Source organism: Pseudomonas lalucatii, from assembly GCF_018398425.1.
In the GTDB taxonomy this organism is placed as follows: domain Bacteria; phylum Pseudomonadota; class Gammaproteobacteria; order Pseudomonadales; family Pseudomonadaceae; genus Aquipseudomonas; species Aquipseudomonas lalucatii.
The window spans coordinates 777259-888936 of record NZ_JADPMV010000002.1 but is presented as its reverse complement, the minus strand read 5'-3'; the positions used below and the strand labels follow the sequence as shown (position 1 = coordinate 888936).

109 protein-coding genes and 1 tRNA gene (1 of these 110 only partly in view) are annotated in these 111678 nt (G+C 67.1%); 65 read left to right on the top strand and 45 right to left on the bottom strand.

Going from position 1 to position 111678, the window contains the following annotated elements; genetic code table 11:
• Nucleotides 1-219 carry the 3' portion of an aminoacyl-tRNA deacylase gene (locus I0D00_RS17580; protein ID WP_213641107.1) on the top strand. Its footprint begins 249 nt before the window's first position, so the window shows 219 of its 468 coding nt (coding positions 250-468); its start codon lies off the left edge, out of view; its stop codon occupies nt 217-219.
• Between the two features lie 226 nt (nt 220-445).
• Entirely contained in the window at nt 446-925 is a 480-nt protein-coding gene (locus tag I0D00_RS17575; protein ID WP_213641819.1) for a phosphate-starvation-inducible protein PsiE, read from the top strand.
• A 275-nt stretch (nt 926-1200) separates the two neighbouring features.
• Here I0D00_RS17575 and I0D00_RS17570 read toward each other — a convergent pair whose 3' ends face one another.
• The 3 genes from I0D00_RS17570 to I0D00_RS17560 form a co-directional block, all read right to left on the bottom strand.
• The gene (locus I0D00_RS17570; protein ID WP_213641106.1) at nt 1201-3837 is read right to left on the bottom strand and encodes a DEAD/DEAH box helicase; all 2637 of its coding nucleotides are present in this window, start codon (nt 3835-3837) and stop codon (nt 1201-1203) included.
• Between the two features lie 98 nt (nt 3838-3935).
• Nucleotides 3936-4811 carry a helix-turn-helix domain-containing protein gene (locus tag I0D00_RS17565; protein ID WP_213641105.1) on the bottom strand — a complete coding sequence of 292 codons (876 nt, stop codon included), beginning with the start codon at nt 4809-4811 and terminating at the stop codon, nt 3936-3938.
• Between the two features lie 191 nt (nt 4812-5002).
• A complete protein-coding gene (locus I0D00_RS17560; protein WP_213641104.1) occupies nt 5003-5923 on the bottom strand; it encodes a LysR family transcriptional regulator in 921 nt (306 codons plus the stop codon).
• 169 nt (nt 5924-6092) lie between these two features.
• Here I0D00_RS17560 and I0D00_RS17555 point away from each other — a divergent pair, with 169 nt between their 5' ends.
• Together I0D00_RS17555 and I0D00_RS17550 are read left to right on the top strand one after the other, a co-directional pair.
• Nucleotides 6093-6515 (top strand): LLM class oxidoreductase, encoded by a 423-nt coding sequence (locus I0D00_RS17555; RefSeq protein WP_213641103.1) that lies wholly within the window; start codon nt 6093-6095, stop codon nt 6513-6515.
• A 13-nt stretch (nt 6516-6528) separates the two neighbouring features.
• Nucleotides 6529-7332 carry an SDR family NAD(P)-dependent oxidoreductase gene (locus I0D00_RS17550; RefSeq protein WP_213641102.1) on the top strand — a complete coding sequence of 268 codons (804 nt, stop codon included), beginning with the start codon at nt 6529-6531 and terminating at the stop codon, nt 7330-7332.
• A 19-nt stretch (nt 7333-7351) separates the two neighbouring features.
• Here I0D00_RS17550 and I0D00_RS17545 read toward each other — a convergent pair whose 3' ends face one another.
• A complete protein-coding gene (locus I0D00_RS17545; RefSeq protein ID WP_213641101.1) occupies nt 7352-8221 on the bottom strand; it encodes a LysR family transcriptional regulator in 870 nt (289 codons plus the stop codon).
• 179 nt (nt 8222-8400) lie between these two features.
• Between I0D00_RS17545 and I0D00_RS17540 the strand changes: the two genes are divergently transcribed.
• Nucleotides 8401-9507 (top strand): alcohol dehydrogenase family protein, encoded by a 1107-nt coding sequence (locus I0D00_RS17540; RefSeq protein WP_246533307.1) that lies wholly within the window; start codon nt 8401-8403, stop codon nt 9505-9507.
• Nucleotides 9508-9584: 77 nt separating this feature from the next.
• Entirely contained in the window at nt 9585-10502 is a 918-nt protein-coding gene (locus I0D00_RS17535; RefSeq protein ID WP_213641100.1) for a DMT family transporter, read from the top strand.
• A gap of 16 nt (nt 10503-10518) precedes the next feature.
• Here the strand turns inward: I0D00_RS17535 and I0D00_RS17530 are convergent, their stop codons facing one another.
• The 7 genes from I0D00_RS17530 to yaaA all read right to left on the bottom strand — a co-directional run bounded on the left by I0D00_RS17530 (nt 10519) and on the right by yaaA (nt 17205).
• Nucleotides 10519-12939 (bottom strand): bifunctional diguanylate cyclase/phosphodiesterase, encoded by a 2421-nt coding sequence (locus tag I0D00_RS17530; RefSeq protein ID WP_213641099.1) that lies wholly within the window; start codon nt 12937-12939, stop codon nt 10519-10521.
• A gap of 108 nt (nt 12940-13047) precedes the next feature.
• Complete coding sequence (locus tag I0D00_RS17525; protein WP_213641098.1) at nt 13048-13524, bottom strand: cupin domain-containing protein; 477 nt, start codon at nt 13522-13524, stop codon at nt 13048-13050.
• A gap of 187 nt (nt 13525-13711) precedes the next feature.
• Entirely contained in the window at nt 13712-14341 is a 630-nt protein-coding gene (locus I0D00_RS17520; RefSeq protein WP_213641097.1) for a DUF2459 domain-containing protein, read from the bottom strand.
• Between the two features lie 71 nt (nt 14342-14412).
• A complete protein-coding gene (locus I0D00_RS17515) occupies nt 14413-14850 on the bottom strand; it encodes an ester cyclase (RefSeq protein ID WP_213641096.1) in 438 nt (145 codons plus the stop codon).
• Between the two features lie 127 nt (nt 14851-14977).
• Entirely contained in the window at nt 14978-15808 is an 831-nt protein-coding gene (locus tag I0D00_RS17510) for an SDR family oxidoreductase (RefSeq protein ID WP_213641095.1), read from the bottom strand.
• 52 nt (nt 15809-15860) lie between these two features.
• Nucleotides 15861-16325, bottom strand: a complete 465-nt coding sequence (locus I0D00_RS17505) for a multidrug transporter (RefSeq protein ID WP_213641094.1) — start codon at nt 16323-16325, stop codon at nt 15861-15863.
• A 100-nt stretch (nt 16326-16425) separates the two neighbouring features.
• Nucleotides 16426-17205, bottom strand: a complete 780-nt coding sequence (gene yaaA / locus I0D00_RS17500) for a peroxide stress protein YaaA (protein WP_213641093.1) — start codon at nt 17203-17205, stop codon at nt 16426-16428.
• A 185-nt stretch (nt 17206-17390) separates the two neighbouring features.
• Here yaaA and dmeF point away from each other — a divergent pair, with 185 nt between their 5' ends.
• The 5 genes from dmeF to moaE all read left to right on the top strand — a co-directional run bounded on the left by dmeF (nt 17391) and on the right by moaE (nt 21385).
• Entirely contained in the window at nt 17391-18506 is a 1116-nt protein-coding gene (gene dmeF, locus I0D00_RS17495; protein ID WP_213641092.1) for a CDF family Co(II)/Ni(II) efflux transporter DmeF, read from the top strand.
• A 160-nt stretch (nt 18507-18666) separates the two neighbouring features.
• Nucleotides 18667-20058 carry a PhoH family protein gene (locus I0D00_RS17490; RefSeq protein ID WP_213641091.1) on the top strand — a complete coding sequence of 464 codons (1392 nt, stop codon included), beginning with the start codon at nt 18667-18669 and terminating at the stop codon, nt 20056-20058.
• A 147-nt stretch (nt 20059-20205) separates the two neighbouring features.
• Nucleotides 20206-20682: a cyclic pyranopterin monophosphate synthase MoaC gene (moaC, locus tag I0D00_RS17485; RefSeq protein ID WP_213641090.1), complete on the top strand. Its 477-nt coding sequence runs from the start codon at nt 20206-20208 to the stop codon at nt 20680-20682.
• Nucleotides 20679-20927: a MoaD/ThiS family protein gene (locus tag I0D00_RS17480; RefSeq protein WP_213641089.1), complete on the top strand. Its 249-nt coding sequence runs from the start codon at nt 20679-20681 to the stop codon at nt 20925-20927. Before moaC ends, I0D00_RS17480 begins: the two co-directional genes overlap by 4 nt.
• A 2-nt stretch (nt 20928-20929) precedes the next feature.
• Nucleotides 20930-21385, top strand: a complete 456-nt coding sequence (gene moaE, locus I0D00_RS17475; RefSeq protein WP_213641088.1) for a molybdopterin synthase catalytic subunit MoaE — start codon at nt 20930-20932, stop codon at nt 21383-21385.
• A 134-nt stretch (nt 21386-21519) separates the two neighbouring features.
• Here moaE and I0D00_RS17470 read toward each other — a convergent pair whose 3' ends face one another.
• Entirely contained in the window at nt 21520-21945 is a 426-nt protein-coding gene (locus I0D00_RS17470) for a group II truncated hemoglobin (protein ID WP_213641087.1), read from the bottom strand.
• 257 nt (nt 21946-22202) lie between these two features.
• Between I0D00_RS17470 and I0D00_RS17465 the strand changes: the two genes are divergently transcribed.
• From I0D00_RS17465 to I0D00_RS17440, 6 genes are all read left to right on the top strand, one after another.
• Nucleotides 22203-22994, top strand: a complete 792-nt coding sequence (locus tag I0D00_RS17465) for an ABC transporter substrate-binding protein (RefSeq protein ID WP_213641086.1) — start codon at nt 22203-22205, stop codon at nt 22992-22994.
• 41 nt (nt 22995-23035) lie between these two features.
• Entirely contained in the window at nt 23036-23761 is a 726-nt protein-coding gene (locus I0D00_RS17460; RefSeq protein ID WP_213641085.1) for an ABC transporter permease, read from the top strand.
• Nucleotides 23758-24495: an ABC transporter permease gene (locus I0D00_RS17455; RefSeq protein ID WP_213641084.1), complete on the top strand. Its 738-nt coding sequence runs from the start codon at nt 23758-23760 to the stop codon at nt 24493-24495. Before I0D00_RS17460 ends, I0D00_RS17455 begins: the two co-directional genes overlap by 4 nt.
• Nucleotides 24492-25274: an ATP-binding cassette domain-containing protein gene (locus I0D00_RS17450; protein WP_213641083.1), complete on the top strand. Its 783-nt coding sequence runs from the start codon at nt 24492-24494 to the stop codon at nt 25272-25274. Before I0D00_RS17455 ends, I0D00_RS17450 begins: the two co-directional genes overlap by 4 nt.
• A 139-nt stretch (nt 25275-25413) precedes the next feature.
• Nucleotides 25414-26865, top strand: coding sequence for a diaminopimelate decarboxylase (lysA, locus tag I0D00_RS17445; RefSeq protein ID WP_213641082.1), 1452 nt, complete (start codon nt 25414-25416; stop codon nt 26863-26865).
• 135 nt (nt 26866-27000) lie between these two features.
• Complete coding sequence (locus I0D00_RS17440) at nt 27001-27981, top strand: LysR family transcriptional regulator (protein WP_213641081.1); 981 nt, start codon at nt 27001-27003, stop codon at nt 27979-27981.
• Between the two features lie 110 nt (nt 27982-28091).
• Here I0D00_RS17440 and rhlB read toward each other — a convergent pair whose 3' ends face one another.
• The 4 genes from rhlB to I0D00_RS17420 all read right to left on the bottom strand — a co-directional run bounded on the left by rhlB (nt 28092) and on the right by I0D00_RS17420 (nt 32789).
• Nucleotides 28092-29534, bottom strand: coding sequence for an ATP-dependent RNA helicase RhlB (rhlB, locus tag I0D00_RS17435; protein ID WP_213641080.1), 1443 nt, complete (start codon nt 29532-29534; stop codon nt 28092-28094).
• Nucleotides 29535-29672: 138 nt separating this feature from the next.
• The gene (locus I0D00_RS17430) at nt 29673-30836 is read right to left on the bottom strand and encodes a dipeptidase (protein ID WP_213641079.1); all 1164 of its coding nucleotides are present in this window, start codon (nt 30834-30836) and stop codon (nt 29673-29675) included.
• 116 nt (nt 30837-30952) lie between these two features.
• Nucleotides 30953-31891: a GGDEF domain-containing protein gene (locus tag I0D00_RS17425; protein WP_213641078.1), complete on the bottom strand. Its 939-nt coding sequence runs from the start codon at nt 31889-31891 to the stop codon at nt 30953-30955.
• A 226-nt stretch (nt 31892-32117) separates the two neighbouring features.
• A complete protein-coding gene (locus I0D00_RS17420) occupies nt 32118-32789 on the bottom strand; it encodes an alpha/beta hydrolase (protein WP_213641077.1) in 672 nt (223 codons plus the stop codon).
• 480 nt (nt 32790-33269) lie between these two features.
• On the opposite strand from I0D00_RS17420, the gene I0D00_RS17415 reads away from it, so the two are divergent.
• From I0D00_RS17415 to I0D00_RS17380, 8 genes are all read left to right on the top strand, one after another.
• On the top strand, nt 33270-34298 hold the full coding sequence (locus I0D00_RS17415; RefSeq protein ID WP_213641076.1) for an amino acid ABC transporter substrate-binding protein: 1029 nt from the start codon (nt 33270-33272) through the stop codon (nt 34296-34298).
• A 99-nt stretch (nt 34299-34397) separates the two neighbouring features.
• Nucleotides 34398-35582 (top strand): amino acid ABC transporter permease, encoded by a 1185-nt coding sequence (locus tag I0D00_RS17410; RefSeq protein WP_213641075.1) that lies wholly within the window; start codon nt 34398-34400, stop codon nt 35580-35582.
• Between the two features lie 10 nt (nt 35583-35592).
• On the top strand, nt 35593-36690 hold the full coding sequence (locus tag I0D00_RS17405) for an amino acid ABC transporter permease (RefSeq protein WP_213641074.1): 1098 nt from the start codon (nt 35593-35595) through the stop codon (nt 36688-36690).
• Nucleotides 36691-36700: 10 nt separating this feature from the next.
• Entirely contained in the window at nt 36701-37468 is a 768-nt protein-coding gene (locus I0D00_RS17400; RefSeq protein ID WP_213641073.1) for an amino acid ABC transporter ATP-binding protein, read from the top strand.
• A gap of 512 nt (nt 37469-37980) precedes the next feature.
• Nucleotides 37981-38466, top strand: a complete 486-nt coding sequence (locus tag I0D00_RS17395; RefSeq protein WP_213641072.1) for a nuclear transport factor 2 family protein — start codon at nt 37981-37983, stop codon at nt 38464-38466.
• A gap of 116 nt (nt 38467-38582) precedes the next feature.
• A complete protein-coding gene (pcsA, locus tag I0D00_RS17390) occupies nt 38583-39302 on the top strand; it encodes a phosphatidylcholine synthase (RefSeq protein WP_213641071.1) in 720 nt (239 codons plus the stop codon).
• Entirely contained in the window at nt 39295-39594 is a 300-nt protein-coding gene (locus tag I0D00_RS17385) for a GIY-YIG nuclease family protein (RefSeq protein WP_213641070.1), read from the top strand. The genes pcsA and I0D00_RS17385 overlap by 8 nt, the downstream gene beginning before the upstream one ends.
• A 65-nt stretch (nt 39595-39659) precedes the next feature.
• A complete protein-coding gene (locus I0D00_RS17380; protein ID WP_213641069.1) occupies nt 39660-40595 on the top strand; it encodes a glutathione S-transferase family protein in 936 nt (311 codons plus the stop codon).
• Nucleotides 40596-40599: 4 nt separating this feature from the next.
• Here the strand turns inward: I0D00_RS17380 and I0D00_RS17375 are convergent, their stop codons facing one another.
• From I0D00_RS17375 to yjeH, 4 genes are all read right to left on the bottom strand, one after another.
• A complete protein-coding gene (locus I0D00_RS17375) occupies nt 40600-41454 on the bottom strand; it encodes a DUF4344 domain-containing metallopeptidase (protein WP_213641068.1) in 855 nt (284 codons plus the stop codon).
• 140 nt (nt 41455-41594) lie between these two features.
• Entirely contained in the window at nt 41595-42602 is a 1008-nt protein-coding gene (yejK, locus tag I0D00_RS17370) for a nucleoid-associated protein YejK (protein WP_213641067.1), read from the bottom strand.
• A gap of 82 nt (nt 42603-42684) precedes the next feature.
• Nucleotides 42685-44028, bottom strand: a complete 1344-nt coding sequence (locus I0D00_RS17365) for a TAXI family TRAP transporter solute-binding subunit (protein WP_213641066.1) — start codon at nt 44026-44028, stop codon at nt 42685-42687.
• A gap of 85 nt (nt 44029-44113) precedes the next feature.
• Nucleotides 44114-45391 (bottom strand): L-methionine/branched-chain amino acid transporter, encoded by a 1278-nt coding sequence (gene yjeH / locus I0D00_RS17360; RefSeq protein WP_213641065.1) that lies wholly within the window; start codon nt 45389-45391, stop codon nt 44114-44116.
• A 139-nt stretch (nt 45392-45530) separates the two neighbouring features.
• On the opposite strand from yjeH, the gene I0D00_RS17355 reads away from it, so the two are divergent.
• Both I0D00_RS17355 and sbcD read left to right on the top strand, forming a co-directional pair.
• Nucleotides 45531-45950: an Lrp/AsnC family transcriptional regulator gene (locus I0D00_RS17355; protein WP_213641064.1), complete on the top strand. Its 420-nt coding sequence runs from the start codon at nt 45531-45533 to the stop codon at nt 45948-45950.
• Nucleotides 45951-45958: 8 nt separating this feature from the next.
• Nucleotides 45959-47179, top strand: a complete 1221-nt coding sequence (sbcD, locus tag I0D00_RS17350; RefSeq protein ID WP_213641817.1) for an exonuclease subunit SbcD — start codon at nt 45959-45961, stop codon at nt 47177-47179.
• Between the two features lie 3 nt (nt 47180-47182).
• Here sbcD and I0D00_RS21610 read toward each other — a convergent pair whose 3' ends face one another.
• Genes I0D00_RS21610 through I0D00_RS17330 form a run of 4 tightly spaced genes read right to left on the bottom strand, consistent with a single transcriptional unit; the run spans nt 47183 to nt 49869 of the window.
• Nucleotides 47183-47629 carry a tyrosine-type recombinase/integrase gene (locus I0D00_RS21610; RefSeq protein WP_274611297.1) on the bottom strand — a complete coding sequence of 149 codons (447 nt, stop codon included), beginning with the start codon at nt 47627-47629 and terminating at the stop codon, nt 47183-47185.
• A 26-nt stretch (nt 47630-47655) separates the two neighbouring features.
• Nucleotides 47656-48081 (bottom strand): hypothetical protein, encoded by a 426-nt coding sequence (locus I0D00_RS17340; RefSeq protein WP_213641063.1) that lies wholly within the window; start codon nt 48079-48081, stop codon nt 47656-47658.
• Nucleotides 48074-48631 (bottom strand): hypothetical protein, encoded by a 558-nt coding sequence (locus I0D00_RS17335; protein ID WP_213641062.1) that lies wholly within the window; start codon nt 48629-48631, stop codon nt 48074-48076. Before I0D00_RS17335 ends, I0D00_RS17340 begins: the two co-directional genes overlap by 8 nt.
• 26 nt (nt 48632-48657) lie before the next feature.
• On the bottom strand, nt 48658-49869 hold the full coding sequence (locus I0D00_RS17330; RefSeq protein ID WP_213641061.1) for an MFS transporter: 1212 nt from the start codon (nt 49867-49869) through the stop codon (nt 48658-48660).
• 109 nt (nt 49870-49978) lie between these two features.
• On the opposite strand from I0D00_RS17330, the gene I0D00_RS17325 reads away from it, so the two are divergent.
• Together I0D00_RS17325 and I0D00_RS17320 are read left to right on the top strand one after the other, a co-directional pair.
• Complete coding sequence (locus I0D00_RS17325; protein WP_213641060.1) at nt 49979-50986, top strand: LysR family transcriptional regulator; 1008 nt, start codon at nt 49979-49981, stop codon at nt 50984-50986.
• Between the two features lie 251 nt (nt 50987-51237).
• Complete coding sequence (locus I0D00_RS17320; protein WP_213641059.1) at nt 51238-54657, top strand: AAA family ATPase; 3420 nt, start codon at nt 51238-51240, stop codon at nt 54655-54657.
• 24 nt (nt 54658-54681) lie between these two features.
• Here I0D00_RS17320 and I0D00_RS17315 read toward each other — a convergent pair whose 3' ends face one another.
• The 3 genes from I0D00_RS17315 to I0D00_RS21605 all read right to left on the bottom strand — a co-directional run bounded on the left by I0D00_RS17315 (nt 54682) and on the right by I0D00_RS21605 (nt 58504).
• A complete protein-coding gene (locus tag I0D00_RS17315; RefSeq protein ID WP_213641058.1) occupies nt 54682-57309 on the bottom strand; it encodes a putative bifunctional diguanylate cyclase/phosphodiesterase in 2628 nt (875 codons plus the stop codon).
• Between the two features lie 287 nt (nt 57310-57596).
• Entirely contained in the window at nt 57597-58352 is a 756-nt protein-coding gene (locus I0D00_RS17310) for a haloalkane dehalogenase (RefSeq protein WP_246533306.1), read from the bottom strand.
• Nucleotides 58352-58504, bottom strand: a complete 153-nt coding sequence (locus I0D00_RS21605) for a hypothetical protein (protein ID WP_246533305.1) — start codon at nt 58502-58504, stop codon at nt 58352-58354. Before I0D00_RS21605 ends, I0D00_RS17310 begins: the two co-directional genes overlap by 1 nt.
• 208 nt (nt 58505-58712) lie before the next feature.
• Between I0D00_RS21605 and I0D00_RS17305 the strand changes: the two genes are divergently transcribed.
• The gene (locus I0D00_RS17305) at nt 58713-59138 is read left to right on the top strand and encodes a potassium channel family protein (protein ID WP_213641057.1); all 426 of its coding nucleotides are present in this window, start codon (nt 58713-58715) and stop codon (nt 59136-59138) included.
• Between the two features lie 26 nt (nt 59139-59164).
• Here I0D00_RS17305 and rlmF read toward each other — a convergent pair whose 3' ends face one another.
• The 9 genes from rlmF to I0D00_RS17260 form a co-directional block, all read right to left on the bottom strand.
• A complete protein-coding gene (rlmF, locus tag I0D00_RS17300; RefSeq protein WP_213641056.1) occupies nt 59165-60145 on the bottom strand; it encodes a 23S rRNA (adenine(1618)-N(6))-methyltransferase RlmF in 981 nt (326 codons plus the stop codon).
• 37 nt (nt 60146-60182) lie between these two features.
• A complete protein-coding gene (locus tag I0D00_RS17295; protein WP_213641055.1) occupies nt 60183-60767 on the bottom strand; it encodes a VTT domain-containing protein in 585 nt (194 codons plus the stop codon).
• 14 nt (nt 60768-60781) lie between these two features.
• A complete protein-coding gene (locus tag I0D00_RS17290) occupies nt 60782-61078 on the bottom strand; it encodes a winged helix-turn-helix domain-containing protein (RefSeq protein ID WP_213641054.1) in 297 nt (98 codons plus the stop codon).
• 66 nt (nt 61079-61144) lie between these two features.
• On the bottom strand, nt 61145-62521 hold the full coding sequence (gene nhaD / locus I0D00_RS17285) for a sodium:proton antiporter NhaD (RefSeq protein ID WP_213641053.1): 1377 nt from the start codon (nt 62519-62521) through the stop codon (nt 61145-61147).
• 224 nt (nt 62522-62745) lie between these two features.
• Nucleotides 62746-64197 carry a Na+/H+ antiporter NhaC gene (gene nhaC / locus I0D00_RS17280; RefSeq protein WP_213641052.1) on the bottom strand — a complete coding sequence of 484 codons (1452 nt, stop codon included), beginning with the start codon at nt 64195-64197 and terminating at the stop codon, nt 62746-62748.
• Nucleotides 64198-64269: 72 nt separating this feature from the next.
• Complete coding sequence (locus I0D00_RS17275) at nt 64270-67119, bottom strand: valine--tRNA ligase (protein ID WP_213641051.1); 2850 nt, start codon at nt 67117-67119, stop codon at nt 64270-64272.
• Between the two features lie 114 nt (nt 67120-67233).
• Nucleotides 67234-67662: a DNA polymerase III subunit chi gene (locus tag I0D00_RS17270; RefSeq protein WP_213641050.1), complete on the bottom strand. Its 429-nt coding sequence runs from the start codon at nt 67660-67662 to the stop codon at nt 67234-67236.
• Between the two features lie 12 nt (nt 67663-67674).
• The gene (locus tag I0D00_RS17265; protein ID WP_213641049.1) at nt 67675-68094 is read right to left on the bottom strand and encodes a DNA polymerase III subunit chi; all 420 of its coding nucleotides are present in this window, start codon (nt 68092-68094) and stop codon (nt 67675-67677) included.
• A gap of 55 nt (nt 68095-68149) precedes the next feature.
• Complete coding sequence (locus I0D00_RS17260) at nt 68150-69640, bottom strand: leucyl aminopeptidase (protein WP_213641048.1); 1491 nt, start codon at nt 69638-69640, stop codon at nt 68150-68152.
• A 144-nt stretch (nt 69641-69784) separates the two neighbouring features.
• Between I0D00_RS17260 and lptF the strand changes: the two genes are divergently transcribed.
• Entirely contained in the window at nt 69785-70906 is a 1122-nt protein-coding gene (gene lptF, locus I0D00_RS17255; RefSeq protein WP_213641047.1) for an LPS export ABC transporter permease LptF, read from the top strand.
• Nucleotides 70899-71960 carry an LPS export ABC transporter permease LptG gene (lptG, locus tag I0D00_RS17250; RefSeq protein ID WP_213641046.1) on the top strand — a complete coding sequence of 354 codons (1062 nt, stop codon included), beginning with the start codon at nt 70899-70901 and terminating at the stop codon, nt 71958-71960. The genes lptF and lptG overlap by 8 nt, the downstream gene beginning before the upstream one ends.
• A 54-nt stretch (nt 71961-72014) precedes the next feature.
• Here lptG and I0D00_RS17245 read toward each other — a convergent pair whose 3' ends face one another.
• The 3 genes from I0D00_RS17245 to I0D00_RS17235 all read right to left on the bottom strand — a co-directional run bounded on the left by I0D00_RS17245 (nt 72015) and on the right by I0D00_RS17235 (nt 73259).
• Nucleotides 72015-72509 carry an RDD family protein gene (locus tag I0D00_RS17245; RefSeq protein WP_213641045.1) on the bottom strand — a complete coding sequence of 165 codons (495 nt, stop codon included), beginning with the start codon at nt 72507-72509 and terminating at the stop codon, nt 72015-72017.
• A gap of 112 nt (nt 72510-72621) precedes the next feature.
• On the bottom strand, nt 72622-72834 hold the full coding sequence (locus tag I0D00_RS17240; RefSeq protein WP_003459665.1) for a cold-shock protein: 213 nt from the start codon (nt 72832-72834) through the stop codon (nt 72622-72624).
• Nucleotides 72835-73174: 340 nt separating this feature from the next.
• A tRNA-Leu gene (locus I0D00_RS17235) sits at nt 73175-73259 on the bottom strand.
• Between the two features lie 114 nt (nt 73260-73373).
• Here I0D00_RS17235 and queA point away from each other — a divergent pair.
• The 6 genes from queA (at nt 73374) to I0D00_RS17205 (ending at nt 79440) form a co-directional block, all read left to right on the top strand.
• On the top strand, nt 73374-74423 hold the full coding sequence (queA, locus tag I0D00_RS17230; protein WP_213641044.1) for a tRNA preQ1(34) S-adenosylmethionine ribosyltransferase-isomerase QueA: 1050 nt from the start codon (nt 73374-73376) through the stop codon (nt 74421-74423).
• Nucleotides 74424-74437: 14 nt separating this feature from the next.
• The gene (gene tgt, locus I0D00_RS17225) at nt 74438-75553 is read left to right on the top strand and encodes a tRNA guanosine(34) transglycosylase Tgt (protein ID WP_213641815.1); all 1116 of its coding nucleotides are present in this window, start codon (nt 74438-74440) and stop codon (nt 75551-75553) included.
• Nucleotides 75554-75594: 41 nt separating this feature from the next.
• Complete coding sequence (gene yajC, locus I0D00_RS17220) at nt 75595-75930, top strand: preprotein translocase subunit YajC (RefSeq protein ID WP_213641043.1); 336 nt, start codon at nt 75595-75597, stop codon at nt 75928-75930.
• A gap of 62 nt (nt 75931-75992) precedes the next feature.
• Nucleotides 75993-77861, top strand: a complete 1869-nt coding sequence (secD, locus tag I0D00_RS17215) for a protein translocase subunit SecD (RefSeq protein ID WP_213641042.1) — start codon at nt 75993-75995, stop codon at nt 77859-77861.
• A 9-nt stretch (nt 77862-77870) separates the two neighbouring features.
• On the top strand, nt 77871-78776 hold the full coding sequence (secF, locus tag I0D00_RS17210) for a protein translocase subunit SecF (protein WP_213641041.1): 906 nt from the start codon (nt 77871-77873) through the stop codon (nt 78774-78776).
• A gap of 124 nt (nt 78777-78900) precedes the next feature.
• The gene (locus tag I0D00_RS17205) at nt 78901-79440 is read left to right on the top strand and encodes a glycine zipper 2TM domain-containing protein (protein WP_213641040.1); all 540 of its coding nucleotides are present in this window, start codon (nt 78901-78903) and stop codon (nt 79438-79440) included.
• A gap of 102 nt (nt 79441-79542) precedes the next feature.
• Here the strand turns inward: I0D00_RS17205 and suhB are convergent, their stop codons facing one another.
• Complete coding sequence (gene suhB / locus I0D00_RS17200) at nt 79543-80358, bottom strand: type III secretion system regulator SuhB (RefSeq protein WP_213641039.1); 816 nt, start codon at nt 80356-80358, stop codon at nt 79543-79545.
• A gap of 145 nt (nt 80359-80503) precedes the next feature.
• On the opposite strand from suhB, the gene trmJ reads away from it, so the two are divergent.
• From trmJ to I0D00_RS17095, 21 genes are all read left to right on the top strand, one after another.
• Nucleotides 80504-81283, top strand: coding sequence for a tRNA (cytosine(32)/uridine(32)-2'-O)-methyltransferase TrmJ (gene trmJ / locus I0D00_RS17195; protein WP_213641038.1), 780 nt, complete (start codon nt 80504-80506; stop codon nt 81281-81283).
• Nucleotides 81276-82055 carry a serine O-acetyltransferase gene (cysE, locus tag I0D00_RS17190; protein WP_213641037.1) on the top strand — a complete coding sequence of 260 codons (780 nt, stop codon included), beginning with the start codon at nt 81276-81278 and terminating at the stop codon, nt 82053-82055. The genes trmJ and cysE overlap by 8 nt, the downstream gene beginning before the upstream one ends.
• Nucleotides 82056-82193: 138 nt before the next feature.
• Nucleotides 82194-82688 (top strand): Fe-S cluster assembly transcriptional regulator IscR, encoded by a 495-nt coding sequence (gene iscR, locus I0D00_RS17185; RefSeq protein WP_213641036.1) that lies wholly within the window; start codon nt 82194-82196, stop codon nt 82686-82688.
• Nucleotides 82689-82737: 49 nt separating this feature from the next.
• The gene (locus I0D00_RS17180; protein ID WP_213641035.1) at nt 82738-83952 is read left to right on the top strand and encodes an IscS subfamily cysteine desulfurase; all 1215 of its coding nucleotides are present in this window, start codon (nt 82738-82740) and stop codon (nt 83950-83952) included.
• A 44-nt stretch (nt 83953-83996) separates the two neighbouring features.
• Entirely contained in the window at nt 83997-84383 is a 387-nt protein-coding gene (gene iscU, locus I0D00_RS17175; protein ID WP_090239371.1) for a Fe-S cluster assembly scaffold IscU, read from the top strand.
• 12 nt (nt 84384-84395) lie between these two features.
• Nucleotides 84396-84719, top strand: coding sequence for an iron-sulfur cluster assembly protein IscA (gene iscA / locus I0D00_RS17170; protein ID WP_208708646.1), 324 nt, complete (start codon nt 84396-84398; stop codon nt 84717-84719).
• A gap of 7 nt (nt 84720-84726) precedes the next feature.
• Nucleotides 84727-85248: a co-chaperone HscB gene (gene hscB, locus I0D00_RS17165; RefSeq protein WP_213641034.1), complete on the top strand. Its 522-nt coding sequence runs from the start codon at nt 84727-84729 to the stop codon at nt 85246-85248.
• 50 nt (nt 85249-85298) lie between these two features.
• Complete coding sequence (gene hscA / locus I0D00_RS17160) at nt 85299-87164, top strand: Fe-S protein assembly chaperone HscA (protein ID WP_213641033.1); 1866 nt, start codon at nt 85299-85301, stop codon at nt 87162-87164.
• Nucleotides 87165-87166: 2 nt separating this feature from the next.
• Nucleotides 87167-87505, top strand: coding sequence for an ISC system 2Fe-2S type ferredoxin (gene fdx, locus I0D00_RS17155; RefSeq protein ID WP_208708649.1), 339 nt, complete (start codon nt 87167-87169; stop codon nt 87503-87505).
• 22 nt (nt 87506-87527) lie between these two features.
• Nucleotides 87528-87728 carry a Fe-S cluster assembly protein IscX gene (gene iscX, locus I0D00_RS17150; protein ID WP_213641032.1) on the top strand — a complete coding sequence of 67 codons (201 nt, stop codon included), beginning with the start codon at nt 87528-87530 and terminating at the stop codon, nt 87726-87728.
• Nucleotides 87729-87828: 100 nt separating this feature from the next.
• Nucleotides 87829-88260, top strand: a complete 432-nt coding sequence (gene ndk, locus I0D00_RS17145) for a nucleoside-diphosphate kinase (protein WP_213641031.1) — start codon at nt 87829-87831, stop codon at nt 88258-88260.
• Nucleotides 88261-88284: 24 nt separating this feature from the next.
• Nucleotides 88285-89433 carry a dual-specificity RNA methyltransferase RlmN gene (gene rlmN, locus I0D00_RS17140; RefSeq protein WP_213641030.1) on the top strand — a complete coding sequence of 383 codons (1149 nt, stop codon included), beginning with the start codon at nt 88285-88287 and terminating at the stop codon, nt 89431-89433.
• A gap of 13 nt (nt 89434-89446) precedes the next feature.
• Nucleotides 89447-90205 carry a type IV pilus biogenesis/stability protein PilW gene (pilW, locus tag I0D00_RS17135; RefSeq protein WP_213641029.1) on the top strand — a complete coding sequence of 253 codons (759 nt, stop codon included), beginning with the start codon at nt 89447-89449 and terminating at the stop codon, nt 90203-90205.
• Nucleotides 90205-91212 carry a RodZ domain-containing protein gene (locus tag I0D00_RS17130; protein WP_213641028.1) on the top strand — a complete coding sequence of 336 codons (1008 nt, stop codon included), beginning with the start codon at nt 90205-90207 and terminating at the stop codon, nt 91210-91212. The genes pilW and I0D00_RS17130 overlap by 1 nt, the downstream gene beginning before the upstream one ends.
• A gap of 1 nt (nt 91213) precedes the next feature.
• Entirely contained in the window at nt 91214-92326 is a 1113-nt protein-coding gene (gene ispG / locus I0D00_RS17125) for a flavodoxin-dependent (E)-4-hydroxy-3-methylbut-2-enyl-diphosphate synthase (RefSeq protein ID WP_213641027.1), read from the top strand.
• Nucleotides 92327-92353: 27 nt separating this feature from the next.
• Nucleotides 92354-93643 (top strand): histidine--tRNA ligase, encoded by a 1290-nt coding sequence (gene hisS, locus I0D00_RS17120; protein WP_213641026.1) that lies wholly within the window; start codon nt 92354-92356, stop codon nt 93641-93643.
• A gap of 35 nt (nt 93644-93678) precedes the next feature.
• Nucleotides 93679-94323, top strand: coding sequence for a tetratricopeptide repeat protein (locus I0D00_RS17115; protein WP_213641025.1), 645 nt, complete (start codon nt 93679-93681; stop codon nt 94321-94323).
• A complete protein-coding gene (gene bamB, locus I0D00_RS17110; protein WP_213641024.1) occupies nt 94316-95467 on the top strand; it encodes an outer membrane protein assembly factor BamB in 1152 nt (383 codons plus the stop codon). Before I0D00_RS17115 ends, bamB begins: the two co-directional genes overlap by 8 nt.
• 127 nt (nt 95468-95594) lie before the next feature.
• A complete protein-coding gene (der, locus tag I0D00_RS17105) occupies nt 95595-97070 on the top strand; it encodes a ribosome biogenesis GTPase Der (protein WP_213641023.1) in 1476 nt (491 codons plus the stop codon).
• A 118-nt stretch (nt 97071-97188) separates the two neighbouring features.
• Nucleotides 97189-98337, top strand: coding sequence for a pyridoxal phosphate-dependent aminotransferase (locus I0D00_RS17100; protein ID WP_213641022.1), 1149 nt, complete (start codon nt 97189-97191; stop codon nt 98335-98337).
• Complete coding sequence (locus I0D00_RS17095; protein ID WP_213641021.1) at nt 98325-99119, top strand: amidohydrolase; 795 nt, start codon at nt 98325-98327, stop codon at nt 99117-99119. Before I0D00_RS17100 ends, I0D00_RS17095 begins: the two co-directional genes overlap by 13 nt.
• Before the next feature lie 103 nt (nt 99120-99222).
• Here the strand turns inward: I0D00_RS17095 and leuA are convergent, their stop codons facing one another.
• From leuA to xseA, 4 genes are all read right to left on the bottom strand, one after another.
• Nucleotides 99223-100893 (bottom strand): 2-isopropylmalate synthase, encoded by a 1671-nt coding sequence (gene leuA / locus I0D00_RS17090; protein ID WP_213641020.1) that lies wholly within the window; start codon nt 100891-100893, stop codon nt 99223-99225.
• Between the two features lie 324 nt (nt 100894-101217).
• Nucleotides 101218-102477, bottom strand: a complete 1260-nt coding sequence (locus tag I0D00_RS17085) for a mechanosensitive ion channel family protein (RefSeq protein WP_213641019.1) — start codon at nt 102475-102477, stop codon at nt 101218-101220.
• A 150-nt stretch (nt 102478-102627) separates the two neighbouring features.
• Complete coding sequence (locus I0D00_RS17080) at nt 102628-103449, bottom strand: peptidoglycan DD-metalloendopeptidase family protein (RefSeq protein WP_215730964.1); 822 nt, start codon at nt 103447-103449, stop codon at nt 102628-102630.
• A gap of 54 nt (nt 103450-103503) precedes the next feature.
• Nucleotides 103504-104883, bottom strand: a complete 1380-nt coding sequence (gene xseA, locus I0D00_RS17075; protein ID WP_213641018.1) for an exodeoxyribonuclease VII large subunit — start codon at nt 104881-104883, stop codon at nt 103504-103506.
• A 103-nt stretch (nt 104884-104986) separates the two neighbouring features.
• On the opposite strand from xseA, the gene I0D00_RS17070 reads away from it, so the two are divergent.
• From I0D00_RS17070 to I0D00_RS17045, 6 genes are all read left to right on the top strand, one after another.
• Nucleotides 104987-105538, top strand: a complete 552-nt coding sequence (locus tag I0D00_RS17070) for a sugar ABC transporter ATPase (protein ID WP_213641017.1) — start codon at nt 104987-104989, stop codon at nt 105536-105538.
• A gap of 129 nt (nt 105539-105667) precedes the next feature.
• On the top strand, nt 105668-107137 hold the full coding sequence (gene guaB / locus I0D00_RS17065; RefSeq protein ID WP_213641016.1) for an IMP dehydrogenase: 1470 nt from the start codon (nt 105668-105670) through the stop codon (nt 107135-107137).
• A 94-nt stretch (nt 107138-107231) separates the two neighbouring features.
• Entirely contained in the window at nt 107232-108812 is a 1581-nt protein-coding gene (gene guaA / locus I0D00_RS17060) for a glutamine-hydrolyzing GMP synthase (protein ID WP_213641015.1), read from the top strand.
• A 301-nt stretch (nt 108813-109113) separates the two neighbouring features.
• Nucleotides 109114-110370 carry a tyrosine-type recombinase/integrase gene (locus I0D00_RS17055; RefSeq protein WP_213641014.1) on the top strand — a complete coding sequence of 419 codons (1257 nt, stop codon included), beginning with the start codon at nt 109114-109116 and terminating at the stop codon, nt 110368-110370.
• Nucleotides 110371-110430: 60 nt separating this feature from the next.
• Nucleotides 110431-110706, top strand: coding sequence for a hypothetical protein (locus tag I0D00_RS17050; protein ID WP_012019489.1), 276 nt, complete (start codon nt 110431-110433; stop codon nt 110704-110706).
• Nucleotides 110707-110710: 4 nt separating this feature from the next.
• Nucleotides 110711-111235 (top strand): helix-turn-helix transcriptional regulator, encoded by a 525-nt coding sequence (locus I0D00_RS17045; protein ID WP_213641013.1) that lies wholly within the window; start codon nt 110711-110713, stop codon nt 111233-111235.
• A gap of 14 nt (nt 111236-111249) precedes the next feature.
• Here the strand turns inward: I0D00_RS17045 and I0D00_RS17040 are convergent, their stop codons facing one another.
• Complete coding sequence (locus I0D00_RS17040) at nt 111250-111633, bottom strand: helix-turn-helix transcriptional regulator (protein WP_213641012.1); 384 nt, start codon at nt 111631-111633, stop codon at nt 111250-111252.
• Between the last annotated feature and the right edge of the window lie 45 nt (nt 111634-111678).

Sequence of the window (111678 nt, the reverse complement as noted above, 5' to 3'; positions counted from 1 at the left end):
CGGGAGAACGAGTTCACCCCGCGCTTCAGCGACTGTGCCAACGGCGCGATTCCGCCGGTCGGCAGCGCCTTCGAGATGGACACCGTCATCGACGAGTCGCTCAAGGAGGTCAAGGACCTGTACTTCGAGTCCGGCGACCATGAGGGGCTGGTGCACATGAGCTCCAAGCAGTTCCTCAAGCTCATGCCGACCGCCCAGTGCGGCGCCATCAGCGAGTGACGCCGCCCCGCGGCGCTGCCCAGAGCGTGTCCTCGCCCATCTGCCCCGGCCTCTGCGGCTATGCGTCGCAGAGGCTGCGGGGCCCAACCCCGTAGTATCTCTTCGCGCATGTCGAGCCGTTCGGCGGCGGGACTGGCCCCGTTGCTGCATGGATCGCTTGTCACCTGGGCGCCCGATCATCGCGGGCAGGCCTGGTTGTCACTGTATCCGGACGGGGTTGAGGAAACTGAGTATGAAGTGGGCGGATAGCAGCCGTAAGCGTATGCACGACAAGGCGAATTCCATCGGGAATCTGCTGGTCGAAGGATTCCACTACTTGGGCCTGTTCGCCATCGGGGCGGTCACCGCGTGGGCTTCGGTGATGGCCTTTATGGGCATGCTGGAAAAAGGCCAGGCGAGCATAGATGACATCCTCCTGCTGTTCATCTACCTGGAATTGGGGGCGATGGTCGGGATCTATTTCAAGACGAACCATCTGCCCATCCGCTTCCTGCTGTACATAGCGATAACGGCGTTGACGCGCTATCTGATCGGCGACGTGTCTCACCACAAGGCACCGGATATCGGCCTGCTGTACATGTGTGGCGGGATATTCGTTCTGTCGCTTTCGGTCCTGGCCGTCAGGTTCGCTTCGTACAAGTTCCCCTCCAGCAAGGCGATAGACGCGACCGGGGACGTGGTCGGGGAAAATGTTCTGGAAAAATAAGTCGGGGCCCTGCTAACAGTTCCTGGCTAACGCCAAGAAGCATCAGTACGGCTGCTGCGCGGCCATGAACCGGGCGCGCGAAGACGGCAGCCGCCCATTGCCAACCTGCCCGCGTTGCCCACCATGCGGCCGCGCCGGCCCCTTTGCATGCCGTTATCGCAGGGTTCTCGCCGGGACCGGGGGCATGGCGGGAGGGTGGCGGGACTGGTGGTTCAGGAACCAGCACATGCCGGCGCGCGTCCTCATCTGCGTGGCGATCGCCGCGCCGCCCCGCCTCAATCCAGCGGCGCGAGCAGCGCCGCCAGGTCGTCTTCGCTCATCTGCCATTGCGCCTGGCTGCCGCCTTCCAGCACGCCCTGGGCCAGGCTGGCCTTGGCCTGCTGCAGCTGCTGGATCTTCTCCTCGACGCTGCCGCGGGCGATCAGCTTGTAGACGAACACCGGCTTGTCCTGGCCGATGCGGTAGGCGCGGTCGCTGGCCTGGGCCTCGGCCGCCGGGTTCCACCAGGGGTCGAAGTGGATCACCGTGTCGGCGGCGGTCAGGTTGAGTCCGGCGCCGCCGGCCTTGAGGCTGATCAGGAACACCGGAAACTGGCCGGCCTGGAACTGCTGCACCGGGGTGCGGCGGTCCTGGGTGCTGCCGGTGAGCTTGGCGTAGGCGATCCTGCGCGCCTGCAGCTCGGCCTCGACCAGCTCCAGCATCGAGGTGAACTGGGAGAACAGCAGCACCCGGCGGCCTTCCTCGACCAGCTCCTCGAGCATCTCCAGCAGGGCGACGAGCTTGCCCGAGTCGCTGCTCTGCAGGGCCGCGCCAGTCTCCTCGGCGCCGAGCAGGCGCAGGTCGCAGCAGACCTGGCGCAGGCGCAGCAGCGCCTCGAGGATGACGATCTGGCTGCGCGCCAGGCCCTGGCGGGCGATCTCGGCGCGGACCTTCTGGTCCATGGCCAGGCGCAGGGTCTCGTAGCGGTCGCGCTGGGCGTCGCTCAGCTCGACCCAGTGGGTGATCTCGGTCTTGGGCGGCAGTTCGCGGGCCACCTGCTCCTTGGTGCGGCGCAGCAGGAAGGGCTTGATGCGCCCGTGCAGGTGGGCCAGGCGCTGGGCGTTGCCCTGCTTCTCGATGGGCGTGCGGTAGTCGCGGGTGAAGGCCTTGCCGTCGCCGAGCCAGCCGGGCATGAGGAAGTTGAACAGCGACCACAGCTCGCCCAGGTGATTCTCCAGCGGCGTGCCGGTCAGGCACAGGCGCTGCGTGGCCCTCAGCTGCCCGGCGGCCAGCGCCGCCTTGCTGCGTGGGTTCTTGATGTTCTGCGCCTCGTCGAGGATCAGCAGCCGGTAGGGCTGCGCCGCCAGCACCTTGAGGTCCCGGGGCAGCAGGGCGTAGGTGGTGAGGATCAGGTCGTGCTCGGCGATCAGCGGGAACTGCGCCCGGCGCTTGGCGCCGTGCAGGGCCAGCACCCTGAGCTGCGGGGCGAAGCGCGCGGCCTCGTCCTGCCAGTTGGGGATCAGGCTGGTGGGCATGACGATCAGCGCCGGCCGCTGCAGGCGCCCGGCCTGCTTCTCGCCGAGGATATGCGCCAGGGTCTGCAGGGTCTTGCCCAGGCCCATGTCGTCGGCCAGCACGCCGCCGACCTCCAGCTCGGCCAGCGCCTGCATCCAGGCCAGGCCGTGCAGCTGGTAGGGGCGCAGCTCGGCCTGCAGCCCGGCCGGCGCCTTGGGCCGCTTGTTCGGCAGGGTCCGCAGGCGCTGGGCGAAGCCGCGCAGCCGTTCGCCGCCCTGCCAGCTCAGCGCCGGGCCCTGCTCCAGGCCGCTGAGGCGCGCGGCATCGGCGCGGCCCAGGCGCAGGCGCGTGCCGAGCTCGTCCGGCTCACGGAAGAACAGCTCGCCGAGGGTGCCGAGCAACGGCTTGAGGCGGGCGAAGGGCAGGGCGATGCGCCGGCTGCCGTGGGGCAGGCTGACCAGCAGCAGCTCCTCGTCGGCGCGCTGGGCCAGGACCTCGCCGGTGAGCAGCCAGGGTCTCTGGCGGATCGCCTGCAGCAGGATGGGCAGCAGGCTGATGCGCTGGCCCTCGACCGCGATGCCCAGTTCCAGGTCGAACCAGTCGTGCTCCGGCCCTTCCTCGACCTCGGCGTACCAGTCATCCACCTGCGCCAGGTTGTAGTGGAAGTCCGGCTGCATGCGCACCAGCCAGTCTTCGTCACGCAGCCGCGGCAGCTGCTGCTGGACGAAGTCCAGCCAGGCGGCCTCGTGCGGCAGCTCGAAGTGCTCGCCGGGGTGCTCGGCCAGGGCCTCGCTCTGGCGCAGGGCGACCTGCAGGCCGGTGGCTTCCAGGCGCTGGCGCAGGGCCGCCTCGGCGGCCGGGTCGCGGACGATGCGCAGGTTCAGGCTGGCGCTCTGGCGCACCAGCAGGTCCTTCGCGGCCCTGCCGTAGGCCAGGTGGCCCTGGTAGTCGAAGGCCAGGGCGGCGCGGTGCTGGGTCTGCTCGTGCATGCGCCCCTTGCGCGCGTCGAAGTGCACCCGCACATGGCTGCCCAGGCTCAGCACCGGCCGCGGTGCGACGCCCTCGAGGCGCTGTTCGGCGGCGTTCTCGTCCGGGACGATCAGCGGGCTCAGGTCGATGCCGGCGTGCTGCTGGCGCTCCAGGGTGAGCAGGGCGGCGACCACGTGCTTGCAGTTGAAGCCCACCGGGCAGTCGCAGTGGCCGGTGACGTCCCAGTGCTCGCCGCGGGGGTGCAGGGTGATGCGCTGGCGGTAGGTCTGCGCGCCGGAGCCGCGGCAGCTGGCCAGCAGGGTGTGATCCTTGAGGCTGAGCAGGCGACTGCGGCCCTGCTCGGCATAGCCGCGGCCACGGCTGAAGTCGCCCGCGCCGATGCCCGCGCGCCAGCTGTCCTGGTGCAGGTGCAGGATATCCAGGCTCATCGGACGAGCCCCGTGGGCATAGGCTGAAGTCTTGGCATGCTGGCGCCGAACGCGGAACAGCCGATGATTTTGACACAGGCGGACGCGCTTGCGGGCGCTTAGCCGGCGAATGCCCGGCGGTACTGTCCCGGCGTGGCGGCGAAGGCCTGGCGGAAACGGTTGCTGAAGTGGCTGGCGCTGGCGAAGCCGCAGGCCAGGGCGATCTCGCCGAGGGGCAGGCGGGTGCCACGCAAGAGTTCCCGGGCCCGCTCCAGGCGGCGGTTGAGCAGGTAGCGGTGCGGCGGCAGGCCGAAGCTCAGCTGGAACATCCGCGCGAAATGGTACTCCGACAGCGCGCAGAGGCCGGCCAGCTGGCCCAGGCTGAGGGGCTCGGCCAGCTGGCTGTCGATGAACTCGCGCAGCCGCCGCCGTTGCCCCGGGGCCAGGCCGCCGGTCAGGCGCAGGCCGTCGCGGCGGCCGACCTGGGACAGCAGCGCATGGTCGAGCAGGTCGTGGGCCAGGCTGCTGGTCAGCAGGCGTTCGCCGGGCTCCTGCCAGTCGAGCCGGCACAGCTGGCGAAAGCGCCGGGCCTGCAGCGGGTCGTCGAGGAAGGTGCTCTCGCGCAGCTGCAGTTCCCGCGGCTCGCGGTCGAGCAGGCGCACGGCGCCGAGGGCGAACTGCTCCTGGCTGACATAGAGGTGGGCCAGCTGGATCTCGCCGTCGATCACCCAGGCCGACTGGTGGCCGGCCGGGAGGATGCACAGCTTGTCCGGCGCGCCCTTGCAGTCCGGGCGCTCGCGACGGAAGGTACCGGTGCCGCCGGCCAGGTAGCAGGACAGGGTGTGGTGGCTGGGCGCCTGGTAGTCGCGGTTGTCGTCGCGGTTGCTCCACAGCGCCGCGCCCAGCCCGTCGCCCAGCCCGGCGCTGCGCTGCAGGCGCGCGTGGGGCGAGCGGCTCATGCTCTGAAAGACCTGCAGTTGATCGAATGACGACATCGGCGTTTCCTCTGACCCGGCCATGCTACGCCGCCCTGCCGCGACTGCCAGCCCCCGGGGCGAGAAATGCGCAAGATTGGGCAAGCGCGGCGCGCGCTGCTGTCGTCGAAGGCGGCGCCCGCAATGAGGACGAAGCCGAGCATCATCGAGTGGGCTTGGCCGATATGCGCGGAGCGGCCGAGCCGCCTGCCCTAGGGATGCCCGTGCTGCGCCGACGGCTGCCGATCCCAATAGGGTTGCTCGCCGAAATGCTCGGCGTAGAAATCGATAAAGGCCCGCACCTTGGGGGCCAGCTGGCGCGCGCTGGAGTACATCGCCCAGATCGCCGTTTCCGCGACCAGGGGGCTGTCTTTCAGCACCTGGACCAGCTCGCCACGGGCCAGATGCCGGTAGACGCTCCAGGTCGAGCCGATGGCGATGCCCAGTCCGCTGGCACAGGCGTCGCGCATGGCCTCGCCGTTGTCGGTGCGCAGTGGGCCGCTGGGCCTGATGCTCAAATGACCGGCCGGGGTGTCGAAGACCCAGGTCTCCAGCCCCAGCAGATTGACGCACCGATGATTCAGCAGGTCCTGAGGCGAGTCCGGCTCGCCGAACTGCTGCAGGTAGTCCGGCGAGGCGCAGATGATGCGCTTGTCCGGCGCCAGCCTGCGGGCGATCAGGCTCGAGTCCTTGAGCTCGGCATTACGAATCGCAATATCGAAGCCGCCCTCGACCAGGTCGACTATCGAGTCGGACAGCCGCAGGTCCAGCGACAGATGCGGGTAGCGGGCGAGAAACGCCTTCAGCGAGGGCAGCAGATGCATGCGCCCGAACGAGGCGGGCGCCGTCACCCGCAACGTCCCTCGGGGCGCCGTACTGCCGGCGCCGACCGAGGCGCGCGCCATTTCCACGCTGGCCAGCACCTCCTCGGCATGGGGCAGGAAAGCCTCGCCCTCCTGGGTGAGCGACACCTTGCGCGTGGTGCGGTGTACCAGCCGCACCCCCAGGCCTTCCTCCAGCTTGCCGATATGCGCGCTGGCCACCGCCGGCGACAGGCCCAGCTCCTGCCCGGCCTGGCTGATGTTGTGGGTGACGGCCAGCCTGACGAAGAGCTTGAGATGCTCGATATTCATGGTTTTTCAATGAAATCAGAAAAGTGCTTGTGCTCGATCGTCGATTATCAATGTGGAGCCTGTCAAATATCCTGTCGCCATCGATCCAGGCATTCCGGTTGAAACCCCCTCGGCGGCCTCGTTCGCCGACGCCGGCGCCGGTAGCGCCCCGCAGACACAGGAGACCGCCATGCCCGGCGCCATCGACGCGAGCGCGTTCCGGCCCATCAACCGTGGCTACGACCGGGTGTTTCGCCCTGGGCGGCTCAGCCTCGGCCTGGTGCTGCCGCTCGAGCGCTATGCCAGCGGCCCGGTGCCGACCCTGACGCAGCATCTTGAGCGGGTGCAACTGGCGGAGGCCTTGGGGTTCAGCGCGGTGTGGCTACGCGACGTGCCGTTCAACGTCCCGTCCTTCGGGGATGCCGGGCAGGTCTTCGATCCGTTCGTCTACCTGGGATTGCGCCTGGGCATGGACCACCTGCGTGACTACCTTGAGGCCCTGGAAGAGATCGGCGTCAACCACGTAGCGCTCAACCTGCGCTTCAACCGGGCGGACCTGCCCTCGACACTCAGGCGGCTGGCCGAAGCGCTGCTGCCGGACTTCGCTGCATAGGAGCGGGACCACCATGAGCAAAACCATACTTGTCACCGGCGCCACCGACGGCATCGGTCTGGCTACCGTGAAGCTGCTGATCGCGCAGGGCCACGAGGTCCTGTTGCACGGGCGCAACCCGACCAAGCTGGAACGGCTGGCCAATGACCTGGCGGCGCCCTCGGGCGGCGTCCTGGAAACCCATGTGGCGGACCTGTCGCGCATGGCCGAGGTGGCGGCGCTGGCGCAGTCCCTAAGCGAGCGGCATGCCCGGCTCGACGTGCTGATCAACAATGCCGGGATATTCCGCTGCGCCGATCCCGTGACCCCGGACGGGCTGGATGTCCGCTTCGCGGTCAATACCCTGGCCCCGTACCTGTTGATCCGGCGACTCCTGCCGCTGCTGGGGGGCGCCGGGCGGGTGATCAACCTGTCCTCGGCGGCCCAGGCCCCGGTCGACCTGCCCGCCCTGGCGGGCAAGGCCAGGCTGGCTGACGACTTCGAGGCCTATGCCCAGAGCAAGCTGGCGCTGACCATGTGGTCCCGGCTGATGGCCCAGGAGCTGGCTGAGCGAGGCCCGGCGATCATCGCCGTGAACCCCGGCTCCATGCTGGGCAGCAAGATGGTGCGCGAGGGCTTCGGCGTGGCCGGCGGCGATATCGGGATCGGCGCCGACATCCTCACCCGCCTGGCCCTGGCCGAGGAGTTCGCCGATGCCTCCGGCCAGTACTTCGACAACGACGCCGGAGGCTTCGCCGCGCCGCATCCGGATGCCCTGGATGGGCGCAAGTGCGCCGCGGTGGTGCGCGAGCTGGAGCGGCTGCTGGCTGACGCCTGACGGCCCCGCGGCATCGGCGTCAGGCCAGGCCGTTGAGGCGCGCGCCGGCTTCGCGCAGGCAGCCGGCCAGCTTGTCCAGGATGGCGGTGGCGATGAGCGGCGAGCGGATCAGGTTCATCCTCAGGATGGCATCGCTGCTGAGTAGCTGCCTGGGCAGCGGCCGTGTCAGCCCGGGCTTGAGCAGCGACTCGGGCAACAGCGACACGGCCATCCCGGCCTGCACCGCCGCGGCGATGTTCTCCATCACCGGGCTGGCGAACACCCGCCGATAGGCGATGCCGGCGCGCTTCAGGTCCGCCAGGCACAGGTCGCGTACGGTGCAGTCATCCTCGTACAACGCCACCGGCAGCGTTTCCTGCTCCTCCAGGCGAATGGTCGCGGGGGCGGACCAGATCAGCCGTTCCGACCAGAGCAGTTCCTCGTCTTCGCCGCCCGGTTCGCCGGCGACTATCGCCACGTCCAGTTCGCCCCGGGCCACCAGCTTGCGCAGGCTGCGGCTGCGCTCGCAGGTGATGTGCGCCTCCAGGTGCGGCAGCTCGCGCAGCAGGATCGGCATGAAGTGCATGAGGAAGTCCTGGGCGTAATCGGTGGAAATACCGAAGCGTATCTTGCCGGCCAACTGCCGCTGGCTCAGCGCCGCCAGGGTGGCGTTGTTCAGGCGCAGCAGCTGTTCGGTATAGCCGAGCAGGGTTTCGCCGTCCCGGGTCAGGCGGATGCCCTGGTTGTTGCGTTCGAGCAGGCGCACGCCGAGCTGTTCCTCGAGCCGCTTGAGCTGCATGCTCACCGCCGCCTGGGAGCGGAACAGGGTGCCTGCCGCCTTCTTCAGCTCGCCGGCTTTCACTACGGCGGCAAAGGTCCGCAAGAGTTCGAGGTCTAGCAAGGGCTCCATGGTGGCCTCCATCCATCTGGGGTTGGCAGAGGATCATTTCATCTTGTTCAGATTTTGTGAATCATCTTCCTGTGTTTATTCGTTTGCTTGAATATTTCAGCGTGCTTAAGGTGCGAGTCAGGTGGCCGTTCGACCCCATGACCAGCGGCCAGGCTTCTTGCACGAGGGAGGAGAACGAGATGAGCAAGCGCAGATTTCCGCAGACCATGGCTGGCGTGCAGCTGGTCGGGCATGGCGGGCTGGATCAACTGCACTATCGGCAGGACTTGCCGGTGCCGCGGCCGGCGGCGGGCGAGGTGCTGATCCGGGTGGGGGCCGCCGCGCTCAACAATACCGACGTCAACACCCGCATCGGCTGGTACTCCAAGGCGGTGACCGGGGATACCAACAGCGGCGCGGCCGCTGGCTTCGCCGCCACGGTGGACGCCGATGCCGGCTGGGCGGGAGCTCCCCTGCAGTTGCCACGCATCCAGGGCGCCGACTGCTGCGGTGAAATCGTCGCGGTGGGAGCAGGGGTGGAGCCGACCCGCATTGGCGAGCGGGTCCTGGTGCGCACCATGCAGCAAGCGCCGGGGCCTGGCGCCGCGTTTGGCTGCATCACCCTCGGTTCCGAGTGCGACGGCGGCTTCGCCCAGTACTGTGCCGTGCGCGCCGACGAAAGCTTTGCGGTGAACTGTGCGCTCAGCGACGTCGAGCTGGCGTCCTTCCCCTGCGCCTACTCCACCGCCGAGAACATGCTCGAGCGGGCCGGGCTGAAAGCTGGCGAACGGGTGCTGATCACTGGCGCTTCCGGCGGCGTGGGCTCGGCGGCCGTGCAGCTGGCCAAGCGGCGCGGTGCCTGCGTGATTGCCGTCTGCGGCAGGGACAAGATGGACGAGGTCGCGCGCCTGGGCGCCGACCGGGTCATCCCGCGCGGTGCCGATCTAGTGGCCGAGTTGGGCCGCGACAGCGTGGCGCTGGTGGTCGATCTGGTGGCGGGGGCGCAGTGGCCCGAGCTGCTCGAGCTGCTGCAGCGTGGCGGGCGCTATGCGGTGGCCGGCGCCATCGCCGGGCCCCTCGTCGAACTGGACGTGCGCACGCTGTACCTCAAGGACCTCAGCTTCTTCGGCTGTACCTACCAGCCGCGGGCGGTGTTCGAGAATCTGGTGCGTTACATCGAGCGCGGCGAGATCAGCCCGGTGGTCGCACGCAGCTATCCGCTGGCGGAAATCGTGCAGGCCCAGCAGGATTTCATGGCCAAGAAATTCGTCGGCAAGCTGGTGCTGGTGCCGCCCCGGGAGACCTAGGCGTAAAAGCGCAACTTTGTGCAAGCGCGCGGCGCGGGCCCGTCGCAGACTGCCGGTCAATCACCGGGAGCCGTGCCATGAGCCTGTCGTTATATCTGTTGACCGTCCTGATCTGGGGCACCACCTGGATCGCCATCAAACTGCAGGTGGGCGAGGTGGCGATCGCCGCGTCCATCGCCTACCGCTTCGCCCTGGCCGCGGCGGTGCTGTTCGCCGTCCTGCTGCTCAGCGGCCGCCTGCAAAGGGTCGACGGCCGTGGCCAGCTGATCTGCCTGGCCCAGGGCCTGTGCCTGTTCTGCATCAACTTCCTGTGCTTCTACACCGCCAGCCAGTGGATCCCCAGCGGCCTGGTGGCGGTGATCTTCTCCACGGCGACGCTGTGGAACGCGCTGAACGCGCGGCTGTTCCTCAAGCAGCGCATCGCCGCCAATGTGCTGGCCGGCGGTGCCCTGGGCCTGGGCGGGTTGCTCTTGCTGTTCTGGCCGCAGGTGGCCGGTCATCCGGCCAGTCGCGAGTCGCTGCTGGGCATCGGCCTGGCGCTGCTCGGCACCCTGTGCTTCTCCGCCGGCAACATGCTCTCCAGCCTGCAGCAGAAGGCCGGCCTCAAGCCACTGACCAGCAATGCCTGGGGCATGCTCTACGGCGCGCTGATGCTGACGGCGATCTGCCTGGTCAACGGCACGCCCTTCGCCTTCGAGTGGAGCACGCGCTATGTCGGCTCGCTGCTGTACCTGGCGATTCCCGGCTCGGTGATCGGCTTCACCGCCTACCTGACCCTGGTCGGGCGCCTCGGCCCGGAGCGCGCGGCCTACTGCACCGTGCTGTTCCCGGTGGTGGCGCTGAACATCTCGGTGTTCGCCGAAGGCTACCAGTGGAGCGTGCCGGCGCTGCTGGGACTGGCGCTGGTGATGCTGGGCAACGTGCTGGTGTTCCGCAAGCCCAAGCCGCTGCTGCCGCTGGCGCCGCGGCAAGGCCTGGGCGGCAAGGCCGGTTGAGCCGCCGCCGGCGCACTCACTGCCAGGCCGAACGGGCCTCCCAGGCGAGGACGCGGTTGCCCGGCAGCGGCCGGCAGATCGAGTAGCCCTGGGCGATGTCGCAGCCGAAGTTGCCCAGGCGGGTCAGGGTCTCCCGGTTCTCCACGCCCTCGGCGACCACCTCCAGGTCCAGGTTGTGCGCCAATTCGACGATGGAGCGGACGATCTTCGCCGAGTCATCGTCATCGCTGAGCATGCCGCTGACGAAGGACTGGTCGATCTTCAGCGCGTCCACCGGCAGCCGCTGCAGGTAGGCCAGCGAGGAATAGCCGGTGCCGAAGTCGTCGATGGTCAGGCGGGTGTCGAAGTTCTTCAGCTGCACCAGGGTTTCCAGGGCCGTGGTCGGGTCGTCCATCAGCGCGCTCTCGGTCAGCTCGAACTCGATCCAGTCGGGCTCGGCGCCCCAGGTGGCGAAGGCGCCGCGGATGCGTTCGACCAGCTTGGGATCGCGCAGGTCGCGGGCCGACAGGTTGACCGAGATCGGCCGCGAGTCGCCTTCCTCGCGCCAGGCATAGCCCTGGCTCAGCGCGCTGTCGAGCACCCAGTAGGTGAGCGGGGTGATCAATCCCGAACTCTCGGCCAGCTGGATGAACTGGTTGGGCGACAGCAGGCCGCGCTGCGGGTGCTGCCAGCGCAGCAGGGCCTCGGTGCCGCAGACCTTGTGGGTGGCGATCAGCAGCTGCGGCTGGAAGTGCAGGCGCAGCTGGTTGGCGTCTATCGCCCGGCGCAGGTCGCTCATCAGGGTCAGGTGCTGGGCGCATTCGCGGTCCTGGCCGCCGTGGTACAGGGCATAGCCGGCACCGCCGCGCTTGGCCTGGTCCAGGGCGCTGCCGGCCCGGCGCAGCAGGGCGTCGGCCTCGGTGCCGTGGCCGGGGTAGAGGGCGATGCCGATGCTGGCGCGGGCATCGAGGTACAGCCCGGACAGGTCGATCGGCTCGTACAGCGCCACCAGAATCTGCTGCGCCAGCTGCGCGGCCTGCTCGGCGCCGCCGCTGGGCATCAGCACGGCGTACTCCTTCTCGCCGATGCGCGCCACCGGCATGCCGGCACCGACCGCCTGCAGCAGGCGGGCGACGATGGCCTGCTGCAGGCGATCGCCTTCGCGGTAGCCGAGGGTGTCGTTGATCTCCTGGTTGCTGCCCACTTCCAGCTGCAGCAGGCCCAGTGGCCGATGTTCCTGGCGGGCGTGGGCGATGGCGTCCGCCAGCAACTCGTGCAGTTGCAGGCGGTTCGGCAGGCCGGTGAGGCTGTCGGTATAGGCCATGCGCCGGATGGTGGCCTCGGCCTGCGTGGCGCGGACCCGGGTGCGCAGGGTGCTGATGCCGAAGCCCAGGTCGTTGGCCGTGGCGCTCAGCAGCTCGACCTCCCGGGGGTCGAAGGCGTCGGCTTCCGCGGCCATGATCGCCAGCAGGCCGATCAGCGCGCCCTCGACCCGCAGCGGCAGCACGATGGCCGCGGCGAAACCGCGGGCGTGGGCCTCCTCGCGCAGCGGCGCCTCGGGATCGTCGAGGATGTTGCGTTGCACGAACGGCCGGCCGGTCTCCATCGTGGCCTCCAGGCGGCGGACGAAGTCCAGGCCGGCGGCGCTGGCGCCCCAGGCATCGCCAAGGGCCAGGAAGCCGCGGTCGAGCCCGGCATGGGCCACGGGGTGGAAGCGCGGCGGCGCCTGCTCCTGGCGGTAGGCGACGCAGGCCAGGCGGTAGCCGCAGTCCTGCACCAGCACCCGGCAGATTTCCGCGAGCAGGGCGGACTCGTCGCTGGCATGGATCAGCGCATGGTTGACCGCCACCCGCGTCGCCAGGGCGCGGTTGAGGCGCTGGATCTCCAGTTCCGCCTGGCTGCGCCGCGCCTTGATGCGCAGGGCCTGGAGGCCGAAGGCCAGGTCCTCGGCCGCCTCGCCGAGCAGTTCCAGTTCCTGTTCGCCGAAGGCATCCGGCTCCGGGGCGCCGATGCCGAGGGCGCCGAACACCTTGCCCTCGACCCGCAGCGGCAGCGACAGCACCGAGGCGATCTCGTGGCGAATGGCGCCTTCGCGCCAGGGGCGGGTGTTCGGGTCGGTCAGCAGGTTGCGCGACAGGCTCGGCCGGCCGCTGCGGATCGCCGTGCCGCTGGGGCCGCGGCCGCGCTCGTTGTCGGCCCAGGAAATATGCAGCGATTCGATGTAGCTCTGCTCCACCCCGGCATAGGCCAGCGGCGTTACCGTCTTCGCCGCGTCCGCCTCGGCGCGGCCGACCCAGGCCATGCGGTAGCCGCATTTCTCGACTATGACGCGGCAGATGTCCTGCAGCAGGGTCGCCTCGTCCTGGGCGCGCAGCAGGGCGCGGTTGCAGCCGCTGAGGGTGCGCAGTGCACGGGTGAGGTACTGGTGTTCCTGGTCGGTGGCGCTTGGTTCTGGCATGGCTGGCCTCCAACCCATGCACACCCTAGGTTGAATATAGAACCGCCCGCCGGCCGCCAGGTTCCGCGATTCGCCGCTACTGCGTCGGCGGCGAGCCGCCGGCACGGACTACTGGTTGCGTGGGTCGTCCGCCGGATCGTGGTAGGCGATGCCCCAGGGGCCGGTGCCATGCAGCTGCAGGACGGCTTCCTCGGCGCGGGTGCCGGCGGACATCGCCATGCCCGCCGGGATGATCAGGGTATCCCCGGCCTGGTAGGTGGTGGCCTTGGCCGGGTCGAGCGCGTCGCCGGTGCCGAGGTAGAAACTGCCCGAGAGCACGGTGACGCGTTCGGTGGTGGGATGGGTATGCACGCCTACGGTCGAGTTGGCGGGCAGCTTCAGACGGAAGGTGAAGGGCGCGGCCGCCTTCGGGTCGCCCTCGATGACCGCGATCATCGCGCCCGGACCCACCGAGGGCGCCGCGGACCACTGCAGTTCGGACGCCTTGGCGGCGATCAGGGCGGCTTCTTCGGCCACAGTCTCCAGCGTCAGCCAGGTTCCGCTCAACAGGACCAGGGTTGCAGCAACTCTGTTTAAGGGGCTCATCATGCTCTCCTCTCGTACCGGCGAGCCGGTTGGGGGACGGCTCGTCGCCATCGCGGCAGCCAGGGCAGCGCAGGACAGGCGGCCGCTCCGGGCGCTCGAGTTCCAATGCTGACGATAGTCGAGGGGCCGGCACCGGTTAATGCCAGTTTGGAATACCCCAAGTGCGCCCGGATATGGCCGGCCGGGTTCAGCGGCCTGGTCGGCAGGCCTTGCCCGCGGCCGGCATCGTGCGCAGGCGGCTCAGCAACTGGCCGCTGGTTACCACCGTGGCCGGTCGCAGCGGGCAGCCACTGGCGCTGAGCGCCTCGGCCAGCCAGGTATTGCAGGTGCGCAGTAGCGAATAGCGGCCTTCGGCCCGATAGAAACGGCTGTCGGGGTGCAGCCCCGGACCGAGGTCGGCCAGGCCGCCCTGCGCCGTACGACTGAAGCTGGCGCCGACGAACGCCAGCAGGCGTCGGTAGGCCGATGCGCCGAGATGCACCGTGACGAGCGCAGGGGCGGGCGTACGCCGCGGATCGGCGCCGATGCCGCGCACGTGCAACACCGCCGGCGTTGGCCCGAGCAGGGCCTGCAGCGCCAGGCCGAGGCCGGCCTGCGGGTCCCGGTAAAAGGCTTCGTCACCCCAGCCGAGCTCGACCCAGTCGCCGTCGCCGAGCGTGTCGGCGAGCGCCGGAAGTTCTTCCAGCAGATCGTGGCGGGCGATATACAGACCGGCGTGCAGGCCGTGATCCAGCACCAGAACCCGCCGCGCCGCGCCGCCCGGGTCGGCGCCCGCGGATGGGGCCGGCGTGTTGGCGCAGCCGACCAGGGTCAGCATCAGGAGCACTAGGGCCAGGCTCGGCTTCACGGTCAGGGCGCTGTGATCGTCGCCACGCAGCGGCGGCGAACTCAGGCGCCGGACGACAGCTGCTGATACAGCTCCCAGGCGCTGCGCTCGACCCAGCATGCGGCCAGGCGACCGTCACGCACCGTCCAGATGGCCACGCCGCTGAAGGCGACCGGCCGGCCGTCCGCCGGCGTGCCGAGCATGCCGTTGTTGCGCCCCGAGCACAGCCAGCGCGACACCACCCGGTCACCGCTGGGGCTGGCGAAGATGTCCTGATTGTCGGTGCGGGCGTCGAGCAGCACGCCCTGAAAGGCCTTGACCCAGGCCTTGAAGGCATCGCGGCCGCGAATGGTCTGGCCGCCGGAGGTGATGACGTAGTCCTCGGTCATCAGCTCGTCGATGGCGTCCAGGTCATGGGGCGGCTGCCAGACCCGGTCGAGGAAGGTCAGGGCGAGTCGTTCGGCCTCGCGGCTCGCCGCCGCGTCGAATGGCTGGCTCATGCTGGAGCTCCCGTTCAGTGGCTGTCCTGCGTGCCTGGCCGCCGCGTCGCGGCGGCACGTTGGCCCTGATTTATACACCGGTATTCTGCGCCCTGGCCAGACGCCGCGTGCGGTGGGCGGGGCGGCCTCAGAGCTGGACGTTCAGACCGAAACGCTTCTTCAGCAGGGCGCCCAGCCAGGCCCTGGGCAGCAGCGCGGCCAGCAGCGGCATGCTGCGGCTGCCGTTGCCCAGGCGCAGCAGCGACGGGCGCTTGCGCCGTTGCACCGCGGCCAGCAGGTCGCGGGCGAATGCCGCGGCCGGGGTCGGATTGTTCTGGGAGGCCTTGGCCCGGGCACGAATGCCCTCGCGCAGCGGCCACCAGGGCGAGCCCTCGGCGAGCAACTGTTCGGCCTCGCGGCTGGCGTTGGCGCCGAAGCTGGAGGCGATGGCCCCGGGCTGCACCTCCATCAGCTCGATGGAGAAAGGCGCCAGCTCCAGGCGCAGGGCGTCGGAGAGGGCGTGCACCGCGGCCTTGGAGGCGCAGTAGGCGCCGGCGAAGGGGGTGGCCAGGACGCCGGAGACGCTGCCGATGTTGACCACCAGGCCGCGGCGGCGGCGCAGCAGCGGGAACAGCGCGCGGGTGACGCCGACCAGGGCGAACACGTTGGTCTCGAACTGCCGGCGCAGGGCCTCCACGCCGCCGTCCAGCAGCGGCCCCATGGCGCCGTAGCCGGCGTTGTTGATCAGCACGTCGAGCCCGCCGACCTCCCGGTCCAGGCGCTCGGCCAGGCGTTCGGCGGCGGCGCCGTCGTTGACGTCCAGCTGTACCGCGGTGAAACCGGCCGCCGCCAGGGCGGCGAGGTCCTCGGCCTTGCGCGCGCAGGCCCAGACCCGGTAGCCGGCGGCCTGGAAGGCGTCGGCCAGGGCGCGGCCGATGCCGCTGGAGCATCCGGTGATCAGAACGCTGGGCGGGGTCATGGGGGCTTCCTTTCGGTCGGGTGGGTCGGGCCGCCGGCGGCACAGGGCGGGGTCAGTCGGCGAAGCTGCCCTGCAGGCGTTCGGCGCGGAATTCCAGGGTGCTGGCGCGGTAGCCGCTGCGCAGGGTCGGCAGCGGCAGGCAGTCCTGCCAGCTGGCGCCGGGCAGCAGCTCGCCGGGGCCGCTGTAGCGCGGCGACTCGTACAGCTGGCGGGCCAGGTTGACGCTCTCGCCGGGACGGTAGGCGGCGACCTGCCAGCGCAGCTCCTGCAGGGCGGCGTCGCTGCCGTTGGTCAGCTCCAGCGCCAGCGGGCGATTCGCCGGGCAGCGTTGCGGGTCATAGGCCAGGCGCAGTTGCAGGTGGGCCAGGTGGCGGCTTTCCCGGCTCTCCTGCCAGAGTACCCAGCTGGCCACCAGGCCCAGGCCGAGCAGGGCGGCCATGGAAATCGGCAGGGCCTTGCCCGGATAGCGGATCAGCAGGATGAACCAGGTCAGCAGCAGGAGTGCGCCGATTAGCATGGCGAGGGCCTTGGTGGACGGACATCTTGCCATCCTACACAAGGCGGCCCCGCCGGGCATGTGGGCCGCAGGGCAACAGCCGCGGCGAGGCGGGCCGGCGTCAGTCCTGCGGCTGCTCGCGCAGGAACACCAGTTTGTCGGCCTTGGACTGCTCGGCCGAGTAGCGGTAGCCCTGGCTGTCGAAATCCTTGAGCCCCTCGGGATCGGTCAGGCGCCGCTTGATCACATAGCGGGCCATCAGGCCCCGGGCCTTCTTGGCGTAGAAGCTGATGATCTTGTACTGGCCGTTCTTCAGGTCCTTGAACTCGGTGTCGATGATGCGCGCGTCCAGGACCTTGCGCTTGACCGCGCCGAAGTACTCGGTGGAGGCCAGGTTGAGCAGCACCCGGTCGCCCTGCTCGGCCAGGGCCTGCTCCAGCCAGCCGTTGATGCGCTCGCCCCAGAAGGCATAGAGGTCCTTGCCGCGCGGATTGGCCAGCTTGGTGCCCATCTCCAGGCGGTAGGGCTGCATCAGGTCCAGCGGGCGCAGCACGCCGTACAGGCCGGAGAGCATGCGCAGGTGGTTCTGGGCGAAGTCGAAGTCGGCCTCGCTGAAGTCCTCGGCAGCGAGGCCGGTGTAGACGTCGCCCTTGAAGGCCAGCAGGGCCTGCTTGGCGTTGTCCGGGGTGAAGCTCGGCGTCCAGCTGCCGAAGCGCGCCGCGTTGAGCCCGGCGAGCTTGTCCGACAGGTGCATCAGCTCGGCGATCTGCGCCGGGCTGAGGTCGCGCAGCTGGCTGATCAGGGCCTGGGCGTGGTCGAGGTGTTCGGGGAGGGTGTAGCGCTGGGTCGCCGGCGGCGTCTCGTAGTCGAGGGTCTTGGCCGGGGAAATCACCATCAGCATGGGCTGGCTCCTTGAGTGCTTGGCGGCGATTCTAGGCCGAGTGAGGCCTGTGGCTCTACCTATGGGGGCGATTAGGGGCGCCGGAGTGCCCGGCGGTAGCATCCGGGGAGGCGGCGACGGGTTGACCTGGGGGCCGCCCCGGTCTTTTAGTGTGGGCAGGCACCCATAGCCGACACGGAGTCGTGATGACCGCCTGCAACCATTCGCGCTGGGAACCTTCCCACGATTACCGCCCGCTGGAGACCCGCGCCGAGCGCCAGGCCTGGCGCGTCACCGCCCTGACCGGGGCGACCATGCTGGTGGAGGTCGCCGCCGGCTATGCCTTCAACTCCATGGCGCTGCTGGCCGACGGCTGGCACATGGCCTCGCACATGCTCGCCATCGGCCTGACCGCGCTGGCCTACCTGCTGGCGCGGCGCTACGCCAACGACCGGCGTTTCGCCTTCGGCACCTGGAAGATCGAGGTGCTGGCGGGCTTCGCCAGTTCCATCCTGCTGCTGGTGGTCATCGCCATGCTCGCCTTCGAGTCACTGTGGCGGCTGTGGCAGCCACAGCGGATCGCCTTCGACATGGCCCTGCTGATCGCCGTGATCGGCCTGCTGGTCAACCTGTTGTCGGCCTGGATGCTCGGGGGCGGGCACAGCCACGCTCACGGCGATGCTCGCCACGACCACGACCACGACCACGACCACGACCACGGACCAGGCGGCGGGCGCGACCTCAATCGCCATGCGGCCTTCGTTCACGTGCTGGCCGACGCCCTGACCTCGGTGGCGGCGATCATCGCCCTGCTCGGCGGCTGGTGGCTGGGCTGGAACTGGCTCGATCCGCTGATGGGCGTGATCGGCGCGGTGATCATCGCGGTCTGGGCCAAGGGCCTGTTGCTGGAGACCGGTAAGGTGCTGCTCGACCGGGAGATGGACAGCCCGCTGGTGGCGCGGGTGCGCAGCGCCCTGGTGGCGGAGCCGGACACCGAGCTGGCCGATCTGCACCTGTGGCGCGTCGGCCGGGCGCAGTTCGCCTGTATCGTCAGCGTGGTGACCCATGGCAATGGTTCGGCGGATCGCTACAAGGCGCGGCTGCAAGGCATCCGCGAACTGGTGCATGTGACGGTCGAGGTCAATCGCTGCGCCGAGAGTGCGGCGGGGGAGCAGGGGAGGCGGGAAAATGGCGTCAAGCACGCCGGGGTGATTTTTGACTGTAACGGGGCCCGGGCGGCTCGCCAAGCACTATTCGTCGCTCGGCAAAATAAAGTTCAAAAAGCTGAAAAGATCGTTTTCCTGTCATCTTTTTTGGAGTAATTAACTAGGCAAGACCGCCGAACCCTGCAGACAGGTGGCGTCCACCGGCCCTCATCCTGCTTGCATCTTCTCAGCCCCCACCTGAGTCGTCGGCGGCCTCCCGCGGCGGAGCGCTGCAGTGGCATTCCGTCGCATGGCTTTCAGAAGAAGGTGACCGCGTATGGATGACCATGGACGCACCAAGCCCACCGCTCCGACCCTCTACGCTCTCGATACCAACGTCCTGATCCACGACCCCAATGCGTTGCTGAACTTTCAGGAGCACCACGTCGCCATCCCGATGACCGTGCTGGAGGAACTGGACAAACTGAAGACGGGCAAGGCCGGCGTCGCCGCCGAATGCCGCCAGGCCATTCGCCTGATCGACAAGATTCTCGGCAGTGCCGCGCCCGACGAAGTCGAGCTGGGCGTGCCGATCCAGCGGGAGAAGAGCGGGCCCTGCGGGTTCCTGTCGATCCTCATGAGCAAGAGCGCTTCGCCGATCACCTGGCTGCCCGAGGACCTCAACGACAACAAGATCATCAACCAGCTGGTCGAACTCAAGTCGCGCCGTCCCGGCATGGCCGTGGTGCTGGTGACCAAGGACATCAACATGCGCCTGAAGGCGCGGGCCTGCGGCATCGATTCGGAGGACTACCACACCGACCAGCTGGTCGACGATGTGTCCTTGCTGTCCCAGGGCTACCACAGCATGGAGGGCTCGTTCTGGGACCGCGTCAGCACCGTGGAGACCCGTCAGGATCACGGCCGCACCTGGCACCGGGTGCAGCTGATCGACAACCTGCCGGCGGTGCACGTCAACGAGTTCATCGTCGACGGGCAGGGCTTCGTCGGCTGGATCAAGGGCATCGAGGCCAATGAGCTGGTGATCCTCGACCTGCACCAGGAACCCTTGATGCACCAGGAGGCCTGGGGCCTGCGCCCGCGGGACATCTACCAGGCCCTGGCGCTGTACGCGCTGCTCGACCCGGACATCCACCTGGTCAACCTGTCCGGCGCCGCCGGGTCGGGCAAGACCATCCTGGCCCTGGCCGCGGCCATCGAGCAGACCATGGTCAGCAAGCGCTACCGGCGCATCATCGCCACCCGCAGCGTGCAGGGTCTGGACCAGGAGATCGGCTTTCTGCCCGGCACCGAGGCGGAGAAGATGGAACCCTGGCTCGGCGCCATCACCGACAACCTGGAAGCGCTGCACATGGAGGACGAGAACACCCACGGCAGCGTCGACTACATCCTGCAGAAGGTGCCGCTGCAGTTCAAATCGCTGAACTACATCCGCGGGCGCAGCTTCCAGCAGAGCCTGATCCTCATCGACGAGTGCCAGAACCTCACCCCGCACCAGATGAAGACCATCATCACCCGTGCCGGCAGCGGCTCCAAGGTGGTCTGCCTGGGTAACCTGGCGCAGATCGACACGCCCTACCTGTCGGCGCCGAGCTCCGGCCTGACCTACCTCACCGAGCGCTTCAAGGACTTCGAACATGGCGTGCACATCACCCTGCAAGGGGTGCCGCGCTCGATCCTCGCCGAGTTCGCCGAGAGCCACATGTAACCCTCCCCCCGCTCATCGCCGCGCCGGGCCAGCCCCGGTGCGGCGGCGCCGGACGGCAGACGCCCGAGCCACCTCCAGGGCATTCGCAGGTGCCGAAAGCTGACCCACGGGTTTACAATCGGCCGATACCCGCCTGGAGCAGAACCCGTGTTGACCCATCTCGATTCCCAAGGTCGCGCCAATATGGTCGACGTCAGCGACAAAGCCCTGACCGTCCGTGAGGCCGTGGCAGAAGCCCTGGTGCGCATGCGCCCGCAGACCCTGCAGATGATCGTCGAGGGCGAGCACCCCAAGGGCGACGTGTTCGCCGTGGCGCGCATCGCCGGCATCCAGGCGGCGAAGAAGACCGCCGACCTGATCCCCCTGTGCCATCCGCTGATGCTCAGCAGCGTCAAGGTCGAGCTGGCCGCCGAGGGCAGCGATGCGGTGCGCATCAGCGCGCGCTGCAAGCTCTCCGGGCAGACCGGCGTGGAGATGGAGGCGCTGACCGCCGCCAGCGTCGCCGCCCTGACGATCTACGACATGTGCAAGGCGGTGGACCGCGGCATGGTCATCGAGAGCGTGCGCCTGCTGGAGAAGCTCGGCGGCAAGAGCGGCCACTACAAGGCCGGGGACGAGCAATGATCCGCGTACAGTACTTCGCCCGCTACCGCGAGGCCCTGGGCCTGGATGGCGAACAGTTGCGCGACAGCCAGGGCTTCGCCACCCTCGACGACCTGCGCCGCCACCTGCTGGCCCGTGGCGGGGTATGGGAGGTGCTCGCCGAGCAGAACCTGATGTGCGCGCGCAACCAGGAGCTGTGCAGCCTCGACGAGCCCCTGGAGGAGGGCGACGAGGTGGCCTTCTTCCCCACCGTGACCGGAGGCTGAGCATGAGCATTCGGGTTCAGCTCGAACCGTTCGATCCGGGGGCCGAGACCAATGCGCTGCATGCGGCCAATGTCGGCGTCGGCGCGGCGGTCAGCTTCGTCGGCTACGTGCGCGACTTCAACGAGGGCCGCGAGGTCGGCGGCATGTTCCTCGAGCATTTCCCCGGCATGACCGAGAAGGCCCTGGGCAAGATCGCCGCAGAGGCGGAGCAGCGCTGGCCGCTGCTGAACATCCAGATCATCCACCGCATCGGCCGCCTGGAGCCGGGCGAGCCGATCGTCTTCGTCGGCACCAGCAGCGCCCACCGCCAGGCGGCGTTCGACGCCTGCGCCTTCGTCATGGACTACCTCAAGACCCGTGCGCCGTTCTGGAAGAAGGAAGACACCAGCGACGGCCCGCGCTGGGTCGAGGGGCGCAGCAGCGACCAGGCCGCCGCCGAGCGCTGGCACAAGGCCTAGCCGCCGGCGCTCGTCCCCCCGAAACTGGCCGCGCAGGCCCTGCCAGTGGGCGCCAGGCCCCCTGGAGAGCGAGTGTTGCCGGCAACCGGCGGATGGCCTGGCTTCGTCCTTGGCGATTCCCTGCTGCCGGTTTTCTATACCGCTGCGTGACGGTTGCGGCTGGCCTGGACGATGCGCTGGGCCGGTACCCGCAGCTGGCTGAGCAGGTACTCGGCGAACGCCGGCGAGTACGGCTGCAGGGCGATGGCCTGCTCCATGCAGCTCAGCCAGAGTGCAGCGAGACGCTCGTCGATGGGCCACTGGGCGTGGAAGGCGGGAATCGCGATGGCCCCGTAGCGCTCGGCGAACAGCTTGGGGCCGCCCAGCCAGCCGCTGAGAAAGCAGCCCAGCTTGTCACGCGCCGGCGCCAGGTCCGCGGGGTGCAGGCGGCGCAGGTCGGCCATCGCGGGCTGCTGGTCCATCAGCCGGTAGAAGTCGTCGACCAGGCGGCGCAGGCCGTCGATGCCGCCCGCGGCCCGATACGAGGCGTCGCCGACGCCGTAGGCGGGGGTAGGGGTCATGGCAGGCTCCCGGGCAAAGACGCCATTGTAGAGGGCCGCGGCCCCGTGGGCATCACCCGGCTGCCCGGTGGGGTGGTAGCAGGGCAATGCATATTCGTGAGCTATGCATAACATAATAAATATGCATTTGATAAATGCGAGGTGCGGGCGGATTCTTGCTTCGCGGCGGTGACCTAGCGGTCATCCAGTGCGATGTGAGGCGGGCTTGTGGGTGACGGCCGGCTTCACAGCGAATCACGACTCCAGAGGAAAACAAGATGAATAAGACTCTCCGCTCCCTGTTGCTCTGCGCCAGCCTCGGTGCCCTGCCATTCGCGGCCGCCCAGGCCGCCGAAGGCCAGACCCTGCGCCTCGCCACCGAAGGCGCCTACCCGCCGTTCAACTACTACACCGCCGACGGCCAGCTGGCCGGCTTCGACATCGAGATCGGCAAGGCGCTGTGCGCGCGCATGCAGGTCGAGTGCAGCCTGGTGGCCCAGGATTGGGACGGCATCATCCCCGCGCTGCTGGCGCGCAAGTACGACGTGATCATCGCCTCCATGTTTATCACCGAGGAGCGCCGGCAGAAGGTCGCCTTCAGCGATCCCTACCAGAAATCGGCGATGACCTTCGTGGTGCCCAAGGACTCCGAACTCGAGGACTTCAGCCCGGCCGCCATGGCGGGCAAGACCATCGGCGCCCAGGGCGCGACCACCCAGGCCGATTACCTGATGGCCATGTTCCCCGACGCCGACGTGCGCCTGTACCCGACCCAGGATGCGGTGAACCTGGACCTGGTGTCCGGGCGCCTGGATGCCCAGGTCGGCGACATGATCCCGATGCTCGACTGGACCCGGAAATCCACCGATGGCAGCTGCTGCCGCCTGGCCGGCGCACCGATCAGCGACCCGAAATATGTCGGCGAGGGCGTCGGCATGGCGCTGCGCAAGGAAGACGAGCAGCTGCGTCTGGCGCTCAACCAGGCCCTGGCGTCGATCATCGCCGACGGCACCTACCAGGCCATCAACGACAAGTTCTTCTCGGTCAATCTGCTGACCCTGGAGCAGTGAGCCAAGCGCCGCTGACCTGCTGAGCGAGAAGAGGATCTGTTATGGACTGGCTCACCTACCTGAGCTTCGGTGACGCCGGCTGGGGCGACGAGTTGCTGCAGGGCCTCGGGGTAACCCTGGCCCTGGCGCTGGCCACCCTGCCGGTCGGCCTGCTGCTGGGCCTTTTGGTGGCGGCGCTGGCGCTGTTCGGCGGGCGCCCGGCGCGCGCCCTGGCCCTGGCCTTCAGCACCACATTGCGCGGCCTGCCCGAGCTGCTCACCCTGTTTATCATCTACCACGGCGTGGGCATGGGCCTGAACGCCCTGCTGCGCTGCTACGACCCGGCGGCCGGCTATCTCGAACTGAGCCCCTTTATCGCCGGGGTGCTGGCCCTGGGCCTGGTCTTCGCCGCCTATTCCAGCGAAGTCTGGCGCGGTGCCTGGCAGGCCCTGGACGCTGGCCAGCGCGAGGCGGGGCAGGCCATGGGCCTGCGCCGGCTGACCATCTTCCGGGTGCTCGAGCTGCCGCAGCTGCTGCGCCTGGCCCTGCCGGGGCTGGGCAACCTGTGGGTCAACCTGCTCAAGGACACCGCCCTGGTCTCGGTGATCGCCCTCAGTGACCTGATGCGCATGGCCAATATCGCCGTGGGCACCACCAAGAAGCCCTTTCTGTTCTTCCTCGTGGTGTGCCTGGCCTATTGGGCGGTGTGCCTGCTCTGCGAGTGCCTGCTGGCACGCCTGGAGCGCCGCGCCAACCGCGGCCAGCGCACGGGAGGGGCCGCGGCATGATGGATATTCTCACGCGCTTCTCCGCCCAGCTGCTGGCCGGCGCCGGCCTGACCCTGCAGCTCACCGCCATCGCCGCGCTGCTGGCCTGCGCCCTGGCCTTGCCCCTGGCCATCGCCCGCTGCAGCGAACGCGGGCTGCTGCGCTGGCCGATTCGCCTGTACGTCTCGTTCTTGCGTGGCACGCCGCTGCTGGCCCAGCTGTTTCTGGTGTACTACGGCTCGGGGCAGTTCCGTGCCGAGCTGAGCCAGCTGGGGCTGTGGTGGTTCTTCCGCGATCCCTACTACTGCGCGCTGCTGACCTTCGTCCTCAACTCCACGGCCTACCAGGTGGAAATCCTCCGGGGCGGCCTGCGCGCCGTGCCCTACGGGCAGATCGAGGCGGGTGTGGCCATGGGCCTGTCGCGCTTCAGCCAGTATCGCAAGATCATCCTGCCCAATGCCTACCGCATCGCCTTTCCGGCCCTGGGCAACGAGATCATCCTGCTGCTCAAGGGCAGCGCGGTGGTCAGCGTCATCACCCTGTTCGATGTGATGGGCCAGACCCGGCGCATCTTCTCGCAGACCTTCGACCTGTCCGTGTACCTCTGGGCGGCGCTGCTCTACCTGTTGATGACCAGCGCCTTCGTCTGGTGCTGGCGCCGCCTGGAACTGTGCCTGACCCGCCACCAGCGGCTACGTCGGGCCCCATCCACCGCGCCCGCTGCGGCGCAGGTTTCCGCCGGAGTGTCGCCATGACTGCATGCATCCCCCAGACCGCCGCCCTGCAGGTGGAGAACCTGCACAAGTCCTTCGCCGGCATCGAGGTGCTCAAGGGCGTCTCGCTGACCGCCGAGAAGCATGACGTGATCAGCATCATCGGCTCCAGCGGCTCGGGCAAGAGCACCTTGCTGCGCTGCATGAACCTGCTGGAGTTCCCCGACAGTGGCCACCTGCGCGTGCACGGCGAGGAGCTGGAGCTGACCGCCAACCGCCATGGCGGCCGCTCGCGGCGCTGCCAGCGGCAGATCGAGCGGGTGCGCGCGCGCCTGGCCATGGTCTTCCAGTCGTTCAACCTGTGGTCGCACATGACCGTGCTGGAGAACGTGATGCTCGGTCCCTGCCTGGTGCTGGGGCGCAATCGGCATGACGTGGAGGCCCTGGCGAAGAAGCTGCTGGCCCGGGTCGGCATGCTGGACAAGTGCCAGGTGTATCCCGACTGCCTGTCCGGCGGACAGAAGCAGCGGGTGGCCATTGCCCGCGCCCTGGCCATGGACCCCGAGGTGATGCTGTTCGACGAGCCCACCTCGGCCCTGGACCCGGAGCTGGTGGGCGAGGTGCTGCTGGTGATCCGCGAGCTGGCCGAGGAGGGTCGCACCATGATCATGGTCACCCACGAGATGCGCTTCGCCCGCGAGGTGTCGTCCAGGCTGGTGTACCTGCACCAGGGCCGCATCGAGGAGCAAGGCAGCCCCGAGCAGCTGTTCAACGCCCCGCAATCGGACAACCTGCGCCGCCTGCTGGCGACCCAGTACTGATGGAACCGCTGATGTCGTCGATCGCATCGGTTGGCGACGCTGCCTTTGCAGGGTGCGCTGCGCGCACCACGGCAATGGCGCCGCGATAACGCGATGGTGCGCACGGCGCCCCCTACCTTTGATTGAGTGAGCCATACCCATGAGCCAAGTCGTCTCCCTGCACCCCTGGAAAAGACCGCAGCATCTCGACAGTGCCAACAACCAGCTGCTGATCGATGGAGTCAACGCCATCGACCTGGTCGAACGCTACGGCTCGCCGCTGTTCGTCTATTCGGCAGCCAAGCTGCGGGATAACGCCCGGGATATCCTGAACAACTTCCGCCGGGTACACGGCAGAACCCGGGTCTGCTTCGCCAGCAAGGCCTGCGCCAACCTGGCGGTGCTCAAGCTGTTCAAGGATTGCGGCCTGGATCTGGAGGTCAACTCCGGCGGCGAGTTCTACAAGGCGCAGCTCGCCGGTTTCGCCCCGGCGCAGATGGTGTTCAACGGCGTGGCCAAGCAGGTCGGAGAGCTGCGCGAGGTGATAGGCGCCGGGATCAAGGCGATCAATGTCGACTCGCTGTCGGAGCTGGCGCGCATCCTCGCGGTGGCCGGCGAGCTGGGCCGCCAGGCGCGGGTCAGCCTGCGCATCATCCCGGAGATCCAGGGCGGCGCCGCCGCCGGCTGGCAGACCGGCACCTCGACCTCCAAGTTCGGCATGACCGCCGCCGAGCAGGTCGAGGCCATCGAGCTGATCCTGGCCCAGCCCGGCGCGCTGAAGCTGGTGGGGGTGCATGCCCATATCGGCACCCAGATCACCGATATCGGGGTGTACCAGGCCGAGGCCAACTTCCTGATCGACTACGTGCGTCAGGTGGCCGAGCGCCTGCCTTACCCGCTGGAGCATGTGAACCTGGGCGGCGGCTTCCCGAAGAACTACAGCAGCGCCGAGGAGAACTTCGCCTCGGTGGCGCCGCACTACTGCGCCAACTACCGCACCGAGATCGACTTCGCCCGGCTCGCCGAGCACCTGATCAAACCCATGGCCCAGGCCCTGGGCGAGCAGATCGAGCTGATCGTCGAGCCGGGGCGCAGCATGGTCAGCGACGGCGCGATCCTGCTGAGCCGCATCGAGGCGCACAAGGAGCGCCAGGGCCGCCCGGTGTTCTACCTGGACGCCGGCTACAGCGTGCTGTTCGACCTGTACAACGGCTGGTACTTCCATATGCTCAACGCCTCCCGCGCCGATGACCACGACACCCGCCACTGCCGCATGGCCGGGCCGCTGTGCGACAGCAGCGACACCTACTACGACATCGAGGGGGAGGGCGCAGTGGCGGACCTGATCGCCGAGGAGCCCAGGCTGGCCGAGCATCGCGCCGTGCTGGAGCGGGTGCTGGTACACCAGCCCAACCTGCGCGAGCTGCCGGCGGCCACCGCCATGGGCGATGTGATCGCCCTGCTGGACGTGGGGGCCTACGCCCTGGAGATGATGAGCCAGTACTGCGGCCGGCAATCCGCCGCCGCGGTGCTGGTGGACCTGCGGCAGGGTAGCCGGCTGATCCGTCGCCGTGGCGAATACCGCGACCTGCTGGCCCATGATCTGGATTGAGCGGCGGGCAGGGGGCTCTAGGGGGCGCCACGCGCATCCCTCCGCTGTGTGGCTTGCAGAGGCGCATGGCGCCCCCGCCGCAAGCCTTGCGCTTGGTGCGCCGAGCGGTGCACTGTTGCCCCCGGAGTGGCCGATATGACGGCCTGCCTGGGAGAACCACCGATCATGCTGTCGCCCCGCGAGCGTCTGCTGCGCAACCTGGACTGGAACCTGCTGTACACCTTCCTGGTGATAGTCGAGGAAAGCAGCATCACCGGCGCGGCGCGCAAGCTGTCGCTCAGCCAGCCCAGCGTAAGCAATGCCCTCAAGCGCCTGGAAGAACACCTGGGCATGCGCCTGATCCAGCGCAAGAAGGGCATGTTCTGCCTGACCGAGCAGGGCCTGCGGGTCTACGAGTATATTTCCTCGGCCGGCAGCATCATCGGCAAGATGGCCGAGCAGTACGCCGGTGAGGCCGGCGCGGTGCTCGGCGAGCTGCATATCCAGGTCGCCAGCCATGTCAGCTGCCAGCCCTTCGACGACAGCCTGGCGCTGTTCCACCAGCGCTATCCCAACGTGCTGATCAGCCTCAGCTCCCAGCCCAGCGCCGACATAGTCGACGCGGTGGCCCGGGGCAGCCTGCATATCGGCATCAGCAACAAGAAGACCGCCCGGACCGGCCTGCACTTCGACCTGCTCGGCTACGAGCAGATGGCCTTCTACTGCGGGCCACGCCACCCGCTGTTCGGCCGCGACAATCTGACTGCCGCGGACCTGCGTGGCCTGGCCTATGTCTCCTTCGAGAGCGACCAGCCCGGCGAGGGCCTCAGCGCGGTCAACTCGGTGCGCACCGGGCAGCAGTTCTGGGGCCGCCTGGTGGCGGTGTCGCCCAACGAGGAGGAGGTGCGCCGGCTGATTCTCGCCGGCCTCGGCTTCGGCGCCCTGACCGTGGAAGGGGCCAGGCCCTTCGTGGCGCAGAAGCTGCTGTTCCAGCTGCCGCCCCATGACGACCTGCCGGTCAACGAGGTGTACCTGGTCACCCCGGAAAACCAGCTGCTGACGGAGGTGGAGCAGCTGTTTATCGGCCTGCTGCGCGAAGCGACGGCGGCGGCGGTCAGGGCGCGCTATTTCAGGTAGGGTGCGCCGCGCGCAGCGGCCTTCCGCGGTATTGGTGCGCATGGCGCACCCTGCAGCAACGAAGAAGGCGAAGCCCGCGGGCTTCGCCTTCTTGCTAGCGCAGCGTTGCGTCAGTGCTTGCGCGGCACCGGCTTGAGCAACTCGTCCGGCGGCATCTCGCAGTTGATCTTGCGCCCGAGCAACTCCTCGATCGGCGGCAGGGCGAAGGCGTCGTCCTCGCCGGCGAAGCTGATCGAGGTGCCGCTGCTGCCGGCGCGGCCGGTGCGGCCGATGCGGTGCACGTAGTCGTCCGGGTCTTCCGGCAGGGTGAAGTTGATCACGTGGCTGATGCCTTCGACGTGGATGCCGCGGCCGGCCACGTCGGTGGCCACCATCACCTTGATCTTGCCTTCGCGGAAGCCTTCCAGGGCGCGGATGCGCTTGTGCTGCGGCACGTCGCCGGACATCTGCACGGCGCTGATGCCGTCGCGGGTCAGGCGCTCCTCGATGCGCCGTACCTCGTCCTTGCGGTTGGCGAAGACCATCACCCGGTTCCAGTCGTTCTGGGTGATCAGGTTGTACAGCAGCTTGTACTTGTCGGCGCTGGCGACGGCGTAGACGTGCTGCTCGACGGTGTCGCTGGCGACGTTCTCCGGCTCGATCTCGACGATGGCCGGGTCGACCGTCCACTGCTTGGCCAGGTTCATCACGTCGTCGGTGAAGGTGGCGGAGAACAGCAGGGTCTGGCGCTCGCCCTTCATCGGGGTTTGGCGGATGATCTGCCGCACCTGGGGGATGAAACCCATGTCGAGCATGCGGTCGGCCTCGTCCAGCACCATCACCTCGACCATGTCCAGGTGCACCTCGCCGCGCTGGTTGAAGTCCAGCAGGCGGCCCGGGGTGGCCACCAGGATGTCGCAGAAGCGCGATTCCAGTTGCTTGAGCTGCTTGTCGAAGTCCATGCCGCCCACGAACTGCATGACGTTCAGGCCGCTGTACTTGGTCAGGCCGATGGCATCGTTGGCGATCTGCACCACCAGCTCGCGGGTCGGGGCGATGATCAGCGCCCGTGGCTCGCCCATGTAGCGTTCTCTCGGCGGCGGGGTCTGCAGCAGCTGGGTGATGATCGAGATGAGGAAGGCCGCGGTCTTGCCGGTGCCGGTCTGGGCGCGGCCGATGGCGTCCTGGCCCTTGAGGGTGTAACCCAGTACGCCGGCCTGGATCGGCGTGCAGTAGGGGAAACCGAGGTCGTGGATGGCGTGCATCAGCTCGGGGGCGAGCTTGAAGTCGTGGAAGCGGGTCTTGCCTTCGGCCGGCTCGACCTTGAAGTCTTCCAGCTTCCAGGTGTCGACCGGCTTGGCCGGGCGCTCGCGGCGCGGCGGCTTGGCGGGCCTGGCCGCAGGCTCGGTAGCGGCCGCGGCGGACGGCGTCGCGTCGTCGGTGCGTTTGGGCTTGGCGGGGCGGCTGGCTGTTTCGTGCGAGGCGTCGTTGCCACGAGGCGTTGCGGGTGTGGCGGGCGTGCTGGGCTGCTCGCCTTCGGCTTTGCCGAACATCTTCTTGAGTGCTTTGAGCACGGTCATCTCATCAATTGGTTAAGGAGTGAACGGCGGCCAGTGTAAAGCAAGAAGCCGGCGCGGCGAAGTACCATGCCGGGGGGCGTTGTCAATCCCCAGTGCGGCCTGAGTCGGCTGGGTCCCTGCTGGACCGCTCGTTCAGTCCTGGGGCAGGCTGGCGAGCAGCAGGCGCCGGACGTTGCCGCCCATGATCGCGGCGATCTCGGCCTGGCTGAAACCGGCCGCCAGCAGGCCTGCGGTCAGCCGTGGCAGGCCGGTGACATCGAAGGGCGTGTGCACGGTGCCGTTGAAGTCCGAGCCGAGGGCCACATGCTCGACGCCGATCAGCGTGCTGGTGTAGCGGATCGCCCGGACTATGGCCTCCACCGAGGTGGCGCAGACGGCCCCCTCCCAGTAGCCGATGCCGACCACCCCGCCGCTGGCGGCGATGCCACGCAGTTGCCGGTCGCTGAGGTTGCGCGGCCCCGGGCAGGTGCCTTCGACGCCGGTATGGGATACCAGCAATGGCCGCCTGGCCACGGCCAGCACCTCGTCGATCAGGGCGGCGGACGCGTGGGCCAGGTCGATCAGCATGGCTTTTTCCTCCAGGCGCGCTATCACCTGACGCCCCAGCGGGGTCAGGCCGCCCTGGTGCAGGCCGTGGGCGGAGCCGCCGACCTCGTTGTCGAAGAAATGGGTCAGGCCGGCGATGCGGTAGCCGGCGTCATACAGCAGGTCGAGATGCTCCAGGCGGCCCTCCAGCGGGTGCAGGCCCTCGGTGGCGAGCAGCGCGGCGACCCGCCGCGGGTCTTGTCGCCAGGCCTGGATAAAGGTGGCGAGTTCGCCACGGGTCCTGATCAGCTGCAGGCGACCCTGGCTGTCGGCGGCGGCCTGCCGCAGTTTTTCGGCGTGGTACAGCGCGCGCTGCAGCAGGCTGCTCCAGGTCGCCGGTGGCCAGCGCTGGGCCAGCGCCAGCAGGGTGATGTTGTCGCTGTCGGCGGCGTTGCGCTGGTAGTTGAGGCCGCGCGGAGTCTTGGTCACGCTGGCGAACACCTGCAGCGCCACGCCGGCTTCGAGCAGGCGCGGCAGGTCGGAATGCCCATAGGCGTGGCGCTCGAGCAGGTCGCGCTGCCAGAGCAGCGCATCGTCGTGCAGGTCGGCGATGAACAGCCCGGCATGCAGCCGCCGTGCCGGCTCGCCGACGGCATAGGGCGGGGCGGCGGCGACGCCGTTGAGCAGGCGGTCGAGCAGGGTCGGCAGGCTGAAGAACAGCCCGGCGGCGCCGAGGGCCAGGAGCAGCAGGGTGAGCAGGGGCTTGCGCATGGAGGCTCCGGGCGAAGGCCCCGTAGCCGCGAGGGCAGCCTCGGGCGGTCACAGGGGGCGTTTGCCTCAGCCTAGTCGGCGGCTGCACATGCGGCAGCTGTCAGCGGGGCGTGGCGCTAGCCGCAGAGGCAGTTGCGGCCCTGCTGCTTGGCTCGGTACAGCGCGCTGTCGGCCCGGGCGATCAGGTCCGGGAGACTGTCCTGCTGGCGCATCAGGGCCATGCCGATGGAGACGGTCACCCCCGGCAGCACGCCGCTCGGCGCATAGAAGGAGGGGATCTGCTGCAGGGCCAGGCGCAGGCGTTCGCCGATGCTCCGGCCGCCGTCCTCGCCGATCTCCGGCAACAGGATGACGAACTCCTCGCCGCCGTAGCGGATCAGGCTGTCCTTGGGCCGCAACTGTTCGCGCAGGGTATGGGCGACCAGGCACAACGCATAGTCCCCGGCCAGGTGTCCGTGTCGGTCGTTGTAGGCCTTGAAGTGGTCGACATCCAGCATCAGCATGCACAGCGGCTGGCCATTGAACGCACAGCGGGTGCTTTCCCGTTCGAACACATGTTCCAGCCAGCGGCGGTTGAATGCCCCGGTGAGGGTGTCGATATTGGCGCTTTGTTCGCTGTTCAGGAGGATGCGGTTGCCGGTACGCACCCGCTCGCAGAGCAGGCTCAGCAGGTTGTGCATCAGCTGCGGCGATTGCTGGAACAGCTTGATCAGCGCCTCGCGGTGCAGGCGCAGCACGCTGCTGGGGGCGCTCGCCACCACGTAGGCCGATGGCGCCTGGTTGTCGATGAAGCTGATTTCCCCGGCGCAGTCGCCGACGTTCAGGGTGTTCACCGGCTGGTTGTCCGGCGAGCCCAGGTAGACCTTGAGCTGGCCCCTGACCAGCAGGTAGAGGTGCTGGTTGCGCTTGAAGGGCGACAGCAATACCTCGCCGGCCTCCAGCTCGCAGGCGCGGAAGGATTTCAGCACCTGGTTCATGCAACTGGCGGCGACGTTGTTGAACAGTCGCAACTGGCGGATGTGCTGCGGGTCGGGTTGCCAATGCGCCTCTTTCATCGCGAGGGCGGACGGGGTTGGCGGTGACGGGCGGCGGGCATCGCAAACACTCCCTGTTTTTAAGGCGATTTCCAAGCCCGACAGTATGCCGGCAGGCCGGGACTGGCAATCCTTCGGCGGACGCTGTGCGACCGGCGGCAGAGGAATCTGACTAGCCCGTCACGTTTCGGCGGCGCCAGGCGCGCTGGGCCGGCTCATGAGGGCATCCATGCCGCGGACGGCTGGGTCAGGCGTCCTGCCCGCTGCCGAGGCGTTCCTCCAGCCAGTCGGCTATGTCGCGAATCTCCTGCGGCAGCACCTCGTGGGCCATCGGGTATTCGCGCCAGCGCACCTCGCTGCTCTGGGCGGCCAGGTAGTCGTGGGCGGCGCGGCCCAGCGCCGGTGGCACCACCTCGTCTAAGGTGCCGTGCAGAAACAGCACCGGCAATCCTCGCTTGTCCTCCGCCAGCTGGCTGTCGCCGTCGAAGGTCGGGGCATAGGTGGACAGCGCCAGCACCCCGCCGAGACGCCCCGGCCAGCGCAGGAACGCGGTATGCAGGACCACGGCGCCGCCCTGGGAGAAACCGGCGAGGAAGATCCGCGCCGGGTCCAAGCCGCTGTCGCACTGCGCTGCGATTAGCTCTACCAGCTGCTGTGCCGAGGCCTCCAGCTGTTCCCGGTTGATCGCCCGGGCCGGGCTCATGGCCAGGATGTCGTACCAGCTGGGCATGGCCCAGCCGCCGTTGATGGTCACCGCCTGGGTCGGCGCCTGGGGCAGGACGAAGCGGGTGCTGGGCAGACGCTCCTGCAGGGCCTCGGCCACCGGCAGAAAGTCGTAACGGTCGGCACCCAGGCCGTGCAACCAGATGACGCAGGCGTCGGCACTGGGTGTGGGGTGAAGAACCAGGGGGTCGTTCATGTAAGGCTCCGGTATGGTGCGGATGCGCCGATCTAGGGCGGCAGGCAGTCCGCTGGATGACTAATCTGGAAAGAAGATGTCGCAAGGTTACAAGTTTTACGCTTGACCTGTCCGTATGGTGATAATGGCAAGGTGCTGGTACGGGGCTTGCTACAGCCAAGAAGACTGATGACGTTGCCCGGTTGCGGTAACACATTGCCTGGCCGGGCGCGGAACAGACAGGAAGCCAGTTTGATGGGGGTTTCCAAAAAGTTCGCCTAGCATGCATGTGTGGCGATGAGCAAATGGCTATCCGTCTCCGACCCGCTCGACCAGTGGGTGAGCGAGGGTCTTGTGGCTGAAGGAAGAATCGCCAACTAGACTCTCGCAGAGGTCTGATCCGCCTGTTTGACGTGTTGCTGCCGACGCGTTCGACATGCCCCAAAAGGGTAAGGGGGTAGGGCCGAGACTCCAACACAACAAAAGCAACTGGAGGTTTTGATGAAGATGGTGAAATCCACCCTGGCGGTACTGACTACCGCAGCCGTACTCGGGGTCAGCAGCTTCGCCCAGGCGGGCGCTACCCTGGATGCAGTGCAGAAGAAAGGCTTCGTGCAGTGCGGTATCAGTGATGGTCTGCCTGGCTTCTCCTACGCGGATGAGAAGGGCAACTACCTGGGTCTCGACGTCGATGTGTGCCGTGCCGTGGCAGCCGCCGTGTTCGGCGACGCAACCAAGGTCAAGTACAGCCCGTTGACCGCCAAGGAGCGCTTCACCGCGCTGCAGTCCGGCGAAGTCGACATCCTCTCCCGCAACACCACCTGGACCAGTTCGCGCGACTCCGGCCTGGGCCTGAACTTCGCCGGTGTCAACTACTACGACGGACAGGGCTTCCTGGTGAACAAGAAGCTCGGCGTTTCCAGCGCCAAGGAACTCGATGGCGCCACCGTCTGCATCCAGGCCGGTACCACCACCGAACTGAACCTCTCCGACTACTTCCGTGCCAATGGCATGAAGTACACCCCGATCACCTACGATACCTCCGACGAGAGCGCCAAGTCGGTGGAAGCCGGCCGTTGCGACGTGCTGACCTCCGACCAGTCGCAGCTGTACGCCCAGCGCATCAAGCTGGCCGCCCCGGAAGAGTACGTGGTGCTGCCGGAAGTGATCTCCAAGGAACCGCTGGGGCCGGTCGTGCGCCAGGGCGACGAGGAGTGGTTCGACATCGTGCGCTGGTCGCTGTACGCCATGGTCAACGCCGAAGAGCTGGGCATCGACTCGAAGAACGTCGAGGAGATGGCCAAGTCGACCAAGAACCCGGACATCGCCCGCCTGCTGGGCGCCGAGGGTGAGTTCGGCAAGGACCTCAAGCTGCCGAAAGACTGGGCGGTGAAGATCGTCAAGCAAGTGGGTAACTACGGCGAGAGCTTCGATCGCAACGTCGGTGCCGGCAGCGAACTGAAGATCGAACGTGGCCTCAACGCCCTGTGGAACAAAGGTGGTCTGCAGTACGCACCGCCGGTGCGCTGACCGTCTTTGCCGGCGTCCCGTCCTGGGTCGCCGGCATGGTTCTGATGACGTGAACCCCTGGCCCGCCGATGCGGGCGAGGGCGTTCCAAGAGGGCTCCTATGCAAAACACCGCAGATACCTCGCACCCCAAGGGCTCGGTCTGGACCGATCCCAAGGTACGCGCATGGATATTCCAGATTCTCGCCGTCATCGCCGTCATGGCGATCGGCTGGTACTTGTTCGACAACACCCAGACCAACCTTGAGAAACGCGGCATCACCTCCGGCTTCTCCTTCCTCAACAACAGCGCCGGCTTCGGCATCGCCCAGCACCTGATCGACTACAGCGAGAGCGACACCTACGGACGGGTGTTCGTCATCGGCCTGCTCAATACCCTGCTGGTGTCGGTCATCGGCATCGTGCTGGCGACCATCCTGGGCTTCATCCTCGGCGTCGCGCGGCTGTCGCACAACTGGCTGATCAGCCGGCTGGCCACTGTCTACATCGAGACGTTCCGCAACATACCGCCGCTGCTGCAGATCTTCTTCTGGTATTTCGCGGTCATGCTGGCCCTGCCAGGGCCTCGGCAGAGCCTTGAGGTCGGCCAGTCCTTCTTCCTCAACAGTCGCGGCCTGTATATGCCGGCGCCAAGCGCATCGGACGCCTTCGGCACCTTTATCGGCGCGGTGCTGATCGCCATCGTCGCTACCGTGCTGATCGGGCGCTGGGCCAAGGCCCGCCGGGAAGCGACCGGCAAGGTCTTCCATGTGTCGATCGCGGCGGCGGTGCTGATCATCGGGCTTCCGGGCCTGTCTGTCGCGGTCGCGGGTAATCCGCTGCAATGGAGCATGCCCGAACTGGCCGGCTTCAACTTCCGCGGCGGCTGGGTGATGATCCCCGAACTGATCGCCCTGACCCTGGCGTTGACCATCTACACGGCGGCCTTCATCGCCGAAAACGTGCGCTCCGGGATCATGGCGGTCAGCCATGGCCAGACCGAGGCGGCCCACTCCCTGGGCTTGAGTCGCGGACTGACGCTGCGTTTCGTGGTGATCCCCCAGGCGCTGCGCGTGATCATTCCGCCGCTGACCAGTCAGTACCTCAACCTGGCGAAGAACTCCTCCCTGGCGGCCGGCATCGGCTATCCGGACATGGTCTCGCTGTTCGCCGGCACCGTGCTCAATCAGACCGGCCAGGCGATCGAGGTCATTGCCATCACCATGAGCGTGTACCTGGCGATCAGCATCAGCATCTCCATGTTGATGAACTGGTACAACAAGCGCATCGCGCTGATCGAGCGGTAAGGAGCAGCCCATGCAGACTCATACTTTCAAACCCGACATGCCGCCACCGGTGCTGAGCGTCGGCGTGCTCGGCTGGTTGCGCGCGAACCTGTTCTCCAACTGGTTCAACACGCTGCTGACCTTCGTCGCCATCTATCTGGTCTGGCTGATCGTGCCGCCGATGATTCAGTGGGCGCTCATCGACGCCAACTGGGTCGGTACCACCCGGGCGGACTGCACCAAGGAGGGCGCCTGCTGGGTATTCGTGCAGCAACGCTTCGGTCAGTTCATGTACGGCTTCTATCCGGAAACCCTGCGTTGGCGTGTCGACCTGACCCTGTGGATGGCGGTGATAGGCGCGGCCCCCCTGTTCATCCCGCAGATGCCGCGCAAGGCCGTTTATGGCCTGAGCTTTCTGGTGGTGTATCCGCTGCTGGCCTTCTGGTTGCTGCACGGCGGCTTCTTCGGCCTGAGCGAGGTGGAAACCAGCCAGTGGGGCGGCCTGATGCTGACCCTGGTGATCGCCGCGGTCGGCATTGTCGGCGCCTTGCCACTGGGCATAGTGCTGGCCCTCGGCCGGCGCTCGGACATGCCGGCGATCCGCGTCATCTGTGTGACCTTCATCGAGTTCTGGCGCGGTGTGCCCTTGATCACCGTGCTGTTCATGTCCTCGGTGATGCTGCCGCTGTTCCTGCCTGAAGGCATGCACTTCGACAAGCTGATGCGCGCCCTGCTCGGGGTCATCCTGTTCCAGTCGGCCTATATCGCCGAGGTGGTGCGCGGTGGTCTGCAGGCCATTCCCAAGGGGCAGTACGAGGCGGCCGCGGCCATGGGCCTGGGTTACTGGCGGATGATGGGCCTGGTGATCCTGCCGCAGGCGCTGAAACTGGTGATCCCCGGCATCGTCAACACCTTCATCGCCCTGTTCAAGGACACCAGCCTGGTGATCATCATCGGCCTGTTCGACCTGCTCAACAGCATCAAGCAGGCGACCACCGACCCGGCTTGGCTCGGCATGGCCACCGAGGGCTATGTGTTCGCCGCGCTGATTTTCTGGATTTTCTGTTTTGGCATGTCCCGCTACTCCATGAATCTGGAGCGCAAGCTGGACACCGGCCACAAGCGTTAGGAGTTTTGTCATGAGTGAAGCTATCAAGCAGTCGATCAGCGCCGCGCCGGGGATCATCCAGATGGACGGCGTGCACAAGTGGTACGGCCAGTTCCATGTGCTCAAGGACATCAACCTGAACGTGCAGCAGGGCGAGCGCATCGTCCTCTGCGGTCCCTCGGGCTCGGGCAAGTCCACCGCCATCCGCTGCCTCAACCGCCTGGAGGAGCACCAGCAGGGGCGCATCGTCATCGATGGCACCGAACTGACCCACGACCTCAAGCACATCGAGGCGGTGCGCCGCGAGGTCGGCATGGTGTTCCAGCACTTCAACCTGTTTCCCCACCTCACCGTGCTGCAGAACTGCACCCTGGCGCCGATGTGGGTACGCAAGATGCCCAAGCGCGAGGCCGAGGAAGTGGCGATGCACTACCTGGAGCGGGTGCGCATTCCCGAGCAGGCGCTCAAGTACCCGGGGCAGCTGTCCGGCGGCCAGCAGCAGCGCGTGGCGATCGCCCGCGCCCTGTGCATGAAGCCGAAGATCATGCTGTTCGACGAGCCGACCTCGGCCCTCGACCCGGAGATGGTCAAGGAGGTGCTCGACACCATGGTGGGGCTGGCCGAGGACGGCATGACCATGCTCTGCGTGACCCACGAGATGGGCTTCGCCCGTACCGTGGCCAACCGCGTACTGTTCCTCGACAAGGGCGAGATCGTCGAGGAGGCGGACCCGGACACCTTCTTCACCAATCCGAAGAACGAGCGGACCCAGCTGTTCCTCAGTCAGATCCTGCACTGATCGACTCGCAGCAAGAAAAGGGGAGCCTCAGGGCTCCCCTTTTTTGTGCCCGCGGCGCTGCCGAGCCCCCGCCCCATTGCGTCTGATGCAGGCGTCGGCGGAAGGCGCCCGGGGCTCCCCACAGAGCTGCTTGCAGCGCTTGGCGAAGGACACGCGGTCGGCATAGCCGACCTGCTCGGCGACCTCCCGGGTGCGTGGCGAGTTGCCGAGGACGCGCTGTGCGGCGGCGCTGCGCCGGCGCTGCGGGTAGTCTCGTTGGGGGCAGACCGGTGCCGGCCTTGAAGCGCCGCAGCAGGGTGCGAGGCGAGCAGTTGGCCAGGGCGAAGGTATCGTGCGCCATGCTCTGGCTGGCGCACAGCGTCTGCGGGCCGACGTGCGAGGCGATCTCGAGCATCGCGACGATCCTTGGCACAAGTTTGGCGATTATCGCCACAATGTTGTCGGATTCGCCAATCGCGGCACGGCCGCCTTGTGCCCATACTCGGGGGCACGCCATTTCCGGAGCCAGGCCGATGAACCATGCCAATGCCGAACTGATCTCGCACTTCTATCGGGCCTTCCAGCAGCTGGATGCCGAGGCCATGGCGGCCTGCTACGCCGAGCAGGTGCGCTTCAGCGACCCGGTGTTCGTCGACCTGCGCGGCGCCGCGACGGCCGACATGTGGCGCATGCTCGCGGCGCGGGCGCAGGAGTTCTCCCTGACCTTCGACCAGGTGCAGGCGGACGAGAGTGAGGGCCGTGCGCGCTGGGTCGCCCGCTACCTGTTCAGCCAGACCGGCAGGCATGTGGTCAACCGGATCGAGGCGCGCTTCCTGTTCCGCGACGGGCGGATCATCGAGCACCACGACAGCTTCGACCTGTGGCGCTGGTCCCGTCAGGCCCTGGGGGTCAAGGGCCTGCTGCTGGGCTGGGCGCCGCCGGTGCAGCAGGCCATCCGCCGCCAGGCGCTGCAGGGGCTGGCGCAGTTCAGGGCGGGCCGCGAGGGCCGGCCTGCCTAGGTGTGCGGCGGGGGCAGTGGTAATCTCTGTGCCTCGTGCTTTCATCCAAGATAGGCGCAGCAGGCAAGGTTGCGCTGTCCGATGAGCATGAGCGCCGCCCCTCAGGAAGCCCGACCGTGAACGAACTGTTGCTATCGCTAGACAAGGCCAAGGCCTGGACCGTTCACGCGGTGACCGCCAGCGGGGTGATACTCGCGCTGCTGGCGCTGCTGGCGGTGCTCGACGGGCGGCCGCAGACCTGCCTGCTGTGGCTCGGCCTGGCGCTGCTGGTGGACGGCCTGGATGGCACCCTGGCGCGCAAGTTCGACGTCAAGGGCGTGCTGCCGCATTTCGACGGGGTGACCCTGGACCTGGTGATCGATTACCTCACCTACGTGTTCATTCCGGCCATCTTCGTCTATCGCTTCGTGCCCCTGCCCGACTACACCCTGCTGCCGGCGGTCGGGCTGATCCTGCTGTCGTCGCTGTTCTGCTTCTGCAACGTCAACATGAAGAGCAAGGACAACTACTTCGTCGGCTTCCCGGCCGCCTGGAACGTGGTGGTGGTCTATCTCTACCTGCTGGATTTCGCCCCCTGGCTGAGCTTCGCCACCATCCTCCTGCTGGCGGGGCTGACCCTGACGCGGATGAAGTTCCTCCACCCGTTCCGCGTCCGCCAGTTCATGCCGCTCAACATCGCCGTGACCCTGGTGTGGATGCTCGCCTGCCTCATGCTGATTCTGCGCTACCCCGGCCAGCCGACCTGGCTCCTGGCGATCTGGCTGGCGGCGTCGGTCTATTTCGTCGCCATCTGCCTGTGGCGCTCGGCCCGGGAATGGTTTTCCGCCGATGAGTGAGGTGGCCGAAAAGGCCTGGTTCGTCTACCTGGTGCGCGCCGGCAACGGCGCCCTGTACTGCGGCATCAGCGACGACCCGCAGCGGCGCTTCGCCCAGCACCGCAGCGGCAAGGGCGCGCGCTTCTTTCATTCCAGCCCGGCGGTGGCCCTGGTCTACACCGAGGCTTGTGCCGGCAAAGGCGCGGCCCTGCGCCGCGAGCGGGCGATCAAGGGGCTGGGCAAGGCGGCCAAGGAGGCCCTGGTCGCCGCCGGCGGCCTTATCGGCGCAGCTGATGGCGCGCTATCAGGCTAGGCGGGTAGGCCGTTGCCGGCCAGCCGGGTAAGCTTGAGCTTTCCCCACGCGACACGGAGCCAGTCATGCACGAGTTGATCCTGCACCATTACCCGACCTCGCCGTTCGCCGAGAAGGCCCGCCTGATGCTGGGCTTCAAGCAGCTGTCCTGGCGTTCGGTGATGATTCCACCGCTGATGCCCAAGCCGGACCTGACCGCGCTGACCGGCGGCTACCGCAAGACCCCGGTGCTGCAGGTCGGTGCCGATATCTACTGCGATACGGCGCTGATCGCCCGGCGCCTGGAGGCGGAGAAGGCGACCCCGGCGCTGTTCCCCGAGGGCCAGGAGTTCAATGTCGCGACCCTCGCCCAGTGGGCCGACTCGGTGCTGTTCCAGCATGCGGTGAGCCTGGTGTTCCAGCCCGAGTCCATCGCCGTGCGCTTCGCCAGCCTGCCGCCGGAGTTTCTCAAGACCTTCGTCGCCGACCGTACCGCCCTGTTCAGCGGCGGCCAGGCCACCCGCCTGCCGCTGGAGCAGGCCAAGCACCAGTGGCCGGCCCTGATGGCGCGCCTGCAGCAGCAGCTGGCCCGGGAACAGGGCGACTTCCTGTTCGGCGAGCCCTCGCTGGCCGACTTCGCCGTGGCCCATCCGCTGTGGTTCCTGCGCGGCACGCCGGTGACCGCCCCGCTGGTCGACGACTATCCGGAGATCGCCGCCTGGCTGGCGCGAGTGCTGGGCTTCGGCCACGGCTCGCTCAGCGAATTGAGTGGCGAGGCGGCCATCGCGGTGGCGCGCGAGGCGGCGCCTGCGGCATTGCCGGAGGAGGACTTCGTCGATCCCAATGGCTTCCAGGCTGGACAGCGGGTGGCGATCGCCGCGGTCGACTACGGCGTCGACCCGGTCGAGGGCGAGCTGCTGTTCTGCGGCGGCGAGGAGCTGATCCTGCGCCGCGAGGATCCGCGCGCCGGCTGTGTGCATGTGCACTTCCCCCGTCTGGGCTTCCGTATCGAGGCGCGCTAGCAAGTCAGTCCGGCTCGGCCTGGCGCAGGCGCGGCAGCTGCCTGGCCAGGTTGCGGAAATGCGCCAGGCTCTCGTAGCAGAGCACGACCTCGGCGCCGTTGCGGCTGTACCAGGCGTCTGCCGCCCCGCAGTTGCTCAGGCGCAGGGTCAGTGGCCGGGGCAGTCGGTAGGCCTGGCTGACGCGCTCGGCGATGGCCTCCACCAGCCCGGACCCGCGCACCCACTCGAGCAGCCGGGGGCCGTCCTTGAGGCGCGTGCTGGGCGGGTCGTAGAGCACCCGCAGGCGATGCTCGGGCGGCGTGCCGGGCGGCCGTCCGTGCTGCGCCTCGACCCAGGCCAGCGCCCGGCGCACCTGGGCGTACTCCTGATCGCAGTACAGTGCCCGCTCCACCGGCAGGCCGGTGAGGTGCGGCACCCATTCCAGCTCATCCGGGTCGCTGCCGTAGATCAGACAGGCCAGGTTGTAGAAGCGCTGGGCGTCCAGGCCGTGGCTGTCCCAGGGATGCACCTCCTCGTTGTCCGGCTTCGGCCGCTGCCACTCCAGGCGCCAGTAGTCGGCGACATCCAGCAGCTTGGCGTAGAAGCCGGCGTCGCGGTGGCGGTCGTAGGAGAGGAACAGGCTGATGAAGCCCAGCTGGTCGGCGGCGTCCTCCTCGCGGCCGAGTACCGGCAGCTGGAGCTCGGCGATCAGCAGATGGCCCATCTCGTGCAGCAGGGTGAACTCGGCGTTGGCGGTGACGAAGCGGGCCTCGTTCGAGTGCAGGGCCGCGGCGGGGGGCGTGCTCTGCGCCGGACTGCCGTCGGCCAGCAGCACCAGTGCGCACAGGCACAGGGCCCGCGCCTCAGGCCAGGCGCCCATGGTACCGGGGCCGGAGGGGGTGGAGGCCCGGGCGGGAGGCGCCGGGCCGGTCGGATTCACGCATATCGGCACCTCGGAAACTGCGCTGGTGCCTGTTTGACTTTAGCAGCTGGCGGGCGAAGGGCCGCCGGCGCGGGCCCTCAGTCCTTGCGGCGCTTGAGCTGATCGGTCAGCTGGGTCGGCAGGTTGCGGATGATCAGGGTGTCCTGGGCCTCGTCGTACTCGATCTTCGAGCCGAGCAGGTGCGACTCGAAGCTGATCGACAGGCCTTCGGCACGCCCGGTGAAGCGGCGGAACTGGTTCAGGGTGCGCTTGTCCGGCGGGATCTCCGGCGACAGGCCGTAGTCCTTGTTGCGGATATGCTCGTAGAAGGCCTGCGGGCGCTGCTCGTCGATCAGCCCGGACAGCTCCTGCAGGGTCATCGGCTCGCCCTGCTTGGCCTGGCTGCTGGCGTAGTCGACCAGGGTCTTGGTCTTTTCCCGGGCCGACTCCTCCGGCAGGTCCTCGCTCTCCACGAAGTCGCTGAAGGCCTTGAGCAGGGTGCGGGTCTCCCCCGGGCCGTCGACGCCTTCCTGGCAGCCGATGAAATCGCGGAAGTACTCCGAGACCTTCTTGCCGTTCTTGCCCTTGATGAAGGAGATGTACTGCTTGGAGTGGGCATTGTTGCGCCACTCGGAGAGGTTGATGCGCGCCGCCAGGTGCAGCTGGCCGAGGTCCAGGTGCTTGGCCGGGGTCACGTCCAGCGCCTCGGTCACCGCCACGCCCTCGCTGTGGTGCAGCAGGGCGATGGCCAGGTAGTCGGTCATGCCCTGCTGGTAGTGGGCGAACAGCACGTGGCCGCCGACCGACAGGTTGGACTCCTCCATCAGCTTCTGCAGGTGCTCGACGGCCTGGCGGCTGAAGGCGGTGAAGTCCTGGCTGTCGTCTAGGTAGGCCTTCAGCCAGCCGCTGAACGGAAAGGCGCCGGATTCCTCGTGGAACAGGCCCCAGGCCTTGCCCTGCTTGGCGTTGTAGCTCTCGTTGAGGTCGGCGAGCAGGTTCTCGATGGCCTGGGAGGCGCCCAGCTCGGTGTCGCGGGCATGCAGCACGGCGGGGGAGCCATCGGGCTTCTTGTCGATCAGGTGGACGATGCAGTGACGGATCGGCATGGCGGTACTCTTGGCAAGCCTCGGCGGTGAACGGGTACAGGGGGGCGCCGCGGGTGGCGGCGGCGCACGGGTGCCGCGCAGTTTACCCGAGTGTCCCGGCCTGGGTCGCCCGTCGCCGCTGCAAGGTCTGCAGGCGCTCGATCACGTAGCGCAGGTGCATGTGCAGCTCGTACAGCTCGTTGGAGTAGGACAGCGGCACCTCGACCTTGGCCAGCTCGTCCTGCAGCTGTTCCAGGCGCTCGATCTCGCTGCCCAGGCGTTCGGGCAGGGTGCCGGCGTCCAGCTGCCGGTCGATCTCGCGCAGGTACTTGTACCAGCGGTAGATGCGCGCGCGGATGCGCCAGCGATAGAGCGGGCCGACCGCCTTGAGCAGCGGCACCAGCACCACGATCAGCGGGATCAGCAGGATGATGTAGCGATCGGCCAGGGAGGCGATGCGAAAGGGCAGGAAGCGCTGCAGCAGCGGCAGGCCGTTGCTGTAGTAGTGGGCGGCGTCTGCGGACAGTTCGAAGGTGCGCGGAGCGGCGCTGGGGAAGGTGCCGGCCGGGTCGAGCAGGCTGCCGTTCTTCATCACCTCGCGGCTGGCCTCGAGCAGCAAGGGTACCAGGCCGGGGTGGAAGTCCTGGTTGACCACCAGGGTGGCCATCGGGGAGAGGGTGATGGTGGTCTGCGGCGGGCTGTTGCGCGCCAGGTTGAGCAGGCCCTCGTCGATGGTCACGCGCTTGAAGAAGGGCAGGCGCGCCTCGTAGGCGGCGGCGCGGCGGAAGTTGGCCAGGCGCAGGTGCGGCTCGGCGGCCAGGCGCTGCACCCGCGGGTTCTCGGCCGGGCCGACGAAGAACGCGGCGTCCAGTTCGCCGGCGATCAGCGCGCTGGCGGCCTGGTTGCCGCCCAGGCTCTGCCAGCCGGCGGGGTAGTCTGGCGCGACGATGGCGTTGGCCGCGAGGATCGCCTCGCTGGCCGCGCGGGTGCCGCTGCCGGGCCGGCCCAGGGCCAGGCGCAGCGGCCGCAGGTCGGCGATGCGGTCGAGGGCGATGCCCTCGCGGTAGAACAGCCACAGGGGCTCCTGGTAGACCGCGCCCAGGCTCTGCAGGCGGCCGCGCTCGACGGCGTCGAGCTGGTGCTCCAGGCCGCTCTGCACCAGGGCGATCTGCACCTCGGGACGCGCGGCCAGCAGGCGCTCGAGGTTGTCCCTGGAGCCGGCGCTGGGCACCAGGCTCAGCTCGAAGCCCTGCTTGGCCAGCTCGGCCTTCAGCTTTTCGGCGAACAGCCGGTAGTTGCCCCCCGCTGCGCCCGTGGCCATGCTGGCGTGCATCGGCGGCGGCGGCGCGACGAAATAGAACACGGCGCCGACCAGCGCGGCGATCACCGGGACCAGCCACAGGTTGGCCAGCAGCATGATCTTCAGGTCTTTGAGTACGCGGCGCATGGGGCTTCCTTTCGGCGGGGTCGCCCCAAGCATAGAGCCAGGCGGCCCCCGCGGTCACCCCGCGCGGCCCGCACACGGCCGTGGCCTAGGGCTGCGGCGGCGTCTCACCCAGGCCTTTGCGCGGGCGCAGGTTGCGCGCGCTGTCCACTGCCGCGAGAAACGCCAGCAGGCCCAGGGCATACCAGGCGTCGAGGCCGAGCATCGCCAGCACCAGGGTGCAGAGCAGGGTGCTGAAGGCGGCCAGCCAGCGCCACGGCCCCTCGAGCAGCAGCCAGCCGGCGGCCATGCTCAGCAGGTAGATCAGCACGAAGTTGCCGTTGGCGTAGCGGATCAACTGGTCCAGCGACAACGCCAGGCTCCAGGCCAGGATCGCGCACAGGGCGCAGCTCAGCACCACCAGCAGCAGGGCGCGGCCGGGCATGCCGTGGCGGTTGCGGCGGGCCAGGCCGGCCGGCAGCTTGCTCTCGTCGGCCAGGCTCCAGATCAGCCGGGCGAAGCCCTGGATATACACATTCATCGAGGCGAAACAGGCCAGGTAGCCGACCAGCGCGCTGAGCCAGCGGGCTTCGCTGCCCAGCAGCAGGTCGAGCAGGCGCGGCAGCGAGGCAGCGTCGGCGGCCAGGTCGCCGTAGGCCCGGAAACTCAGTACGGCGACCGAGCAGGCCCAGTACACCAGGCCGGCCAGCAGCACGCCGAGCAGCAGGGCCAGGGGGAAGTCGCGCTCGGGGCGCTTGAACTCCTCGCCCAGGTGGGTGAAGGCCTCGATGCCGACGAAGCACCAGAACATCACCCCCAGCGCGGCGGGGAGCAGGTGCCAGCTGCCGGCGATGGGCGGCAGCAGTGGCTGGCCGGCCAGCGGCAGCTCGCCGACCCACCAGATCAGCCCGACCGTGGCCATGATCGCCAGGGCGATGGCGCCCTGAACCAGGCCCGAGGCCCTGGCCGGGCGCTGGCCGAGCAGCAGGATGGCGCCAAGGGTGGCAAGCTGGATGGTCAGCGCCTGGGCCGGGTTGAGGTCGAACAGCGCCTGCCAGAAACCGCTGGCGATATTCAGCGCCGCCGGCAGGCCGACCGGCAGCACGGCGAGGAACAGCCAGGCGCTGAGGCGCTCCAGGCGCGGGCCGAAGGCGCGGCCGATCAGGTGCGGCGCCCCGCCGGCATGGGGAAAGCGCCGGCCCAGCTGGGCGAAGGTGAAGGCCACCGGCAGCACCAGGCCGATGAGCAGCAGCCAGGCCCACAGCGACGCCTCGCCGGCGGCGGTGGCGGCCAGGGCCGGCACGACGAAGATGCCGGTGCCGAGCAGCGATGTACTCAGCAGGCCGATGCCTTGCAGCAGACCCAGTTCTTGGTTGAGGCGGCTCATGATGTATGCTCGTGCGATCCTTTTCTGGCCCCGCCATGTTACGCCGCCTCGCGCCCCGCGACGGCTGGCGAAGCGTCGGCGTTGACCGGCAAAATGGCGGTATTGCCCGTCAATCCGTTCTTTGCGTGAGACCCTCCGAGTGGACAAGTTCGATCAACAGATCCTCGCCCTGCTGCGCGCCGACGCCCGTCTGGCCGTGAGCCAGATCGCCCGCGACGTCAACCTGTCGCGCTCGGCGGTGAGCGAGCGCATTCGTCATCTGGAACAGGCCGGGGTGATCAAGGGCTACCACGCCCGGGTCGCCGAGCCGGCGGGCGCGGCGGTCAAGGCCTATCTGGAGCTGTTCTACCAGGGCGGGCGCTGCGAGCACTACGTGGCGCGCATGCGCAGCTTCAGCGAGGTGCGCCGCTGCAGCGGCATCAGCGGCGAGACCGACATGCTGGTGTATATCGAGGCGCCGTCCATGGAGCGGCTCAGCGAGATCCGCGGGCAGATCGAAAACTTCCCCGGCATGCACAAGGTCAAGACCCACATGGTGGTCACGGATTGGCCGATGTGAGCGGCTCCATGCGCATCCTCCACACCTCCGACTGGCACCTCGGCCAGCATTTCATGGGCAAGACCCGCCAGGCCGAGCATGCGGCCTTCTGTGCCTGGCTGGTCGAGCAGGTGCGCGAGCACGGCGTCGACGCGCTGCTGATCGCCGGCGACGTGTTCGACACCGGTGCGCCGCCCAGCTATGCCCGCGAGCAGTACAACCGCTTCGTCGTCGAGTTGAGCGGGACCGGCTGCGCGCTGGTGGTGCTCGGCGGCAACCACGACTCGGTGGCCATGCTCGGCGAGAGCAAGACCCTGCTGGAGCGCCTGGGTACCCGGGTGATCCCCGGCGTATGCACGGACCTCGGCGAGCAGCTGCTGGTGCTCGAGCGCCGCGATGGCCGGCCCGGCGCCATTCTCTGCGGCATCCCCTTCATTCGTCCGCGGGACGTGCTGCTGAGCCAGGCCGGGCAGAGCGCGGCGGACAAGCAGGGCGCCCTGCAGCAGGCGATCCAGGCGCACTACCGCGACCTCCACGCCCTGGCCGAGACCAGGCGCGAGGAGCTGGGCGGCGCGCTGCCGATCATCGCCACCGGCCATCTGACCACGGTCGGCGCCAGCGCCAGCGAGTCGGTTCGCGAGATCTACGTCGGCAGCCTGGAGGCCTTCCCCACCAGCGCCTTCCCGCCGGCCGCCTATATCGCCCTGGGCCACATCCACCGGCCGCAGAAGGTCGGCGGCCTGGAGCATATCCGCTACTGCGGCTCGCCGATTCCCTTGAGCTTCGACGAGGCCCGCCAGCAGAAGGAAGTGCTGCTGGTCGAGCTGGACGGCGACGGCCTGGGTGCGGTACGGGCGCTGCCGGTGCCGCGCTTCCAGGCGCTGCTGTCGGTGGCCGGCTCGCTCAAGGAACTGGAGCAGGGGATCGCCGAGGCGGCCGCCCAGGGCAGCGTCGAGCGGCCGGTGTGGCTGGAGGTGCGGGTCAGCGGTGACGACTACCTGAGCGACCTGCAGCAGCGGGTCGCCGCCCTGTGCGAGGGCCTGCCGGTGGAGGTGCTGCGCATCCGCCGCGAGCGCGGTTCGGCCGGCCCGGGCCTGCGCGTCCAGGCCCGCGAGACCCTGGACGAGCTCAGCGTCGAGGAGGTGTTCGCCCGGCGCCTGCAGCACGAGCAACTGGACGAAGCTGACGCGCAGCGGCTGCAGGGACTTTATCGCGAGGTATTGGAAACGGTGCAGAGCGAGCGTGATTGAGCCCTAGCCCAACGGGCTCTGCACGCCTGCAAAGGCCTGGCCCAACACATGGGTATAGATCTGTGTAGTGCGCACGTCGGCGTGGCCCAGCAAGGTTTGCACCGTGCGGATATCGCTGCCGCGGCGCAGCAGCTCGGTGGCAGAGCTATGGCGGAAGGTGCGGCAGCCGGCCGGCTTATGCAGGCCGGAACGCCGCACCGCCTGTTTTACCGCCTTCTGGGAGCTGACATGGATGTGATGGCGCACCAGCGTGCCGTCCTCATCCATGCACAGGCCGGTGGCGGGGAACAGCCACTGCCACTCGAACGAGCGGGCCGCATTCGGGTACTTGCGCGGCAGCGCAAAGGGCAGGCTGACAGGGGGCTGATAGAAACTGTCCTGCTGCTTCCAGGCCTCGAACATGCGCTGCCTGCGCTCCAGCAGAGGAGTCATCAGCGAGGACGGCAGCAAGGTGGTGCGATCCTTCTGGCTCGCAATCAAGGCGCGACTGGGGAAGGCTGGTTACTCTTGCCCCGTACTCGGTAGTGACCATAAACCAAACCAAGACTTATCAGCGCTGGCAAAGTCACCCCGGCAAAGTCCACGATCAGGTATTGGGGGCCGCACAGGCCCACCGCGACTTCCCATACGTGGAAGATCGCGTGGCCGACCAGCCAGGCGGTGGGTAGCCACCACAGCAATAGTCGATACCGGCTGTCCACGGCGCCATAGACAAAAGCCACGCCCATCAGCAGGTACTGGATTCCGATGTCCCGTAGAAAGTGCTGATTGAACAATCCCCTCACCGGCACGCCGGGCACGCTCCAATACCAGGATTCGGGCGCGACCAGCATAAACAGGCCGTTCGCAAGCGAGGCCAGTCCAAGTACCACAGCCGTCCCGGTAATCAGTTGCTTAACCATGCTGTGCCTCCGTCGACCGGCTGGGTACCAGAGTGTGATCGTGGATCTGGACACGGCTGCAGGCATGTCCGTACCCCAAGGTGTATTTCAATGCCGGGTAGACCCGGGAGGCGCTGATGCTGTAGGCGATGGCGATCAGCCCTTTGGTGCCCCACAGGGCGCGGATCTGTTCCCGCAGCTCGTCCGCTTCCGGGTTGTGGGCCAGCACCAGTTCGGCAAAGCGGACCACCAGGGCGGTGTGCTCGGGCAGGCTGTTCAAGTCCATATTCACCATGGCGCGGACTCGATCCGGGCTCACCTTGGCTTCCAGCGCCATGTTCACCACCAGTTGGGTGCAGGGCCCGCAATCGTCCCAGATGATTGCGCGTATCCGGGCGGCAAACAGCGGCTCCGCGGGCATCTTCGCGGAATGCGCGGCCATCACCTGAAAGCCCAGGTATTTCATGAAGGCCGGCAGGTCGGTTTGCAGGATTTCCTGCAGGTAGCGAACGTCGTAGTCGTATCGCCGGTGCATGGCCATCAGCATCCTGTTGAAGAGATATCGGATCATGTTGGTAGCCTTCTTTGATGGAGGGTTTAGGCGTTAGACGAATCGGCGCTTTGGCTTGTGGCCAGCTGTTGCGAGAGCGATACCGCGCCCAGCAGGGATTCCTTGGCCTGAACGGGGCGAAACAGCAGAAGGAAGCTCACGAAGAAGGTCGCTGCACAGTTGTAGAGCACCACTGCAAAGCTACCGCTATCGAGCAGGCTGGCGGCGAACAGGGGGCCGGAGGCCAACCCGGCATAGGCGGCCAGGCCGGCAACGGCAGACAGTCGCCCGGTGTTGTCCATGTCCGCGCTGACCGCCAGCAGGAAGGACTGCACCGCTGGCCAGGCGAAGAACAGCAGCGCCATCGCCACCACGTAGAGAGCGGTATACCGGGCGTAGCTCAACAAGACTGCGCCAGCGATCGACATGGCCATACCGGCGATCACCCAGTACAGCCGGCCAGAACGATTGCTCCTGATCACCGGCAGCATGGCGCCCAGCAGACCCAGCAATCCGGTGGCGGCTATGTATTGGCTGACCGGTTCGGCGGCCAGACCCGCATCGCGGCCGATCAGTCCCACGTAGGCCCAGATCCCACTGGCGGCAGCCTGATAGCCGAGGATTGCCGACAGCAGCAACACCGCGTTGGCGGGCAGTGGGCCGGCTGGTGCAGCTGAGGTGCTGTTTGCGGGCAGGGCGGGCAAGAACGGCAGAAAAACCAGGCTCAGGAAGGCCAGGGTGGCCATCACATAGAACACAGCGTGGGTGCCTAAGGAGGTTTCCAGACCGGGCAACAGATAGACAACAACGGACCCCAGGCTGAACTGCACGAACAGCAGAAGGCCGAACGCCCGGTCGGGGTTGTTCAAACGCGCCAGCACTGCAAACCCGATACCGACACAGAGCCCGCCCAGCACGCCGGCGCCAAAACGCCAGCCAAGCAGTATTGGGTAGTTTTCGACCCAGGCCGTGCTCAGGTCAACGATGGTCAGTAGCGCCAGAAATATCATCATGGCGTAACGCCATTGCACTCGACGTATCAGGAGGATCGCAACGGCACTGCCAAGCAGACCGCCGTACCCGTTGAGTGCGACTATCTGCCCGGCCTGGGCGTCACTGAATCCGATACCCCCTGCCAGCGCGTTAACGACACCGGGCAGGAAGTTGATATAGGCAAGGCCTGCCATGGCAATAAATGCCAGAAGGCAATAGGCCAGGGTGCTGGTGGCGGGTATTTGCTTTAACAGACGGTCTTTCAACGGTTTCTCCCAGATAGGTTGGCGGTCGGTCGCTAATCAGACGCGCCTTGAATTCTAGGTGCCTGAAAAACCGGGAGAATTGGCCTGCCGTCCCAAAGAGTCGTGAATAATGTTCACGATTCTTTGTTGCTACACTCGGCCGATGGATAAGTTACGGTCACTGGAAATCTTTATCGCCACCTGTGATGGCGGCAGTTTCGCGGCGGCGGCAAGGGCGTGTGGCAGTGATCCGTCCACCGTCAGCAAGGCCATTGGCCGCCTGGAGGCCCAGTTGGGGCTGACGCTCTTCCAGCGCTCAACCCGGCAGTTGCGGATTACCGCAGCCGGCGAGCGCTACGCTGACACGGTACGGAAGATGCTGCAGGACCTTTACGGCTGCGAGGAGGAACTCAAGCAGATCAACCGCTCACCCGGCGGCACCCTGCGTATCAGTTCTGCCGTCTGTTACGGTCACCTCTATCTGCGCCCGTTGTTGCGGGCGTTCTGCCTGCAGTACCCGGAGATCCGGCTGGAGCTTGAGATCAATGACCTGCATGTGGATATCATCGACAACGACATTGATGTGGCGCTGCGCACCGGCTACGTGAAGGACAGCCGTCTGGTGGCACGACGCCTCAGCCCAATGGATTTCCTGGTCTGCGCCTCGCCCCGGTACCTGGAGGAGCACGGTGCGCCCGGTTGCCGGGAAGACTTTCACGCGCATTCATGGATTGGCTTTCGCATCAAGGAAACCCAGCAGTTACAGCCGATCTTCCTGCCAGATGAGACGGGGGCGTACTTGCCCTATGACCTGGAACGCCGTTACTTAACTGATGATGGTGAGGCAATGGCATACATGTGCGCGGACGGGCTGGGATTTGCCCAGCTGCCCCACTTCCTTGCTAAAGAGGGACTGGACAGTGGCACCCTGGTGTCGCTCTACCCATACTTCCGCCCGCCGGAACCAGGCAGCGGCGTGTTCGCCATCTACCCCAAACGCGACTACCTGCCCGCCAAGGTCCGTGTGTTCATCGACTTTCTCAGCGGCGCCCTGGCTGAACGGGGCGAAAGTGCCAACCACACCTGGGCGGAAAGCTGGGTGCCGGCTTTGGGGAAAGGGGGCAGATCAATTATTTAATATTCAATCTGCCCCCGGAAAAGAATATAGCTGGGCGGTTGCAGGAGCTGAGTGCAACCGCCTGGTATATGGACGCTCCCCACAAGCAGTGAGGAATCGCTTCTCAAGCTTGCCGTCAGTGCGGTTGCATTCGTCTATCCGGCCTGTTGTGGGCCTTATCGCCCTGGCCAATCGCTCGGCGCATGAGGGGTCTGCGCGGTCCCGGCAACAATGTCAGAATGGCCGTTTCCCGACGGTCATCGCCCCCTGACATGAAAATCCTCAGCCTGCGCCTGAAGAACCTCAATTCGCTCAAGGGCGAGTGGAAGGTGGACTTCACCGCCGAGCCCTTCGCCGGCAACGGCCTGTTCGCCATCACCGGGCCGACGGGGGCCGGCAAGACCACCCTGCTCGATGCCATCTGCCTGGCCCTGTACCACCGCACCCCGCGGATGAGCAGCCTGTCGGCCGGCGGCAACGAGCTGATGACCCGGCACACCGCCGACTGTCTGGCCGAGGTCGAGTTCGAGGTCAGGGGCGTCGGCTACCGCGCGTTCTGGAGCCAGCGCCGCGCCCGCGACAAGACCGATGGCGCGCTGCAGGCGCCCAAGGTGGAGCTGGCCGCGGCCGACGGGCAGATCCTCACCGACAAGATCAACGAGAAGTTGCGCGAGACCGAGCGCCTCACCGGCCTGGATTTCGAGCGCTTCACCAAGTCCATGCTGCTGGCCCAGGGCGGCTTCGCCGCGTTCCTCGAGGCCAGTGCCAACCAGCGCGCCGAGCTGCTGGAGGAACTCACCGGCACCGATATCTACGGGCAGATCTCCCAGCGGGTCTACGAGCGCACCAGGGCCGCGGCCAACGAACTGGAGATGCTGGAGAGTCGCGCCAAGGGCGTCGAGCTGCTCGGCGAGGAGCAGCGCGCGGCGCTCGATGCCGAAGCCGCGCGGCTGCAGGCCGAGGAGGCGACGCTCGGCGAGCGCCAGCAGCAGCTGCAGGCGCAACGCCGCTGGCGCGAAGAGCTGGCCCGTGCCGAGCAGCAGCAGCGCCACAGTGTCGAGCGCGAGCAGCAGGCGCGCCAAGCCCTGGACGATGCCGCGCCGCAGGTGCAGCGCCTGGTGGCGAGCGAGCCGGCGACGCGCCTGCAACCGCTGCATCGGGCCTGGCAACAGGCTCGCGAGGATCTGCAGCAGGCTCAGCTGCGCCTGGAAGACATCCACCGCCAGCAGCAGGACTGCGTCGTGCTGACCAGCCGCAACCTGTGGCAGGCCAGCCAGTATGCCGCCCAGCTCGCCGGCCGGCGACAGGCCGGCGCGGCGGCGCTGGCCGAGCAGCGCCACCAGGTGCAGGCGCGCCTGGGCCGGCAACCGCAGCGTGGGCGCCTGGGCGAGTTGCTCGGCGGCTGGCGCGCCGAGTTCGCCCAGCGCCGGCAACTGGCGGAGCAGACGGCGGCGGCGCAGCGGCAGGTGCAGGACGCCGCCGCCGCTGGCGAGGCCTTGAGGGGCCAGCTGAGCCAGCAAGGCGAACGGCTCGCCCAGGCCCAGCGCGAGCTGCAGGCCGCCCGCGAGGCTGAAACCCAGCAGCAGGCTGCCCTGCAGGCGCTGCTGCGGGGCGCCAGTGAGGCGGGCTTGCGGGATCAGTGGCAACGCTTGCAGCAGCAGGGGCGGGCCCTCGACCGCCTGGAACAGCTGGCGCGTGCCCAGGAACAGGTGCAGAGCCAGCTCGCCGCGCTGCAACCGCAACTGGCCGAGCTGGGCCAGCGCCGGGCGGCCAAGGATGCCGAGCTAGGGGCGCTGCGCGAGCGCTACAAGGACCTCAAGCAGCAGGTCGCCGACAAGGAGCGGCTGCTGCTGCAGGAGCAGCGCATCCAGGCCCTGGAGGCCTATCGCGCCCAGCTGCAGCCCGGCGAGGCCTGCCCCCTGTGCGGCGCCGTCGAGCATCCGGCGATCGCCAGCTACCAGGCGCTGGACGTTTCCGTCACGCAACAGCAGTTGACCGAGCGGCGCGAGGCCCTGGCGCTGCTGGAGGCGAACGGCGTGGCCTTGCGTGACGAACTGGCCCGCCTCGTGGCCCAGGCCGAACAGGCGAGTACGCGCTGCGCCGAGGCCGAGGCCCAGGGCCGGCAGCTGGACGCCGACTGGCAGCGCCAGGTGGCCGAGCAGGGCTTGGCGCTGAGCGCTGCCGCGGAGTTGCCGGCGGAGCTGCGCGCCCATGAGCAGGCGCTCGGCGAATTGCAGGAGCGCTTGTCCGCCGTCGAGGCCTGCCAGGCCGAGGTGCAGCGGGCTGCCCGTCTGCGTGAGTCCTGCGAAAAGGCCTGGGCCGCGGCCGAGGGGCAGCAGGCCCTGGTGCAGCGCGACCTGGACAATGCCGGCCAGCGCCGACTCGAGCAGCAGCAGCGTCTGCAGCAGCTGGGGCAACAGGCCGCGGCCCAGGCCGCCGCGCTGTTGGCCAGCCTCGCCGGCTTTGCCGCGGTGCTGCCGGAGGACGGCGAAGCCTGGCTGGCCGAGCACGAGCGGCAGTGGCAGCAATGGCAGCAGGACCAGCAGCGTGACCAGCAGCTGCAGGACGAGGAGCGCGAAGCCCGTCGCCTGCAGCAGGAGGCCGAGGCCCTGGCCGCGCAGTGGCGGGCGCGCTGGCAGGCCAGCGGTGCGCCGCAGCAGGCGCCGCCGGATGACGCCGAACACCCGCTGCAGGCCCTGCAGGCGGCCGAGGCGGCGCTGGCCCAGGGGCAGCGTCAGGCCGATGCCCTGCACGGCCAGGCGCAGGGCCAGGCCACGCAACTGGAGCAGGCGCAGCGGCGCCTGGCCGAGAGCGCAGATGCCTGGTCCCGTGCGCTGCAGGCCAGCCCCTTCGCCGACCTCGAGGCGTTCCGCGCTGCCCTGCTGGACGACCAGGAGCGCCAGCGCCTGGGCGAACTCAAGCGCCGTCTGGACACCGCGCTGACCGAGGCCGCCGCCCTGCGCCTGGCCGCCGAGCAGCAGCTGCAGCGCCTGTGCGCCGAGCCACTCGGCAGCCTGGCGTTGCGCGAGCTGGACGAGCAGCTGCAGGCCCTGGCGGCGCAGCTGAAGCGCCTGAACGAGCGCCGGGGCGAGATCCGCGCCCAGCTGCAGGGCGACGATGCGCGCCGCCAGGGCCAGCAGGCGCTGTTCGCGGCGATCGCCGACAAGCGAGCCGACTACGACCTGTGGCAGCAGCTCAACGGCCTGATCGGCTCGGCGGACGGCGCCAAGTACCGCCGCTTCGCCCAGGGCCTGACCCTCGATCACCTGGTCTACCTGGCCAACCAGCAGCTGCAGCGCCTGCACGGGCGCTACCAGCTGGCGCGCAAGGGCGACGGCGAGCTGGAGCTGGCGGTGATCGACACCTGGCAGGCCGATGTGGCCCGCGACACCCGCACCCTGTCCGGCGGCGAGAGCTTCCTGGTCAGCCTGGCCCTGGCCCTGGCGCTGTCCGACCTGGTCAGCCACAAGACCAGCATCGACTCGCTGTTCCTCGACGAGGGCTTCGGTACCCTCGACGGCGAGACCCTGGAGGTGGCCCTGGACGCCCTCGACAGCCTCAACGCCAGCGGCAAGATGATCGGCGTGATCAGCCACGTCGAGGCGCTGAAGGAGCGCATCCCGGTGCAGCTCAAGGTGTACAAGGCCGTGGGCATGGGCTACAGCGGCCTGGAGCGGCGCTTCGCCCGGTAGGCCGCGGCCCGGGCGAACGCGGGCCTAGGAGGGGGAGGGCGTGCAGCGCGGCCGCGGCAGCCACTCCGGGCTGTGCTCCAGCAGGTCGTTGTCGACCTTGAAGGCGTGCCAGTCGAAGCTCCGGGCGAAGGGGGCGATCTGCTCCGCCGGCAGCGGGCGGGCGATCAGGTAGCCCTGCATCCAGTCGCTGCCGACCGCGTGCATGTTGCAGAACTGCTCGGCCGACTCGATGCCCTCGGCGATGACCTTGAGGCCGAGGCGTTGCGCCAGTGCGGTGATCGTATGGCAGATGGCCAGGCCCTGCGGGGTGCCGGTGTCGATGACGAAGCTGCGGTCGATCTTCAGCACGTCCAGCGGCAACTGGCGCAGGTAGCTGAGCGAGGAATAGCCGGTGCCGAAGTCGTCCAGGGCCACCTTGACCCCGGTCTTGCGCATCTCCTGCAGCAGGCGGACGTTGGCCTCCGGGTGCTGCATCAGCATCGACTCGGTCAGCTCCAGGGTCAGCGCCTCGGGGGCGATGCCGGCATCGCGGATGGTGTTCTGCAGCGACTCGACGAACCCCGCCTGGGCCAGCTGTTTGACCGAGACGTTGACGCACAGCTGCTTGATCGGCGAGTGGCTGTCCTGCCAGGCCTTGAGTTGCCGGCAGGCACTCTCCAGGACCCACTGGCCGACCTCCAGGACCAGCCCGGACTGTTCCAGCAGGGCGATGAAGTGCGCCGGGTAGATCAGCCCCAGGGTCGGGTGCTGCCAGCGCAGCAGTGCCTCGACGCAGTCGATCTGGCCGTTGGCCAGGTTCAGCTCCGGCTGGTAGTGCAGGGTGAACTGATGCAGTGCCAGGGCCGAATGCAGGTCGGTGAGCAGCTGCAGGCGCTGGCGCGAGGTGTCGTCGAGGTCCTGCTGGAACACCACCGTCTGCCCGCGCCCCTGGCGCTTGGCCAGGTACATCGCCGCGTCGGCGCTGCGCAGCAGCAGCGGGCCGTCGCGGCCGTGCTCCGGGTAGAGGGCGATGCCGATGCTGGCGTGTACGTAGATCTGCTCCTGGCCCAGCACTATGGGGGCGCGCAGGCTGGCCTGCAGGCGCTCGGCGATGCCCAGGACCTGCTCCAGGCAGGGTTGCTCCGGCAGCAGCACGAGGAACTCGTCGCCGCCCAGGCGGCCGACCATAGAGGCGTTGGCCTCCAGCGGCTCGGCCCCCGTGTGCAGCTGCAGCAGCCAGTCGGAGGCGCGCAGACTCTCGACGAAGCGCTGCGCCACCTCGATCAGCAGGCGGTCGCCGACCTGGTGGCCGAGGCTGTCGTTGACCTCCTTGAAGTCGTCCAGGTCGATCATCAGCACGGCGTACTGGCTGCTGGCCGAGGGCTGGCGGTCGAGGGCGTTGGCCAGGTGCTCGGCGACCAGGCGGCGGTTGGGCAGGCCGGTCAGGGCGTCGTAGTTGGCCATCTGGGTGAGGGTGCGGGTCGAGCGCCGCTGCACCGCGAAGACCCGTTCCACCGCCAGGCCCAGGGCGGCCAGCAGCAGGCTCAGCAGCCCCAGGCGTTGCCACATTTCCCGCTGGATGGGGGCGATGGCCCGGTCGAGGTCGGCCGCGGTCTTGTAGCGGTGCAGGCGCCAGTCCGAGGCATAGGGCAGGCTGACGCTCTGTTCCAGATGGATGGCGGCCTGCTCCTGGCCGGCGAGCAGACGCGGCAGGCTGGTGCTGCGCCTGTCCATGATGCGGTCGCCGGTGGTGCGGTTCTCCAGCACGTATTCGGCCGCCGGACTCTGCAGGTCGGTGCGGTGCCGGGCCAGGATGGCCCGGTCGAGAGCGGTGATGGGCAGGCGCGGCCAGCCCAGCAGCGCAGCCTCCAGCACGTTGGCCCGGAGTACGGCGGTGACCAGCCCCTTGAACGCCTTGCTGGACTGGTCGTAGATGGGCACGGACAGCAGCAGGCCATGGCTGTCGCGTTCGTCGCCCTCGGCCAGGGAGGTGTACTGGGAGTTGTCGCAGGTGCGCAGCAGGGCCGAGGTCACCGCGGCTATGCCCTGCGGCGCCTCGGCCGGCAGCAGCGGCGCATGCCGGCGCAGGTGGTCGAGCTGGCGCACGTACTCGGCATACTCGGCGGCCTCGTATTCCTCGGGCTCGTCGGCCTCGTGGGTGGGGTGCGCCTCCTTGGCAAGATCGATGCGCTCGAGCAGGACCTCGTCGTACATCAGGAAGGGCACCTGGCCCTGCTCCGGCGCGAAGCCGTCGTAGACCAGGTAGATCTCCGAGACTTCGATATCGGAGGCGATGTGGTTGTACAGCTGCTGGATGATGGTGGCGTCATCGCCGCTGAAGTAGCCCTGCTCGACGACGTCTTCCTCGGCGCTGGCGCGATTGTGCGGAGCCGTGGCACGCACCGCGGGCAACAGCGAGATGGTCTTGATGGTCAGGTAGGTACGCTCGAGCATGCCGGCCAGCGTGTCGGCCATGGCCCGGGTTTCGATGCCCATTTCCTTGCGGATCTTCGTTTCGGTGCTGGCCGCCATCTGCTGGGCATCGCGGTAGATCACCAGCAGGCCGAGCAGCCAGAGCAGCACGAAGCCCGCACTGATCGAGTACTTGCGCCATTCGTGCAGACGGCGCTGCGGGTGGGCTGCCGGTTTTGGGCGAGCGGGCTTACTGCTCATAGACCCAGCCACTCCTTGTACCTGTAAGGCTAAATGGAAACGCTCCGAGCCGCGTACGGGGTCTGTCGGCGGCACTGCTTTCGACGCGAGGTCGCCATGATGGCGGCATCTGGCCATCAGAACTTATAGCTTAGATACCGCTGGAGTGGCGCGCCTGGGGTATGAACGGTGCGCTGCGGCGCTGGCCGGCAGTCCGCTGTTCCGGCACAGCCGCTGCCGGTAGGCCTGAGGTGGCCTGTTTGCGGGGCGCCGGCCAGGCGTCGGACGGTGGCCGGCGCTGGGCGCGGCTAGGGGGTGGCGGCCAGGAAGCGCAGGACCACCCCGGCGAGCGCTTCGCCCAGGTCCTCCTGGAGAAAGTGGCCACCGCCGACCAGCGTGGTGTGGTCTTGCCCCTGGGCACCGGGGATCAGCTTGTGCATCAGCCGATCGCCGCCGGCGGTGATCGGGTCGCTGTCGCTGAAGGCCGTCAGGAACGGCTTGCGCCATTGCCTCAGGACGCTCCAGGCCGCGCGGTTCTTGGCCGCGGTGGGGTCGTCCGGGCGGGTCGGCACCAGCAGCGGGAACTGGCGGGCGCCCTCCTTGTGGCGCTCGTCCGGGTAGGGGGCGTCGTAGGCGTCGAGCACGGCCTGGGGCAGGGACGTCACGGTGCCGCTGTTGAGCACCCCGCTGGCGGGGAACACCGGCACCTCCTGGGAGAGCTTCTGCCACTTGCGGAAGGCCTCGCCGGGCGCCTGGTCGCCGGTCGGCAGCATGGTGTTGGCGGCCACCACCCGGGCGAAGCGCTCGGGGTTCTCCGCGACCAAGCGCAGGCCGATGAGGCCGCCCCAGTCCTGGCAGACCAGGGTGATGTCCGTGAGCTGCAGGCCCTCGAGCAGGGCCTGCATCCAGTCGACGTGGCGCTGGTAGCTGTAGTCTTCACGCCGGGTCGGCTTGTCGGAGCGGCCGAAGCCGACCAGGTCGGGGGCGACGACCCGGTGGCCGGTGGCGACCAGCAGCGGGATCATCTTGCGGTACAGGTAGCACCAGGACGGTTCGCCATGCATCAGCAACAGCGGCGCGGCGTCGCGGGGCCCTCGTCGAGGTAGTGCAGGCGCAGCCGGCCGCCCTCGCCGTCGGCGATCTGCAGGTAGTGGGGGGCGAAAGCGTAGCCGGGCAGATCGGCGAAGCGGCTGTCCGGGGTGCGCAGGCATTCCATGGGGGTTCCTCCGGGTGGCTGGGAGGATCAGCCTGGAACCGAGGGCCGCGGCTGAACAGCGTGGCGCGGTCCATGAATACCCTGCCATCAGCGGCGGCGCCGCTCGCCGCCCGGGCTTGCCCATGGCCTGCCGGCCCGGGCAACGCCATACTGGGGGCGATGCGCGCTCGTCCGGCGCACGCCCTCCTTGCGCACAACTGGAGCCGCCGTGGTCAGCGTCATTTTCGTCAACAGCCTGGTGGTGGTCGCCGCGGTGGTCATCCATTACGAGTTCCTCTCGCGCCTGACCGTGCTGCTGCCGCGGCTGCGCATCCGCCAGCGCCTGCGCATCGTGCTGGGCGTCTGCGGCGCGCTGGTGGCCCATGCGGTGGAGGTGTGGCTGTTCGCCTTCGCCTACTTCTTCATGCACAACGCCGAGGGTTGGGGGTGGCTGGCGGGCAGCTTCGACGGCAGCCTGCTGGACTGCGTGTATTTTTCCTTCACCACCTTCACCACCCTGGGCTTCGGCGATATCCAGCCCTACGGGGTGGTGCGCTACCTGACCGGCATCGAGGCGCTGACCGGCCTGGTGCTGATCACCTGGACGGCGTCCTTCCTGTTCGTGGAAATGCAGCGCTACTGGGGCGCCCGCTAGACGGCGTCCCTGGACGCAGGCGCTGGCTACTGCCAGCGGCTGTTGCGCCAGTCTCGCTGCTGCTCGGGGTCGAGGAAGGTCCAGGCGACGAAGCGGCTCTGCTTCTGCCCCTGGGCCATTTCCACGGTGTGGACCTGCAACGCGCCGGCCCGCTGCAGCGCGGCGTGGACGCCGGGCAGATTGCCGGCCTTGGACACCAGGGTGCTGAACCACAGCACCTGCTCGGCGTGTTGCGCGCTCTCCCCGATCAGGCGCGCGACGAAGGCCGCCTCGCCGCCCTGGCACCAGAGCTCGGCGGCCTGGCCGCCGAAGTTCAGCAGCGGCAACTTGCGCTTGGGGTCGAGCTTGCCCAGGTTGCGCCACTTGCGCTTGCTGCCGCTGGCCGCCTCGGCCGCCGAGGCGTGGAAGGGCGGGTTGCACAGGCTCAGGTCGAAGCGCTCGCCGGCCTGCAGCAGGCCCTGGAAGATGTGCCCGGCATCGCCCTGCTGGCGCAGTTCGATCGCGTCGCCCAGGCGGTTGGCCTGGACTATGGCCTGGGCCGAGGCGATGGCGCTGGCGGCGATGTCGGCGCCGAGGAAGCGCCAGCCGTACTCATGCTGGCCCAGCAGCGGGTAGATGCAGTTGGCACCGACGCCGATATCCAGGGCGCGTACCCGCGGGCCGCGGGGGATCGCGCCGCCGTTACCGGCGGCGAGCAGGTCGGCCAGGTAGTGCAGGTAGTCGGCGCGGCCGGGAATCGGCGGGCACAGGTAGTCCGCGGGGATGTCCCAGTGGGCGATGCCGTAGTGCTGCTTGAGCAGGGCGCGATTGAACACCTTGACCGCCGCCGGGTTGGCGAAGTCGATGCTCTGCTTGCCGTAGGGGTTGATGATCACGAACGCCGCCAGTTCCGGGCTGCTGGCGATCAGCGCGGGAAAGTCGTAGCGCCCCTGGTGGCGGTTGCGCGGGTGCAACTGGCCCTTGGCGGCCGGCTTGGGCGGGGTGGGGCGTGGCGTTCGGCGAGACATGGCATTCCGCTTGGGCGAGTGCAGGACCGGGCATTATTCACAACGACGCGTTGCTGGCTAGGGGCGCGATATTCAGCCACGTCGCCAGGTAGTCGAAGAACAGGCAGTACAGGGCGATCGGCAGCGGCAGGCCGAGCAGGGTGCCGAGCAGGTAATGGCGAAAGCGCACACCGGACAGGGCGAGGCTGTAGTTCAGCGCCGGGACGGTCTGGAACAGTATGCGCAGGGTGACGATGCTGGCCAGCGGGCGGCGGTGGAGACCGGCCAGCAGGCGTTGCGCCAGGCGGTTGTCCAGCTCGTGCAGGGCGTTGCCGCCCAGGTAGCGAATGGTGAAGAAGGTGAACACGCAGGAGGCGCAGGCGGCCAGGTAGGTGGCCAGGCCGCCGTACAGGCGGCCCAGGGCCAGCACCGCGGCGGCGAGGAACAGCCAGCCGGGAATCTGGATCAGGTTGCCCAGGGCGAACAGCAGGACGAACAGCAGCAGGCCGGCGACCGGGTGCATCAGGATCAGCTCCTGGAGCATCTGCAGGCTGAACTGCCCACGAATGCCCGAGAACTCGAACAGCAGGAACAGCGCCAGGAGGAACAGGATCACCAGCAGCAGGCGACGGGAGCTGCGCATGGCGGGTCTCCGCTTCAGGGGTAACCCAGTATGGCCTTGATCCGCGCCTGGTGGCGGGCGATCCAGGCGGGATCGATGGCGCCCCAGTCGCGGATTGCGTAGTGACCGGCGTTGTTGCGCTCGCCCGGCTCCTGGACGAAGGCGCAGTCGATGTCCAGGTCGGCCAGGGCTGCCAGGGTGTCCTGGGCGGTGCGCCGCGGCATGCCGGTGACGGCCATCAGATCCGGCACGCTGCGGGCGGCGCCGCTGTCGATCAGCCAGGCCACATAGAGGCGGCGGTAGAAGCTGCTCTTGGTCTTACTCACGTCCATCGCGTCGTGCTCCTGGCGTTTAGGGCGGTGCGCCGCGTGGCGGGTGCAGCGCGGTCCGGACCGGTCTCAGCCGAGGCTGGCGATGCCGATATAGGTGGCCGCGCCGGCCATGTAGCCGATGAAGGCCAGCCAGCTGATCTTCTTCAGGTACCAGACGAAGTTGATCTTCTCCATGCCCATGGCCGCCACGCCGGCGGCCGAGCCGATGATCAGGCAGCTGCCGCCGGTGCCGGCGCAGTAGGCGAGCATTTCCCAGAAGGTGCCGTCGACCTGGAAGTTGCTCAGCCAGCCGGCGTCGGTAGTGGCGACCGCCAGTTCCGCGGGGCTGATCAGCGGGTACATCTTCATGGCGCCGGCCACCAGCGGCACGTTGTCGACCACGGCCGACAGCAGGCCGATGGCGATGTTGATCGCGTAGATGTCGCCGAAGCCTTCGCGCAGCAGCAGCGCGACCTGGGTCAGGTGGCCGGCGCTGGCCAGGCTGGAGACCGCCAGGAGGATGCCGAGGAAGAACAGCACGCTGGTGGTGTCGATGCGGCGCAGTACGCCGACCACCGAGAGCGGGTGCTTGTCCTCGTCGTTCTTGCCGCGGTGGATGATCTCGGTGACCACCCAGAGCACGCCCAGGCCGAGCAGGATGCCCATGTAGGGCGGCAGGTGGGTGACGGTCTTGAAGATCGGCACGAACACCAGGGCGCAGATGCCGAGGATGAACACCAGGTTGCGCTCGAACGGGGTGGTCGGGTCGCGGCGCTCTTCCTCCAGCACCGTCAGCTGCGGCCGGTGGATCTCGCCCTTCAGGGTGAAGCTCAGGATCAGCAGCGGCACCAGCAGGCACACCAGGCTCGGCACGATCAGCTTGACCACGATGCCGCTGGCGGTGATCTGGTTGCCGATCCACAGCATGGTGGTGGTCACGTCGCCGATCGGCGACCAGGCGCCGCCGGCGTTGGCGGCGATCACCACGATGCCGGCGTAGAACCAGCGCTCCTTCTGCTCGGCGATCAGCTTGCGCAGCAGCGAGACCATGACGATGGTGGTGGTCAGGTTGTCCAGGGCGGCGGAGAGGAAGAAGGTGATCAGCGCCACCATCCACAGCAGGGTCACGCGCTTGTTGGTGCGGATGCGGTCGGTGATGACCTTGAAGCCTTCGTGGGCGTCGATCAGCTCGACTATGGTCATGGCGCCCATGAGGAAGAACAGGATTTCGGAGATCTCGCCGAGATGGTGGCGCAGCTCCTCGACCACATGCTGGCCGTTGTCCGGCGCACCCGCGGTGCCGTGGCCGATCAGCGGCAGGATGGCGTCGGCGCCGAGCACCAGCAGCGTCCAGCAGAGCACCGCGGTGAGGATGGCCGAGGCGGCCTTGTCGATCTTCAGCGGGTGTTCGAGGGCGATACACAGGTAACCGAGGACGAATATCAACGCCATTAACGCATACATGATCAGAATTCCAGTTCAGGGCTTTTCTTATTGGGAGTGCTCTTTCCGGGAGGAAAAATGCCGGAGGCTCTTGATGCGCCGCAGAAGATGCCTGATTTGGCCGGGAATTGGGAGGGCAATTGCGGGTTAAAGGTGCTTTCGCACGCTGTTTTTAGACGATTTGTGACTTGCAGGTCCGTGCGCAGCCCCCGTGGCGTGCGGCTTTTCGGGGGCTGCGCAGGAGATCAGGCGGCGGTTTGCGGCGCAGCGACGCGCAGCGGTTGCGGCGGGGCGATGAAGGCCAGGCCCAGGGCCAGCAGCGGCATGATCAGGTTGAAGAAGCAGAACGGCAGGTAGCTCAGGGTCGCCACCCCGAGCGTCGCCGCCATGTAGGCGCCGCAGGTGTTCCAGGGGATCAGCACCGAGGTCAGGGTGCCGCCGTCTTCCAGGGCACGGGACAGGGTCACCGGAGCCAGGCCGCGCTTGTCGTATTCCGCGCGGTACATGCGCCCGGGCAGGACCAGGGCGATGTACTGGTCGGCGGTGATGAGGTTGGTGCCGATGCTGGTGGTGATGGTGCAGGCGATCAGGCTGCTGGTGCTCCTGGCCAGGTGCAGGGTACTGTGCAGCAGGCGCTGCAGCAGGCCGAGGCGCTCCAGCACGCCGCCGAAGCACATGGCGCAGATGATCAGCCAGATGGTGGTGAGCATGCTGGCCATGCCGCCCTTGGACAGCAGGCCGTCCAGGGCCTCGTTGCCGCTGCTCGACTGGTAGCCGGCGAACAGCGCGCTCCACAGCGTCTTCAGCGGCGCCAGGGCGCCGGCGGCGGGATCGGCCAGGCGATGCATCACTTCCGGCTGGAACAGCAGCGCGAACAGCGCGCCGACCAGGGCGCCGAGGAATACCGCGGGGAAGGCCGCCCATTGGCGTACCGCCAGGAACAGCAGCAGGGCCACCGGCAGCAGCAGGTGCCAGCCCAGCTCGAACTGGCCCTCCAGGGCCTGCAGCACCGCGGCGATGCGCGCGGTGTCCTGCTCGCCGCCGGCCTGCTGGCCGAGGCCGAAGAACAGGCCCAGGGCCAGCAGCAGCGCCGGCACCGAGGTGCGCGCCATCAGGCGGATATGGGCGAACAGCTCGGCGCCGGCGGCGGCCGGCGCCAGGTTGGTGGTGTCCGACAGGGGCGACAGCTTGTCGCCGAAATAGGCGCCGGAGATGATCGCCCCGGCGGTGATCGCCGGGTCCAGGCCGAGGCCGGCGGCGACGCCCATCAGGCCGATGCCGAGGGTGCCGGCCACCGTCCAGGAACTGCCGATCGACAGGGCGGTGAGGGCGCAGATCAGGCAGCTGGTGGCGTAGAAGTACTCGGCCGAGATCAGCTTGAGGCCGAGCCAGATCATGGTCGGCACGGTGCCGGCGAGAATCCAGGTGCCGATCAGGGCGCCGACCGCCAGCAGGATCAGGTTGGCCTTCATCGCCATCTGGATGCCGGCCAGTATGCCGTCCTCGATCTGCGCCCAGCGCAGGCCGTTCTTCAGGCCGATCAGCCCGGCGACGAAGGCGGCGCTCATCAGGGCGATCTGGTTCGGCCCGCTGGAGGAGGCGTCGCCATAGAGGTAGACGGACAGGCTCAGCAGCACCATCAGCACGCCAATCGGCAGCAGGGCGTCGAGCAGGGACGGGGAGCGTGGGGCGGTCATGGCGGTACCGATAAACAGGACGGGGCCCGTGCCGATGCTGGCAGCGGGCCCCGTGGGGGTCTTGCGGAAGGGTTAGAGGCTGGCGATGCGGGCGCGGTGCTCGGCCAGCTTGCCCAGGGCCTGTTCGGCCTCGGCCAGCTTGGCGCGCTCCTTGTCCAGCACCTCGGCCGGGGCCTTGGCGACGAAGCCCTGGTTGGCCAGCTTGCCGCCGACGCGCTTGACCTCGCCGTCCAGGCGGGCGATCTCCTTGTCCAGGCGCGCCAGTTCGGCGTCCTTGTCGATCAGCCCGGCCATCGGCACCAGCACTTCCATCTCGCCGACCAGGGCGGTGGCGGACAGCGGCGCCTCCTCGCCGGCGGCCAGCACCCGTACCGATTCCAGCTTGGCCAGCTTGTTGAGCAACGGCAGGTTGTCGGCCAGGCGGCGCTGGTCCAGTTGGCTGGCGTTGTTCAGCACCACGTCGATGCGCTTGGCCATGGAGATCTTCATCTCGCCGCGGATCTGCCGCAGGCCGAGCATCAGCGCCTTGACCCACTCGATGTCGCCCTCGGCGGCCGCGTCGATGCGGCTCTCGTTGGCCACCGGCCAGGGCTGCAGCATCAGGGTGTCGCCGCTGGCACCGGCCTGGGCCTTGATGCGTTGCCAGATGGCCTCGGTGATGAAGGGCATGAATGGATGGGCCAGGCGCAGCGCCACTTCCAGCACCCGGATCAGGGTGCGGCGGGTGCCGCGCTGGCGCTCGATCGGCGCCTGCTCGTCCCACAGCACCGGCTTGACCAGCTCCAGGTACCAGGCGCAGTACTCGTCCCAGATGAACTCGTACAGCGCCTGGGCGGCCAGGTCGAAGCGGAAGGCGTCGAGCTGGCGGGTCACTTCCGCCTCGGTGCGCTGCAGGGCGGAGATGATCCAGCGGTCCACCGCGGACAGCTCGACCGGCTCGCCGTTCACCCCGGTGTCCTGGCCATCGGTGTTCTCGATGACGAAGTTGGCGGCGTTCCAGATCTTGTTGCAGAAGTTGCGGTAGCCCTCGACCCGGCCCATGTCGAACTTGATGTCGCGGCCGGTGGAGGCCAGGGCCAGGTTGGTGAAGCGCAGGGCGTCGGTGCCGTAGGCGGCGATGCCCTCGGGGAACTCGGCGCGGGTCTGCTTGGCGATCTTCTCCGCCAGCTTGGGCTGCATCATGCCGCTGGTGCGCTTGGCCACCAGGGCTTCCAGGTCGATGCCGTCGACTATGTCCAGCGGGTCGAGCACGTTGCCCTTGGACTTGGACATCTTGTGGCCCTGGCTGTCGCGTACCAGGCCGTGCACGTAGACGGTCTTGAACGGCACCTGGGCGCTGCCGTCGGCGTTCTTCACCAGGTGCAGGGTCAGCATGACCATGCGCGCGACCCAGAAGAAGATGATGTCGAAGCCGGTGACCAGCACGTCGGTGGGGTGGAAGGTCTTCAGCGCCTCGGTCTGCTGCGGCCAGCCGAGGGTGGAGAAGGTCCACAGGCCGGAGCTGAACCAGGTGTCGAGCACGTCCTCGTCCTGGCGCAGGGCGATGTCGCCCAGATCGTGCTTGGCCCGCACTTCGGCCTCGTCGCGGCCGACATAGACGTTGCCGGCCTCGTCGTACCAGGCCGGGATGCGGTGGCCCCACCACAGCTGGCGGCTGATGCACCAGTCCTGGATGTCGCGCATCCAGGAGAAATACATGTTCTCGTACTGCTTGGGCACGAACTGGATCTGGCCGTCTTCCACGGCCTTGATGGCCGGCTCCGCCAGGGGCTTGGTGGAGACGTACCACTGGTCGGTCAGCCAGGGCTCGATGACGGTGCCGGAGCGGTCGCCCTTGGGCACCTTCAGCGCGTGTTCGTCGATCTTCTCCAGCAGCCCGGCGGCCTCGAAGGCGGCGACTATCTGCTTGCGCGCCGCGAAGCGGTCGAGGCCGGCGTAGTCGGCCGGCAGGCGGCCGTCGATGCTGTCGTTGACGCTGCCGTCGATGTTGAACACCTGGGCGCTGGCCAGCACGGCGGCGTTCTTGTCGAAGATGTTGAGCAGCGGCAGGTTGTGGCGCTTGCCGACTTCGTAGTCGTTGAAGTCGTGGGCCGGGGTGATCTTCACGCAGCCGGTACCGAACTCGGGATCGCAGTAGTCGTCGCCGACGATGGGGATGCGTCGACCCACCAGGGGCAGTTCGACGAAGTGGCCGATCAGCGCCTTGTAGCGTTCGTCTTCCGGGTGCACGGCGACGGCGGCGTCGCCCAGCATGGTTTCCGGGCGGGTGGTGGCGACGATCAGGTGGTCCTTGCCGTCGGCGGTGCGCTGGCCGTCGGCCAGCGGGTAGCGCAGGTGCCACAGGTTGCCTTTCTCGTCGTGGCTCTCCACCTCGAGGTCGGAGATGGCGGTGTGGAACTTGGTGTCCCAGTTGACCAGGCGCTTGCCGCGGTAGATCAGGCCGTCCTCGTGCAGGCGCACGAAGGCTTCCTTGACGGCTTCCGACAGGCCGTCGTCCATGGTGAAGCGCTCGCGCGACCAGTCCACCGAGCTGCCCAGGCGGCGGATCTGCCGGGTGATGGTGCCGCCGGACTGCTCCTTCCACTCCCAGACCTTCTCCAGGAACTTCTCCCGGCCCAGGTCGTGGCGGCTGATGCCGTCGGCGGCCAGCTGGCGCTCCACCACCATCTGGGTGGCGATGCCGGCATGGTCGGTGCCCGGTTGCCACAGGGTGTTGCGGCCCTGCATGCGACGGAAACGGATCAGCGCGTCCATGATCGAGTTGTTGAAGCCGTGACCCATGTGCAGGCTGCCGGTGACGTTCGGCGGCGGGATCATGATGGTGTACGGCTCGCCCGAACCCTGGGGGGCGAAGTAGTTGTTCGCCTCCCAGTTCTCGTACAGGGCGGTTTCAATGGCGTGCGGCTGGTAGGTCTTGTCCATGCGCGGCGGGACCCTTATGACGGCTGATCGGAAAAGCCGACAAGTATAACGGGGAAGCCGCGCCAGGCGTAAGGGCGCGCACCGGGAAGCTGACTGCCGGGGCGCGGCGCGGGCTCAGCCGCGGCGCGGCGGCAGCAGGCGGGTCAGGCGCGCCTCCAGGCGGCGCTTCAGCTCGGCCTCGATCTGCGGCACGAAGTCGTCGATGACGTCCTGCAGGATCAGCTGGGCGGCGGCGCGCAGTTCGTTGTCCAGTTTCTTCAGCTCGGCGGCGCTGTCGCGCAGCACGGCTTGCTCCAGGGTGCCGCGCAGGCCCGCGTCGGACTGGGCAGGCGATGCGGTGGCCTCGGGGCGGTGGCTGGGCGCCGGGGGCGGCGCGCCGGGCGGTGCTGCGGCGACGATATCGGAGAGCACGGGGATGGCGTCCGGGTCGAGGGCGTCGACCAGCAGCGGCGGCTCCAGGTCCTGGTCGCCCAGCAGCTCGCGGATCGACTCCAGGTCGTTCAGCAGTTGCGCGGGTTTCTGCGGTGGCTTCGGTGTGTCCATGGTATGCGGCGCTTAGAGCTCGACTCGTTGCGGATCATAGCCGCGCTGGCGGTAGCTGCGGAAATTCTCCCGGCAGGCGGTCAGCAGGTCTGGCTCCTGGTTGACGATCTCGATGATCCGGCTGAAGCGCTCGATAAAGGGTGAGAGGCTCGGGCTGAGGTTGATCAGCACGCCCTGTTCGGCGACCGGCTGTTCGTCCAGGCCGATCACCACCGGGGCGTGCGGGTCGTCCTGGTGCAGGTCGTGGGGCACGAAGGCTTCCGCCTTGAAGCGCCACAGCAGCTCGTCCAGCTCCGCGCATTGCTGGGCATCGGCGCCGCGCAGGAACACCGGCAGGCCGGCGCGCCAGGCCTTCATCGCCAGCTGGCAGGCGGCGCGCAGGCGCTCGGCCGGGGTGGCGGAGGAGAGCACATAGAACTCGATTCGGGGCATGGCGACTTCGGCGATGGGCTGGGGAGTCCGGGGCGGGCGAGCGCCCCGGCGTGGGTCAGGCCTGGCTGCGATCGAGCAGGTACTGGGTCAGCAAGGGCACCGGGCGGCCGGTGGCGCCCTTGTCCTTGCCGCCGCTGATCCAGGCGGTGCCGGCGATGTCCAGGTGCGCCCAGTGGTACTTCTTGGCGAAGCGCGAGAGGAAGCAGCCGGCGGTGATGGTGCCGGCCTTGGGCCCGCCGATGTTGGCGATGTCGGCGAAGGGGCTGTCCAGCTGCTCCTGGTACTCGTCGAACAGCGGCAGCTGCCAGGCGCGGTCGTCGGCGCTCTGGCCGGCGGCCAGCAGCTGCTGCACCAGCTCGTCGTCGTTGCCCATCAGGCCCGAGGTGTTGCCGCCCAGGGCGACGATGCAGGCGCCGGTGAGGGTGGCAATGTCGATCACCGCCTGGGGCTTGAAGCGCTCGGCGTAGGTCAGGGTGTCGCACAGCACCAGGCGGCCCTCGGCGTCGGTGTTGAGGATCTCCACGGTCTGCCCGCTCATGCTGGTGACGATGTCGCCGGGGCGGGTGGCGCGGCCGCTGGGCATGTTCTCGGCGCAGGCCAGCAGGCACACCAGGTTGATCGGCAGCTGCAGCTCGAGCACCGCCTTGAGGGTGCCGAACACGCTGGCGGCGCCGCACATGTCGTACTTCATCTCGTCCATGCCGGCCGCTGGCTTGATGCTGATGCCACCGGTGTCGAAGGTGATGCCCTTGCCGACCAGGGCGAAGGGTTTGTCGGTCTTCTTGCCGCCCTGGTAGTTGAGCACGATCATCCGCGGCGGCTGCTCGCTGCCCTGGGCCACGGCGAGGAAGGCGCCGGCGCCGAGTTCCTTGAGCTTCTTCTCGTCGAGGATCTCGACCTTGAGGTTCTTGTGCGCCTTGGCCAGGCCCTTGGCCTCCTCGGCCAGGTAGCTGGGGTGGCAGAGGTTCGGCGGCAGGTTGCCGAGGTCCTTGGTGAAGGCCATGCCGGCGGCGATGGCCTGGGCATGGCGAGCGGCGCGCTCGACCTCGGCCAGGTCGGCCTTGTCGCAGCTCAGGGTGAGCTTCTTCAGGGCGCGCGGCTCGGCCTTCTGGCTCTTGAAACGGTCGAACTGGTAGTCGCCGTCGGCCAGGGTCTCTACCATGAGGCGGGCCTTGCCGTAGGCGTCGCGGCCCTTGACGTTGAGGTCCTGCAGCGCCAGCACCGCGTCACCGCCGCCTAGCCCCTTGAGCACCGCCTGGGCGGCACCGACCAGCTTGCGCAGCTGGCGGTCGGAGAGTTCTTCGTCCTTGCCGCTGCCCACCAGCAGCACGCGTTCGGCCTTGAGGCCGGCCAGGTTGTGCGCCAGCAGGGTCTGGCCGAGCTTGCCGGCGAGGTCGCCACGCTTGAGCAGCGCGCTGATGGCGCCGGCGCTGGCGCCATCGATCGCTTTCGCCGTTTCGCCGAGCTTGCGGCCTTCGCCGACGGCGATGACCAGGGTGGCGGTTTTCAGGGTTTCCGGGCGAGCGCTTTTGACGAGAAATTCCATGGCGTAAGTGTCCCCAAGACAAGGAGTCGGTATTGCAGGATAATGCCGGTCATTTTTTCAGTGGTTCGTCCGTGGGCGAGCCGGCACGCAGTGCGGCTAGTGTGAGCGTAGCCGCCTGAGCCTGACAACCCTGGAGTGTCTGGTTTGATTGTCTTCCGTTATCTGTCCCGTGAGGTCCTGGTCACCCTGAGTGCGGTGAGCGCCGTGCTGCTGGTGATCATCATGAGTGGCCGCTTCATCAAGTACCTGGCGCAGGCCGCACAGGGCCTGCTGGACCCGGGGGTGCTGTTCCTGATCATGGGCTTTCGCCTGCCGGGGTTCCTCCAGTTGATCCTGCCCCTGGGCCTGTTCCTCGGCATCCTGCTGGCCTACGGGCGGCTCTACCTGGACAGCGAGATGACCGTGCTGTCGGCCACCGGCATGAGTCAGCAGCGCCTGCTGGTCTACAGCCTGGCGCCGGCACTGCTGGTGGCGCTGCTGGTGGCCTGGCTGAGCCTGGGGCTGGCGCCGCAGGGCGTGGCGGGGCAGATGCGCATCCTCAACGAGCAGGACGCCCTGACCGAGTTCGACACCCTGGTGCCGGGACGCTTTCAGGCCATGAAGGACGGCTCACGGGTGACCTACACCCAGGAACTGTCGGAGGACCGCGGCCAGCTGGGCGGCATCTTCATTTCCGAGAAGCGCTTCTCCCGCGACGGCGGCAAGGAGCGCGGCATCACCGTGCTGGTGGCCGAAAGCGGGCGCCAGGAGCTGCAGGCCGACGGCAGCCGCTACCTGATCCTGGAGAACGGCTATCGCTACGACGGCAATCCCGGCCAGGCGGACTACCGGGCGATCCAGTACGACACCTACGGCGTGCTGCTGCCCAAGCCCTCGGTCAGCGGCGAGGTCAGCGAGCGCGAGGCGGTGCCGACCCGGGAGCTGATCGGCAGCGACAATGCGCGGCTGCAGTCCGAGCTGCAGTGGCGCCTGTCCATCCCCTTGCTGGTGTTCGTCGTCACCCTGCTGGCCGTGCCGCTGTCCCGGGTCAACCCGCGCCAGGGGCGATTCCTCAAGCTGTTGCCGGCGGTCTTGCTGTACATGGCCTACCTGGCGTTGCTGATCGCCGCGCGCGGCGCCCTGGATAAGGGGAAGATTCCCCTGGAGCTGGGGTTGTGGTGGGTGCATGGGGTGTTCGTGGCGATAGGTCTCGGGCTGCTCTATTGGGAGCCGCTGCGGCTGAAGTGGGCGAGTCGTCGTGCTGCGCGGGAGGTGGCTCGTGGTTAGGCTGGATAGGTACATCGGCATTCAGGTGTTCGTCGCGATTCTCGCGGTGCTGGGGATCATCGTCGGGCTGGCCCTGCTGTTCGCCTTCATCGATGAGCTGGGCGATGTCGAGGGCAATTACAGCCTGGGCGCGGCCGCCTGGTATGTCGTGCTGACCCTGCCGCGGCGGGTGTACGAGATGCTGCCGATGGCGGCCCTGATCGGCTGCCTGATCGGCCTGGGCAGTCTGGCCAGCAGCAGCGAGCTGACCGTGATGCGCGCCGCCGGCGTGTCGATCGGGCGGATCGTCTGGGCGGTGATGAAGCCGATGCTGGTGCTGATGCTGGCCGGCATCCTGATCGGCGAGTACCTGGCGCCCTGGAGCGAGAACCTGGCCCAGGCCAATCGCGCCATGGCCCAGGGCGGCGGCGAGGCGCAGAGCGCCAAGCGCGGTCTGTGGCATCGCCAGGGCCAGGAGTTCGTGCATATCAACGCGGTGCAGCCCGATGGTGTGCTGTATGGCGTGACCCGCTACCGATTCGATGAGCAGCGAAACCTGCTGTCGTCCAGCTTCGCCCGGCGCGCGTTGTATCAGGGCGATCACTGGCAGCTGGAAAGCGTCGTCACCACGCATTTCCGCGGACGCAGCACGGAAGTGGTCGAGGTGCCGCGCGAGCGCTGGGAGGTCGAGCTCAATCCGCAGCTGCTCGGCACCGTGGTGCTGGAGCCCGAGGCGTTGTCGGTGACCGGGTTGTGGCGCTACATCCAGTATCTGGCCGAGCAGGGCCTGAACAACGGCCGCTACTGGCTGGCGTTCTGGACCAAGATGCTGCAGCCGCTGGTGACGGCCGCCCTGGTGCTGATGGCGATCTCCTTCATCTTCGGTCCGCTGCGTTCGGTGACCCTGGGGCAGCGGGTGTTCACCGGGGTGCTGGTCGGCTTCGTGTTCAGCATCGCCCAGGATCTGCTGGGGCCGTCGAGCCTGGTGTTCGGCTTCTCGCCGCTGCTGGCCGTGCTGGCGCCGGCGGGCGTCTGTGCCCTGGCCGGCCTTGGGTTGCTGCGGCGAGCCGGGTAGCCGGCCGCGGTCAAAGAAAAGCCGGCTCGCTGCCGGCTTTTCTATTTCGCATGGCTACTTCTTGTGGATGTTCTTCGGCAGCTGCACGGTACGGCTGGCGGAATAGATGTCATGCCAGCTGCGTTTTTCCTTGTCCCAGAGGACCCACAGGAAACCCAGGCCGAGGCACAGCCAGGAGGCGATGGCGACCAGGAAGCGCAGCAGTGCCTGCCACAGGTCGATGGCGCTGCCGTCCGGATTCTGGATGCGGAGGCCCCAGACCTGCATGCCCAGGGTCTGGCCGTTGTGGGTCCAGAACTTGGCGAAGAAGCCGAACAGGCTCAGCAGCAGCAGGGTCGACAGCAGGGGGTCGCCGTCCAGGGCGCCGGCGTCGGACAGCCGCTTGAGCTGCGCTTCGCCATAGAAGCCCATGAGCGCCAGCTTGTAGATGAAGGTCACGACTATGAGCAGGGCGATGCACAGCAGGAAATCGTAGAACAGTGCCGCGAGGCGGCGGCTCAGGCCGGCGGCGGGGAAGTCACCGTGCGGGCGCAGCAGGTGTTTCGGCATGGAGGGCTCGTCGGGCAATAGTACTGAGGAGTCTTTCGTGTGTGCTTTTATGTACTTTCAGGCATAAAAAAACCCCTGATGCTGCCATCAGGGGTTCTTCAAGGCGGCAGGTTTAGCCCAGGACTTGAACCTGGTCAGCCTGCATGCCTTTTTGACCTTGCACAGCTACGAAGCTGACTTTCTGGCCTTCTTTCAGGCTCTTGAAGCCGTTGCCTTCGATCGCGCGGAAGTGCACGAACAGATCCGGACCGCTTTCGGGAGTGATAAAACCAAAACCTTTCTCGTCGTTAAACCACTTGACGGTACCGTTCTGACGATTCGACATGTCTTATTTCCTTGAAACTAGAGTTGATGACAGCCCCTAAATAATAGAGGACTGAGACTGGTTGCAAAGAGTAATAGAAGTCGAGCGGGATGTAGCGGATCTGGAGGATCTACTGCATCAGGTCACGATTCACGGCGACCCATGCAAACACAGTTCAATCACTCTACGCTAACTTTTGGGCAAATGCCAACCCCGGCGCGGCCCGAGAATCGCGGTCGATCGAGGCTGTTTGCAGGCTGTCGGAGATGCCTGTGCCAGCTGGACTCGGGGTGCGGGAGTCGCAGTCCGGTCGACTGCGCGGCGCCACTTTACGCAGGGGTAAGGCGGCAGGAAGGATCATTGGTGCCCCGGGGGAGACTCGAACTCCCACTCCTTTCGGAAACGGATTTTGAATCCGCCGCGTCTACCGGTTCCGCCACCGGGGCACAATGGCGGCGCAGTATAGGGAGGCGGTTGCGCCCGGTCAATCCACTTGCGTGGCCAGCATGGGGGAATTCCGGTAAGCTTTGCCGCCCTGAAATTCGACTCCCTTTCCCGCCATGCGCGTCGCCGACTTCCACTTCGAGCTGCCCGATTCCCTGATTGCCCGTTACCCCCTGGCCGAGCGCCGGGCCAGTCGCCTGCTGGTGCTCGATGGGCCGAGCGGGCAGCTCGCCCATCGCCAGTTCGGCGATCTGCTGACGTATCTGCGTCCGGGCGATCTGATGGTGTTCAACGACACCCGGGTGATTCCGGCGCGCCTGTTCGGCCAGAAGGCCAGCGGCGGCCGGCTGGAAGTGCTGGTCGAGCGCGTGCTGGACAGTCATCGGGTGCTGGCCCATGTGCGTTCGAGCAAGTCGCCCAAGCCGGGCTCGACCATCCTGCTCGACGGTGGCGGCGAGGCGCAGATGCTGGCGCGCCATGATGCGCTGTTCGAGTTGCGCTTCGCCGAAGAGGTGCTGCCGCTGCTCGAGCGCATCGGCCACATGCCGCTGCCGCCCTATATCGACCGCCCCGACGAGAGCGCCGACCGCGAGCGTTACCAGACCGTCTATGCCGCCCGTGCCGGCGCGGTGGCGGCGCCGACTGCGGGCCTGCACTTCGATCAGGCCATGCTCGCGGCGATCGCCGAGAAAGGCATCGAGACGGCCTTCGTGACCCTGCATGTGGGGGCCGGCACTTTCCAGCCGGTGCGGGTCGAGCGCATCGAGGACCACCACATGCACAGCGAGTGGCTGGAGGTCGGCCAGGCGGTGGTGGATGCCGTGGCGGCCTGTCGCGCCCGCGGCGGGCGGGTGATAGCGGTCGGCACCACCAGCGTGCGCTCGCTGGAGAGTGCGGCGCGCGACGGTGTGCTCAAGGCTTTCAGTGGCGACACCGACATCTTTATCTACCCGGGGCGGCCGCTGCATGTGGTCGATGCCCTGGTCACCAACTTCCACCTGCCGGAGTCGACCCTGCTGATGCTGGTGTCGGCCTTCGCCGGCTATCCGGAAACCATGGCGGCCTATAAAAGCGCGGTCGCCGAGGGTTATCGCTTCTTTAGTTACGGTGACGCCATGTTCGTCACCCGCAATCCCGCGCCGCGCGGGCCCGAGGAAACAGTATGACGCGCACCTGTCGCATGTCTTTCGAGTTGTTGGCGACCGATGGCAAGGCGCGCCGGGGGCGCCTGAGCTTTCCCCGTGGCGTGGTCGAGACGCCGGCGTTCATGCCGGTGGGCACCTACGGCACGGTCAAGGGCATGCTGCCGCGGGATATCGAGGCCATAGGCGCGCAGATCATCCTCGGCAACACCTTTCACCTGTGGCTGCGCCCGGGCACCGAGGTGATCAAGCGGCATGGCGACCTGCACGATTTCATGCAGTGGCAGGGGCCGATCCTCACCGATTCCGGCGGTTTCCAGGTGTTCAGCCTGGGCGCCATGCGCAAGATCAAGGAGGAGGGTGTGTATTTCGCCTCGCCGGTGGATGGCTCCAAGGTGTTCATGGGGCCGGAGGAGTCGATGCAGGTGCAGCGCGACCTCGGTTCGGACATCGTGATGATCTTCGACGAGTGCACGCCCTATCCGGCCGAGTTCGATGTGGCCAAGCGCTCCATGGAGCTGTCGTTGCGCTGGGCCAAGCGCTCCAAGGAGGCGCACGGCGACAGCACGGCGGCGCTGTTCGGCATCGTCCAGGGCGGCATGCATGAAGAGCTGCGCCGGCGCTCGCTGGAGGGCTTGAGCGAGATCGGCTTCGACGGCCTGGCGATCGGCGGCCTGTCGGTCGGCGAGCCGAAGGAGGAGATGATCCGGGTGCTGGACTACCTGCCGGAGCAGTTGCCGGCGGACAAGCCGCGCTACCTGATGGGCGTCGGCAAGCCGGAGGACCTGGTCGAGGGCGTGCGCCGTGGCGTGGACATGTTCGACTGCGTGATGCCGACCCGCAATGCGCGCAACGGCCACCTGTTCGTCGAGACCGGGGTGCTGAAGATCCGCAATGCGGTGCACAAGCACGACGACTCGCCGCTGGACCCTGCCTGCGACTGCTACACCTGCCGGCACTTTTCCCGCTCCTATCTGCATCATCTGGATAAGTGCGGCGAAATGCTGGGAAGCATGCTCAATACCGTGCACAACTTGCGCCATTACCAGCGTCTCATGGCTGGTTTGCGCGAGGCAATTCAACAGGGTACATTGGCCGCCTTTGTCGATGCGTTCTATGCTCGGCGCGGCCTGCCAACGCCGCCTCTCGCCTGATCTATCGCTGTTCTAAAAGACCTTTCCAACAGGAGTGTTACATGAGCTTTTTGATTCCCGCTGCATACGCCGAAGCGGCTGCCCCGGCCGCCGGTCCTGCCGGCACCGGTTTCGAGTGGGTGTTCCTGGTCGGTTTCCTGGTCATCTTCTACCTGATGATCTGGCGTCCTCAGGCCAAGCGGGCCAAGGAGCACAAGAACCTGATCGGCAACCTGCAGAAGGGTGACGAGGTGGTGACCAGCGGCGGCATCGCCGGCAAGGTCACCAAGGTCAGCGACGACTTCGTGGTCATCGAGGCGTCCGACACCGTCGAGCTGAAGATCCAGAAGGTGGCCATCGCCGCGACCCTGCCCAAGGGCACGCTGAAAGCCATCTGAGCTCCACATCATCACCATTCGACGGGGCGCTAAATGCGCCCCGCGTCATAACGGGCGGCGTCATGCTCAATAAGTTTCCTCTGTGGAAGTACCTGCTGATCGTGGCTGTGCTGGCGATCGGCTTCATTTATTCGGCACCCAACCTCTACCCGGACGATCCGGCGATCCAGATCAGCGGCAACAGCACGGCGATGCGCGTCGAGCAGGCCGACCTGGAGCGTGCCGGCCGTGCGCTGCGTGAGGCGGGCATCGAGGTCAAGGCAATGAGCCTGGCCGAGCAGGGCCGCGGCGGCTTGCTGCGTCTGGCCAGCCAGGAAGATCAGCTGCCGGCCAAGGACGTGGTGCGTCGGGTCCTGGGTGGCGACTTCGTGGTCGCCCTGAACCTGGCGCAGACCACCCCGGACTGGCTGCGCAACCTGGGCGCCGGGCCGATGAAGCTGGGTCTGGACCTGTCCGGTGGTGTGCACTTCCTGCTGGAAGTGGACATGGACAAGGCCCTGGATGCCCGGCGCAAGGTCTATGAGGGCGAGGTCAAGAGCCTGCTGCGCAAGGAGCGGGTACGCTACCGCAGCCTGCCCGAGGCCGCCGGCGCCATTCAGCTGGGCTTCGCCGACGAGGCGACGCTGGAGCAGGCGCAGCGCCTGATCCGCAAAGATTTCACCGATTTCGAGCTGACCGCCGTCGAGCGTAACGAGATGCAGGTGCTGCGCCTGACTCTGACTCCGGCCAAGCTCGCCGAGATTCGCGAGTATTCGATCAAGCAGAACCTGACCACGGTGCGCAACCGGGTCAACGAACTCGGCGTGGCCGAGCCGCTGGTCCAGCGCCAGGGCGCCAACCGCATCGTGGTGGAACTGCCGGGCGTGCAGGATACCGCCGAGGCCAAGCGCATTCTCGGCAAGACCGCCAACCTCGAGTTCCGCCTGCAGGCCGAGTTGGATGCGTCGCGAGCCTCCACCGAGACCTTCGAGTTTCGCGAAGAGGGCCGGCCGCCGGTACAGCTCGAGCGCGAGCTGATCATTACCGGTGACCAGGTCACCGATGCTCAGGCCAGCTTCGACGAGAACGGCCGGCCGCAGGTGAATATCCGCCTGGATGGCCACGGCGGCGACCTGATGAACCGGGCCACGCGTAACAATGTCGGCCGCAGCATGGCGGTGATCTTCATCGAACAGAAGCCGGTGACCCGCTACGCACGCCAGGTGGTCGATGGCGTCGAGCAGGAAGTGGCGATCCCCGGCTTCGTCGAGGAGAAGAAGATCATCAGCCTGGCGACCATCCAGTCGCCGCTCGGCAGCCAGTTCCGCATCACCGGCCTGGACGGCCAGGGCGAGTCTTCCGAGCTGGCCCTGCTGCTGCGTGCCGGTGGCCTGGCGGCGCCGATGTACTTCGCCGAAGAGCGCACCATCGGTCCGAGCCTGGGGGCCGACAACATCGCCAAGGGCGTCGATGCGTCGCTGTGGGGCATGCTGTTCGTCTCGCTGTTCATCGTCGCCATCTACCGCTACTTCGGCGTGCTGGCGACCCTGGCGCTGGGTTTGAACATGGTCCTGCTGCTGGCGTTGATGTCGCTGCTCAGCGCCACCCTGACCCTGCCGGGCATCGCCGGCATCGTCCTGACCATGGGCATGGCGGTGGATGCCAACGTGCTGATCTTCTCGCGCATTCGCGAGGAGATCGCCAACGGCATGTCGATTCAGCGGGCCGTGCACGAAGGCTTCGATCGCGCCTTCACGGCCATCGTCGATGCCAACCTGACCACCTTGCTGGTCGGCGGCATTCTCTTCGCCATGGGCACCGGTCCGGTCAAGGGCTTCGCCGTGACCCTGTCGCTGGGGATCCTGACCTCGATGTTCACCGCCATTCTGGTGACGCGCGCCTTGGTCAACCTGAGTGTCGGTGGGCGTGACTTCAAGAAGCTGTGGATCTAAGGGGTCGAGATGAATCGTACGATCAACTTCATGGGCGTGCGCAATCTCGCGTTCGCCCTCACGCTGGTGCTGACGCTCCTGTCGTTGGGCAGCCTGTTTATCAAGGGCCTGAACCTGGGGCTGGACTTCACCGGCGGCACCCAGATCGAGCTGGGCTACGAGCAGCCGGCCGATCTCGGCAAGGTGCGCGCGCAACTGGCCGGTGCCGGGTTCGCCGATGCGGTGGTGCAGAGCTTCGGTGCCACCACCGATGTGGTGGTGCGCATGCAGGGCGACGACCCCGACCTGGGCAATAAGGTGGCCACGGCCTTGCGCCAGTCCGGCGATGCGCTGGAGGTAAAGAAGGTCGAGTTCGTCGGTCCGCAGGTGGGCGAGGAGCTGCGTGATCAGGGCGGCCTCGGCATGCTCCTGGCGCTCGGCGGGATCATGCTGTACCTGGCCTTCCGCTTCCAGTGGAAGTTCTCCCTGGGCGCCATCGTCTCCCTGGTGCATGACGTCATCGTCACCCTGGGCATCCTGTCGTTCTTCCAGATCACCTTCGACCTGACGGTGTTGGCGGCCCTGCTGGCGATCATCGGCTACTCGCTGAACGACACCATCGTGGTGTTCGACCGGGTGCGCGAGAACTTCCGCGTGCTGCGCAAGACCAGCCTGGTCGACAACATCAACATCTCCACCACCCAGACCCTGCTGCGTACCTTGGCGACCTCGATCTCCACCTTGCTGGCCGTCGGCGCGCTGCTGCTGTTCGCCGGCGACAACCTGTTCGGTTTCGCCATTGCGCTGTTCGTCGGAGTGCTGGTCGGTACCTACTCGTCGGTCTATATCGCCAACGTGGTGCTGATATGGCTCGACCTGGCGGTCGAGGACCTGATCCCGCCGGTGGTGACCGAAGAGGTCGACGAGCGTCCCTGAGTGCCTGCGCCCGGTCGCGCACGGTTTTCGGCGTGAGCGTCGCGGAACTTGCCGCGAGGCCGTCCGGTCAAACCCTGCGAATGAGGCGGGATGCGCCGGATGGACTGGAAATCGGGAGAGGGCCATGAACAAGTCGATGCTCGTGGGTGTGGTGTTGGGTGCCGTGGGGGTCACTGCCGGCGGTGCGGTGGCGACCTACAAGCTGGTCAGTGCGCCGGAGTACGCGGAGGTGCTGGCCGTGCAGCCGGTCAAGGAGACCATCAAGACGCCGCGTCAGGAATGCCGCGAGGTGGCCGTGACCCGGCAGAAGCCGGTGCAGGATCAGCATCGCATCGCCGGCACGGCCATCGGGGCGGTGGTCGGTGGCTTGCTCGGCAATCAGGTGGGTGGCGGCACCGGCAAGAAGATCGCGACCGTCGCCGGTGCGGTCGGTGGCGGCTATGCCGGCAACAAGGTGCAGGAGAACATGCAGGCCGGTGATACCTATACCACCACCGAGACGCGCTGCAGCACGGTGACCGATACCAGCGAGAAGCTGGTCGGCTACGACGTGAAGTACCAGCTCGACGGCAAGGTCGGGCAGGTGCGCATGGATCATGATCCGGGTCGGCAGATTCCGCTCGACGATGATGGCCAGTTGGTGCTGACGCAGTCCGTGCAGTGATGCGCCGCCACTCTGGTTCGTAGAAAGCGCCCCGCGGGGCGCTTTTTCGTGGGCGATAAAAAACCGGCGCGAGGCCGGTTTCTTGTGTTCGTCTGGCGCCGCTTAGCGTTTCAGGCTCGCCGACAGGTGCGGCTGGATGGCGGTCAGCACGGCCTTGAAGCACTTGGTGTTGCCGGCGACGATCTGGCCCTTCTCGAGGAATTCATGGCCGCCGCTGAAGTCGCTGACCAGGCCGCCTGCTTCCTGGATCAGCAGGGCGCCGGCCGCCATGTCCCACTCCGACAGGCCGAATTCCCAGAAGGCGTCGAAGCGCCCGGCGGCGACGTAGGCCAGGTCCAGGCTGGCGGCACCCGCGCGGCGTACGCCGGCGGTCTGGCCGACCAGGCTGCGGAACATCCCGAGGTAGTTTTCCAGGTTGTCCAGTTGGCTGTCGCGGAACGGGAAGCCGGTGCCGAGCAGGGCGCCGTCCAGGCTCTTGCGCGTGCTGACGCGCAGGCGGCGGCCGTTGAGGGCGGCGCCGCGGCCGCGGCTGGCGGTGAACTCCTCCTGGCGCACCGGATCGATGATCACCGCGTGCTCCAGGCGGCCACGGTACTTGCAGGCCACGCTGACGGCGAAGTGGGGGACGCCGCGGATGAAGTTGGTGGTGCCGTCCAGCGGGTCGATGATCCACTGGTAGTCGGCGCCCTCGCCGCTGCCTTCGATCGCGGCGCCTTCTTCGCCGAGGAAGCCGTGGTTCGGGTAGGCCTTGCGCAGCGCCTGGATGATCAACTGCTCGGCGGAGCGGTCGATCTCCGTCACGTAATCTTTGGCATCCTTCTCGTCGACCGAGATGACGTCCAAGCGTTCGATCGAGCGGAAGATCATTTCACCGGCGCTACGGGCTGCGCGCAGCGCGATATTCAGCATGGGCTGCATGGATGTTCACCTGGGTCGTTAAAGAAAGCCGGCCATTCTAGCAGAAAAGCCCGTTGGTTGAAGTGCCGCCTGCGCTGCGCATGGCATTAATGGGGGGGGTTCTGTAAGATTTCCTCCCCTTGTATTTGCAATGTGAGCGCTCGAGTTGCTGCAGAATATTCGCGTGGTTTTGGTCAACACCAGTCATCCGGGCAATATCGGCGGTGCGGCGCGTGCCATGAAGAACATGGGGCTGTCGCGCCTGGTGCTGGTCGATCCGGTCGATTTTCCCAGTGGCGACGCGGTGGCGCGGGCCTCCGGCGCCACGGATATTCTCGACGCCGCCCAGGTGGTCGGCACGCTGGAGGAGGCGCTGGTCGGCTGCAGCCTGGTGCTGGGTACCAGTGCGCGGGATCGGCGCATCCCCTGGCCGCTGCTCGACCCGCGCGAGTGCGGGGTGGCGAGCTGCGAGCAGGCCGCGCAGGGCGGCGAGGTGGCGCTGGTGTTCGGGCGCGAATACGCCGGCCTGACCAATGAAGAGCTGCAGCGCTGTCAGTTTCATGTGCATATTCCGTCCGACCCGCAGTTCAGCTCGCTGAATCTGGCGGCGGCGGTGCAGGTGCTGGCCTACGAGGTGCGCATGGCCTGGCTGGCGGCCCAGGATCGGCCGACCAAGGTGGCCAAGCAGGAGACCACCGCCATGCTGGACATGCAGCCGGTGACGGCGGACGAGCTGGAGTCCTTCTATGCGCACCTGGAGTTGTCCTTGGTGGAGATCGGCTTTCTCGATCCGGCCAAGCCGCGGCACCTGATGAGTCGTCTGCGTCGGTTATATGGGCGCAGTGGCATCAGCAAGCTGGAAATGAATATCTTGCGCGGCATTCTGACGGAGACCGTCAAGGCTGCGCGTGGTGAGCACCATAGGCAGGGGAAATCTGATGTTTGAGCGCATGCGGGAAGATATCCAGAGTGTATTCCATCGTGATCCGGCGGCGCGTAATGCACTGGAGGTGGTCACCTGCTACCCGGGTCTGCATGCGGTCTGGCTGCATCGCGCGGCGCATGCCTTGTGGGGCGCGGGTTGGAAGTGGCTGGCGCGCATGGTCTCCAACTTCGGGCGCTGGCTGACCGGCATCGAGATTCACCCCGGAGCGAAGATCGGTCGGCGCTTCTTCATCGACCATGGCATGGGCATCGTCATCGGCGAGACGGCCGAGATCGGCAATGATGTCACCCTGTATCAGGGGGTGACCCTGGGCGGCACCAGCTGGAACAAGGGCAAGCGCCATCCGACCCTGGAGGATGGCGTGGTGGTCGGGGCGGGCGCCAAGGTGCTGGGCCCCTTCACGGTCGGCGCCGGCGCGAAGATCGGCTCCAATGCCGTGGTGACCAAGGCGGTGCCGGCCGGCGCGACGGCCGTGGGTATCCCGGGGCGGATCATCGTCAAGGTCGATGGCGAGCAGGAGGCCAAGCGTCAGGCCATGGCGGAGAAGCTCGGCTTCGATGCCTACGGGGTCGGTCAGGACATGCCCGATCCGGTGGCGCGTGCCATCGGTCAGCTGCTCGATCATCTGCAGGCGGTCGATGGCCGGCTGGAGGGCATGTGCAGTGCGCTCACCGCCCTGGGTAGCGACTACTGCGCGAAGGAGTTGCCGGCGCTGCGCGACGAGGATTTCGCCGGCGTCTGCAAGGATCAGGACGGCAAGCCGGTCGCCTGATGCGTGGCGCGCGGCATTTTGCTATGCTGCGCGCCCTTCGCCTCGTTCAATTCCGAGTGAATCCATAGGTCTTATAGTTGACTTAAATACTCGGGAATTGCATACTCGCGGCACACAGTGATCCCGTGGTAACCCTCCATGCGACTGACCACCAAAGGCCGCTACGCCGTCACGGCGATGCTCGACCTCGCGCTCCATGCGCAGCATGGTCCGGTGTCGCTTGCCGACATCTCCGAGCGGCAGGGTATCTCCCTGTCCTATCTGGAGCAGTTGTTCGCCAAGTTGCGGCGCGGCAACCTGGTCTCGAGCGTGCGCGGTCCGGGCGGCGGCTATCAGCTGTCGCGCGACATGCGCGGCATCCAGGTGGCCCAGGTGATCGACGCGGTCAACGAATCGGTCGACGCCACCCGTTGTCAGGGGCAGGGCGACTGTCATGCGGGTGATACCTGCCTGACCCATCACCTGTGGTGCGACCTCAGTCAGCAAATTCACGAATTCCTCAGTGGCATCAGCCTCGCCGACCTGGTGGCGCGCCGCGAGGTGCAGGAAGTCGCTCAGCGTCAGGATCAGCGTCGCTGCAGCAGTGGCTTGATGCCGCATCTGGACAAGATTGAAGCGTCCACCGTCGATTGAATGCAAGGGCGCCGGGCTGCGAGGCCTGTGACCTGATAGGAGAGAGTCAATGAAATTGCCGATTTACCTCGATTATTCCGCCACCACGCCGGTCGACCCGCGTGTCGCCCAGAAGATGAGTGAGTGCCTGCTGGTCGATGGCAACTTCGGTAACCCGGCGTCGCGCTCCCACGTGTTCGGCTGGAAGGCCGAAGAAGCGGTGGAGAACGCCCGCCGCCAGGTCGCCGAACTGGTCAATGCGGACCCCCGCGAGATCGTCTGGACTTCCGGTGCCACCGAGTCCGACAACCTGGCGATCAAGGGTGTGGCCAACTTCTACGGCAGCAAAGGCAAGCACCTGGTCACCTCGAAGATCGAGCACAAGGCGGTCCTCGACACCATGCGCCAGCTGGAGCGCGAGGGCTTCGAGGTCACCTACATCGAGCCGGGCGAAGACGGTCTGATCACTCCGGCCATGGTCGAGGCGGCCCTGCGCGATGACACCGTCCTGGTGTCGATCATGCACGTGAACAACGAGATCGGCACGATCAACGACATCGCCGCCATCGGCGAGCTGACCCGCTCCCGCGGCGTGCTGTTCCATGTCGATGCCGCCCAGTCCACCGGCAAGGTGGAGATCGATCTGGAGAAGCTCAAGGTCGACCTGATGTCCTTCTCGGCGCACAAGACCTATGGCCCCAAGGGCGTCGGTGCGCTGTACGTGCGCCGTAAGCCGCGCGTGCGTCTCGAGGCGCAGACCCATGGTGGCGGGCACGAGCGCGGCATGCGCTCCGGCACCCTGGCCACTCACCAGTGCGTCGGCATGGGTGAGGCCTTCCGTATCGCCAAGGAGGAGATGGCTCAGGAAAACCAGCGCGTGCTGGCCCTGCGCGACCGCTTCTTCGCCCAGGTCGATGGCCTGGAAGAGCTGTACGTCAACGGCAGCCTGACCGCCCGCGTACCGCACAATCTCAACCTGAGCTTCAACTACGTCGAGGGTGAGTCGCTGATCATGGCGCTCAAGGACCTGGCGGTTTCCTCCGGTTCGGCCTGCACCTCGGCCTCCCTGGAGCCGTCCTACGTGCTGCGCGCCCTGGGCCGCAACGACGAGCTGGCGCACAGTTCCATCCGCTTCACCTTCGGTCGTTTCACCACCGAGGAAGAGGTGGACTACGCCGCGCAGAAGGTTCGCGAGGCGGTCACCAAGCTGCGCGAGCTGTCGCCGCTGTGGGACATGTACAAAGACGGTGTCGATCTGTCGAAGATCGAATGGGCAGCACACTAATCTAGCTGCCGAAGAGCGGCACCTGATGAGAGAGGAATAGCAGCATGGCATACAGTGAAAAGGTCATCGACCATTACGAGAACCCGCGCAACGTCGGCAAGATGGATGCCGAAGACCCCAGTGTCGGCACCGGCATGGTCGGCGCGCCGGCCTGCGGTGACGTGATGCGTCTGCAGATCAAGGTCAACGAGCAGGGCGTGATCGAAGACGCCAAGTTCAAGACCTATGGCTGCGGTTCGGCCATCGCCTCCAGTTCCCTTGCCACCGAGTGGATGAAGGGCAAGACCCTGGACGAGGCCGAGACCATCAAGAACACCCAGCTGGCCGAGGAGCTGGCGCTGCCGCCGGTGAAGATCCACTGCTCGGTGCTCGCCGAGGACGCCATCAAGGCGGCCGTGCGTGACTACAAGCAGAAGAAAGGCTTGCTCTAAGGAGGTATGTCGATGGCTATCAGCATGACTGAAGCTGCCGCGCAGCACGTGCGCCGCTCCCTCGAAGGGCGCGGCAAGGGCGAAGGCATTCGCCTGGGCGTGCGCACCACCGGCTGTTCCGGCCTGGCCTATGTGCTGGAGTTCGTCGACGAGCCGGCCAGCGAGGACCAGGTGTTCGAGAGTCACGGCGTCAAGGTGATCATCGACCCGAAGAGCCTGGTGTACCTCGACGGCACCGAGCTGGACTTCGTCAAGGAAGGGTTGAACGAGGGTTTCAAGTTCAACAATCCCAACGTGCGCGGCGAATGCGGCTGCGGCGAGAGCTTCAATATCTGAGGCGCTTGTGGGAAGTCCTTGTCATTTTGCCCTGTTCGACCTGCAACCGAGTTTCCGCCTGGATCTCGACGACCTGGCCGCGCGCTATCGCGAGCTGGCCCGCGGCGTTCACCCGGATCGCTTCGCCGATGCTTCCGAGCGTGAGCAGCGCCTTGCCCTGGAGCGCTCGGCCAGCCTCAACGAGGCCTACCAGACGCTCCGGCATGCGCCGCAGCGTGCGCGCTACCTGTTGACCCTGAGCGGCCCCGAGTTGCCGCTGGAGGTCACGGTGCAGGATCCGGGCTTCCTGATGCAGCAGATGCACTGGCGCGAAGAGCTCGAGGAGCTGCAGGACAGCGCCGACCTGTCTGGCGTGGCCGCGTTCAAGCGACGCCTCAAGGTGGCTCAGGACGAGCTGAACGAAAGTTTCGCCGGCTGCTGGGATGATCCGGCGCGGCGCGAGGAGGCCGAGCGCCTGATGCGCCGCATGCAGTTCCTCGACAAGCTCGCCCATGAGGTGCGCCAGTTGGAAGAGCGCCTCGACGACTAACGCTCGCAGTCAGCCTGCGTACCTGAAATCCAGATAAGCACTTATTAATCATGGCCTTACTGCAGATCGCTGAGCCCGGACAGAGCCCCCAGCCACACCAGCGTCGCTTGGCTGTGGGGATCGATCTGGGTACTACCAATTCATTGGTCGCCGCCTTGCGCAGCGGCCTGTCCGAGCCGCTGCCGGATGCCGAGGGGCGGGTGATACTGCCCTCGGCGGTGCGTTATCACGCCGACCGGGTCGAGGTGGGCGAGGCCGCCAAGGCGGCTGCCGCCGGCGACCCGTTGAATACCGTGCAGTCGGTCAAGCGCCTGATGGGGCGTGGCCTGGCGGACGTCAAGCAACTGGGCGATCAGCTGCCCTATCGCTTCGTCGGCGGCCAGTCGCATATGCCCTTCATCGAGACGGTGCAGGGACCGAAGAGCCCGGTCGAGGTCTCGGCCGACATCCTCAAGGTGCTGCGCCAGCGTGCCGAGAACACCCTCGGCGGTGAGCTGGTCGGTGCGGTGATCACGGTGCCGGCCTATTTCGACGAGGCCCAGCGCCAGGCCACCAAGGATGCCGCGCGGCTGGCCGGCCTGAACGTACTGCGCCTGCTCAACGAGCCGACCGCGGCGGCCGTGGCCTACGGCCTGGACCAGCAGGCCGAGGGCGTGGTGGCGATCTACGACCTGGGCGGCGGTACCTTCGATATCTCCATCCTGCGCCTGACCCGTGGCGTGTTCGAGGTGCTGGCCACCGGTGGCGACAGTGCCCTGGGCGGCGACGACTTCGATCACGCCATCGCCGGCTGGATAGTCGAGCAGGCCGGCCTGTCCGCCGACCTGGATCCGGGTGCCCAGCGCAGCTTGTTGAGCGAAGCCTGCGCGGCGAAGGAGGCGCTCAGCGCCAGTGCCGCCGTCGAGGTGAGCCATAGTGCCTGGCGCGGCGTGCTGACGCGCGAGCACTTCGAGGCGCTGATCGAGCCGATGCTGGCGCGCAGCCTCAAGGCCTGTCGCCGCGCCGTGCGCGACGCCGGGATCGAGCTGGAGGAGGTCGAGGCGGTGGTCATGGTCGGTGGCTCTACCCGAGTGCCGCGTGTGCGCCAGGCGGTCAGCGAAATGTTCGGCCGCCAGCCGCTGACCGATATCGACCCGGACCAGGTGGTTGCCATCGGCGCGGCGATCCAGGCCGATACCCTGGCCGGCAACCAGCGCGGCGAGGGCGAGGAACTGCTGCTGCTGGACGTGATCCCGCTGTCCCTGGGGCTGGAGACCATGGGCGGCCTGATGGAAAAGGTGATTCCGCGCAACACCACCATTCCGGTGGCGCGGGCCCAGGAATTCACCACCTACAAGGACGGCCAGACGGCCATGATGATTCATGTGCTGCAGGGCGAGCGCGAGCTGATCAGTGACTGCCGCTCGCTGGCGCGTTTCGAGTTGCGTGGCATTCCGCCTATGGTGGCCGGGGCGGCGAAGATTCGCGTGACCTTCCAGGTCGATGCCGACGGTCTGCTCGGGGTGTCGGCGCGCGAGCTGGCGTCCGGGGTGGAGGCGAGCATTCAGGTCAAGCCGTCCTACGGCCTGACCGATGGCGAGATCGCGCGGATGCTGCAGGACTCCTTCCAGCATGCCGGCAACGACAAGGCAGCGCGTGCACTGCGCGAGCAGCAGGTCGATGCCCGGCGCCTGCTCGAGGCTGTCGAGGCGGCGCTGCAGGTCGATGGCGAGCGCCTGCTGAGCGCCGACGAGCGCCTGGCCATCGAGGCACAGATGGACGAGTTGCGCGAGCTGATGGCGGGCGACGACGGCCTGGCCATCGAGCAGCAGACCAAGCGCCTGACCCAGTTGACCGACGCCTTCGCGGCGCGGCGCCTGGATGCCACGGTTAAGGCCGCATTGGCCGGCCGTAGTCTTAACGAGATTGAGGAATAAGCATGCCGCAGTTGATTTTTCTGCCCCACGCCGAGCATTGCCCCGAGGGCGCGGTGATCGAGGTGGAATCGGGCGAGACGGTGCTCAATGCCGCCCTGGCTCATGGCATCGATATCGAGCATGCCTGTGAGAAGTCCTGCGCCTGCACCACCTGTCACGTGGTGATTCGCGAGGGTTTCAACTCCCTGGAGCCGTCCGACGAGCTGGAGGACGACATGCTCGACAAGGCCTGGGGGCTGGAGCCGAATTCGCGGCTGTCCTGCCAGGCGGTGGTGGCGGACCAGGATCTGGTGGTGGAGATTCCCAAGTACACCATCAACCAGGTGTCCGAAGGTCACTGAACCCTTAGCGAAGGAGCAGGTCATGAGTCTGAAATGGACCGATGTGCTGGAGATCGCCATCCAGCTCGCCGAGATCAAGCCGGAAGTCGATCCGCGCTACGTCAACTTCGTCGATCTGCACCGCTGGGTGCTGGATTTGCCGGAGTTCGCCGACGATCCCCAGCGCGGTGGCGAGAAGGTCCTCGAGGCGATCCAGGCGGCCTGGATCGAAGAACTCGACTGAGCCGGGCGCCGGCTCGGCGCCACCCTACGCATTTAACCGGAACCCGCGTATAATTCGCGGGTTTAATTTTTCGCTTTAATCCCTGTTTCTGGAGTTTTTCATGGCCGTTCAACGTACCTTCTCCATCATCAAGCCTGACGCCGTCGCCAAGAACCACATCGGCGAGATCACCACTCGCTTCGAAAAGGCCGGCCTGCGCGTCGTCGCCTCGAAGATGGTCCAGCTGTCCGAGCGCGAAGCCGCTGGTTTCTACGCCGAGCACAGCGAGCGCGGCTTCTTCAAGGACCTGGTTGCCTTCATGACCTCCGGTCCGGTCATCGTGCAGGTGCTGGAAGGCGAAGAGGCCATCGCCAAGAACCGCGAGCTGATGGGCGCCACCAACCCGAAGGAAGCCGCTGCCGGCACCATCCGTGCCGACTTCGCCGTGTCCATCGACGAGAACGCCGTGCACGGTTCCGACTCCGAGGCGTCCGCCGCTCGCGAGATCGCCTACTTCTTCGCTTCCACCGAAGTGTGCGCGCGCATTCGCTAAGGCGAACCACGCGAGGGTGAAGCCATGACTGAAGCTACCGGCAAGATCAACCTGCTGGGTCTGACCCAGCCGGAAATGGAGCAGTTCTTCGAGCAGATAGGCGAGAAGCGCTTCCGGGCCGGCCAGGTGATGAAATGGATTCACCACTTTGGCGTCGATGACTTCGATGCCATGAGCAATGTCGGCAAGGCCTTGCGCGAGAAGCTCAAGGCCTGTGCCGAGATTCGCGGCCCGGAAGTGGTCAGCGAAGACATTTCCACCGACGGCACGCGCAAGTGGGTGGTGCGGGTGGCGTCCGGCAGCTGCGTCGAGACCGTGTACATTCCGCAAGGCGGACGTGGCACGCTGTGCGTCTCGTCCCAGGCCGGCTGTGCCCTGGACTGCAGCTTCTGCTCCACCGGCAAGCAAGGTTTCAACAGCGATCTGAGCGCCGCCGAGGTGATCGGCCAGGTGTGGATCGCCAACAAGTCATTCGGCACCGTGCCGGCGAAGGCCGATCGCGCCATCACCAACGTGGTGATGATGGGCATGGGCGAGCCGCTGCTGAATTTCGACAACGTCGTCGCCGCCATGAAGATCATGATGGACGACCTCGGCTATGGCATCTCCAAGCGCAAGGTGACCCTGTCCACCTCGGGCGTGGTGCCGATGATCGACAAGCTCGGCGAGGTCATCGACGTGTCGCTGGCGCTGTCGCTGCACGCACCGAACGACGAGCTGCGCAACCAGCTGGTGCCGATCAACAAGAAGTACCCCCTGGACATGCTGCTGGCGGCCTGCAAGCGCTACGTCTCGCGTCTCGGCGAGAAGCGCGTGCTGACCATCGAGTACACCCTGCTCAAGGATGTCAACGATCAGCCGGGCCATGCTGAGGAGATGATCGCACTTCTCAAGGATGTGCCTTGCAAGATCAACCTGATTCCGTTTAATCCCTTTCCCCACTCCGGGTACGAACGGCCGAGCAATAATGCCATCCGCCGTTTCCAGGACCTGCTGCACAAGGCCGGGCACAACGTCACCGTGCGCACCACCCGTGGCGAAGACATCGACGCCGCCTGTGGCCAACTGGTCGGTCAGGTCATGGATCGTACCCGCCGCAGCGCGCGCTACATCGCCGTGCGTCAATTGAGCGGCGAGGCGGACACGACGCCGTCTGCCGCCGATCGAACCTGAAGAGAGGAAACCCATGACCCTGCGCCCAGCGCTGTTCTTATTCATCGCCAGCCTGCTGGCCGGATGCGTATCGACCGGCGACGTCGACCCGATGAGAACCGACAAGGGGCGCGACGAGGCGCGTGATGCCTATGTGCAGCTGGGCCTCGGCTATCTGCAGAGTGGCGCCAGCGAGCGGGCCAAGGTGCCGCTCAAGAAGGCCCTGCAGCTCGATCCTGCCGACGCGAACGCCCATGCGGCCCTGGCCCTGGTCTTCCAGATCGAGATGGAGCCCAAGCTGGCCGACGAACACTATCGCAAGGCCCTGGCGCAGCGCGGCGACGATGCCCGCCTGCTGAACAACTACGGCAGCTTCCTGTTCGAGCAGGAGCGTTACCAGGAGGCGCTCGAGCGCTACCAGCAGGCGGCCCGGGACAACCTCTACCCAGAGCGTTCGCGGGTATTCGAGAACCTCGGCCTGACCGCCCTGAAACTCGACCAGCGCGAACAGGCCAAGGCCTACTTCGAGCGTTCGCTGCGGCTCAACAGCCGCCAGCCGCGGGCGCTGTTGGAGCTGGCTCAGATGTATTTCGACGACCGTCAGTACGTGCCGGCGCGCCGCTACTACGACAGCTACAGCGCCCTGGCCGAGCAGAACGCGCGCAGCCTGCTGCTCGGTGCGCGCCTGGCGAAAATCTTCCAGGATCGCGACACCGCGGCCAGCCTCGGCTTGCAGTTGAGACGTCTCTATCCCGGTACCCCGGAATATCAGCAATACCTGTCGGAGCAATGATGAAAACGGCGCATTCCGAAGTAGCAGTGGCCCCGCAGGTCAATCCTGGCGAATCCTTGCGCGTTGCCCGTGAAGGCAAGGGCTGGACGATCGCCGAGGTCGCCGCCCAGCTCAACCTGACGCCCCAGCGCCTGGGGCAGATCGAGGACGGCGCCTTCGACCAGCTGCCGGGCCACACCTTCGCCCGGGGCTATATCCGTGCCTATGGCAAGCTGCTGGGCCTGGACCAGGCGCGCCTGGTGCTGGAGTTCGATCAGTTCACCGGCAGCAACGCCACCGGCAGCAGCGTGCACAGCCTCGGCCGTATCGAGCAGCCGCTGAGCTATTCGCAGCAGGTCCTGCGCTTCGTCAGCCTGGCGGTGCTGGTGGTACTGGTTGGCGCGGGCTTCTACTGGTGGCAGGAGCAGGGGCAGCGACCACTCGAGGACTCGGCCTCGACCAGCCTCGAGCATGTCGAAGTGGAGGGGGTCGACGGCACCACCCAGCTGCACGCCCTGGACGAGCCCGAGGATCAGGCGGTGGAGGCGGCCCAGGAGACGACGCAACTGGCCCTCGCGGATGCGCCGGCGGAGCAGGGCGAACCGGCGGCCGCCCAGGCGGCGCTCGAGCAGCTTGCAGCGCCGCTCGTTGCCGAGGCGTCCAGCGCCGTGGCGGCTCCGGCGGTCCCGGCAGAGCCTGTGGCCGCGGCCGCCAGCGTGGAGCAGACCGAAGCAACTGACGCGGTAGCCGAAGAGGTCGCCCAGCCCCCGGCGCTGGCTGCCGGCGAGGGCATGGTGCAGGTGACCTTCACCGCCGACTGCTGGACCCAGCTGACCGACGCCAATGGCAAGGTCCTGGTCAGTGCGCTCAAGCGCAGCGGCGACAGCCTGGCGCTGGCCGGCCAGGCGCCACTGGAGCTGCGCCTGGGCTTCGCCCGCGGTGCACAGGTGAGTTACAACGGCAAGCCGGTCGATGTCACGCCCTTCGTCACGGGCGAGACCGCGCGCCTGAAACTGGGTGGGCAATAAGATGCATTGCGAATCGCCGATCAAGCGTCGTCTGTCACGCAAAATCTGGGTGGGTTCGGTGCCGGTGGGCGGTGATGCGCCCATCTCGGTGCAGAGCATGACCAATACCGACACCAACGACGTAGCCGCCACCGTGGCGCAGATCCGCCGACTGGAAGAGGCCGGTGCCGACATCGTGCGGGTCTCGGTGCCGGACATGGACGCCGCCGAGGCCTTCGGCAAGATCAAGCAGCAGGTCAACCTGCCGCTGGTCGCCGACATTCACTTCGATTACCAGATCGCCCTGCGGGTGGCCCAGCTGGGCGTCGACTGCCTGCGCATCAACCCCGGCAATATCGGCCGCGAGGACCGCGTGCGGGCCGTGGTCGAGGCCGCGCGGGACAAGGGCATCCCGATCCGCATCGGGGTCAATGCCGGCTCCCTGGAGAAGGACCTGCAGAAGAAGTACGGCGAGCCGACCCCGGCGGCGCTGGTCGAGTCGGCACTGCGCCATGTCGAGCACCTGGACCGCCTGAACTTCCCGGACTTCAAGGTCAGCGTCAAGGCCTCCGACGTGTTCATGGCGGTCGAGGCGTACCGCCTGCTGGCCAAGCAGATCGAGCAGCCGCTGCACCTGGGCATCACCGAGGCCGGCGGCCTGCGCTCCGGCACGGTGAAGTCGGCGGTGGGCCTGGGCATGCTGCTGGCCGAGGGCATCGGCGATACCATCCGCATCTCCCTGGCGGCCGATCCGGTGGAGGAGATCAAGGTCGGCTTCGACATCCTCAAGTCGTTGCGCCTGCGCTCCCGTGGCATCAACTTCATCGCCTGCCCGAGCTGCTCGCGGCAGAACTTCGATGTGGTCAAGACCATGAACGAGCTGGAGGCGCGGGTCGAGGACCTGCTGGTGCCGCTGGACGTGGCGGTGATCGGCTGCGTGGTCAACGGTCCCGGCGAGGCCAAGGAGGCCCATGTCGGCCTCACCGGCGGCACGCCGAACAACCTGGTGTACATCGATGGCAAACCGGCGCAGAAACTGAACAACGACCACCTGGTGGACGAACTGGAGCGTCTGATCCGCCAGAAAGCCGCCGAAAAGGTCGCCGCGGAGGCCGCGCTGATCGTGCGCGGCTGACTGCACCCGAACTGTTAAGGAATCGAATTGAGCAAGTCCCTGCAAGCCATCCGTGGCATGAACGACATCCTGCCCGAGCAGACCCCGCTCTGGCGCTACTTCGAAGACAGCGTCGCGCGCCTGCTGGATGGCTACGGCTACCGGCAGATCCGCATGCCGATCGTCGAGTTCACCGAGCTGTTCAAGCGCTCGATCGGCGAGGTCACCGACATCGTCGAGAAGGAGATGTACACCTTCGCCGACCGCAACGGCGATTCCCTGACCCTGCGCCCTGAGGGCACCGCCGCCTGCGTGCGGGCGGTGCTCGAGCATGGCCTGGCCGGTGCCGGGCAGAGCCAGAAGCTCTGGTACATCGGCCCGATGTTCCGTCACGAGCGGCCGCAGAAGGGCCGCTACCGCCAGTTCCACCAGATCGGCGTGGAGGTCTTCAATGTCGACGGCCCGGATATCGACGCCGAGCTGATCGTGCTGACCTGGCGTCTCTGGGGCCTGCTGGGCCTGCGCGACGCGGTGACCCTGGAGCTCAACAGCCTGGGCACCAGCGCGGCCCGGGCGGTCTATCGCGAGGCCCTGGTCGAGTACCTGACGGCCCGCGTCGAGCAGCTCGACGAGGACAGCCGCCGGCGCCTGAGCAGCAACCCGCTGCGCGTGCTCGACAGCAAGAGCCCGGAAACCCAGGCGCTGCTGGCCGATGCGCCGCGGCTGGCGGACTACCTGGACGAGGAATCACGGGGGCACTTCGAGGGGCTGAAGGCGCGCCTGGATGCTGCCGGCATTCCCTACGTGATCAACCCCAAGCTGGTGCGCGGCCTGGATTACTACAGCAAGACCGTGTTCGAGTGGACCACCGACAGGCTCGGCGCCCAGGGTACTGTGTGCGCCGGCGGCCGCTACGATGGTCTGGTCGAGCAGATGGGCGGCAAGCCGACCCCGGGCGTCGGCTTCGCCATGGGCATCGAACGCCTGGTGTTGCTGCTCGAGACCCTGGAGCTGGTGCCGGCGCAGATCGCCCGTCAGGTCGACGTCTACCTGTGCGCCTTCGGCGAGCCGGCGGAGCTGGCGGCCCTGGCCCTGGCCGAGCGCCTGCGTGACCAGCTGCCGGGCCTGCGCCTGCAGGTCAATGCCGGTGCCGGCAGCTTCAAGAGTCAGCTGAAGAAGGCCGACAAGAGCGGCGCGCTCTACGCGCTGGTCTTGGGAGAAGACGAACTGGCCCGGCAAGTGGTAGGTTGCAAGCCGCTGCGGGATCAGGGCGAGCAACAAAGCATCGCCTGGGATGCCCTGGCCGAGCGCCTGGCACCCTGCCTCGAGCAGGCTTAACAGCACACGCCGATTTAGCGAATAGGAGTATTGGGGTGGAGTCGCGTACCGAAGAAGAACAGCTGGCGGTAATCAAGGAATGGTGGCAGCGCAACGGCATGCCGTTGCTCACCGGCGCGCTGTTGGCGCTGGTGCTGGTGTTCGGCTGGCAGGGCTGGCAGAAGTACCAGAGCAGCCAGGCGCAGAATGCCTCGGTGCTCTACCAGCAACTGCTGGAGACCGCGCTCAACCCGAGCGGCGAGCCCGATGCGGCCAAGGTCGCCGAGCTGGGCAAGCGGCTCAAGGATGAATTCGGCGGCAGCCACTACGCCCAGTACGGCAGTCTGTTCGTCGCCAAGGTGGCGGTCGAGTCCGGCAAGCTGGAAGACGCCGCGGCCGAGCTGCAGACGGTCGTCGAGCAGCCGGCGGACGACACCCTGGGCGAACTGGCGCGCCAGCGCCTGGCCCGTGTCCTGGCCGCCCAGGACCAGGCCGAAGCCGCTCTGCAATTGCTCGATGGCGATGCCGAGCAGGCCTACCTGGCCAGCCGCGAGGAGCTCAAGGGCGACTTGCTGGTGAGCCTGGGCCGCGACGACGAGGCCCACGCCGCCTACCTCAAGGCCAAGGCCGCACTGGCGGAAGACGCCGCGGTGGGCGGCCTGCAGATGAAGCTCGACGACCTGGCAAAAGGGGATGCGTGACGTGATGCGTTGGAAGAATGCCGCGCTGTTGGCCCTGGCCGTGCTGGCCGTGGGCTGCAGCAGCAACAGTAAAAAGGAACTGCCGCCTGCCGAGCTGACCGACTTCGAGGAAGAGGTGCAGCTGCAGAAGGAGTGGAGTCGCTCGATCGGCGAGGGCCAGGGCGAGACCTTCAACATGCTGGTGCCGGCGGTCGACGGCGACAGCATCTACGCCGCCGACGTCGAGGGCCTGGTCATGGCGCTGGACCGCAGGAGCGGCAAGGTGCTGTGGAAGCAGGAGCTCGAGGCGCCGGTGTCCGGTGCGGTCGGTGCCGGTTACGGCCTGGTCCTGCTGGGCACCCTCAAGGGCGAGATCATCGCCCTGGACACCGCCTCCGGCGAGGAGAAGTGGCGCGCACGGGTGACCAGCGAAGTGCTGGCGGCGCCGGCAAGCAACGGTGACGTGGTGCTGGTGCAGACCCAGGACGATCGCCTGATCGCCCTGGATGCCGACACCGGCAGCCAGCGCTGGATCTTCGAGAACACCCCGGCGGTGCTGACCCTGCGCGGCACCGGTAGCCCGGTGCTGACCAATCGCCTGGCCATCGCCGGCCTGTCCAGCGGCAAGGTCATCGCCCTGGATGCCCAGCGCGGCCTGCCGGTCTGGGAGCAGCGCGTGGCGGTGCCGCAGGGGCGCTCCGAGCTGGACCGGGTGGTGGACATCGACGGCGGCCTGCTGCTGTCCGGCGGTACCCTCTACGCGGTCAGCTACCAGGGTCGCGTCGCCGCGCTGGACCTGGAGAGCGGGCGCATCCTCTGGCAGCGCGAGGCCTCCAGTTCGGTGGGCGTGGCCCAGGGCTACGGCAACGTCTATGTCAGCCTGGCCAGCGGCACGGTGGAAGGCATCGACGAGCGCAGCGCCTCGGCGCTGTGGAGCAACGACGCCCTGGCGCGCCGTCAGCTGTCGGCGCCGGAGGTCTTCTCCAGCTATGTGGCTTTCGGCGACCTGGAAGGCTACCTGCACCTGATCAGTCAGGTGGACGGCCGCTTCGTCGGTCGCGAGCGCATCGACAGCGACGGCCTGCGCGCGCGTCCGCTGGTGGTCGGCGAGTGGCTGTACGCCTATGGCAACGGCGGCAAGCTGGTGGCCTTGACCATCAAGTGAGCCGGCGCTAGAGGGCCAGGCTAGACTGCACGGCGAGGCCGTGCGGCGGCTCGGCCCGCGCTGTGAATTCGGCCGCTGCCCTGGCAGCGGCCTTTGTATTTTCTGAAATAACGTAGTGGAGAGCCTAATGGTTCCCGTAATTGCCCTGGTGGGCCGCCCCAACGTCGGCAAGTCGACCCTCTTCAACCGCTTGACCAGGACCCGCGACGCCATCGTCGGCGACCTCTCCGGGTTGACCCGCGACCGCCAGTACGGCGAGGCCAAGTGGCAGGGCCGCACCTATATCGTCATCGACACCGGGGGCATCTCCGGTGACGAGGAGGGCATCGACGCGAAGATGGCCGAGCAGTCCCTGCAGGCCATCGAAGAGGCCGATGCGGTGCTGTTCCTGGTCGACGCCCGGGCCGGGCTGTCGGCCTCCGACCAGATGATCGGCGAGCACCTGCGCAAGCGTAACAAGCACAGCTTCCTGGTGGTGAACAAGGTCGACAACCTCGACACCGACCTGGCGCGCGCCGAGTTCAGCCCCCTGGGCATGGGCGAGGCCCTGGCCATCGCCGGGGCCCACGGCCGCGGCATCACCCAGATGCTCGAGGCGGTGCTCGGCGGCTTTCCCAAGGATGCCGGCGAGCCGGCGGAGGGCGAGGAGGCCGAAGAGGTGGCCGAGGGCGAGGAGGCCAAGCGCATTCCCGGACCCAGCGAGAAGGACGGCATCAAGCTGGCGATCATCGGTCGGCCCAACGTCGGCAAGTCGACCCTGGTCAACCGCATGCTCGGCGAGGACCGGGTGATCGTCTACGACCAGGCCGGCACCACCCGCGACAGCATCTACATCCCCTTCGAGCGCGACGGCGAGAAGTACACCCTGATCGACACCGCCGGCGTGCGCCGCCGCGGCAAGATCTTCGAGGCGGTGGAAAAGTTCTCGGTGGTCAAGACCCTGCAGGCGATCCAGGACTCCAACGTGGTGGTGTTCGTCATGGATGCCCGCGAGGGCGTGGTCGACCACGACCTCAACCTGCTCGGCTTCGTCCTGGAGAGCGGCCGCGCCCTGGTCATCGCCCTGAACAAGTGGGACGGCATGGAGCCGAGCGAGCGCGACTACGTGAAGACCGAGCTGCAGCGTCGGCTGTTCTTCGTCGACTTCGCCGACATCCACTTCATCTCGGCGCTGCACGGCACCGGCGTCGGCCACCTGTACAAGTCGGTGCAGGCCTCGTTCCAGTCGGCCATCACCCGCTGGCCGACCAGCCGCCTGACCCAGATCCTCGAGGACGCGGTGCGCGAGCACCAGCCGCCGCTGGTCAACGGCCGCCGCATCAAGCTGCGCTATGCCCACCTCGGTGGCGCCAACCCGCCGCTGATCGTGATTCACGGCAACCAGGTGGAGTCGGTGCCGCGGGCCTACTCGCGCTACCTGGAGAACACCTACCGCCGCGTGCTCAAGCTGGTCGGCACGCCGATTCGCATCGAGTACAAGGGCGGCGAGAACCCCTACGAGGACAAGAAGAACACCCTCACCGACCGCCAGGTGAACAAGAAACGCCGCCTGATGAGCCACCACAAGAAGGCCGAGAAGAAGCGCAAGGACAAGAGGCGCTGATTCTTCCCGCCCGGCTGTAACCCAAGGCGCCTGCGGGCGCCTTTTTCGTGCCCGGCCGATCGGCTATCCTGCGCCATCGACAGCGCCCGTCAGGCGCGCTGAGCCGCAGGAAGACGCCATGATCACCAGCAAGCTGCCGAATGTCGGCACCACCATCTTCACCCGCATGTCCCAGCTCGCCGCCGAGACCGGCGCCCTCAACCTGTCCCAGGGCTTTCCCGATTTCGACGGCCCGCAGGCGCTGCGTGATGCGGTCGCCCGGCACATCGCCGCCGGCCACAACCAGTACGCACCGCTGGCCGGATTGCCGGCCCTGCGCCAGCAGGTGGCGGCGAAGATCGCCCGCAGCTACGGCCGCACGGTGGACATGGACAGCGAGGTGACCATCACGCCCGGCGCCACCCAGGGCATCTTCTGCGCCATCCAGGCGCTGATTCGCCCGGGCGACGAGGTGATCGTCTTCGACCCCTGCTACGACAGCTACGAACCCTCGGTGGCGCTGGCCGGCGGCCGCTGCGTGCATGTGCCGCTGGCGCTGCCGGACTTCGCCATCGACTGGCAACGCCTGGCCGAGGCGCTGACTCCCAGGACCCGGCTGGTCATCCTCAACAGCCCGCACAACCCCAGCGGCGCGCTGATCTCCCGTGCCGAGCTGGACCAGCTGGCGGCGCTGATCCGCGGGCGCGACATCTATCTGGTCAGCGACGAGGTCTACGAGCACCTGGTGTTCGACGGCGCCCGGCACGCCAGCGTGCTGGCCCATGAGGAGCTGTATGCGCGCGCCTTCGTGGTCAGCTCCTTCGGCAAGACCTACCACGTCACCGGCTGGAAGACCGGCTACGTGGTGGCGCCGCCGGCGCTCACCGCCGAGCTGCGCAAGGTGCACCAGTACGTCAGCTTCTGCGGGGTGACGCCGCTGCAATGGGCGCTGGCCGACTACATGGCCGAGCATCCCGAGCATGTCGAGGAGCTGCCGGCCTTCTACCAGGCCAAGCGCGACCTGTTCTGCGACCTGCTGACCGACTCGCGCTTCGGCCTGCGCCGCGCCGCCGGCACCTATTTCCAGCTGGCCGACTACTCGGCGATTCGCCCCGACCTGGACGACGTGGCCATGGCCGAGTGGCTGACCCGCGAGCACGGGGTGGCGACCATCCCGGTGTCGGTGTTCTACCAGCAGGCGCCCAAGGACCTGCGCCTGGTGCGCTTGTGTTTCGCCAAGCGCGAGGACACCCTGCGCCAGGCGGCGGAGAAGCTATGCGCGATCTAACGGCATTACCCGATCTGCAGCTGGCGTTGGTGCAGAGCGAGCTGGCCTGGCACGACCCGGCGGCCAACCGGACGCACTTCGAGGCGCTGCTGGCGCCCCTCGAGGGCGTCGATCTGGTGGTGTTGCCGGAGATGTTCAGCACCGGTTTTTCCATGGACTCGGCCCGCCTGGCCGAGCCGGAGAACGGCCCGAGCACTGTCTGGCTGCAGGAGCAGGCCCGCCGCCTGCAGGCGGTGGTCACCGGCAGCCTGATCATCCAGGCGGCCGACGGCAGCTACCGCAACCGCCTGCTGTGGGCCTGCCCGGACGGCTCTCTGGTGCATTACGACAAGCGTCACCTGTTCCGCATGGCCGGCGAGCACAAGCACTTCGCGGCCGGCGAGGAGCAAGTGTTGCTGGAGCTGAAGGGCTGGCGCGTCCGCCCGCTGATCTGCTACGACCTGCGCTTCCCGGTGTGGAGCCGCGACCCGCACGGCACCGACTTGCTGCTCTACACCGCCAACTGGCCGGCCGCGCGGCGCCAGCACTGGAACCGCCTGCTACCGGCGCGGGCGATCGAGAACCTGTGCTACGTGGCGGCGGTCAACCGCGTCGGCGAGGACGGCAGGGGCCATGCCTACAGCGGCGACAGCCAGGTGCTGGACTTCCAGGGCGAGGCCTTGCTCGATGCCGAGGCGGCGGCCGGGGTGTTCCGCATTGCCCTCTCCGGCGCCGCCCTGGCCGGCTACCGCGAGCGCTTCCCCGCCTATCTGGATGCCGATGATTTCGACCTTAAGCCGTAGCCTGGGTTGAGCGCAGCGATACCCAGGGTCGATGAGGATCGCCTGGCATGCAGAAACGACAACGCCGGGCAGTGCCCGGCGTTGTTCGGTCTGGCCGAGCGCCTCAGGCGGCCTGGGCCTCGACCTGCTTCAGCGCGCGGTTGAGGGCGCTGAACAGGGCGCGGAAGCTGGCGGTGGTGAGGTTCTCGTCGATGCCCACGCCATGCAGCGCCCGGCCGCCGTCCACCCGCAGTTCGATATAGGCCGCGGCCTTGGCATTGGTGCCGGCGCCTATGGCGTGCTCGCTGTAGTCCATGATCTCCACGGCAACCGGCAGGCCGGCCACCAGAGCCTCCAGCGGACCCTTGCCGAGGCCGCGCCAGTGCTGGCTCTCGCCGCCAACGACGATCTCCACGTCAACCGCGCTGGTGCCGTTCTCCTCCTGCAGGCGATGGCCCTTGAGGGCGTAGGGCGCGCTGGCCTGCAGGTACTCGCGGTCGAACAGCTGGTAGATCTGCGCGGCGCTCATCTCCAGGCCGAGACGGTCGGTCTCCTTCTGCACCACCTGGCTGAACTCGATCTGCATGCGCCGCGGCAGGCTGATGCCGTATTCCTGCTCCAGCAGGTAGGTGATGCCGCCCTTGCCGGACTGGCTGTTGACCCGGATCACCGCCTCGTAGCTGCGGCCGATGTCGGCCGGGTCGATCGGCAGGTAGGGCACTTCCCAGATGCCGTCCGGGTCCTGCTGGGCGAAGCCCTTGCGGATGGCGTCCTGGTGCGAGCCGGAGAAGGCGGTGTGGACCAGGTCGCCGACATAGGGGTGACGCGGGTGCACCGGGATCTGGTTGCACTCCTCGACCACCTTGCGCACCGCGTCGATGTCGGAGAAGTCCAGGCCGGGGTGGATGCCCTGGGTGTAGAGGTTCAGCGCCAGGTTGACCAGATCGACGTTGCCGGTGCGCTCGCCGTTGCCGAACAGGCAGCCCTCGACGCGGTCGGCGCCGGCCATCAGGCCCAGTTCGCTGGCGGCCACGCCGGTGCCGCGGTCGTTATGGGTGTGCAGGCTGATCAGCACGCTGTCGCGACGGCTGATATGGCGGCAGAACCATTCGATCTGGTCGGCGTAGACGTTGGGCGTGGACACCTCCACGGTGGCCGGCAGGTTGAGGATCGCCTTGTTCTCCGGGGTCGGTTGCCAGACGTCGAGCACCGCGTCGCAGACCTCCACGGCGAATTCCAGCTCGGTGGAGGTGAAGATCTCCGGCGAGTACTGGAAGGTCCACTGGGTCTGTGGCTGCCGGGCGGCCAGGTCCTTGATGATGCGCGCCGCGTTCACCGCGATATTCACCACGCCGGCCTTGTCCTGATTGAAGACGATACGGCGGAAGCTCGGTGCGGTGGCGTTGTAGACGTGGACGATGGCCCGCTTCGCGCCCTTGAGCGACTCGAAGGTGCGGGTGATCAGGTCTTCGCGGGCCTGGGTCAACACCTGGATGCAGGTGTCGTCGGGGATGTGGCCGCCTTCGATCAGTTCGCGGACGAAATCGAAATCGGTCTGCGAGGCGGAGGGGAAGCCCACCTCGATCTGCTTGATGCCGACCTGCACCAGGGTCTTGAAGAAGCGCATCTTCTTCTGCGCATCCATCGGCTCGATCAGCGACTGGTTGCCGTCGCGCAGGTCGGAGCTGCACCAGATCGGCACCTCGGTGATGGTCTTCGACGGCCAGGTGCGGTCGGGCAGGTCGATGGCCGGAAAGGCGCGGTACTTGCTGGACGGGTCTTTGAGCATGCTCATGGAAAAATCCTTGTTGGCGGCGGCCACTGAGCGGCCAGGCAAAATCGGCGAGATCAGAAAGGAGGGGCGTTAGCCACGCAGTCGCTGGCTGACCAGGCAGAGGTTGGCGTGTTGCCGCAGGAGGATGAGGGTATGGGTAGCGTTCATGGCGTCAACCCTAACCATGGCGGCCAATGCTGGCAAGCATTGTGAAAAAATTGGTAGAAACAGCTATTTTTGCTGTTCAGGTGGTTTTTTATTGCGCAGAGTTGCTTGAGGGCTGGCTCCGATTGCGCAGCGTTTTTGCCCGGACGGGGTCTTCCTCGGCCGGGCAGAACGAAGTGCTCAGACTGGCGTGTTCGCCGCCGCCTGCTGGCGTCCCAGCTCGCGCATGTCCGCCCCGCTGGGGTGCTGGAATACGCGCAGGCCGAACTCCGGCAGTATCGCCAGCAGGTGGTCGAGAATGTCCGCCTGAATGCCCTCGTAGCGCGCCCAGGCGGTGGTGTTGGCGAAGCAGTAGAGCTGCAGCGGCAGGCCGTCGGCAGTCGGATTGAGCTGGCGGACCAGCTGGGTCATCTGCTGATGCACCCCGGGGTGCTGGCGCAGGTAGTGCTCCACATAGGCGCGGAAGGTGCCGATGTTGGTGACCCGACGGGTGTTGGCCGGCTCGCGGGCGGCGTCGGCCAGGGCGCTGTTCCACTCCTGCAGCTCGCGCTGCTTGTCCTGCAGGTAGTCGCCGAGCAGGCGCAAGCGTCCCAGGCGTTCGATCTGCTCAGGCTCGAGGAAGGCGATGCTGGTCTGGTCCAGGTACAGGTTGCGCATGATCCGCCGGCCGCCGCATTCCTGCATGCCGCGCCAGTTCTTGAACGGGTCGCTGATGAAGCGCTTGGTCGGGATGCTGGTGATGGTCTTGTCCCAGTTCTGCACCTTGACCATGTGCAGGGCGATGTCGATGACGTCGCCGTCGGCATTGAGCTGGGGCATCTCCACCCAGTCGCCGACCCTGATGATGTCGTTGGAGGAGATCTGCACGCTGGCCACCAGCGACAGCAGGGTGTCCTGAAAGATCAGCATCAGCACCGCGGCCATGGCGCCCAGGCCCGACAGCAGGATCAGCGGCGAGCGGTCGATCAGGGTGGCGACCATGAGGATCGCGGCGATGGCGAACAGGGCGATCTTGAGCAGCTGGATGTAGCCCTTGATCGGCTTGAGGTGGGCATTCGGGCGGCGCTGGTAGAGGCTGTTGAGCAGGCTCAGGGCGCCGCTCAGGGCCAGGGCCACGGTCAGCACGATAAAGGCGCTGCAGACGTTGGCCACCACGGTGACCGCGGCTTCGGGCAGGTGCGGCACCAGGTTGACGCCGCTGGAGATGATCAGCGCCGGCACTATGTTGGCCAGGCGTGCGCTGATCTTCGATTGCGAGAGCGCCTGGTCCTGGCCCAGGGGCGTGGCCTCGAGCGCGCGGTACAGGCCGCGCAGCAGGATGCGCTTGACCAGCCAGTTGGCCAGCCAGGCGCCGAGCGCCAGCAGGCCCAGGCTGATCAGGCTGAAGAGGTGGGGGTAACGCTCGAGCCATTCGAGGGCGGCGGTGTAGTGCTCCTGCATGACGATCCTCGTGTGCTGCTGGGAAGGGGCGCGCCGCGCGAGCGCCTCGAGTCTGGCCGGTGCGCCGGACGCGAGGGGCGGGCGGTGAGGGCGCACCTTAGCAAAGCGTGGCGGTGTTTTCCGTTACCGCTGTCTTGCGAGCTATTGCGACTAGGGCTTGAACGCGCCGATAAAGATCGCCGGGTCGATGCGCGCGTCGTTCAGGCTGACGTTCCAGTGCAGGTGCGGCCCGGTGGCGCGGCCGGTGGCGCCGACCTTGCCGAGCACGGCGCCGCGGGGCAGCTCCTGGCCGGCCTGCACGTCGATCGCCGAGAGGTGGCAGAACATGCTGATCAGGCCCTGGCCGTGGTCGACGAACACCGTCTTGCCATTGAAGAAGTAGTCGCCGATCAGGATCACCTGGCCCGCCGCCGGCGCCTTGATCGGCGTGCCCTGCCTGGCGGCGAAGTCCAGGCCGGAGTGCGGGTTGCGTTCCTCGCCGTTGAAGAAGCGGCGCAGGCCGAAGGGGCTGGACAGTGGACCTGCAACCGGCCGATCGAACAGCAGGTTGCTCGGCTGGCGCGGGCTGAACTGGCGGTAGGCGCGAACCTGCTCGGCCAGCTCGCGCTCGATGCGCTTGAGGTTGGCCGGGTTGGGGTTGACCTGCTGCGGGTTCTTCAGGGTGATGCGCTGCTCGGCATAGGCGCGGCCGCCGACCTGGAAGCTGTGAGCCCGGCCGTCCACCTCGATCTGCTGGCTGCCCGGGCGGACGCTCAGGGGCAGGCCGACGATGGCGATCCAGCGTTGGCCGTCCTCACGGATCACCAGGGCCGGCTTGTCCTGGTAGCGCACTCCGGGCGCGGTCGGGCCGTTGCCCAGGTCGATCACCGCGACGCCGCCGGGTACCGGCTTGTGCAGCAGGCGGCTGATAAAGCCTTCGGCCTGGGCGGGCAGGGCGAGCACGAGGGCGAGCAGCAGTGGGATGAGGCGCATGATGAATCCCTGAGTAGGGTGGATGACGCTCTGCTCATCCACCATTGGCAATGATCAGTCCAGCAGCGACAGGGTCGCCGGCTGCACGTGGTTGTCCTCGACCCGCACGTCCAGCTCGCCCTCGCCGAGGCGGGCCTTGAGGCGCTGGCCCGGTTGGGTGTCGGCGGCGCGGCGGATGGCCCGGCCGCGGTCGTCGAGAAGGATGCTGTAGCCGCGGCCCAGGGTGGCCAGGGGGCTGACCGCGTTGAGCGTCTGCACCTGGCTGTGCAGTTGCAGGCGGCGCGCCTTGAGACCCTCGCGCATGGCCCGCGGCAGGCGCTCGGCGAGGCTGGCCAGGCGCTGGCGCAGCAGCTGCAGGGCGCGCTCCGGGTGCTGGCCGGTCAGGCGGGTGTGCAGGCGGGCCAGACGTTCGTGACGCTCGTTGAGCCGCCGTTCGACCGCGCGCTGCAGGCGCATCTCCAGATCGTCCAGGCGCTGCGCCTGCTGGCGCAGGCGCTCGCCGGGGTGGCGCAGGCGCCGGCGCAGGCCGTCCAGGCGCATGTGCTCGCGGGCCAGGCGGCCCCGGATGTAGAGCTGCAGGCGGCGCTGCAGGCTGTTGAGACGCTGCACCAGCTCGCTGGCGTCGGGGGCCAGCAGTTCGGCGGCGGCCGACGGGGTCGGCGCGCGCACGTCGGCGACGAAGTCGGCGATGGACACGTCGGTCTCGTGGCCCACGGCGCTGACGATGGGCGTGGCGCAGGCGTCTATGGCACGGGCCACGGCCTCCTCGTTGAAGCTCCAGAGGTCCTCCAGGGAGCCGCCGCCGCGGGCCAGGATCAGCGCATCGAAGCCCTGGCGATCGGCCAGGCGCAGGGCGCGGACGATCTGCGCGCTGGCCTCGCGGCCCTGTACGGCGGTGGGGATCAGGCACAGCTCGACCTGCGGCGCGCGGCGGCGGAACACGCTGACGATGTCGCGGATCACCGCACCGCTGGGCGAGCTGACGATGCCGATGCGTTTCGGGTGTGCGGGCAGCGCCCGTTTGCGCTCGGCGGCGAACAGGCCCTCGGCGCCGAGCTTCTCCTTGAGCGCCTCGAAGGCCAGGCGCAGGGCGCCGTCGCCGGCCGGCTCCACCGTGTCGAGGATCAGCTGATAGTCGCCGCGCCCCTCGAACAGCGAGACCTTGCCGCGCACCTTGACCGCCAGGCCGTCGCGCAGGGCCTGGCGCACCCGCGCCGCGCTCTGCCGGAACAGCGCGCAGCGCACCTGGGCCTGGCTGTCCTTGAGGGTGAAGTAGATGTGCCCGGACGCCGGCTTGGCCAGGTTGGAGATCTCCCCCTCGACCCAGATGCTGGCGAACACGTCCTCCAGCAGCAGGCGGGCGCGATTATTGAGCTGGCTGACGCTGAGCACCTCGCGGTCGAGGTTCAGGCGCTGGAACGGGTCCTTGATCATGGCGGCATGATAAAGGCTTTGCCCGGCAGGCCATAGGGCGATGGCTTGACCGCTGCGCCGGCGGCATTAAGCTGCGCGCCTTTCCTTCAGTGCGGGCCGGGCCATGGGCGAGCAACAAACCATCATAGTGCCGCAGATCTCCAGCTTTCCCGGGCACGAGGCGCGGGCGCGGGCCATCGTCCGCTGGCTGGTGCAGCAGCAGATAATCGAGGAGCGGCTGAGTACCTGCGGCGGCCTGGGCAATCGCATGGCCCATGCCATCGGCCCCGGCGCACGGCGGGTGGTGGAGCGGCCGCAGCTGCTGCCGTTCGAGCGGCCGATCAACGGCCTGGAGATCGTCGGCAAGCGCTGCATCTACACGCCGACCCGTGATTTTCTCGAGGAGGCCGGCTGTGCGCAGTGTCGTCAGGAAATCGGCGAGGCGCTGTTCGACAGCCTGGAGGAGTGGATGCCTGGCCACACCGACAACTTCGTCTGCCCCGAGTGCGGCCATGAGGACGACATCAACGGCTTCCTGTTCCTGCAGCCTTGCGGCTTCTCCAACCTGGCCTTCGTCTTCAACAATTGGGGGGCGGCGGGCTTTCGTCAGGACTTTCTCGACGAGTTCGCCGAACGCCTGGGCTATCGGGTCTCCCGGGTGTTAGTTGACTTGTGAGTCAGATCGGTGACGTTATTGGCTGGGATCGCAACGATCCGCGTGGCTAAGCGATTCTTTGCATTGAGTGGGCGGGGGCGCCTGGGTATAATGGCGCGCTTCCAATTTTCCCGTCTGGGAGCCCCCGCCATGCTGCGTATCAGTCAAGAAGCTCTTACCTTCGACGACGTTCTACTTATTCCTGGTTATTCCGAAGTCCTGCCGAAGGATGTCAGCCTCAAGACTCGCCTGACCCGTGGCATCGAGCTGAATATCCCCCTGCTGTCCGCCGCCATGGACACCGTCACCGAGGCGCGCCTGGCCATCGCCATGGCCCAGGAAGGCGGCATCGGCATCATCCACAAGAACATGACAGTCGAGCAGCAGGCCGCCGAGGTGCGCAAGGTCAAGAAGTTCGAGGCCGGCGTGGTCAAGGACCCGATCACCATCGAGGCCGACGCGACCATCCGCGACCTGTTCGAGCTGACCCGGCAGAACAACATCTCCGGCGTGCCGGTGCTGTCCAACGGCGACCTGGTCGGCATCGTCACCTCCCGCGACGTGCGCTTCGAGAACCGCCTGGACGCCCTGGTGCGCGAGGTGATGACGCCCAAGGAGCGCCTGGTCACGGTCAAGGAAGGCGCCGACAAGGAAACCGTGCGCGAACTGCTGCACAAGCACCGCATCGAGAAGGTGCTGATCGTCGACGACGCCTTCACCCTCAAGGGCATGATGACCGTCAAGGACATCGAGAAGGCCAAGGCCTACCCGCTGGCCAGCAAGGACGACCAGGGTCGCCTGCGCGTCGGCGCCGCGGTCGGCACCGGCGCCGACACCGGTGACCGGGTCGCCGCGCTGGCCGCCGCCGGCGTCGACGTGATCATCGTCGACACCGCCCACGGTCACTCCAAGGGCGTGATCGACCGCGTGCGCTGGGTCAAGCAGAACTTCCCCGAGGTCCAGGTGATCGGCGGCAACATCGCCACCGGCGACGCCGCCAAGGCCCTGGTCGAGGCCGGCGCCGACGGCGTCAAGGTCGGCATCGGCCCGGGTTCGATCTGCACCACGCGCATCGTCGCCGGTGTCGGCGTACCGCAGATTTCCGCGGTGGCCAACGTCGCCGCGGCCCTGGCCGGCAGCGGCGTGCCGTTGGTCGCCGACGGCGGCATCCGTTTCTCCGGCGACCTGTCCAAGGCCATAGTCGCCGGGGCCTCGGCGGTGATGATCGGCTCCATGCTGGCCGGCACCGAAGAGGCGCCGGGCGAGGTCGAGCTGTTCCAGGGCCGCTCCTACAAGGCCTACCGCGGCATGGGCTCGCTGGGCGCCATGTCCCAGGCCCAGGGCTCCTCGGATCGCTACTTCCAGGATTCCTCCGCCGGTGCCGAGAAGCTGGTGCCGGAAGGCATCGAAGGCCGGGTGCCCTACAAGGGCGCCATGGCGGCCATCGTTCATCAGCTGATGGGTGGCCTGCGCGCCTCCATGGGCTACACCGGCTGCGCGACCATCGAGCAGATGCGCACCAAGCCGGAGTTCGTGCGCATCACCGGCGCCGGCATGGCCGAGTCCCATGTGCATGACGTGCAGATCACCAAGGAAGCACCCAACTATCGAGTTGGTTAACACCTGACAGTTGTAATAAGGGCTCGGGGCTGTTGCTGTTGAGAAAAACGGAGCAGCCCCGTGTCATTTGTGAGTTCCGCTACGAGAGACGGCCATGGCCCACCATGATATTCACGCCCACCGCATCCTGATCCTGGATTTCGGTTCCCAGTACACCCAGCTGATCGCTCGCCGCGTGCGCGAGATCGGCGTGTATTGCGAGCTGCACCCCTTCGACATGAGTGACGAGGACATCCGTGCCTTCGCCCCGCGCGGCATCATCCTCGCCGGCGGCCCGGAGTCGGTGCATGCGGCCGACAGTCCGCGGGCGCCGCACGCGGTGTTCGACCTCGGCGTGCCGCTGCTGGGCATCTGCTACGGCATGCAGACCATGGCCGAACAGCTCGGCGGCAAGGTCCAGGGCTCGGACGTCCGTGAGTTCGGCTATGCCCGCGTCGACGTGGTCGGCAAGGGCCGCCTGCTCGACGGCATCGAAGACCATGTCGACGACGACGGCGTGTTCGGCCTGGATGTGTGGATGAGCCATGGCGACAAGGTCACTACCCTGCCGCAGGGCTTCCATATCCTCGCCAGCACCCCGAGCTGCCCGATCGCCGCGATGTCCGACGATCACCGCCGCTACTACGGCGTGCAGTTCCATCCGGAAGTGACCCACACCAAGCAGGGCGGCCGCATCCTCTCGCGTTTCGCCCTGGATATCTGCGGCTGCGAGGCGCTGTGGACGCCGTCCAACATCGTCGAAGACGCCATCGCCCAGGTGCGCGCCCAGGTCGGCAGCTCCAACGTGCTGCTCGGCCTGTCCGGCGGCGTCGATTCCTCGGTGGTCGCGGCTCTGCTGCATCGCGCCATCGGTGAGCAGCTGACCTGCGTGTTCGTCGACAACGGCCTGCTGCGCCTGCACGAGGGCGAGCAGGTGATGGCCATGTTCGCCGAGAACATGGGGGTCAAGGTGATCCGCGCCAATGCCGAGGCGCAGTTCCTCGGCAACCTGGCCGGCGAAGCCGATCCGGAGAAGAAGCGCAAGATCATCGGCCGTACCTTCATCGACGTGTTCGATGCCGAGGCCAGCAAGCTGCACGACATCAAGTTCCTCGCCCAGGGCACCATCTACCCGGACGTGATCGAGTCGGCCGGCGCCAAGACCGGCAAGGCCCACGTGATCAAGTCGCACCACAACGTCGGTGGCCTGCCGGAGGAGATGAACCTCAAGCTGGTCGAGCCGCTGCGCGAGCTGTTCAAGGACGAGGTGCGCAAGATCGGCCTGGAGCTGGGTCTGCCCTACGACATGGTCTATCGCCACCCCTTCCCGGGCCCGGGCCTGGGCGTGCGCATCCTCGGTGAGGTGAAGAAGGAGTACGCCGACCTGCTGCGTCGCGCCGACCACATCTTCATCGAGGAGCTGCGCAACTTCGACTGGTACCACAAGACCAGCCAGGCCTTCGTGGTGTTCCAGCCGGTCAAGTCGGTCGGCGTGGTCGGCGACGGCCGCCGTTACGCCTGGGTCGTGGCCCTGCGCGCGGTGGAGACCATCGACTTCATGACCGCGCGCTGGGCGCACCTGCCCTACGAGCTGCTGGAGAAGGTCAGCAACCGCATCATCAACGAGATCGAAGGCATCTCCCGCGTGACCTACGACGTGTCGAGCAAGCCGCCTGCCACCATCGAGTGGGAGTGATGTAGGGTCCTTCTGGGCTCATTGAGTTGTATCGATAGCCAATTGCAACGTGTTGATTTAAAAGAAAATTCGTTGCAATGGTTATCGAGGCCTATCGCCGATTAGCAGAACGGATTGGCGGTAGCGGTGACGGTAGTAAACAGCGGTCGGATTGAGACCGTTCTGTTTACTATCCGGTCAAAACCGGTCTTTGACGGTAAATCGCTCCTTGGGAAAGCTTGCCCCGTGCGGCTTTCCCGGCATCAACAGGTCTCCTGACCCTTGACGGTAAAAGCCGTCATGAACAGGAGTAAAAACCTCGATGCTTACTGATACCAAACTGCGCAATCTCAAGCCCAAGTCCAAGCTGTACAAGGCTTCCGACCGCGATGGTATGTACGTGACGGTATCGCCTACCGGTACCGTCACCTTTCGCTACGACTACCGTCTCAATGGACGCCGAGAAACGCTGACCATCGGGCGCTATGGGCCAACTGGCATTTCCCTGGCCATGGCTCGCGAGAAGCTGCTCGATGCCAAGCGTATGGTCGCCCTGGGCAAGTCTCCCTCCCTGGAGAAGCAGCGCGCGAAGCGGCGCCTGAACGCTGCCAAGAATTTCGGTGAAACGCTGACGAAGTGGTTGGCCGGTGCGCGCATGGCCGACAGCACGCGTGCGATGCGTAAAAGCATCATCGACCGCGACATCCTGCCGGTCTTCGAAAATCGGCTGCTGACCGAAATCACCCCTGACGATCTGCGAGCCCTGTGCGCCAAGGTAAAGGCTCGAGGGGCGCCGGCAACTGCGGTCCATATTCGCGACATCGTGAAACAGGTCTATGCGTTCGCGATCCTGCATGGCGAGAAGGTCGAGAATCCGGCTGACGACGTTAAATCGTCTTCCATCGCCACTTTCGTGCCGAAGGATCGGGCACTGAGCCCGACCGAAATTCGGCTGGCCTTCCATCAACTGGAGTCCATCGCTGCTTATCCCACGATCAAACTGGCCTTGCGGCTGGTGCTGCTGACGTTGGTACGCAAGAGTGAGCTGATCGAGGCAACCTGGGACGAGGTGGACTTCGAGAACGCCACCTGGACGATCTCCAAGGAACGGATGAAGGGGCGTAACCCGCACGTTGTCTACCTGTCGCGCCAGGCCTTGGACATCTTCGTGGCGCTGCACACCTGTGCGGCTGGTTCCCGCTATGTGTTGCCCTCGCGCTATGACATCTACCGCTGCATGTCGCACGCCACCCTGAACCGCATCACCCAGCTTATCGCCTCCCGTGCGAAGGAAGCAGGCCTGCCGTTGGAGCCGTTCACGGTCCACGACCTGCGCAGGACTGGTTCCACGCTGCTCAACGAGGTGGGCTTCAACGGCGACTGGATCGAGAAATGCCTGGCTCACGAAGATGGTCGCTCCTCTCGCTCGGTCTACAACAAGGCCGAGTACGCGGAGCAGCGCCGGCACATGCTGCAGGAGTGGGCGGACATGATCGACGCCTGGATCGATGGCCGCACTCATGTTCCCCAACTGCTGCCGGACAGCGTTGTAGTGCCGGTGTTGAGTGCCACGGTTTAAGGAAAGTGCAAGGTTGTCAGTTGACAACCTTGCCGGTCATGCGAATACTGGAGATCACTGATGACCCGTCCTTCTCACTCGAAGAAAGAGGTCGAAGAAGCACTCAGGCATGCCGAAGAGCAGGGCTGGCGCATAGAGCTGGGTGGTAGCCATGCTTGGGGGCGAATCTACTGCCCCTACAACGATGAAGAGTGTCGCTGCGGCGAATTCTGCATCACCAGCGTGTGGAGTACACCGAAGAACCCAGGCAACCATGCGCGTGCCCTTCGGCGCGTCGTCGACAACTGCACCACGCACCGTAAGCAGCGGCAGACCGCTGAGGGCGCAGAGGAGTAGCGCTATGGAATACACCTTCACTCTGAAATACCAACTGGCCGACGATGACCGTGACCTGGAAGCATTGGTCGAGCGCCTCGGTGAGGCCGGATGCGACGATGCCCTGATCGGCATTGGCCAGCCAGGTCGTCTGGCGCTGGAGTTCACCCGTGAAGCGGAGAACGCTGAAGCGGCTGTGCGCAGCGCACTGGCCGACGTGCGCAGTGCCGTACCGTCGGCCAGGCTGATCGAGGTGGCACCGGACCTGGTCGGACTAACCGATGTGGCGGAGATCGTCGGCGTGTCGCGCCAGAACATGCGCAAGCTGATGTTGGCTTATCCGAGCAGCTTCCCTACACCAGTACATGAGGGTAGCGCGTCGATCTGGCACCTGGCGGACGTGCTGACCTGGCTGCAGTCCAAAGGCAGCTATTTGCTGCCTGGCGGTGTCTTGGACGTGGCTCAGGTGGCCCTACAGGTCAATCTAGCGAAGGAAGAGCGGCGGCTAACGCGCCCCACCTCCAAGGAACTGCAGGCCCTTGTCGGATGAGGCCGGCGCCGACTTCATGCTTGGTTTGAGCCCGCCCGGACAGGGCGGGTTTTCCTGAGGTAAACATCCGGCTTGCTGATATTGACCCGAGGTGCCCGTTTGCGCTCCTCGATCCAGGCCTCTACCTCGGCCAGGTCCCAGACCACGCAACGTGGTGTCAGGTTGAAGCGCCGGGGGAACTCGCCACGGCGCTCCATTTCGTAGATCGTTGATTCAGCCAGGGGGACTATCTGTCTCAGCTCATGCTTGCGAATTGTGCGTCTGAAGGGCAGGGGGCTGCCCTTTGGAAACTGCGGAAGCGACTCGTAGGCTTCCGTGCCCGGCAATGGGAGGGACTGATCAGAGTCGGTATCGAGAACCTCGGTCGTACGCGAAGAAGTATCCATTTCTGTCTCCATGATTACGCTCCATGGGGAGATGGTGGGTTTCAACACCAACTGAGG

Coding starts and splice junctions, on each gene's coding strand:
- I0D00_RS17325 (WP_213641060.1), top strand. CDS start 49,979: ATGTTCACGATTCTTTGTTGCTACACTCGGCCGATGGATAAGTTACGG.
- I0D00_RS17365 (WP_213641066.1), bottom strand. CDS start 44,028: ATGCGCCGCGTACTCAAAGACCTGAAGATCATGCTGCTGGCCAACCTG.
- secF (WP_213641041.1), top strand. CDS start 77,871: ATGAATCGTACGATCAACTTCATGGGCGTGCGCAATCTCGCGTTCGCC.
- rlmF (WP_213641056.1), bottom strand. CDS start 60,145: ATGTCTCGCCGAACGCCACGCCCCACCCCGCCCAAGCCGGCCGCCAAG.
- I0D00_RS17100 (WP_213641022.1), top strand. CDS start 97,189: ATGATCACCAGCAAGCTGCCGAATGTCGGCACCACCATCTTCACCCGC.
- I0D00_RS17530 (WP_213641099.1), bottom strand. CDS start 12,939: ATGCCAGAACCAAGCGCCACCGACCAGGAACACCAGTACCTCACCCGT.
- I0D00_RS17465 (WP_213641086.1), top strand. CDS start 22,203: ATGAATAAGACTCTCCGCTCCCTGTTGCTCTGCGCCAGCCTCGGTGCC.
- I0D00_RS17415 (WP_213641076.1), top strand. CDS start 33,270: ATGAAGATGGTGAAATCCACCCTGGCGGTACTGACTACCGCAGCCGTA.
- I0D00_RS17455 (WP_213641084.1), top strand. CDS start 23,758: ATGATGGATATTCTCACGCGCTTCTCCGCCCAGCTGCTGGCCGGCGCC.
- I0D00_RS17540 (WP_246533307.1), top strand. CDS start 8,401: ATGAGCAAGCGCAGATTTCCGCAGACCATGGCTGGCGTGCAGCTGGTC.
- ndk (WP_213641031.1), top strand. CDS start 87,829: ATGGCCGTTCAACGTACCTTCTCCATCATCAAGCCTGACGCCGTCGCC.
- I0D00_RS17270 (WP_213641050.1), bottom strand. CDS start 67,662: ATGGACACACCGAAGCCACCGCAGAAACCCGCGCAACTGCTGAACGAC.
- I0D00_RS17410 (WP_213641075.1), top strand. CDS start 34,398: ATGCAAAACACCGCAGATACCTCGCACCCCAAGGGCTCGGTCTGGACC.
- I0D00_RS17560 (WP_213641104.1), bottom strand. CDS start 5,923: ATGAATATCGAGCATCTCAAGCTCTTCGTCAGGCTGGCCGTCACCCAC.
- I0D00_RS17470 (WP_213641087.1), bottom strand. CDS start 21,945: ATGACCCCTACCCCCGCCTACGGCGTCGGCGACGCCTCGTATCGGGCC.
- pilW (WP_213641029.1), top strand. CDS start 89,447: ATGACCCTGCGCCCAGCGCTGTTCTTATTCATCGCCAGCCTGCTGGCC.
- I0D00_RS17405 (WP_213641074.1), top strand. CDS start 35,593: ATGCAGACTCATACTTTCAAACCCGACATGCCGCCACCGGTGCTGAGC.
- I0D00_RS17295 (WP_213641055.1), bottom strand. CDS start 60,767: ATGCGCAGCTCCCGTCGCCTGCTGCTGGTGATCCTGTTCCTCCTGGCG.
- I0D00_RS17265 (WP_213641049.1), bottom strand. CDS start 68,094: ATGCCCCGAATCGAGTTCTATGTGCTCTCCTCCGCCACCCCGGCCGAG.
- rlmN (WP_213641030.1), top strand. CDS start 88,285: ATGACTGAAGCTACCGGCAAGATCAACCTGCTGGGTCTGACCCAGCCG.
- I0D00_RS17480 (WP_213641089.1), top strand. CDS start 20,679: ATGATCCGCGTACAGTACTTCGCCCGCTACCGCGAGGCCCTGGGCCTG.
- I0D00_RS17525 (WP_213641098.1), bottom strand. CDS start 13,524: ATGAGCCCCTTAAACAGAGTTGCTGCAACCCTGGTCCTGTTGAGCGGA.
- I0D00_RS17335 (WP_213641062.1), bottom strand. CDS start 48,631: ATGATCCGATATCTCTTCAACAGGATGCTGATGGCCATGCACCGGCGA.
- I0D00_RS17545 (WP_213641101.1), bottom strand. CDS start 8,221: ATGGAGCCCTTGCTAGACCTCGAACTCTTGCGGACCTTTGCCGCCGTA.
- I0D00_RS17565 (WP_213641105.1), bottom strand. CDS start 4,811: ATGTCGTCATTCGATCAACTGCAGGTCTTTCAGAGCATGAGCCGCTCG.
- I0D00_RS17375 (WP_213641068.1), bottom strand. CDS start 41,454: ATGGGCGCCTGGCCTGAGGCGCGGGCCCTGTGCCTGTGCGCACTGGTG.
- I0D00_RS17460 (WP_213641085.1), top strand. CDS start 23,036: ATGGACTGGCTCACCTACCTGAGCTTCGGTGACGCCGGCTGGGGCGAC.
- I0D00_RS17315 (WP_213641058.1), bottom strand. CDS start 57,309: ATGAGCAGTAAGCCCGCTCGCCCAAAACCGGCAGCCCACCCGCAGCGC.
- sbcD (WP_213641817.1), top strand. CDS start 45,959: ATGCGCATCCTCCACACCTCCGACTGGCACCTCGGCCAGCATTTCATG.
- I0D00_RS17505 (WP_213641094.1), bottom strand. CDS start 16,325: ATGCTAATCGGCGCACTCCTGCTGCTGACCTGGTTCATCCTGCTGATC.
- xseA (WP_213641018.1), bottom strand. CDS start 104,883: ATGATCAAGGACCCGTTCCAGCGCCTGAACCTCGACCGCGAGGTGCTC.
- I0D00_RS17045 (WP_213641013.1), top strand. CDS start 110,711: ATGGAATACACCTTCACTCTGAAATACCAACTGGCCGACGATGACCGT.
- iscR (WP_213641036.1), top strand. CDS start 82,194: ATGCGACTGACCACCAAAGGCCGCTACGCCGTCACGGCGATGCTCGAC.
- I0D00_RS17380 (WP_213641069.1), top strand. CDS start 39,660: ATGCACGAGTTGATCCTGCACCATTACCCGACCTCGCCGTTCGCCGAG.
- I0D00_RS17085 (WP_213641019.1), bottom strand. CDS start 102,477: ATGCAGGAGCACTACACCGCCGCCCTCGAATGGCTCGAGCGTTACCCC.
- I0D00_RS17510 (WP_213641095.1), bottom strand. CDS start 15,808: ATGACCCCGCCCAGCGTTCTGATCACCGGATGCTCCAGCGGCATCGGC.
- secD (WP_213641042.1), top strand. CDS start 75,993: ATGCTCAATAAGTTTCCTCTGTGGAAGTACCTGCTGATCGTGGCTGTG.
- I0D00_RS17290 (WP_213641054.1), bottom strand. CDS start 61,078: ATGGACGTGAGTAAGACCAAGAGCAGCTTCTACCGCCGCCTCTATGTG.
- nhaC (WP_213641052.1), bottom strand. CDS start 64,197: ATGACCGCCCCACGCTCCCCGTCCCTGCTCGACGCCCTGCTGCCGATT.
- I0D00_RS17395 (WP_213641072.1), top strand. CDS start 37,981: ATGAACCATGCCAATGCCGAACTGATCTCGCACTTCTATCGGGCCTTC.
- der (WP_213641023.1), top strand. CDS start 95,595: ATGGTTCCCGTAATTGCCCTGGTGGGCCGCCCCAACGTCGGCAAGTCG.
- I0D00_RS17340 (WP_213641063.1), bottom strand. CDS start 48,081: ATGGTTAAGCAACTGATTACCGGGACGGCTGTGGTACTTGGACTGGCC.
- yajC (WP_213641043.1), top strand. CDS start 75,595: ATGAGCTTTTTGATTCCCGCTGCATACGCCGAAGCGGCTGCCCCGGCC.
- suhB (WP_213641039.1), bottom strand. CDS start 80,358: ATGCAGCCCATGCTGAATATCGCGCTGCGCGCAGCCCGTAGCGCCGGT.
- I0D00_RS17050 (WP_012019489.1), top strand. CDS start 110,431: ATGACCCGTCCTTCTCACTCGAAGAAAGAGGTCGAAGAAGCACTCAGG.
- I0D00_RS17260 (WP_213641048.1), bottom strand. CDS start 69,640: ATGGAATTTCTCGTCAAAAGCGCTCGCCCGGAAACCCTGAAAACCGCC.
- I0D00_RS17080 (WP_215730964.1), bottom strand. CDS start 103,449: ATGCGCCTCATCCCACTGCTGCTCGCCCTCGTGCTCGCCCTGCCCGCC.
- I0D00_RS17450 (WP_213641083.1), top strand. CDS start 24,492: ATGACTGCATGCATCCCCCAGACCGCCGCCCTGCAGGTGGAGAACCTG.
- tgt (WP_213641815.1), top strand. CDS start 74,438: ATGTCTTTCGAGTTGTTGGCGACCGATGGCAAGGCGCGCCGGGGGCGC.
- yjeH (WP_213641065.1), bottom strand. CDS start 45,391: ATGAGCCGCCTCAACCAAGAACTGGGTCTGCTGCAAGGCATCGGCCTG.
- dmeF (WP_213641092.1), top strand. CDS start 17,391: ATGACCGCCTGCAACCATTCGCGCTGGGAACCTTCCCACGATTACCGC.
- I0D00_RS17320 (WP_213641059.1), top strand. CDS start 51,238: ATGAAAATCCTCAGCCTGCGCCTGAAGAACCTCAATTCGCTCAAGGGC.
- iscX (WP_213641032.1), top strand. CDS start 87,528: ATGAGTCTGAAATGGACCGATGTGCTGGAGATCGCCATCCAGCTCGCC.
- I0D00_RS17400 (WP_213641073.1), top strand. CDS start 36,701: ATGAGTGAAGCTATCAAGCAGTCGATCAGCGCCGCGCCGGGGATCATC.
- moaE (WP_213641088.1), top strand. CDS start 20,930: ATGAGCATTCGGGTTCAGCTCGAACCGTTCGATCCGGGGGCCGAGACC.
- I0D00_RS17430 (WP_213641079.1), bottom strand. CDS start 30,836: ATGCGCAAGCCCCTGCTCACCCTGCTGCTCCTGGCCCTCGGCGCCGCC.
- I0D00_RS17130 (WP_213641028.1), top strand. CDS start 90,205: ATGAAAACGGCGCATTCCGAAGTAGCAGTGGCCCCGCAGGTCAATCCT.
- I0D00_RS17555 (WP_213641103.1), top strand. CDS start 6,093: ATGCCCGGCGCCATCGACGCGAGCGCGTTCCGGCCCATCAACCGTGGC.
- I0D00_RS17535 (WP_213641100.1), top strand. CDS start 9,585: ATGAGCCTGTCGTTATATCTGTTGACCGTCCTGATCTGGGGCACCACC.
- I0D00_RS17490 (WP_213641091.1), top strand. CDS start 18,667: ATGGATGACCATGGACGCACCAAGCCCACCGCTCCGACCCTCTACGCT.
- I0D00_RS17095 (WP_213641021.1), top strand. CDS start 98,325: ATGCGCGATCTAACGGCATTACCCGATCTGCAGCTGGCGTTGGTGCAG.
- I0D00_RS17055 (WP_213641014.1), top strand. CDS start 109,114: ATGCTTACTGATACCAAACTGCGCAATCTCAAGCCCAAGTCCAAGCTG.
- I0D00_RS17245 (WP_213641045.1), bottom strand. CDS start 72,509: ATGCCGAAACACCTGCTGCGCCCGCACGGTGACTTCCCCGCCGCCGGC.
- fdx (WP_208708649.1), top strand. CDS start 87,167: ATGCCGCAGTTGATTTTTCTGCCCCACGCCGAGCATTGCCCCGAGGGC.
- cysE (WP_213641037.1), top strand. CDS start 81,276: ATGTTTGAGCGCATGCGGGAAGATATCCAGAGTGTATTCCATCGTGAT.
- lysA (WP_213641082.1), top strand. CDS start 25,414: ATGAGCCAAGTCGTCTCCCTGCACCCCTGGAAAAGACCGCAGCATCTC.
- queA (WP_213641044.1), top strand. CDS start 73,374: ATGCGCGTCGCCGACTTCCACTTCGAGCTGCCCGATTCCCTGATTGCC.
- I0D00_RS17520 (WP_213641097.1), bottom strand. CDS start 14,341: ATGCTGACCCTGGTCGGCTGCGCCAACACGCCGGCCCCATCCGCGGGC.
- guaB (WP_213641016.1), top strand. CDS start 105,668: ATGCTGCGTATCAGTCAAGAAGCTCTTACCTTCGACGACGTTCTACTT.
- nhaD (WP_213641053.1), bottom strand. CDS start 62,521: ATGTATGCGTTAATGGCGTTGATATTCGTCCTCGGTTACCTGTGTATC.
- I0D00_RS17425 (WP_213641078.1), bottom strand. CDS start 31,891: ATGAAAGAGGCGCATTGGCAACCCGACCCGCAGCACATCCGCCAGTTG.
- ispG (WP_213641027.1), top strand. CDS start 91,214: ATGCATTGCGAATCGCCGATCAAGCGTCGTCTGTCACGCAAAATCTGG.
- I0D00_RS17515 (WP_213641096.1), bottom strand. CDS start 14,850: ATGAGCCAGCCATTCGACGCGGCGGCGAGCCGCGAGGCCGAACGACTC.
- yaaA (WP_213641093.1), bottom strand. CDS start 17,205: ATGCTGATGGTGATTTCCCCGGCCAAGACCCTCGACTACGAGACGCCG.
- guaA (WP_213641015.1), top strand. CDS start 107,232: ATGGCCCACCATGATATTCACGCCCACCGCATCCTGATCCTGGATTTC.
- I0D00_RS17180 (WP_213641035.1), top strand. CDS start 82,738: ATGAAATTGCCGATTTACCTCGATTATTCCGCCACCACGCCGGTCGAC.
- leuA (WP_213641020.1), bottom strand. CDS start 100,893: ATGAGCATGCTCAAAGACCCGTCCAGCAAGTACCGCGCCTTTCCGGCC.
- I0D00_RS17550 (WP_213641102.1), top strand. CDS start 6,529: ATGAGCAAAACCATACTTGTCACCGGCGCCACCGACGGCATCGGTCTG.
- I0D00_RS17420 (WP_213641077.1), bottom strand. CDS start 32,789: ATGAACGACCCCCTGGTTCTTCACCCCACACCCAGTGCCGACGCCTGC.
- I0D00_RS21605 (WP_246533305.1), bottom strand. CDS start 58,504: ATGGAATGCCTGCGCACCCCGGACAGCCGCTTCGCCGATCTGCCCGGC.
- iscA (WP_208708646.1), top strand. CDS start 84,396: ATGGCTATCAGCATGACTGAAGCTGCCGCGCAGCACGTGCGCCGCTCC.
- hscA (WP_213641033.1), top strand. CDS start 85,299: ATGGCCTTACTGCAGATCGCTGAGCCCGGACAGAGCCCCCAGCCACAC.
- I0D00_RS17440 (WP_213641081.1), top strand. CDS start 27,001: ATGACGGCCTGCCTGGGAGAACCACCGATCATGCTGTCGCCCCGCGAG.
- I0D00_RS17040 (WP_213641012.1), bottom strand. CDS start 111,633: ATGGAGACAGAAATGGATACTTCTTCGCGTACGACCGAGGTTCTCGAT.
- iscU (WP_090239371.1), top strand. CDS start 83,997: ATGGCATACAGTGAAAAGGTCATCGACCATTACGAGAACCCGCGCAAC.
- bamB (WP_213641024.1), top strand. CDS start 94,316: ATGCGTGACGTGATGCGTTGGAAGAATGCCGCGCTGTTGGCCCTGGCC.
- yejK (WP_213641067.1), bottom strand. CDS start 42,602: ATGCCGATCCGTCACTGCATCGTCCACCTGATCGACAAGAAGCCCGAT.
- I0D00_RS17570 (WP_213641106.1), bottom strand. CDS start 3,837: ATGAGCCTGGATATCCTGCACCTGCACCAGGACAGCTGGCGCGCGGGC.
- I0D00_RS17070 (WP_213641017.1), top strand. CDS start 104,987: ATGGGCGAGCAACAAACCATCATAGTGCCGCAGATCTCCAGCTTTCCC.
- I0D00_RS17310 (WP_246533306.1), bottom strand. CDS start 58,352: ATGCATGGCGAACCGTCCTGGTGCTACCTGTACCGCAAGATGATCCCG.
- I0D00_RS17385 (WP_213641070.1), top strand. CDS start 39,295: ATGAGTGAGGTGGCCGAAAAGGCCTGGTTCGTCTACCTGGTGCGCGCC.
- I0D00_RS17205 (WP_213641040.1), top strand. CDS start 78,901: ATGAACAAGTCGATGCTCGTGGGTGTGGTGTTGGGTGCCGTGGGGGTC.
- I0D00_RS17275 (WP_213641051.1), bottom strand. CDS start 67,119: ATGGACAAGACCTACCAGCCGCACGCCATTGAAACCGCCCTGTACGAG.
- I0D00_RS17240 (WP_003459665.1), bottom strand. CDS start 72,834: ATGTCGAATCGTCAGAACGGTACCGTCAAGTGGTTTAACGACGAGAAA.